The 115,343-nt window shown below is 70.0% G+C and carries 103 protein-coding genes, 1 tRNA gene and 4 pseudogenes (2 of these 108 cut by a window edge); 40 read left to right on the top strand and 68 right to left on the bottom strand.

The features are described from left to right. Together G5T42_RS05770 and G5T42_RS05765 are read left to right on the top strand one after the other, a co-directional pair. Positions 1-565, top strand: the 3' portion of a protein-coding gene (locus tag G5T42_RS05770; protein ID WP_165126680.1) for a GntR family transcriptional regulator. Its footprint begins 227 nt before the window's first position; only the last 565 of its 792 coding nucleotides appear in the window; its start codon lies beyond the left edge, outside the window; the stop codon is at positions 563-565. Continuing rightward, complete coding sequence (locus G5T42_RS05765; protein ID WP_165126677.1) at positions 562-1,386, top strand: cache domain-containing protein; 825 nt, start codon at positions 562-564, stop codon at positions 1,384-1,386. Before G5T42_RS05770 ends, G5T42_RS05765 begins: the two co-directional genes overlap by 4 nt. Positions 1,387-1,433: 47 nt before the next feature. Here G5T42_RS05765 and G5T42_RS05760 read toward each other — a convergent pair whose 3' ends face one another. Continuing rightward, positions 1,434-2,090 (bottom strand): TetR/AcrR family transcriptional regulator, encoded by a 657-nt coding sequence (locus G5T42_RS05760; protein WP_165126674.1) that lies wholly within the window; start codon positions 2,088-2,090, stop codon positions 1,434-1,436. A gap of 71 nt (positions 2,091-2,161) precedes the next feature. Here G5T42_RS05760 and G5T42_RS05755 point away from each other — a divergent pair, with 71 nt between their 5' ends. After that, the gene (locus G5T42_RS05755; RefSeq protein ID WP_165126671.1) at positions 2,162-3,043 is read left to right on the top strand and encodes an alpha/beta fold hydrolase; all 882 of its coding nucleotides are present in this window, start codon (positions 2,162-2,164) and stop codon (positions 3,041-3,043) included. A 63-nt stretch (positions 3,044-3,106) separates the two neighbouring features. Here G5T42_RS05755 and G5T42_RS05750 read toward each other — a convergent pair whose 3' ends face one another. Beyond that, positions 3,107-3,586 carry a hypothetical protein gene (locus tag G5T42_RS05750; protein ID WP_165126668.1) on the bottom strand — a complete coding sequence of 160 codons (480 nt, stop codon included), beginning with the start codon at positions 3,584-3,586 and terminating at the stop codon, positions 3,107-3,109. Between the two features lie 171 nt (positions 3,587-3,757). Between G5T42_RS05750 and G5T42_RS05745 the strand changes: the two genes are divergently transcribed. From G5T42_RS05745 to G5T42_RS05715, 7 genes are all read left to right on the top strand, one after another. Next, entirely contained in the window at positions 3,758-4,462 is a 705-nt protein-coding gene (locus G5T42_RS05745; protein ID WP_241245971.1) for a response regulator transcription factor, read from the top strand. Continuing rightward, positions 4,459-5,463, top strand: a complete 1,005-nt coding sequence (locus tag G5T42_RS05740; RefSeq protein ID WP_165126662.1) for an ATP-binding protein — start codon at positions 4,459-4,461, stop codon at positions 5,461-5,463. Before G5T42_RS05745 ends, G5T42_RS05740 begins: the two co-directional genes overlap by 4 nt. Before the next feature lie 171 nt (positions 5,464-5,634). Beyond that, positions 5,635-6,204 (top strand): TasA family protein, encoded by a 570-nt coding sequence (locus G5T42_RS05735; RefSeq protein ID WP_165126659.1) that lies wholly within the window; start codon positions 5,635-5,637, stop codon positions 6,202-6,204. Positions 6,205-6,229: 25 nt separating this feature from the next. Next, complete coding sequence (locus G5T42_RS05730; RefSeq protein WP_165126656.1) at positions 6,230-7,285, top strand: signal peptidase I; 1,056 nt, start codon at positions 6,230-6,232, stop codon at positions 7,283-7,285. A gap of 90 nt (positions 7,286-7,375) precedes the next feature. Further along, complete coding sequence (locus G5T42_RS05725; protein ID WP_241245970.1) at positions 7,376-9,208, top strand: Ig-like domain-containing protein; 1,833 nt, start codon at positions 7,376-7,378, stop codon at positions 9,206-9,208. A gap of 77 nt (positions 9,209-9,285) precedes the next feature. Beyond that, complete coding sequence (locus tag G5T42_RS05720) at positions 9,286-9,993, top strand: response regulator transcription factor (protein WP_165130096.1); 708 nt, start codon at positions 9,286-9,288, stop codon at positions 9,991-9,993. Continuing rightward, entirely contained in the window at positions 9,986-11,221 is a 1,236-nt protein-coding gene (locus G5T42_RS05715) for a HAMP domain-containing sensor histidine kinase (RefSeq protein WP_165126653.1), read from the top strand. The genes G5T42_RS05720 and G5T42_RS05715 overlap by 8 nt, the downstream gene beginning before the upstream one ends. On the opposite strand, the gene dcd is transcribed toward G5T42_RS05715, so the two are convergent. From dcd to G5T42_RS05685, 6 genes are all read right to left on the bottom strand, one after another. After that, positions 11,222-11,827: a dCTP deaminase gene (dcd, locus tag G5T42_RS05710; RefSeq protein ID WP_165126650.1), complete on the bottom strand. Its 606-nt coding sequence runs from the start codon at positions 11,825-11,827 to the stop codon at positions 11,222-11,224. Positions 11,828-12,284: 457 nt separating this feature from the next. Then, positions 12,285-12,358, bottom strand: a tRNA-Gly gene (locus tag G5T42_RS05705). Between the two features lie 69 nt (positions 12,359-12,427). After that, the gene (locus G5T42_RS05700; protein WP_165126647.1) at positions 12,428-14,353 is read right to left on the bottom strand and encodes a beta-L-arabinofuranosidase domain-containing protein; all 1,926 of its coding nucleotides are present in this window, start codon (positions 14,351-14,353) and stop codon (positions 12,428-12,430) included. Beyond that, entirely contained in the window at positions 14,350-15,252 is a 903-nt protein-coding gene (locus tag G5T42_RS05695; protein ID WP_165126644.1) for a carbohydrate ABC transporter permease, read from the bottom strand. The genes G5T42_RS05700 and G5T42_RS05695 overlap by 4 nt, the downstream gene beginning before the upstream one ends. 3 nt (positions 15,253-15,255) lie before the next feature. Next, entirely contained in the window at positions 15,256-16,197 is a 942-nt protein-coding gene (locus G5T42_RS05690) for a sugar ABC transporter permease (RefSeq protein WP_165126641.1), read from the bottom strand. A 100-nt stretch (positions 16,198-16,297) separates the two neighbouring features. Next, the gene (locus G5T42_RS05685; protein ID WP_165126638.1) at positions 16,298-17,599 is read right to left on the bottom strand and encodes a sugar ABC transporter substrate-binding protein; all 1,302 of its coding nucleotides are present in this window, start codon (positions 17,597-17,599) and stop codon (positions 16,298-16,300) included. A gap of 180 nt (positions 17,600-17,779) precedes the next feature. Between G5T42_RS05685 and G5T42_RS05680 the strand changes: the two genes are divergently transcribed. Further along, positions 17,780-18,805 (top strand): LacI family DNA-binding transcriptional regulator, encoded by a 1,026-nt coding sequence (locus tag G5T42_RS05680; RefSeq protein WP_165126635.1) that lies wholly within the window; start codon positions 17,780-17,782, stop codon positions 18,803-18,805. 36 nt (positions 18,806-18,841) lie between these two features. Here G5T42_RS05680 and G5T42_RS05675 read toward each other — a convergent pair whose 3' ends face one another. Together G5T42_RS05675 and G5T42_RS05670 are read right to left on the bottom strand one after the other, a co-directional pair. Beyond that, positions 18,842-19,717, bottom strand: coding sequence for an EamA family transporter (locus G5T42_RS05675; protein ID WP_165126632.1), 876 nt, complete (start codon positions 19,715-19,717; stop codon positions 18,842-18,844). 4 nt (positions 19,718-19,721) lie between these two features. Next, a complete protein-coding gene (locus G5T42_RS05670) occupies positions 19,722-20,954 on the bottom strand; it encodes a serine hydrolase domain-containing protein (RefSeq protein WP_165130095.1) in 1,233 nt (410 codons plus the stop codon). A 120-nt stretch (positions 20,955-21,074) separates the two neighbouring features. Here G5T42_RS05670 and G5T42_RS05665 point away from each other — a divergent pair, with 120 nt between their 5' ends. Then, a complete protein-coding gene (locus G5T42_RS05665; protein ID WP_165126629.1) occupies positions 21,075-21,386 on the top strand; it encodes a DUF2470 domain-containing protein in 312 nt (103 codons plus the stop codon). Between the two features lie 46 nt (positions 21,387-21,432). Then, entirely contained in the window at positions 21,433-22,086 is a 654-nt protein-coding gene (locus G5T42_RS05660; RefSeq protein WP_165126626.1) for a biliverdin-producing heme oxygenase, read from the top strand. A 27-nt stretch (positions 22,087-22,113) separates the two neighbouring features. Here the strand turns inward: G5T42_RS05660 and G5T42_RS05655 are convergent, their stop codons facing one another. Further along, the gene (locus G5T42_RS05655; protein WP_165126623.1) at positions 22,114-23,511 is read right to left on the bottom strand and encodes a DEAD/DEAH box helicase; all 1,398 of its coding nucleotides are present in this window, start codon (positions 23,509-23,511) and stop codon (positions 22,114-22,116) included. A gap of 224 nt (positions 23,512-23,735) precedes the next feature. On the opposite strand from G5T42_RS05655, the gene G5T42_RS05650 reads away from it, so the two are divergent. Then, positions 23,736-24,818, top strand: a complete 1,083-nt coding sequence (locus tag G5T42_RS05650) for a hypothetical protein (RefSeq protein WP_165126620.1) — start codon at positions 23,736-23,738, stop codon at positions 24,816-24,818. A gap of 24 nt (positions 24,819-24,842) precedes the next feature. Here G5T42_RS05650 and G5T42_RS05645 read toward each other — a convergent pair whose 3' ends face one another. The 8 genes and pseudogenes from G5T42_RS05645 to rpmB all read right to left on the bottom strand — a co-directional run bounded on the left by G5T42_RS05645 (position 24,843) and on the right by rpmB (position 30,492). Next, the gene (locus G5T42_RS05645) at positions 24,843-26,819 is read right to left on the bottom strand and encodes a cytochrome c oxidase assembly protein (protein ID WP_165126617.1); all 1,977 of its coding nucleotides are present in this window, start codon (positions 26,817-26,819) and stop codon (positions 24,843-24,845) included. Between the two features lie 104 nt (positions 26,820-26,923). Beyond that, positions 26,924-27,211, bottom strand: coding sequence for an HU family DNA-binding protein (locus tag G5T42_RS05640; protein ID WP_124291903.1), 288 nt, complete (start codon positions 27,209-27,211; stop codon positions 26,924-26,926). A 252-nt stretch (positions 27,212-27,463) separates the two neighbouring features. Further along, positions 27,464-27,844, bottom strand: a complete 381-nt coding sequence (locus G5T42_RS17600) for a hypothetical protein (protein WP_347104461.1) — start codon at positions 27,842-27,844, stop codon at positions 27,464-27,466. A 121-nt stretch (positions 27,845-27,965) separates the two neighbouring features. After that, positions 27,966-28,343 (bottom strand): annotated as a pseudogene (locus G5T42_RS17595) (LLM class flavin-dependent oxidoreductase); the annotation flags it as partial. A gap of 55 nt (positions 28,344-28,398) precedes the next feature. Continuing rightward, on the bottom strand, positions 28,399-29,595 hold the full coding sequence (locus tag G5T42_RS05630) for an alpha/beta hydrolase (protein WP_165126614.1): 1,197 nt from the start codon (positions 29,593-29,595) through the stop codon (positions 28,399-28,401). A 181-nt stretch (positions 29,596-29,776) separates the two neighbouring features. Beyond that, positions 29,777-30,082, bottom strand: a complete 306-nt coding sequence (rpsN, locus tag G5T42_RS05625; protein ID WP_165126611.1) for a 30S ribosomal protein S14 — start codon at positions 30,080-30,082, stop codon at positions 29,777-29,779. A gap of 3 nt (positions 30,083-30,085) precedes the next feature. Beyond that, a complete protein-coding gene (rpmG, locus tag G5T42_RS05620) occupies positions 30,086-30,256 on the bottom strand; it encodes a 50S ribosomal protein L33 (RefSeq protein ID WP_005051772.1) in 171 nt (56 codons plus the stop codon). Beyond that, positions 30,256-30,492, bottom strand: a complete 237-nt coding sequence (gene rpmB, locus G5T42_RS05615) for a 50S ribosomal protein L28 (RefSeq protein ID WP_165126608.1) — start codon at positions 30,490-30,492, stop codon at positions 30,256-30,258. Before rpmB ends, rpmG begins: the two co-directional genes overlap by 1 nt. A gap of 388 nt (positions 30,493-30,880) precedes the next feature. Between rpmB and G5T42_RS05610 the strand changes: the two genes are divergently transcribed. Then, positions 30,881-35,722, top strand: coding sequence for a DUF2157 domain-containing protein (locus tag G5T42_RS05610; protein WP_165126605.1), 4,842 nt, complete (start codon positions 30,881-30,883; stop codon positions 35,720-35,722). A 49-nt stretch (positions 35,723-35,771) separates the two neighbouring features. On the opposite strand, the gene G5T42_RS05605 is transcribed toward G5T42_RS05610, so the two are convergent. From G5T42_RS05605 to G5T42_RS05550, 12 genes are all read right to left on the bottom strand, one after another. Beyond that, entirely contained in the window at positions 35,772-36,443 is a 672-nt protein-coding gene (locus G5T42_RS05605; protein ID WP_165130094.1) for a DNA-3-methyladenine glycosylase, read from the bottom strand. Then, entirely contained in the window at positions 36,440-37,900 is a 1,461-nt protein-coding gene (locus G5T42_RS05600) for a hypothetical protein (RefSeq protein WP_165126602.1), read from the bottom strand. Before G5T42_RS05600 ends, G5T42_RS05605 begins: the two co-directional genes overlap by 4 nt. After that, entirely contained in the window at positions 37,890-38,672 is a 783-nt protein-coding gene (locus tag G5T42_RS05595) for a TIGR03943 family protein (RefSeq protein ID WP_347104304.1), read from the bottom strand. Before G5T42_RS05595 ends, G5T42_RS05600 begins: the two co-directional genes overlap by 11 nt. Next, the gene (locus G5T42_RS05590; protein WP_241246049.1) at positions 38,665-39,633 is read right to left on the bottom strand and encodes a permease; all 969 of its coding nucleotides are present in this window, start codon (positions 39,631-39,633) and stop codon (positions 38,665-38,667) included. The genes G5T42_RS05595 and G5T42_RS05590 overlap by 8 nt, the downstream gene beginning before the upstream one ends. 40 nt (positions 39,634-39,673) lie before the next feature. After that, positions 39,674-40,087, bottom strand: coding sequence for a transcriptional repressor (locus tag G5T42_RS05585; protein ID WP_165126596.1), 414 nt, complete (start codon positions 40,085-40,087; stop codon positions 39,674-39,676). 9 nt (positions 40,088-40,096) lie between these two features. Next, entirely contained in the window at positions 40,097-41,020 is a 924-nt protein-coding gene (locus G5T42_RS05580) for a metal ABC transporter permease (protein ID WP_165126593.1), read from the bottom strand. After that, positions 41,017-41,862 (bottom strand): metal ABC transporter ATP-binding protein, encoded by an 846-nt coding sequence (locus G5T42_RS05575; RefSeq protein WP_165126590.1) that lies wholly within the window; start codon positions 41,860-41,862, stop codon positions 41,017-41,019. The genes G5T42_RS05580 and G5T42_RS05575 overlap by 4 nt, the downstream gene beginning before the upstream one ends. Next, on the bottom strand, positions 41,859-42,872 hold the full coding sequence (locus G5T42_RS05570) for a zinc ABC transporter substrate-binding protein (RefSeq protein ID WP_206535715.1): 1,014 nt from the start codon (positions 42,870-42,872) through the stop codon (positions 41,859-41,861). The genes G5T42_RS05575 and G5T42_RS05570 overlap by 4 nt, the downstream gene beginning before the upstream one ends. Before the next feature lie 117 nt (positions 42,873-42,989). After that, the gene (locus G5T42_RS05565; RefSeq protein WP_165126587.1) at positions 42,990-44,369 is read right to left on the bottom strand and encodes a dihydrolipoamide acetyltransferase family protein; all 1,380 of its coding nucleotides are present in this window, start codon (positions 44,367-44,369) and stop codon (positions 42,990-42,992) included. A 13-nt stretch (positions 44,370-44,382) separates the two neighbouring features. After that, positions 44,383-45,405: an alpha-ketoacid dehydrogenase subunit beta gene (locus G5T42_RS05560; protein ID WP_165126584.1), complete on the bottom strand. Its 1,023-nt coding sequence runs from the start codon at positions 45,403-45,405 to the stop codon at positions 44,383-44,385. Continuing rightward, positions 45,402-46,562 carry a thiamine pyrophosphate-dependent dehydrogenase E1 component subunit alpha gene (locus tag G5T42_RS05555; protein WP_241245968.1) on the bottom strand — a complete coding sequence of 387 codons (1,161 nt, stop codon included), beginning with the start codon at positions 46,560-46,562 and terminating at the stop codon, positions 45,402-45,404. The genes G5T42_RS05560 and G5T42_RS05555 overlap by 4 nt, the downstream gene beginning before the upstream one ends. Positions 46,563-46,566: 4 nt before the next feature. Continuing rightward, positions 46,567-47,670 carry a histidinol-phosphate transaminase gene (locus G5T42_RS05550; protein ID WP_165126581.1) on the bottom strand — a complete coding sequence of 368 codons (1,104 nt, stop codon included), beginning with the start codon at positions 47,668-47,670 and terminating at the stop codon, positions 46,567-46,569. A 99-nt stretch (positions 47,671-47,769) separates the two neighbouring features. Here G5T42_RS05550 and G5T42_RS05545 point away from each other — a divergent pair, with 99 nt between their 5' ends. Next, positions 47,770-48,162, top strand: a complete 393-nt coding sequence (locus G5T42_RS05545; protein WP_165126578.1) for a phage holin family protein — start codon at positions 47,770-47,772, stop codon at positions 48,160-48,162. 21 nt (positions 48,163-48,183) lie between these two features. Here the strand turns inward: G5T42_RS05545 and G5T42_RS05540 are convergent, their stop codons facing one another. The 4 genes from G5T42_RS05540 to G5T42_RS05525 form a co-directional block, all read right to left on the bottom strand. Further along, positions 48,184-48,813, bottom strand: coding sequence for a hypothetical protein (locus G5T42_RS05540; protein ID WP_165126575.1), 630 nt, complete (start codon positions 48,811-48,813; stop codon positions 48,184-48,186). Next, positions 48,755-49,522 carry a hypothetical protein gene (locus G5T42_RS05535; protein ID WP_165126572.1) on the bottom strand — a complete coding sequence of 256 codons (768 nt, stop codon included), beginning with the start codon at positions 49,520-49,522 and terminating at the stop codon, positions 48,755-48,757. Before G5T42_RS05535 ends, G5T42_RS05540 begins: the two co-directional genes overlap by 59 nt. Positions 49,523-49,524: 2 nt before the next feature. After that, complete coding sequence (locus G5T42_RS05530) at positions 49,525-49,779, bottom strand: hypothetical protein (RefSeq protein ID WP_165126569.1); 255 nt, start codon at positions 49,777-49,779, stop codon at positions 49,525-49,527. A 112-nt stretch (positions 49,780-49,891) separates the two neighbouring features. Continuing rightward, positions 49,892-52,651, bottom strand: coding sequence for an ExeM/NucH family extracellular endonuclease (locus tag G5T42_RS05525; RefSeq protein WP_165126566.1), 2,760 nt, complete (start codon positions 52,649-52,651; stop codon positions 49,892-49,894). 166 nt (positions 52,652-52,817) lie between these two features. Between G5T42_RS05525 and G5T42_RS05520 the strand changes: the two genes are divergently transcribed. Together G5T42_RS05520 and purB are read left to right on the top strand one after the other, a co-directional pair. After that, positions 52,818-53,324 (top strand): low molecular weight protein-tyrosine-phosphatase, encoded by a 507-nt coding sequence (locus G5T42_RS05520; RefSeq protein WP_165126563.1) that lies wholly within the window; start codon positions 52,818-52,820, stop codon positions 53,322-53,324. A gap of 41 nt (positions 53,325-53,365) precedes the next feature. Beyond that, positions 53,366-54,787, top strand: coding sequence for an adenylosuccinate lyase (purB, locus tag G5T42_RS05515; RefSeq protein ID WP_165126560.1), 1,422 nt, complete (start codon positions 53,366-53,368; stop codon positions 54,785-54,787). A gap of 36 nt (positions 54,788-54,823) precedes the next feature. Here the strand turns inward: purB and G5T42_RS05510 are convergent, their stop codons facing one another. From G5T42_RS05510 to G5T42_RS05470, 9 genes are all read right to left on the bottom strand, one after another. After that, positions 54,824-55,165, bottom strand: a complete 342-nt coding sequence (locus G5T42_RS05510; RefSeq protein WP_165126557.1) for an amino acid transporter — start codon at positions 55,163-55,165, stop codon at positions 54,824-54,826. Beyond that, on the bottom strand, positions 55,162-55,851 hold the full coding sequence (locus G5T42_RS05505; RefSeq protein WP_165126554.1) for an acyl-CoA synthetase: 690 nt from the start codon (positions 55,849-55,851) through the stop codon (positions 55,162-55,164). The genes G5T42_RS05510 and G5T42_RS05505 overlap by 4 nt, the downstream gene beginning before the upstream one ends. 47 nt (positions 55,852-55,898) lie before the next feature. Then, positions 55,899-57,074, bottom strand: coding sequence for a cystathionine gamma-synthase (locus G5T42_RS05500; protein ID WP_165126551.1), 1,176 nt, complete (start codon positions 57,072-57,074; stop codon positions 55,899-55,901). Beyond that, entirely contained in the window at positions 57,071-58,087 is a 1,017-nt protein-coding gene (locus G5T42_RS05495; protein ID WP_165126548.1) for a cystathionine beta-synthase, read from the bottom strand. Before G5T42_RS05495 ends, G5T42_RS05500 begins: the two co-directional genes overlap by 4 nt. Before the next feature lie 210 nt (positions 58,088-58,297). Then, entirely contained in the window at positions 58,298-58,726 is a 429-nt protein-coding gene (locus G5T42_RS05490; RefSeq protein WP_165126545.1) for an SRPBCC domain-containing protein, read from the bottom strand. Positions 58,727-58,863: 137 nt separating this feature from the next. Continuing rightward, positions 58,864-59,790 (bottom strand): trypsin-like peptidase domain-containing protein, encoded by a 927-nt coding sequence (locus tag G5T42_RS05485; protein ID WP_165126542.1) that lies wholly within the window; start codon positions 59,788-59,790, stop codon positions 58,864-58,866. 73 nt (positions 59,791-59,863) lie between these two features. Further along, positions 59,864-61,081: an epoxide hydrolase family protein gene (locus G5T42_RS05480; RefSeq protein WP_165126539.1), complete on the bottom strand. Its 1,218-nt coding sequence runs from the start codon at positions 61,079-61,081 to the stop codon at positions 59,864-59,866. A 201-nt stretch (positions 61,082-61,282) separates the two neighbouring features. Beyond that, positions 61,283-61,543 (bottom strand): helix-turn-helix transcriptional regulator, encoded by a 261-nt coding sequence (locus G5T42_RS05475; protein ID WP_165126536.1) that lies wholly within the window; start codon positions 61,541-61,543, stop codon positions 61,283-61,285. Continuing rightward, a complete protein-coding gene (locus G5T42_RS05470) occupies positions 61,543-62,028 on the bottom strand; it encodes a DUF2975 domain-containing protein (protein ID WP_165126533.1) in 486 nt (161 codons plus the stop codon). Before G5T42_RS05470 ends, G5T42_RS05475 begins: the two co-directional genes overlap by 1 nt. Before the next feature lie 190 nt (positions 62,029-62,218). On the opposite strand from G5T42_RS05470, the gene G5T42_RS05465 reads away from it, so the two are divergent. Next, complete coding sequence (locus tag G5T42_RS05465) at positions 62,219-62,785, top strand: NADPH-dependent FMN reductase (protein ID WP_165126530.1); 567 nt, start codon at positions 62,219-62,221, stop codon at positions 62,783-62,785. 3 nt (positions 62,786-62,788) lie between these two features. Here G5T42_RS05465 and G5T42_RS05460 read toward each other — a convergent pair whose 3' ends face one another. From G5T42_RS05460 to dnaB, 4 genes and pseudogenes are all read right to left on the bottom strand, one after another. After that, a complete protein-coding gene (locus G5T42_RS05460; protein ID WP_165126527.1) occupies positions 62,789-63,583 on the bottom strand; it encodes an alpha/beta hydrolase in 795 nt (264 codons plus the stop codon). 56 nt (positions 63,584-63,639) lie between these two features. Further along, entirely contained in the window at positions 63,640-64,383 is a 744-nt protein-coding gene (locus tag G5T42_RS05455; RefSeq protein WP_165126524.1) for an SUMF1/EgtB/PvdO family nonheme iron enzyme, read from the bottom strand. A gap of 4 nt (positions 64,384-64,387) precedes the next feature. Further along, positions 64,388-64,996, bottom strand: a pseudogene (locus G5T42_RS05450) (TerC family protein); the annotation flags it as partial. 263 nt (positions 64,997-65,259) lie between these two features. Beyond that, positions 65,260-66,627, bottom strand: a complete 1,368-nt coding sequence (dnaB, locus tag G5T42_RS05445; protein WP_165126521.1) for a replicative DNA helicase — start codon at positions 66,625-66,627, stop codon at positions 65,260-65,262. 551 nt (positions 66,628-67,178) lie between these two features. Between dnaB and G5T42_RS05440 the strand changes: the two genes are divergently transcribed. Then, positions 67,179-68,165: a hypothetical protein gene (locus G5T42_RS05440; protein ID WP_165126518.1), complete on the top strand. Its 987-nt coding sequence runs from the start codon at positions 67,179-67,181 to the stop codon at positions 68,163-68,165. 82 nt (positions 68,166-68,247) lie between these two features. After that, the gene (locus G5T42_RS05435) at positions 68,248-69,981 is read left to right on the top strand and encodes a chaplin family protein (protein WP_206535714.1); all 1,734 of its coding nucleotides are present in this window, start codon (positions 68,248-68,250) and stop codon (positions 69,979-69,981) included. 191 nt (positions 69,982-70,172) lie between these two features. Here G5T42_RS05435 and rplI read toward each other — a convergent pair whose 3' ends face one another. From rplI to rpsF, 4 genes are all read right to left on the bottom strand, one after another. Then, positions 70,173-70,625, bottom strand: coding sequence for a 50S ribosomal protein L9 (gene rplI, locus G5T42_RS05430; RefSeq protein WP_165126515.1), 453 nt, complete (start codon positions 70,623-70,625; stop codon positions 70,173-70,175). Between the two features lie 11 nt (positions 70,626-70,636). Next, positions 70,637-70,891, bottom strand: coding sequence for a 30S ribosomal protein S18 (gene rpsR, locus G5T42_RS05425; protein WP_133541417.1), 255 nt, complete (start codon positions 70,889-70,891; stop codon positions 70,637-70,639). A 74-nt stretch (positions 70,892-70,965) separates the two neighbouring features. Further along, a complete protein-coding gene (locus tag G5T42_RS05420; protein ID WP_165126512.1) occupies positions 70,966-71,472 on the bottom strand; it encodes a single-stranded DNA-binding protein in 507 nt (168 codons plus the stop codon). Between the two features lie 5 nt (positions 71,473-71,477). Next, on the bottom strand, positions 71,478-71,861 hold the full coding sequence (rpsF, locus tag G5T42_RS05415) for a 30S ribosomal protein S6 (RefSeq protein WP_165126509.1): 384 nt from the start codon (positions 71,859-71,861) through the stop codon (positions 71,478-71,480). Between the two features lie 187 nt (positions 71,862-72,048). Between rpsF and G5T42_RS05410 the strand changes: the two genes are divergently transcribed. The 6 genes and pseudogenes from G5T42_RS05410 to G5T42_RS17585 all read left to right on the top strand — a co-directional run bounded on the left by G5T42_RS05410 (position 72,049) and on the right by G5T42_RS17585 (position 79,300). After that, entirely contained in the window at positions 72,049-72,759 is a 711-nt protein-coding gene (locus G5T42_RS05410) for a DUF998 domain-containing protein (RefSeq protein ID WP_165126506.1), read from the top strand. A 5-nt stretch (positions 72,760-72,764) separates the two neighbouring features. Continuing rightward, positions 72,765-73,766: a hypothetical protein gene (locus G5T42_RS05405; protein ID WP_165126503.1), complete on the top strand. Its 1,002-nt coding sequence runs from the start codon at positions 72,765-72,767 to the stop codon at positions 73,764-73,766. A gap of 137 nt (positions 73,767-73,903) precedes the next feature. Further along, the gene (gene treS, locus G5T42_RS05400) at positions 73,904-76,231 is read left to right on the top strand and encodes a maltose alpha-D-glucosyltransferase (protein WP_165126500.1); all 2,328 of its coding nucleotides are present in this window, start codon (positions 73,904-73,906) and stop codon (positions 76,229-76,231) included. A 28-nt stretch (positions 76,232-76,259) separates the two neighbouring features. Next, positions 76,260-77,486 (top strand): hypothetical protein, encoded by a 1,227-nt coding sequence (locus G5T42_RS05395; protein WP_165126497.1) that lies wholly within the window; start codon positions 76,260-76,262, stop codon positions 77,484-77,486. Next, a pseudogene (locus G5T42_RS17590) lies at positions 77,402-78,814 on the top strand (alkaline phosphatase); the annotation flags it as partial. The gene G5T42_RS05395 and the pseudogene G5T42_RS17590, both read left to right, overlap by 85 nt. Positions 78,815-78,868: 54 nt before the next feature. Continuing rightward, positions 78,869-79,300 carry an IPT/TIG domain-containing protein gene (locus G5T42_RS17585; protein WP_347104459.1) on the top strand — a complete coding sequence of 144 codons (432 nt, stop codon included), beginning with the start codon at positions 78,869-78,871 and terminating at the stop codon, positions 79,298-79,300. A gap of 56 nt (positions 79,301-79,356) precedes the next feature. On the opposite strand, the gene G5T42_RS05385 is transcribed toward G5T42_RS17585, so the two are convergent. The 5 genes and pseudogenes from G5T42_RS05385 to G5T42_RS05365 form a co-directional block, all read right to left on the bottom strand. After that, the gene (locus G5T42_RS05385; protein ID WP_165126494.1) at positions 79,357-81,069 is read right to left on the bottom strand and encodes an ABC transporter ATP-binding protein; all 1,713 of its coding nucleotides are present in this window, start codon (positions 81,067-81,069) and stop codon (positions 79,357-79,359) included. Beyond that, positions 81,066-82,076 (bottom strand): ABC transporter permease, encoded by a 1,011-nt coding sequence (locus tag G5T42_RS05380; protein ID WP_241245967.1) that lies wholly within the window; start codon positions 82,074-82,076, stop codon positions 81,066-81,068. The genes G5T42_RS05385 and G5T42_RS05380 overlap by 4 nt, the downstream gene beginning before the upstream one ends. Further along, the gene (locus G5T42_RS05375) at positions 82,076-83,152 is read right to left on the bottom strand and encodes an ABC transporter permease (RefSeq protein WP_165126491.1); all 1,077 of its coding nucleotides are present in this window, start codon (positions 83,150-83,152) and stop codon (positions 82,076-82,078) included. Before G5T42_RS05375 ends, G5T42_RS05380 begins: the two co-directional genes overlap by 1 nt. Positions 83,153-83,250: 98 nt before the next feature. Beyond that, positions 83,251-84,892, bottom strand: a pseudogene (locus tag G5T42_RS05370) (ABC transporter substrate-binding protein). A 202-nt stretch (positions 84,893-85,094) separates the two neighbouring features. After that, positions 85,095-85,433 carry a helix-turn-helix domain-containing protein gene (locus G5T42_RS05365; RefSeq protein WP_165126485.1) on the bottom strand — a complete coding sequence of 113 codons (339 nt, stop codon included), beginning with the start codon at positions 85,431-85,433 and terminating at the stop codon, positions 85,095-85,097. Positions 85,434-85,512: 79 nt separating this feature from the next. On the opposite strand from G5T42_RS05365, the gene G5T42_RS05360 reads away from it, so the two are divergent. Then, a complete protein-coding gene (locus G5T42_RS05360; RefSeq protein WP_165126482.1) occupies positions 85,513-86,166 on the top strand; it encodes an NAD(P)H-dependent oxidoreductase in 654 nt (217 codons plus the stop codon). On the opposite strand, the gene G5T42_RS05355 is transcribed toward G5T42_RS05360, so the two are convergent. Continuing rightward, the gene (locus G5T42_RS05355) at positions 86,167-87,594 is read right to left on the bottom strand and encodes a CCA tRNA nucleotidyltransferase (RefSeq protein WP_165126479.1); all 1,428 of its coding nucleotides are present in this window, start codon (positions 87,592-87,594) and stop codon (positions 86,167-86,169) included. 60 nt (positions 87,595-87,654) lie between these two features. Continuing rightward, positions 87,655-89,187, bottom strand: a complete 1,533-nt coding sequence (locus G5T42_RS05350) for a methyltransferase (RefSeq protein WP_165126476.1) — start codon at positions 89,185-89,187, stop codon at positions 87,655-87,657. On the opposite strand from G5T42_RS05350, the gene G5T42_RS05345 reads away from it, so the two are divergent. The 5 genes from G5T42_RS05345 (at position 89,186) to G5T42_RS05325 (ending at position 95,382) form a co-directional block, all read left to right on the top strand. Then, complete coding sequence (locus G5T42_RS05345; protein WP_347104288.1) at positions 89,186-91,564, top strand: DUF6049 family protein; 2,379 nt, start codon at positions 89,186-89,188, stop codon at positions 91,562-91,564. The genes G5T42_RS05350 and G5T42_RS05345 overlap by 2 nt on opposite strands. Further along, the gene (gene murJ, locus G5T42_RS05340) at positions 91,561-93,156 is read left to right on the top strand and encodes a murein biosynthesis integral membrane protein MurJ (protein ID WP_165126470.1); all 1,596 of its coding nucleotides are present in this window, start codon (positions 91,561-91,563) and stop codon (positions 93,154-93,156) included. Before G5T42_RS05345 ends, murJ begins: the two co-directional genes overlap by 4 nt. A 120-nt stretch (positions 93,157-93,276) precedes the next feature. Next, a complete protein-coding gene (trxB, locus tag G5T42_RS05335; protein ID WP_165126467.1) occupies positions 93,277-94,278 on the top strand; it encodes a thioredoxin-disulfide reductase in 1,002 nt (333 codons plus the stop codon). Positions 94,279-94,377: 99 nt separating this feature from the next. Continuing rightward, positions 94,378-94,701, top strand: coding sequence for a thioredoxin (gene trxA, locus G5T42_RS05330; RefSeq protein WP_165126464.1), 324 nt, complete (start codon positions 94,378-94,380; stop codon positions 94,699-94,701). Between the two features lie 252 nt (positions 94,702-94,953). Further along, the gene (locus G5T42_RS05325; protein ID WP_165126461.1) at positions 94,954-95,382 is read left to right on the top strand and encodes a YciI family protein; all 429 of its coding nucleotides are present in this window, start codon (positions 94,954-94,956) and stop codon (positions 95,380-95,382) included. Between the two features lie 30 nt (positions 95,383-95,412). Here the strand turns inward: G5T42_RS05325 and G5T42_RS05320 are convergent, their stop codons facing one another. Beyond that, positions 95,413-95,766, bottom strand: coding sequence for a tryptophan synthase subunit alpha (locus tag G5T42_RS05320; RefSeq protein WP_165126458.1), 354 nt, complete (start codon positions 95,764-95,766; stop codon positions 95,413-95,415). A 46-nt stretch (positions 95,767-95,812) separates the two neighbouring features. On the opposite strand from G5T42_RS05320, the gene G5T42_RS05315 reads away from it, so the two are divergent. Next, on the top strand, positions 95,813-97,096 hold the full coding sequence (locus G5T42_RS05315) for a sigma-70 family RNA polymerase sigma factor (RefSeq protein WP_165126455.1): 1,284 nt from the start codon (positions 95,813-95,815) through the stop codon (positions 97,094-97,096). Here G5T42_RS05315 and G5T42_RS05310 read toward each other — a convergent pair. The 8 genes from G5T42_RS05310 to rpmH form a co-directional block, all read right to left on the bottom strand. Beyond that, a complete protein-coding gene (locus tag G5T42_RS05310) occupies positions 97,084-98,091 on the bottom strand; it encodes a ParB/RepB/Spo0J family partition protein (protein WP_165126452.1) in 1,008 nt (335 codons plus the stop codon). The genes G5T42_RS05315 and G5T42_RS05310 overlap by 13 nt on opposite strands. Further along, on the bottom strand, positions 98,091-99,035 hold the full coding sequence (locus tag G5T42_RS05305; protein WP_165126449.1) for a ParA family protein: 945 nt from the start codon (positions 99,033-99,035) through the stop codon (positions 98,091-98,093). Before G5T42_RS05305 ends, G5T42_RS05310 begins: the two co-directional genes overlap by 1 nt. Before the next feature lie 3,134 nt (positions 99,036-102,169). Continuing rightward, entirely contained in the window at positions 102,170-102,796 is a 627-nt protein-coding gene (gene rsmG, locus G5T42_RS05300) for a 16S rRNA (guanine(527)-N(7))-methyltransferase RsmG (RefSeq protein WP_165126446.1), read from the bottom strand. Positions 102,797-102,815: 19 nt separating this feature from the next. Next, the gene (locus tag G5T42_RS05295) at positions 102,816-103,328 is read right to left on the bottom strand and encodes a R3H domain-containing nucleic acid-binding protein (RefSeq protein WP_165126443.1); all 513 of its coding nucleotides are present in this window, start codon (positions 103,326-103,328) and stop codon (positions 102,816-102,818) included. Positions 103,329-103,434: 106 nt separating this feature from the next. Next, positions 103,435-104,574 (bottom strand): membrane protein insertase YidC, encoded by a 1,140-nt coding sequence (yidC, locus tag G5T42_RS05290; protein ID WP_241246046.1) that lies wholly within the window; start codon positions 104,572-104,574, stop codon positions 103,435-103,437. An 18-nt stretch (positions 104,575-104,592) separates the two neighbouring features. Next, positions 104,593-104,943 (bottom strand): membrane protein insertion efficiency factor YidD, encoded by a 351-nt coding sequence (yidD, locus tag G5T42_RS05285; protein WP_165126437.1) that lies wholly within the window; start codon positions 104,941-104,943, stop codon positions 104,593-104,595. Beyond that, entirely contained in the window at positions 104,940-105,278 is a 339-nt protein-coding gene (gene rnpA / locus G5T42_RS05280; RefSeq protein WP_165126434.1) for a ribonuclease P protein component, read from the bottom strand. Before rnpA ends, yidD begins: the two co-directional genes overlap by 4 nt. 9 nt (positions 105,279-105,287) lie before the next feature. After that, a complete protein-coding gene (rpmH, locus tag G5T42_RS05275) occupies positions 105,288-105,425 on the bottom strand; it encodes a 50S ribosomal protein L34 (RefSeq protein WP_064002918.1) in 138 nt (45 codons plus the stop codon). 303 nt (positions 105,426-105,728) lie between these two features. Between rpmH and dnaA the strand changes: the two genes are divergently transcribed. From dnaA to gyrA, 6 genes are all read left to right on the top strand, one after another. After that, positions 105,729-107,171 carry a chromosomal replication initiator protein DnaA gene (dnaA, locus tag G5T42_RS05270; RefSeq protein WP_165126431.1) on the top strand — a complete coding sequence of 481 codons (1,443 nt, stop codon included), beginning with the start codon at positions 105,729-105,731 and terminating at the stop codon, positions 107,169-107,171. A gap of 509 nt (positions 107,172-107,680) precedes the next feature. Beyond that, on the top strand, positions 107,681-108,832 hold the full coding sequence (gene dnaN, locus G5T42_RS05265; protein WP_165126428.1) for a DNA polymerase III subunit beta: 1,152 nt from the start codon (positions 107,681-107,683) through the stop codon (positions 108,830-108,832). 46 nt (positions 108,833-108,878) lie between these two features. Continuing rightward, complete coding sequence (recF, locus tag G5T42_RS05260; RefSeq protein ID WP_165126425.1) at positions 108,879-110,054, top strand: DNA replication/repair protein RecF; 1,176 nt, start codon at positions 108,879-108,881, stop codon at positions 110,052-110,054. After that, complete coding sequence (locus G5T42_RS05255; protein ID WP_165126422.1) at positions 110,047-110,541, top strand: DciA family protein; 495 nt, start codon at positions 110,047-110,049, stop codon at positions 110,539-110,541. Before recF ends, G5T42_RS05255 begins: the two co-directional genes overlap by 8 nt. A 122-nt stretch (positions 110,542-110,663) precedes the next feature. Continuing rightward, positions 110,664-112,700 (top strand): DNA topoisomerase (ATP-hydrolyzing) subunit B, encoded by a 2,037-nt coding sequence (gyrB, locus tag G5T42_RS05250; RefSeq protein ID WP_165126419.1) that lies wholly within the window; start codon positions 110,664-110,666, stop codon positions 112,698-112,700. Between the two features lie 86 nt (positions 112,701-112,786). Then, positions 112,787-115,343, top strand: partial view of a DNA gyrase subunit A gene (gyrA, locus tag G5T42_RS05245; protein WP_165126416.1) — the 5' portion only. 8 nt of this gene lie beyond the right edge of the window; 2,557 of the gene's 2,565 nt are visible here — the first part of the coding sequence; it begins with the start codon at positions 112,787-112,789; the stop codon falls past the right edge of the window.

The raw sequence follows: 115,343 nt of genomic DNA, 5'->3' as shown, positions 1-115,343 counted from the left end.
CGTGCGCACGCGGCGCGGCCGCGACGGCGGGAGCTTCGTCACCTACGATCGCGAGTCGGCGACCCGGATGCTCGAGGTCCGGCTGGGCGCGCACTCCCGCATCGAGCTGCGCGACCTCGCCCTGCACGTCGGCGCGATCGCGGGCACCGCCGCCGAGGTCGCCGCGGGTCGCGCGAGCGATGACGACATCGAGAGCCTCCGGACGATCGCCGAGCAGGCCGACCTCGCCACCGCCGGTGGAGCCCGCCGTGCCGTCAGCCGCTTCCAGCTCGAGGTCGCGGCGATCAGCCAGTCGCCGCGACTCGTCCGGGAAGAGGTCCGGCTGCAGTCCGAAGCCGGTCCCCTCCTCTGGCTCTGCCTCCGCGAGCAGGAGTACCGTGAGCGCAGCGCGCTCGCGCGCGACGACGTCATCGCGGCGATCCGCGATGTCCGACCCGACACCGCGCGCGAGGCGACGATCCGACATATCACGAGCGCCTTCGAATGGCTGGTGCACGAGCGGCTCACGCTCGACGAAGCCGGCCGGGACGAGGCATCCCGAACCTCCGAGGACCGGTCCGAATGACCACAGTGATCACGCACCCCGGCGTGGCGATCGCCGAGCGGGTCGCTGAGACGATCGACGGGATCTTCGCGACGATAGACGGCTGGCGCGACATCGTCGAGTCGCGGCTCGCGGAGGGCCTGCCGCTGACCGCGGAGGCGGTCGATCCCGTCGTCGCGTCCTTCGCCGTGCCGGCACTGACGGGCGACGCCCTCATCACGGGCTCGGGCTTCGTCGCCTCGCCGGGTGCGCTGACGGATGCCGCGTGGCACCTCGCCTGGTGGCTGCGAGGCACGGGCGAGCCGACGCGGCTCGCGACGATCGACGACCCCTCGCATGAGCAGTTCCGCGACTACACGGCGCTGGAGTGGTGGCGCGTGCCCGCGCGGACAGGCGCGCGGCACCTCACCGGCCCGTACGTCGACTACGTCTGCACCGACGACTACACGGTCACGATCACGACGCCCGTGCGCGTCGGCGGAGCGATGGTGGGGATCGTCGGTGCCGACGCCCTCGTCGACCGGCTCGAGCGCGAGCTGCTGCCGGTACTGCGGGCGGCGGGCCCCGACACGGCACTCGTCAACGCGTCGGCGCGCGTCGTCACGGCGACCGACGCAGGGCGCGAGCCGGGCTCGATCCTCCGCCTGGAGGGACTCGCCGATGCTCTCGCCTCTCGGCCGGCCGGGAACGGGTCGACGCCGCTCGAATCGATCGATGCGTCAGTCCCTCGTCGTGCAGCGGCAGGGACCGTCATCGCCCTCCCCGGCGGTGCGACCGTCGTCACGTGCGGCGACACATCGCTCTCGCTCGTCATCCAGGATCCGCAGGCATCCGCCCGCTGAGCGCACGTGGCCGAGCTCAGGACCCCATCTGAGCGAGGGGAACGCGCCTATTCCGCGGACGCCAGCGGCGCCAGATCGGCTTCGTCCGCCCCGACGGCGAGCAGGCGCTCGCGCATCGCGACGGCCGCGATCTCGTACGGGGCCTCCTCGCCCGTGAGCAGCGATCGGGCGTTCGCCTCGTTGTCGAGCGCGATGAGCTCGAACGCGAGGCGGCGGACGGTGGCGGCATCCGCCTGGATCTCGCCCGCCTCCGCGGCGAACCGCACCTGCGCCTCCAGGTAGCCGTACCAGTCCCGCAGCCAGCCGCGCACGGCGTCACGCACCGGACCCGGCTTCGAGTCCATGTCGGCCGCCGTCGCCGCGAAGAAGCAGCCGCCGGTGAAGACACGGTTGCGCGAGTAGTCGAGCGCGCTGCGGAGCAGCTTCGCGAGTCGGGACACGCCGCGCGGCAGCTCGCGCGCCGGATCGACGACGGCCTCGCGGAAGATCTCGGCCGCCGCCTGGACAGCCGCGAGCTGCAGACCTTCCTTGCCGCCGAAGAGCGTGGCGATGCTGCTCTTGCTCATGCCGGAGGACTCCGCGAGGCGCCCGATGGTCAGACCGTCGAGCCCCTCGACCGAGGCGAGGTCGGTCGCGCTCTCGAGGATGACGCGGCGCGAGGCATCGCCCCGCGCACGGCGGCGATCGATCACGACGTCAGACATGGCTCTAGTGTACGAACGATCGTTCATATAGTCTACGAACGATCGTTCGTGCATCTTCCTGGAGGTCGATCATGTCGCCGACGCAGACCCGCGCGTTCTTCCGCTCCGCCAGCCGCGTCTCACCCGAGCTCGCCGGCTCGCTGGCGCTCCGGGCCTTCTTCCAGACCCAGCCCAGACTGCCGCTGCGCGAGACGGACGCCGCGACCGACGCCGCCGCCGAGCGCGGCCTCCTGCGCGTCCGCGGCAAGGAGATCGTGACCTACCGGTGGGGCCGGGGGGACGACACCGTGCTCCTCGTGCACGGATGGCGTGGGAGGGCGTCCCAGTTCGCCCCGCTCGTGCGGGAGCTCGTGGCCGAGGGCTTCCACGTCGTCGCGTTCGACGCTCCCGCCCACGGGGCGTCGACCCTCGCACGCACCGACATGCGCGACTGGCTCGCCGCGATCGACGCCCTGCAGCAACGGCACGGGCGCTTCTCGGCGATCGTGGGGCACTCGTTCGGTGCCCTCGCGGCGCTCACCGCCGTGCGGTCCGGCACGACCTCGGCGCGGGTCGCAACGGTGGCGGGCGCCGGAACGCCGCAGATCTTCGTCGACCAATTCGGGGGCATGCTCGGCCTGTCGCCGCGCGCGAAGGCCGTCTTCGAACGCCGCTTCCACGCGATGTTCGGCGAGGACGAGGCATCCTTCGCCCGTCGTTTCGACGCCCTGGCGAACCCGCTGCCGCCTGCCGTGGAGCTGCTCGCCCTGCACGACGACGCCGACCTTCAGGTGCCCTCCTCAGCGAGCGCCGATCTCGTGGCGGCTCACCCCGACCGGGCACTGCTCGTCCGCACGCGCGGACTGGGGCACAACCGCATCCTCGGAGCCGATGCGACCCTGGATGCCATCACCGCGTTCGTGACCGGCGGCCTCGCGCAGGTCGTCGAGGCGGCTGCGGGCTCGCGGGACTGAGCCGCGACGACATCGACCGGCGCTGTGCGAGAGCGCCGGTCGATGCCCGTCCGGACCGCGAGGTCAGGGGACGCGGTTGAGCGTGCAGACGAACTGCTTCACGACGCCGTTGTCGACGAGATCGCCCGCGGAGAGCGCCGCCCACACCTCGTCCGCCGCGTCCAGCACGCCGTCGCCGTCCAGATCGCCCGATGCGAGCGCCGCGGCGTAGCCGTTGGGAGCCGAGACGGCGTGCACCTGCCAGCGGCCGCCGTTGAAGCCGGGATCGCCGGGAGCGACTTCGGCGACGCTCTTCTGCAGCCCGCCGAAGTTGTACAGGACGTCCCATGACTGGGCGGGTGCCTTCGTGTGCGACAGGTCGGTGGGCGTCGCGACGGTCCGGTACAGGGTGTGGTCGACGTAGATCACTCCGTCGGACGTGACTCCGCCGGACCCCGCGGCGAACGCCGTGCCCGTCGCCGACAGCGACAGAGCAGCGGCGGCGACGCCGATGGCGAGAGTGGCGAGGCGGGCTCGGCCGCGGGGGAATTCGAAGCGAGACATCAGGATCAACCTCCATTCCGGCCGGGGCGGCCGGGTCGTGTCGAGTCAACCCGCGGTACTCTCGGCACTCCATCACGAGACGCTCACGAGCTTCTTACGGAGTTCTTTCGTCCGCGCAGGACCGGCCGATCCGGGATGTCGCAGCCCGCCGCCCCGCCTATTGTTTGTCGCGTGAGCACCGCTCTCGTGGTCGACGACGACGAGACCGTCGGCGATGTCGTCGCCGCCTATCTCGTCCATGCCGGCATGACCGTCCGCCGCGTCGCGGACGGCATCGACGCGCTCGCGGCGGCTGCCGAGGAGCCGCCCGACATCGTCGTGCTCGACCTCATGCTCCCGGGCGTCGACGGGCTCGAGGTGTGCCGGCGACTGCGTCGCAACCGGCCCGATGTGCCGATCATCATGCTCACGGCGCGAGGCGAGGAGGACGACCGCATCCGAGGCCTCGAAGTGGGAGCCGACGACTACATGACGAAGCCGTTCAGCCCTCGCGAGCTGGTGCTCCGCGTCCAGTCCGTGCTGCGGCGGTCGGGATCGGCCCTTCCGTCACCGGACGAGTCTCCGGAGGCTCCCGCCGTCGCGGTCGATGGGAACCTCGAGATCGACCGCAGAGCGCGCCGGGTGCGGCTCGCCGGTCGCGAGCTGAGCCTCACCGTGCGCGAGTTCGACCTGCTGTCGTGGTTCCTCGCCCATCCCGGGCGCGCGGTGCGGCGGGAGGAGCTCATGCACGAGGTGTGGGGCTGGGACTTCGGCGACGCGGCGACGGTCACGGTCCACGTGAGCCGCCTGCGCGAGAAGATCGAGCCGGTCCCGTCCGCGCCCGTGCGGCTCGTCACGGTGTTCGGGGTCGGCTACCGGTGGGATCCGGCGCCGTGAACGTCCCCCTGGACGCGGTCCTGTCCTCCGCGGCGGTGGCCGCCGTCGTCGGGGTCGCCGGAGCCGTCGTGATCCTCGCCCTCGCCCGTCGGCGGGTCGTGGTCGCGGCCCTCGCCGCACCGCTCGTCGTCGTGCTCTCGGTGACGGCCGGTGTCGTCGTCGGCGCGGGATCGATGCTGCTGACGGCGGACGACCTCACCGGCATCCTGCTCGTCCTCTTGGCGACCGTGCCCGTCGCGCTCGCGGTCGGCGCCCTCGTCGCAGCCCGCATCCAGGCCGCCTCACGCGACGCCGAGCGTGCGGCCGCCGCGGCGGAGAGCCAGCGGCGCATCGAGGGCCAGCGCCGGGATCTCGTGGCCTGGGTGTCGCACGACCTGCGCACCCCCCTCGCCGGCATCCGCGCGACCGCCGAGGCCCTGCAGGACGGAGTGCTGACGGATGCCGCCGCCGCCGCCGGATCGATCGGACGCGATGCGATGCGGATGAGCGGCATGGTCGACGACCTGCTCACGCTCTCGCGCCTGCAGGCGCCGTCGGTGGCGCTCGAACGGACCGAGGTCGACCTCGGCGACCTCGTCTCGGACGCGGTCGCAGCGCTTCGCTCCCTCGCCGAGGCGGCCGGCGTCCAGCTCACCGGACAGGCGCCGACGGGCGTGCGGGCCGTCGTGGCCGCATCGGAGCTGCGCCGGGCCGTCGGCAACCTCGTCATGAACGGCATCCGTCACACGCCGCAGGGGGGCACCGTCGACACGACCCTCGCCGTCGCCGGGGACAGCGCCGTCGTGAGCGTCGCGGACGGCTGTGGCGGCATCGCGGAGGCCGACCTGCCGCACGTCTTCGAGACGGGCTGGAGGGGCAGCGCGGCGCGCGCCGGCGATGCCGGCGCGGGGCTGGGCCTCGCCATCGTCCGCGAGGTCGCCGAAGCTCACCACGGATCGGCCACCGTCCGGAACGGCACCGGTGGATGCGTGTTCGAGATCGGACTTCCGCTCCCCGGGTGACTGGTCTCCGCGTCGTCGCCCACCGCTCGCGACACCGGCCCGTTGCACTCGCCGGCACTCTGTGTCCGAGCTCTGGAGCGCGCGTGGCAGGGCTGTAGGAATCCCGTTGCCGACGCCTCCGTAGCGTCATTCCTGTTGATTCACACCACGTCAGAACAGGAAATCCGCTCGATGAGCTCCACCGCAACTCAGACTCCGGCCGGCAAGGCCGTCCGCTCCCGCAAGCGCGTCCTCGTCCCGCTCGCCGGTCTGCTGATCGCCTCGGCGATCGCGGTCGGCTCGGGCGCCGACTTCGTCGCGAACTCGGTCAACAGCGCGAACGCCTTCACCACCGGCACGCTGCAGCAGACCAACTCCCGCGCCGGGAGCGCGATCTTCAACCTCGCCGACCTCAAGCCCGGTGACACGCTCACCGGCAAGGTCACGATCACCAACTCGGGCTCGCTTCCCGCCAACATCAAGCTCAGCGAGACCGCCGTCAACGGCTTCACCACCAAGTCCAACCTCACGCTGACCATCACGGCAGCCGGTTCCACCACGCCCGTCTGGTCGGGCACGTTCGGCGCGCTGACCGGCGCGACTCCCGTCGACCTGGGCGTCTTCGCCAAGGGCGAGGCCCGCGAGTACACGTTCAGCGTGACCCTCGCGCAGTCGGCCGGCAACGAGGAGCAGGGCAAGACCGCGACCGCGACCTACACGTGGAACTCCACGCAGACGGCCGCCACGACGTACAACCAGTAATCAGACCTGGGGAGGGGGGATCGACATGAGCGCCGCGACGACATTCAAGGCACTGGGGAACGCGGCCGTCGTCATCGCGGCCGTCATAGCCTGCGTCGTCGCGGCGCTCATGTTCGTACCGGGTCTACTGGGGTACGACCGGTACGTCATCACGGGCGGCTCGATGTCGGGCACCTTCGAGCGGGGATCCCTCACGCTCGAGCAGCAGGTGCCCGTCAGCGAGCTGCGCGCGGGTGACATCATCACCTACCTCCCTCCCGCCGAGTCCGGCATCTCCGAGCTCGTCACCCACCGCATCGTCTCGATCGAGCCGAATCCCGATGGCAGCGACTCCCTCGTCTTCCAGACGAAGGGCGATGCCAACGAGAGCATCGACCCGTGGACGTTCACCCTCGCCGACACTGTGCAGCCGCGCGGTCGTGGGATGGATCCCCGTCGCAGGCTGGGTCTTCATCGCGCTCTCGGCGCCGGGGATCAGGATGCTGGCGATCGGCGTTCCGGCCGCGATCGTCGCCCTGCTGTTCCTCCGCGACCTCGTCCGCGGCGGACGCCGCCGCGACGAAGACCCCTCCGCCGCAGTGGACACGCCCGTGTCCGCTCGACCGGTGGAGCAGGCCTCGCCGGCTCTCCCGGCCGCCGCGCCCTGAGCGCAGCGCGGCACGAGCCGCCGTGCACAACCTCCGACCCGATGGAGAACCCCATGGCCCCCGCTCGTGCACTCGGTCGCCGTCGCCCACTCGCCTGGGCGGCGGCGATCGTCCTCGCCGCTCTATCCATGCTGAACCTCGTCGCAGCCGCCGCCGGCGATCCCCTCCACAACCCCATTGCCCTCGTCTGGGGTGCGCTCGGGGTTGTGGGCGTCATCACCCTCGCGCGGTTCGTCACCGCGCAATGCTTCGAGTCGCGCCTCGGCATGATCCTGGTCGGTGGAGGCACGCTCGTCGCCGTTCTGCTGATCCACACCGTCGGGGCGCCCGGGCTGCCCGTCGCAGCATGGAGCCCGCGCGACATCGTGCTCATCGCGCTCTCGTGCGCGCTCGTCGGATCGTGGCGGGCGACCGCCCGCACCCCGCGCCCGTGATTGTTGCTCTACCGAGGAGCCTCTGTAGCAGGGCTGTAACCAGCCCCCACGTAACGTCGAAACCATCCAGGCACCACCCGAAGGAACCCGATGATCCCCGCCGCACTGCGCAACGCGGTGCTCGGCGTGCTCGCGGTCCTGCTGGTGCTCGCGACCACCGCGATGGCCCCGGGCTTCTCATCGGCCTCCTTCACAGCCCAGACCGCGAACGCCGCCAACCGCGTCGGCGCCGCGGCCGACTGGACACCCCCGACGGTCAGCGTCCAGGCTCCGGCCGGCACGCTCCGCGACGTCGCCACGATCACGGCGACGGCCGCCGACGGTGAGACCGGTATCGCGCAGGTTGTGATCTCGGCGCAGACCGCGGGCTCGACGACGTGGACCACCCTGTGCACCGCGACGGCGGCGCCGTACAGCTGCTCGTGGGACACTCGCACCGTTGTCGACGGCTCGTACAGCCTGCGGGCGATCGCGACCGATAAGGCGGGGTACTCCACCACTTCCGCCGTCGTCGCCGCCACCGTCGGCAACACGATCGGCGTCGTCCTCGCCGATCCGGGCGACTTCGCCGTCGGCTCCGTGACGCTCGCGACGACGCTGCAGAACACCGGCGCCGGCCCGTACGCGGTCCGCGTCGAATACGCCGTGGCCGGCACGGGCGCATGGACGGCGCTGTGCACAAACCTCGCCTCCCCCTACTCGTGCGTGTGGAACACGGCGAGCAAGACCTTCACGAACGGCGAGTCGTACGACCTCCGCTCCGCGGCGACGTACAACGGCGTGACCACCTACTCGAACGTCGTGGCGGACGTGCTCGTGGACAACTCCGCGCCCACCGTCTCGATCGTGGACCCCGGGTCGCCCCTCCGCGGCACGATCACGCTCGCGGCCAACGCCTCGGACGGACAGTCCGGCGTCGCGAAGGTCGTCATCCAGTACGCGCCGAGCGGCACGTCCAACTGGACGGATGCCTGCACCCTCACGCTCCCGCCGTACACGTGCCGCTTCGGCACGACCGCTCTCGCGAACGGCAGCTACATCTTCCGCGCGGTGGCGACGGATGCCTCGGGCCAGGTCGCATCGTCCGCCCCGACGAGCGCCCGCACAGTGGACAACAGCGTCGCCTCGGTCGCGATGGAGGACCCGGGCGCTTACCTCACGGGCACGGCGAGCCTCGCCGCGACCGCCAACTCCACGGCGGGCGTCGCGAGCGTCGCTATCCAGGTCGCCGCGAGCGGCACGACGACCTGGACCACGATCTGCGCCCTCACCGCCGAACCGTTCACCTGCGCGTGGAACACGAAGGCCGTCGCCGACGGGCTCTACGACTTCCGCGCGGTCATGACCGACAAGGCCGGGAAGCAGACGACGTCGGCCGTGCTGGGCTCGCGGCGGGTCGACAACCGCCCCGTGCGCGGCGCCGACGTCCAGACCGCCAACGGCGGCGGGATCGCGGGACGCCTCGACGGCGGCGACACGATCACCTTCACGTACAGCACGCAGATGAGCCCGGCGAGCATCTCGGCGGGGTGGAACGGGAGCGCGACTGCCGTCACGCTGCGCCTGCGCGACGGTAACGTCGTGGGCCTCACCGCCAGCGACGACACCCTCGACATCCTCCGTGGGACGGCCGCCGTCAACCTCGGCTCCGTCGACCTGCGCGGCGACTACGTCAAGAACAACAAGACCTCGCAGTGGAACGCGACGATGACGGCGACCACGGTGACGGTCAACGGCCTCCCGGTGACGGCCGTTCAGATCGTGCTCGGAACGCTCAACACGGGCGGTGCCCTCCGCACCGCGGCCGCCTCCGCCGGGGCGAACATGGTGTGGACGCCCTCGAGCGCCGCCACCGACCTCGGCGGCACGACCTCCTCGAACGCGCCCGTCACCGAGTCGGGCGCCCTGGACAGGGAGTTCTAGTGGACGCACCCGGCACCCACGACACCCCCCGCGGTGGTGCCACCGATCCCGACGACGACCTCGATAGCATCGATGTCGTGGGGCAGCACATCCTTGTCGTCGAGGACGACGACGGCATCGCGCTCCCCCTTGTACGCACTCTGACGCGCGAGGGCTACGACGTCGAGCGCGTCGCCGCGGGCGCGACCGCGATCGACCGCGTGCTCGGGGGCGAGTTCTCGCTCGTCGTGCTCGACCTCGGCCTGCCCGACATGGACGGGCTCGACGTGTGCCGCCGGGTGCGCGACGAGGGGTATGAGGGCGGCATCGTCATCTTGACGGCACGCGACGGCGAGCTGGACCGGGTCGTCGGGCTGGATGTCGGGGCCGACGACTACATCGCGAAGCCGTTTGCTCTGGCCGAGCTGCTCGCGCGGCTGCGCGCCCTGCTGCGGCGCAGCGCTGCGGCGGCGTCGAAGCCGGCGGCCGCGCGGGCCGCGGCATCCGGGACTCCGCTGACCGTCGATCCCGACTCACGCCGCGCGTTCGCAGGAGAGCGCGAGATCCCGCTCAGCACGAAGGAATTCGACCTCCTGGCCAACCTCGACCGCCAGCGCGGGGCCGTCGTGACCCGCGAGCGCGTCATGGACGAGGTGTGGGACGAGAACTGGTTCGGCTCGACCAAGACCCTCGACGTCACGATCGCGCGCCTGCGCCAGAAGCTCGAGGACTCGGGCGCCGATGTGCGGATCACGACGATCCGCGGCATCGGCTTCCGCCTCGACGACGGGGCGGCGGATGCGTGAACGCCTGGTCATCGCCTTCGTCGCGATGGCGGTCGGGATCATCGCTCTCTACGGCATCCCGCGCGCGTACATCGTCGCCGACCTGATCCAGACGAACGAGGAGCGCCGCGTCGTGCGCGCCACGGATTTCATCTCGGTGCTCATCGCCGAGCGCGAGACCCACGGCGAGGTCACCGAGGAGTTCTTCGAGCCGGTCCTGCAACCCGGCGAGCACATCACGTATGTCGCGGCGGACGGCACCACCGTCGAGGCGGGCGATCCAGCCGCCGACGACGACCTCAAGGCCACGGCGGAGGTCGCCGGTGGCGGCACGGTGGAGTTCAGCCGCTCGGGAGCCGTCATCTCGCAGCGCGTGCAGGACGCCGTGATGCCCGTCGTCGTACTCGGCATCGGGCTCATGATCCTCTCCGCCGTCGTCGCCGTGCTCCTCGCCCGCCGTCTGTCGGCGCCGTTCGTGAGGCTGGCCGGCCTCGCCCGCAAGATCGGCGACGGCCCGCTGGATGACGAGGCCGCCACCGGTCGCATCCCCGAGGCACGCGCGATCGAAGAGGCCCTCCGCACCAGCGCGAAGACGCTCGACCAGCGGATCCGGCGCGAGCACGAGTTCGCGGCGAATGCGTCGCACCAGCTGCGGACGCCCATCACGGCGCTGCGCCTCGAGCTCGAGGACGTGTCGCTGTGGCCCGAGACGGCGCCGGCGGTCCGCGAACAGCTCGAGCACGCGCTCGTCGAGATCGACCGCCTGTCGGACGCCATCGCCCACCTTCTCGCGCTCGCGCGCGGCGGAACGCCCGGGGCGGATGCGTGGGCGCCCCTCGGCCCCATGCTGACGCAGGCCGGCGAGCGCTGGCGCGCGGAGGCCACGGCTCAGATGCGTCCCATCCGTGTGGAGGTGGAGGGCGCCGCCGCGACGAGAGTGCCCGCGCCGACGACGCAGATCCTCGACGTCCTGATCCACAACGCACTGCGGCACGGACGCGGGGTTGTGACGGTGTCGGGCACACGTGCCAACGGCTACGTCACCGTCCGAGTCGGCGACGAGGGCCCCCGTCCGAGCGGCAACGAGATCTTCCAGCGCAGGCCGGGCAAGAGCACCAACGGGGGCGAGGGCATCGGCCTCGCACTGTCGGCCGAGCTGGCCGAAGCGCTCGGGGGGCACCTCCTGCTCGAGTCGAGCCCGACGACGCGGTTCTCGCTGATCCTCCCGCAGAAGGACCCGGCCGCCTGATCAGGCGCCGCGCGACCCCGCGTCGGTCGTCCCGACATCGGTGCGGTGGAAGTTCTGGAAGGAACGGGATGCCGTGGGCCCGCGCTGCCCCTGGTAACGGTTGCCGTAGGGGCCGGCGCCGTACGGCGTCTCGGCGGGCGACGAGAGCCTGAAGAAGCAGAGCTGGCCGATCTTCATGCCGGGCCAAAGCTTGATCGGGAGGGTCGCGACGTTGGAGAGCTCGAGCGTCACGTGCCCGCTGAAACCCGGGTCGATGAAGCCGGCCGTCGAGTGGGTGAGGAGCCCGAGCCGACCGAGCGACGACTTTCCCTCGAGGCGTGCGGCGACGTCGTCGGGGAGGCCGACGAGCTCGAAGGTGGAGCCGAGCGCGAACTCCCCCGGATGGAGGATGAACGGCTCGTCTGGCGCGACCTGGATCAGGTGGGTCAGGTCGGGCTGATCCTCGGCCGGATCGATGAAGGGGTACTTGTGGTTGTCGAACAGCCGGAAGTACCGGTCGAGCCGCACATCGACGCTCGACGGCTGCACCATGTCGGGCTCCCACGGCTGGACCGTGATCCTCGCGGCGTCGATCTCACGGCGGATGTCGCGGTCCGAGAGCAGCACGCTCCCACACTAGCCGCGCCCGGGTCGCCGGATGCCGCGGGTTACGTCCGCCGCCGCACCGATCCGACGCGCGTCGAGATCGCAGAGATGACGGCTCAGTCGCCGGATCCACGGCGATTCGTGCGATCTCGGCGGGCATTGGAGGGGCTGACGGGAATCGGCCACTCCGCCACTCCACACGCCAGCTCCGCCGGCGCGCGGAGCCTCCGGCGGAGCGGGACCGCCCGCGGGCGGATCGGTTCCTACGGCAACCGCACGAATGCCCAGCCGCACCGACTCCGTCGGCGCGACTGGGCATTGGAGGGGCTGACGGGAATCGGCCACTCCGCCACTCCACACGCCGGCTCCGCCGGCGCGCGGAGCCTCCGGCGGAGCGGGACCGCCCGCGGGCGGGTCGAGTCCTACGGCACCCGCACGAATGCCCAGCCGCACCGACTCCGTCGGCGCGTCTGGGCATTGGAGGGGCTGACGGGAATCGAACCCGCGCTGTCTGCTTGGGAAGCAGAAGTTCTGCCATTGAACTACAGCCCCGAGAGCGCCTTGCGGCGCCCGGCCAGCATAACAGGGACGGATGCCGCGGCCCGCAGCCGCGGCATCCGTTCACATCACCGGCAGGAAGACCCGCATCGTCGACGGACCGCGCTCGGCCCAGTCGTGGTACGCGACGAGGGGCACGTCGAAGGTCTCGGAGGACGAGGCATCCGTCGCCTGTCCGTACGGCCAGGCGGACTCGTCCGCGGGCAGCACGCCGACCCGCACCCACACGCGCCCGTCGCGCTCGACCGGCGCGACCGACGCATCGAGCACGACCCTGGCGACATCATCGAGCCCCGCGGGAGCGAGGTCGACCGACTCGAGCGCGAGCACCTCCGGCCCCCGCTCGATTGCGACGCACCCGCGCACGGCGTCGATGCGGCTGTCGGGGACCGAGATCCGGGGGGCGACCGGCAGTTCGAGCTCGACGACGTCGCCCTCGGCGAAGCTGCGGCGCACCTCGGCGAAGCCCGGATCGACGGACCGCTCCGAGACGCCGTCCGCGGATCGCACGCGCAGCAGCGCTCCCGAGGCCCAGCCGGGAACGCGCAGACCGAGGGTGAACTCGGCGTCGGCGTGGACCGTGACGCGCACGAGGCCGTCCTCGGGGTAGCGCGTCTCGACGTCGAGCTCGACCGGCGTCCCGCCGCCGACGACCGTGCGCACCTCGGACGGTGCGTACTGCAGGAGGCGGATGCCGTCGTCGGTCGCCGCGGCAACATAGGAGTCGAGGCTCGCGAACGTGCGGGCGACATTCGGCGGACAACACGACACCTCGAACCAGGGCGCGCGCAGCGAAGACGCCGCGCGGGGCGACGTCGCATCGGGGTCGGCCGGCGTCCCCGGCACCCGTTCGTGCAGCGTGTTGGCGTAGTAGAACGACGTGCCCTCGGCGCTCGGCGACGTCTCGACGACGTTGTAGAGCGAGCGCTCGATGAGGTCGGCGTAACGCGCCTCGCCGTCCGCGAGGAAGAGGCGCCACGTGAACATGATCGAGCCGATGCTCGCGCACGTCTCGGAGTAGGCGCGGTCCGGCGGCAGCTCCCAGTCGTCGCCGAACGCCTCGTCCTGGTGGTGCGACCCCTGGCCGCCCGTGATGTAGGTGCGGCGGGCGATCGTCCGTGCCCACTGCCGGCGTAGGGCGTCGAGCAGCTCGTCGTCGCCCGCGTCCACCGCGACATCGACCGCCGCGGCGGCGAGGTAGTTCGCCCGCACCGCGTGCCCGCGCAGGGCCTCGGCATCCCGCACCGGCACGTCGTCCTGATAGTAGGAGCGGCCCCACTCGTGCTCTGCGAGGGTGCCCGCGCCGTGGCGCTCGACGAACAGGCGCGCCTGCTCGAGGTAGCGCCCCTCCCCCGCGAGCCGTGCGAGCTCGGCGAGGCCGACCTCGACCTCGGCATGGCCGCAGATCGACTCGATCCCGCCGGGACCGAAGACGTCGCACACGAGATCGGCGGCACGACGGGCGACGTCGATCAGCCCGTCGCCCGCACCCGGCCGTGTGCGCTCCCGCGCGACGGCGGCCTGGAAGAGGTGGCCCAGGCAGTACAGCTCGTGCCCCCACTCGAGGTTCGTCCAGCGCGCGTCCTGCCCGGGCCGCCCGAACATCGTGTCGAGGTAGCCGTCGGGCTCCTGCGCGGCGGCGACGCGGGCGACGATCGCCCGGAACCGCTGCTCGAGGGCCGGGTCGTCGGTGCGGCCGATCTCCCACGCGAGCGCCTCGAGGTACTTGTAGACCTCGGAGTCCGAGAACTCGCGGCCGCGGCGGCCCTCCGGAAGCGTGCCGGCGGCGGCGAGGTCGAAGTTCGGCAGCCAGCCCTCCGACTCGAGCCGCGCCTCGATGTGCGACAGGGTCGCCGAGCCGTTGACCCGCTGGCGGCGTCCCCAGAAGCCTCCCGTGATGCGCACCTCGGTCTGGCCGAGGGGCCGCAGCGCTCCGCGGATCGGAACGGCGGGGGCGGCGGGAATCGTCGTGGTCGAAGTCATCGTCATCCTTTGAATGCACCGGACATGAAGCCGCGCACGTAGTGGCGCTGCAGAACGAGGAAGAGAAGGATGCACGGCACCGCCAGCACGACGACACCGGCCTCGGTCGCGCCGTAGTCGATGACGCCCTGCACCTGCACGCGCAGATTCGCGACGGCGAGGGGCAGCGTCATCCGGTTCGTATCGGTGATCAGGATGAGCGGCGCCATGAAGTCGTTCCACGCCGCGAGGAAGGCGAAGAGGCCGACCGTGATGAGGCCCGGCTTGACCGCGGGGATGAGCACGCGCCACAGCGCCCCGAAGCTCGAGCAGCCGTCGACCATCGCGGCCTCGTCGAGCTCCCGCGGGATCGACTCGAACGAGATGCGCATCATGAAGATGGAGAACGGCAGCTGGAACATCGTGAGGACGATCGCGACGCCCACGAGGGAGTTGGCGAGGCCGACCGAGTTGAGGATGACGTAGAGCGGGATGAGGAGCGTCGCGTAGGGGACCATGAGGATCGCGAGCGTCGTCAGGAAGAGGAAGTTCTTGCCGGGGAACGAGAACCGGGCGAACGCGTACCCGCCGAGGAGCGACGTCACGAGTGTCAGGAGGACGGTCAGGAGCGACACGAAGAGCGAGTTGCCGAGGTAGACCCAGATGCCCGCCTGGTAGTTGGCGAGGGCGACGTAGTTGCCGAAGCCCCAGCCCTCGGTCTGACTCGTGCCGGCGCGCGGCTCGAACGACGAGACGGCCGTCCAGACGAGCGGATAGAGGAAGATGATCGCGAGGGCGGTCGTCATCACCCAGTACGGCACGCCCATGACGATCCGGCCGATGGGCGAGCGGCGTCCCGCCTGGTGGCGGGTGGGCTCGACGCGGATGACGTCCGTCGCCGTGAAGGTCTGCTCTGTCGTGGTCATGGCTCAGCCCTCCTCGGGGCGGCGGAAGGCGCGCAGCTGGAAGATGTTGATCACGATGAGCGCCAGCAGCACGATCACCGAGATGGCAGCCGCGACGCCCAGGTCGTTCTGGCCCTGGAACGCGACGTTGTAGATGAGCTGCACGATCGTCATGGTGCTGTTGTCGGGTCCGCCCTTGGTGAGGATGTAGAACTGCTCGAAGGCGAGCAGCGACCCCGTGACGCACAGGACGATGGTGAGCGCGAATGTCGGCCGCAGGAGCGGCAGCGTGATGTCGCGGAACGTCTGCCATGTCGATGCACCGTCGATGCGGGCGGCCTCGTAGACGTCGTCGGGGATGCCCTGGAGGCCCACGAGCATGAGCAGCATGTAGAACCCCGCATACCGCCAGACGACGAGGAACACCGTCGACCACAGCGCGCCTTCCGGCGTGCCGAGGAACGTGAAGCCCCACGACTGCATCAGTTCCGCGAACGGCCCTGCGTACGGCGAGTAGAGCACGTAGAAGAGGAGGGATGCCGAGGCCAGCCCCAGTGCGCTCGGCACGAGGAACGACGTGCGGAGGAAGGCCTTCCACCGGGTCGACTCCTGCACCAGCATCGCGAGCCCGAGGCCGAGTCCCACGAGCAGGATCGTCGTGATGATCGTGTACTTCAGGGTGAACCAGATGGAGTCCCAGAACAGGCGGTGGTCGACGGCATCCACGTAGTTCTCGGGGAGGTTCCATCCCTGGTCGCCGCCGAGGAGCGGCCAGTCCGACCCCGACATCTTCAGCACGAGGCCGAGCGGCACGAGGAAGACGAACAGGACGAACGCCGCCAGCGGCATGGCGTAGCCCCAGCCGAGGAAGGCGTCGCGCCGTGCGCGGCGCGAGCGCCGGGTCCGCGGGGGCCGCGCCCCGTCGGCGGAGTGCGCCGGGGGCGCGGCGATGGTGTCGGCGACCATGATGGGTTCCTTCGATGGGGCGAGAGGGCGGCGGATGAGGCATCCGTCGCCCCCTCAGGGTCCCGGAGCCGGGGGCGCGACGCGCACGCCCCCGACCGGATCACTGCTGGAGGATGTCGGTGATGCCGTCGTTGTCGGCGTCGACCGTGTCGGTGCCTTCGAGCACCGCGTTGCGCACGAGGGTGAGCCACGGGCTGCCCGGTGCGTTGAACGCCTGCTGGAAGTTGAGGGCGACAGGGGTGTCGCCCTTGCCCGCCACCTCATTGATCGTGACGAGACGGGGGTCCTCCGCGGCGTACTTGTTGTTCGCGAGGTCGGCGCGCGACACGACGTCCTTGTTCTTGGCGAGGACCTCGACCTGGGCATCCTCGGACATCATCCAGCTGAGGAAGTTCCACGCCTGCGCGGCCTTCTTCGAGTCCTTCGAGATGCCGATGCCGTCACCGCCGACGAACGTCGACTCGCCGCCGTCGGGGCCGGGGATGCCCGCGACGCCCGCTTCGAACGGCGTCGACGACAGGAGCGTGGCGGGGTAGAACATGAGACCGACGTTGCCCTCGGTGAAGCCCGCCGTCCACGTGGGGCCCGCTTCGTCCTTCGAGCTCGGCAGCACGGCGCCCGAGTCCCAGAGGTCCTTCCACATGGCGTACATCTCCTGCGCGCTGTCGCCGTTGAGGAGAGACTCGGTCCCGTCGTCGCTCATGACCTGGTCGCCCGCGGCCCACACGCCCGGGAACCACGTGAAGACGAGGCATCCTCCGCAGTTGAGCCCCGTCGCGGTGCCGTAGACGCCGTCCTTGCCGAGAGCCTGGATCGCCTTGGCGTCCTCGGCGTATTCGGCGAGGGTCGTCGGGCCCTTCTCGGGGTCGAGTCCGGCCTCGGCGAAGAGCTCCTTGTTCCAGAACAGCATCGACAGGTCGAGCACGAACGGCAGGACGTGCTCCTTGCCGTCGCTCGTGCCGGCCGCGAGGTGGCCCTTGTTGATCTCGTCTTTGAAGTCGAGGCCGTCGATCTGCGAGCTGATGTCCTGGAAGAGGCCCTGCTCGACCCAGTTCGGGACGTAGACGATGTCGGCGGCGAAGAGGTCTGGGAGGCCGCCCGACCCTGCGGCGGCGCCGACCTTCGCGACGTAGTCGTCGTTGGGGACGACGGTCAGCTCCACCTGGTTCTCGTGGCTGTCGTTGTACGCCTCGACCAGCAGCTTCGCCTGCTTCTCGAGCGGGGCGCGGGTCCAGAGCGTGAGCGTCGAGCCGTCGTCGGCACCGTCGGGGCCGATCGAGACTGACGGGGCGGGTGCGGCGCCGGTGCCAGAGCAGGCCGCGAGGCCGCCCACGAGGGCACCCGTCGCGGCGATCGCCGCAAGCGCCCTGACGGCCGTGCGGCTGCGCCGTACATTGGTCATGCTGTCTCCTCTTGCTCTTCATCGAGCGGAAGCGTCCGGGGGTCCGATTCGGGTGCGGTCCGCTTTCCACAGGTGGCGGATTTCGAAAGTACCGAAATCCCTTTCGGGACGTTAGCGTGAGTGTATAGGGTCGGTCAAGACGTTCATCCGATAACGTTTCCGCATCGAGGGGAGGCAACGATGCTCTCAAGCGACGGCGCGGCGCGCGCCGCCACGCTCAGCGACGTCGCCCGCATGGCGGGCGTGTCGATCGCGACCGCCTCGAAGGCGCTCAACGGACGGGGAGATGTCGCCAGCGCGACGCGCCAGCGCGTGCGCGCCGCGGCGGACTCCCTCGCCTTCACGCCCAACGCGATGGCGCGCGGACTCCTCGCCGGGCGCACCGGCACGGTCGGCCTCCTGACGAGCGACCTCGAGGGCCGCTTCATGCTCCCGATCCTGATGGGCGCCGAGGATGCCTTCGGGGCCGGCAAGGTGAGCGTCTTCCTCTGCGACGCGCGCGGGGATGCGATCCGCGAGCAGCACCACCTCACGGCTCTGCTCAGTCGCCGCGTCGACGGCATCATCGTCGTCGGCCGGCAGACCGACCCGCGTCCCTCGCTGGGCCAGGAGATCCCCGTCCCGGTCGTCTACGCCTACGCGCCGAGCGACGACCCGCGCGACCTCTCGCTTACGCCCGACAACTACGCCGGCGGCCGGATGGCGATCGAGCACCTTCTCGCGTGCGGGCGCACCCGGATCGGCCACATCACCGGCGACCCGTCGTATGCCGCCGCGCAGGACCGCCTCGCGGGCGCACGGTCCGCGCTGGAGGCGGCGGGGCTCAGCCTCGTCGGCGAGCCCATGTTCTCGGTGTGGTCCGAGCACTGGGGACGGGATGCCGCGGCCATGCTCCTCGCGCAGCATCCCGATGTCGACGCGATCTTCTGCGGGTCCGACCAGATCGCCCGCGGCGTTCTCGACACGGCACGCGACCTCGGGCGCAAGGTGCCCGACGACCTCGCCGTGATCGGCTACGACAACTGGGAGATCCTCGCCACCAACTCGCGCCCCGAGCTGACGAGCATCGACGCGAACCTGCAGCATCTCGGCCGCCACGCGGCGCAGCGCGTGTTCGACGCGATCGACGGCGTCGACATCGGCGAGGGGACGCACCACCTCCCTGTGCGTCTCGTCATCCGCGGTTCCACGATCGCGCGTCGCTGACCCCGGCTCCGCCGTCGACGGATGCCGCGGCATCCGTCACCCGAGCGGCTCGGCCGTCTCGCGCGCCGCGCGCTGCGAAGACCGCACGGCGCCGATGCTGGCGACGATCACGAGCGCGATGCCGAGGATCTCGAGCCACGAGAGCTCCTGGCCGAGCAGCAGCCACCCCGCGAGCGCTGCCGTCGCCGGGGCGAGGCTCATGAGGATCGCGAACGCGGATGCCGCGAGCCGCCGCAGTGCGACGAGTTCGAGCGCATACGGGATCGTCGACGACAGGATGGCGACGGCGGCGCCCAGCCCGAGGATCTCGGGGCGCAGGAGCGCCGAGCCCGCAGACACGATCCCGAACGGCAGCGCCACGACGGCGCCCACGGTCATCGCGATGGCCAGGCCGTCGAGTTTCGGGAACTCGCGGCCGACGCGGGCCGACGCGAGGATGTAGAACGCCCAACTGGCGGCCGCGCCGAGCGCGCAGAGCACCCCGATCGGGTCCAGGCGCTCCCATCCCCCGCCGCCCAGCGCCAGCACGCCGGCGAAGGCGACGGCGGCCCAGATCCACGCCGACGCCCGGCGCGCGGCGATGATCGACAGCGTCAGCGGGCCGAGCACCTCGATCGTGACCGTGACGCCGAGGGGCAGCCGTTCGAGAGCGAGGTAGAAGAGCCCGTTCATGACGGCCAGGACGAGGCCGAAGCCCACGACGGCCCGCCATCCGGATGGCGAGTGCCCGCGGAGCTTCGGCCTCGCGATGAGCATGAGCACGATCGCCGAGAAGACGAGCCGCAGCATAACCATGCCGAGCGCGCCGACCTCCGGGAACAGCAGGACCGCGAGCGAGGCGCCGACCTCCTGGCACGCCAGTCCCGCGATGACGAGCAGGATGGCCGTGGACTGGCCGGTGCGGGCCGTCACCGGCTCAGGGGATAGGGCAGACGGCGGCCGCCGTGATGGCGTCGTGGTACTGCTGGGCCGTCCACGGGAGACCCGCTTCGGGCGCGGTCTCGCCCGAAGCCGCAGGCGCCTTCGAGGCGAGGGCCGCGAGCTCCCACGCGAGCCACACCGCAGGCCCCGCGCCCGCCGCCGAGTTGTTGAGCACGACGGCGACGGTGAGACCGGTGTCGGGGTCGGCGAAGGTGGCCGTGTTGTAGCCCGGCACGGCCCCGTACTGGCCGATGAGCGAGCCCGCGTGGTACACGCCGCCGCCGACCGTCAGCCAAGACGGCGCGCCGGCGTATGCCGGCACCTCGTGCGCGAGCCGGTTGAATCCCTGCGGGACGAGGGCGTTCGTCGCGAGCGCCTGCGCATACCGGCCCAGGTCGTGGATGTCGGTGACGACGCCCGAGTCGGTGTAGCCCGTGGTGGGCGACAGCGCAGACATGTCGACGGGCGCCGCGCAGTTGAGTCCGCCCTCGGGAGCCGGGAGCGAGACGTAGCCGGGGAGCACATCCCCGGAATCGGGAGCGGATGCCGGGAGCTGGGTGGCCGAGAGCCCGACGCGGTCGAACACGTACTCGCTGAGGAGCGCGGACGCGGTCTCGCCGGTGGCCTTCTCGAGGGCGAGGCCGAGGAGAACGTAGCCGGCGTCGGAGTCGCGATAGGAGGCTCCGGGTGGCGTGGTCCGCTCGAGACCGAGGCCGTAGCTCGCCAGTTCGTGCGGGTTCCAGGTGCGATCGGGCTTGTTGAGCCAGAGCGGCATGAGCTGCCCGGCGTAGGCGCCGATGCCCGAGGTGCCGTCGCAGAGCTGCCCGAGCGTCACATCGGTGAGGTCGGCGACCCCGGCCACATAGTCCGTCACCGGGTCGTCGAGGGCGACCGTACCGCGCTCGACCTGGGCGTACAGCACATCGCACGTCATGGCGCGCGTGACCTGGGCGGCCCGGAACCGGTCGTCCGCCGACACCGCTCCCCCGGCACCGGCCGGCTGCTCGGTGCCCACGCCCGCGACCCAGGCCCCGGCCCACGGAGCCCACACGCCGACGATCGCCCCGGGCGACCCGGTCGCGGCCATCGCGTGGCTGACGGCACCCTGCAGCTGCGTCACCATGTCGTCGGAGAGCTGGGCGTCCGTCTGCTCGGGCAGATCGATGCGCGCCGCAGGTGGCGCCGAGCATGCGGTGAGGCCGATGGCGACAGCCAGGGTGAACGCCATCACGCCGTAAGTCCGGCGGAGGCGGCTAGGGTGCCTCAAGCTCTCACCCCCCGGTGATCGTCAGATCATCTAAACACAGGCGCGCGGGTTTCCCGTTTCCGCCGTCCCTAGGCTAAACGCATGACCTTCCGATTCGACGACACCGTCGTTCGCGGCGTGCTCGGGCACATGAACGCCGACCACACCGGCGACAACCTCCTGATCGCGCGGGCCTACGGAGCGGCGGACGACTACACGGCCGCCGTCATGACGGGCTTCGACGGGGACGGCGGCGACTGGCTCGCCACCCGTGGCGACGGAACGACCGATGTCGTCCGAGTCCCGTGGCCGGGCGGACCCATCGAGGAGCGGCCGCACGTGCGGCGCGAGATCGTCGCGCTGTACGACGAGGCCTGCGCTCGCCTGGGCGTTCCGCCGCGGCCGCACTCTTAGCGAACCTGTAACTTAGGCCGCCCTTACCTTGAGCTACCATGAAGGTATGAGCGACCCGATCCCGTTCTCCACGGCGCTGCGCGAGCGAGCGAGCTCCGCCCACTCGACGAGCGAGCACGCGGGGTTCATGGCCGATCTCATCCAGGGCGACGGGACGCGCGACGACTACATCGCGCTCGTGGTGCAGCACTGGTTCATCTACGACGCGCTCGAATCGGCGGCCGAGCGCATGCGCCGGGACCCCGTGGCATCCGTCTTCATCAGCGACAAGCTGACCCGCCTGCCTGCCCTCGAGGCGGACCTCGAGTTCCTCGTCGGCCCGGACTGGCGGGAGCGCATCGAGCCGCTCCCGACCACCCGGCGGTACGTCGACCGGATCAACCAGGTGGGGGCGACATGGGCCGGCGGCTTCGTCGCCCACCACTACACGCGCTACCTCGGCGACCTCTCGGGCGGTCAGTTCATCGGACGCCTCATGGCCCGACGGTTCGGCTTCGAGACGAACGGCATCGGCTTCTACCTCTTCGGCGACATCGCCGACCCCAAGGCCTTCAAGGACGTCTACCGCGACCAGCTGGATGCCGCGCCGTGGGATGCCGCCGAGCAGGAGCGAGTCATTGACGAGGTGCTCCTCGCCTACCGCTTCAACACCGAGCTCTTCGAAGACCTTGCGGCGGCGAAGGCCACGCAGGTCGCCTGAGCGGGACTCTTCCCCCGGTGGCGCGGGTCAGGATGCCGCCTCCCGGCGCACGTCGGCCATGAACCGCCGCACGTCCGGGTCGACCTGGATGTCCCTCGGCCGCAGCGGTCGGGTGAGGTAGAGCCCGTCGAGCGAGGTCAGCCGCGACAGCGCCACGTAGGTCTGCCCCGGCGCGAATGCCCCCGACCCCAGGTCGATGATCGCCCGGTCGTACGTCTTCCCCTGGGACTTGTGGATCGTCACGGCCCACGCGAGGCGCAGCGGGAACTGCGTGAACTCGGCGACCACGTCGCGCGAGAGCGAGCGGGAGCCCTGGTCGTAGGAGTAGCGGAACTTCTCCCACACGGCCGGCTCGACGTCGAATTCCTGACCCTCGACGTCGACCCGCACCGACCCGCCGGCGATGCGCGTGACGGTGCCGATGGTGCCGTTGACCCATCGCGGCGCCTCGCCGAACGACGCGATGTCGTTGCGGAGGAACATCACCTGAGCGCCGACCTTGAGCTGCAGCTCGACATCGGCCGGGTACGCGTCGCCGCGGCCGAAATCGCCGTTGATCTCGGCGTTCGCGGTCTGCAGGCGCCCGCCCAGAGCGTCGAGGTGACGCCGGTTGATGGTGTTCACGATGTCGTTGCGGGTGGCGAGCGTGATGATGGGCACTTCGCCCTCGACGGGCTCGGGGGGCTTGCGCGCGCCGGTGTCGTTGAGGATCTGCGCCATGTCGGCGGTCACGATGCCGTGCCGCACGGCGTTGAGCAGCGCCTTGAACCCGGGGTCGGCCTGCCGGTGGATGTCGACGAGCTCGCGGATGTGCAGATCGGCCCCGAACGGTCCGAGCTCGGCGAAGCCCTCGAGGGAGGGGCCGTCGCGGAGAGCCCCACCGGTCGCCGAGCCGGTCGACCCACCCGTCCACACATGCGCGTCGAAGAACCAGAACGAGCGGTAGTGGTCACGGACGTATCGCAGTTCGTCGCCGCGCGGCGGCACGGGGGCGAGCTGGTAAGGGTCGCCGAACATCACGATCTGGGCGCCGCCGAACGGCTCGCCGCGCCGGCCGCGGGCCATGCGCAGCGCGCGGTCGATCGCATCCATGAGATCGGCGTTGACCATCGAGATCTCGTCGATGACGAGGGTGTCGATCGCGTTGAGCAGCTTGCGCGTCGCGTCGGACTGCGGCTCGTCGGTCGATCCGATGATCCCGAGCGGCAGCTTGAACAACGAGTGGATCGTCTGCCCCTCGACGTTGAGCGCCGCGACCCCCGTGGGCGCGCACACCGCGATCTGCTTCGACGTGTTCCACGCGAGGTGCTGCAGCAGGGTCGACTTGCCCGTGCCGGCCCGCCCCGTGACGAAGACATGCTCACGGGTGTCCTCGATGAGCCGGAACAGCGCCTCCTGTTCGCGTGAGAGAGGCGGCGCGATCACCGATTCATGGTAACGACCGGATGCCCCTTACTCGGTCGCCCTGTGCACGGCCACCCCGCCGGTGTGACCGCACAGAAGTCTTTCGGGCGCGCTTTTCTACACTGGATCCGTGGATCGGGGGGCCGTCGAGACCAGCCCCGAAGGCGCGCGAGTGCCTTCGGCGGCGTCTGCGAGCCCAGCCGCCGCGGCGGCGACGCCGTCCGCTCCGCCCCTCCAGGCGACGGATGCCCCGGCCCCCGGCATCCCGGATCCCGCTCTTCCGAAGCCCCGCCGCCGCGCCCCCGCTGGCGCTCGACCTGACGCTCCTGGCGGTGGTCGGGGTGGTGCTGGCCGGCGCACTCGCCGCCGGCGGCGCCGCGCTCTACCGCGAGTTCTACAGCCCGAGCGCCTTCGTCGAGCGCTATCTCGGGCTGCTGGCGCAGGCCCGCGCAGCCGACGCGCTGGCCGTGCCCGGCGTCGCGGTCGACTCCGCGGAGCTCGAGGCCGCGGGCCTTCCGGCGCAGTCGTCCGAGGCGCTGCTGCGCGGCGCCGCGCTCGCGAAGCTCACCGACGTCGAGGTCGTCTCCGAGACGAGCGACGGCGACACGACGGCCGTGACCGTCGAGTACAAGGCCGGCCCCTACCCCGGACGTACGACGTTCGAGGTCGAACGCGACGGCACGCTCGGCGTCGTCCCGACGTGGCGCTTCGCGCGCAGCCCGCTCGCCGTCGTCGACCTCGAGGTGCTCGGATCGATGAAGTTCGACGTCAACGGCTTCACCGTCGACAAGCGCCAGGTGTCGGTCGACGGCGCCGACGCCGATCCCGCCGCACCGCTCCCCCTGCTCGTCTTCTCGCCGGGCGTCTACTCCGTGTCGGTCGACACGGCGATCTCGTCGACGCCCGGCGTCGCGGTGCTCTCCGACAGCCCGCTGAAGTCGACGAAGGTGAGCGTGCAGGCCGAGCCGACCGAGCAGTTCATCGCCGTCGTGCAGCAGAAGGTCGACGAGTTCCTCACGTCGTGCGCGACGCAGGAGGTGCTGCTGCCGACGGCGTGCCCGTTCGGCTACCCCGTGGAGGACCGCATCGCGTCGGCGCCGAAGTGGTCGATCGTCAAGCAGCCGGCGGTGTCCGTCGCTCCCGACGGAGCGAACTGGTCGATCCCGACCACCGAGGCGACGGCGCACATCGAGGTCGACATCCGTTCGCTCTTCGACGGCGCGGTGCGCCACGTGAGCGAGAACGTCCCCTTCCTCATGAACGGCACGATCACGGTCACCCCTGACGGCTCGGCCTCGATCGTCGTGTCGGGCACCGACACGCGCTGACGCCAGGCAGACGGATGCCGCGGCTCAGCGGCGCGCGCGGGCGTCGCGCTCGGCGAGCTCCGCGAGGCGGGCGTTGTAGGCCTCGAGCTCCGCGTCGCCCGAGCGGTCCACGGCCCGGTCGCGGCGGCGCTGCTGCCGCGCGTCCGAGCGGCTCCACTGGATCGCGACCGTTATCGCGAGGATGAGCGTGGGGATCTCGCCGATCGACCAGGCGACGCCGCCGCCGACGTACTGATCCTGCAGGGGCGTCGCCCCCCACGTGCGGCCCATCGCCCCGTACCACTCCGCGACCATGAGCCCCGTCTGCATCATGATGACGATGCCGAAGAACGCGTGCATGGCCATGATGCCGATGAGCAGCAGCAGGCGTCCGGGGTACGGCAGCCGGTACGGAACGGGGTCGACGCCGATGAGCGAGAGCGCGAAGAGGTACCCGGTCAGGAGGAAGTGGGCGACCATCCACTCGTGGCCCAGGTGGTCGTAGAGGGTCCACCGGAAGAGGTCGGTGTAGTAGAACGCCCACAGCGAGCCGATGAACAGGCCCGCGGCGACGAACGGATGCGTCAGCACCCGCGCGACGGGCGAGTGCACCGCCCACAGGATCCACTCCCGGCCACCCCGGGTGCCGTCCTCGCGCTTGCGGATGGCTCGCGCCGCGAGGGTGACGGGAGCGCCGGCCACGAGGAGGACGGGGATGGCCATCGACAGGAGCATGTGCCCGGTCATGTGCACGCTGAAGAGGTAGTCCTGGTACGCGTTCACCGGCCCCGACGTGACCCAGAAGAGCAGGGCGAGTCCGAGCACCCAGAGGATGGTGCGATGGACGGGCCACGTGTCGCCTCGCCGACGCAGGCGCCACACCCCGGCGACGTAGAAGAAGATGCCGAAGCCGGCGGCGAAGGCCCACAAGAGGTCGATGTCCCAGACCGTGAACCAGCGGTCCACCGTCAGTTCGGGTGGAAGGGCCGCTCCGGTGAGGATCTCGGCCGGCGTCCGCACGGTGGGCAGCGCCGAGTTCGTCGGCGGGGGCGTGCGCGCGAGAGCGACGGCCGCGCCGCTCGCGATGCCCATGAAGGCGAGCTCGAGGGCGATGAGCGACCAGAAGCGTCGGGTCGAGGCATCCGTCTGCATTCCGCCGATGAGCCGGCGGCGGTACCAGGCTCCGAGCAGGCCGATGGCGATGAGGGCCGCTGCCTTGACGAGCACGAGCACGCCGTACGGGCTCGCGAGAGCCGACCACTCGCCGATCCCGATCGCGGCGCGGACCGTGCCCGCGACCGCCACGACGACGAATGCGACGAGCGCGATGCTCGAATACCGCGACATCGCCGTCGCGATGCGGTCCCGACCGACGAGGGGTCGCACGACGACGAGCAGCAGCAGACCGCCGAGCCACACGGCGGCGCCGATGATGTGCAGGACGAGGGCCATGACGGCGGCGGTGTGATTCGCCTCCTCGCCGGAGTGGCCCTGTGTTCCCATCGGGACGAGCGAAGCGAGCGCGAGGAGGGCCACGAAGAAGGTCGCGGTCCACCCGCGCACCGCGAACGCGAGCACGGTGAGCGCGGCGCCCGCGATCGTCGTGAGAAGCCACGTGCGGCCACTCTCGGTCTCGACGAGGAAGCGGCCGAGCTGCGCCCCGAACTCCGGGGCCGCGCTGACCTCGGGATTGAACGCGTCGAGGAAGGTGAGGAAGCCGGTCGCGGCCGCCGCGACGGTGAAGACGGCGGCCGAGATCGAGGCGACGTCGAGCGCGGTGTCGAACTCGCGCTCCCCGGCCTTCAGGGCGAAGAGCGCCGTCACGAGGGCGCCGACCATGCCCGCGGCCGAGAGGTTCACGGCGAGCGTCACCGTCGGCAGGCCCCAGCGGACGAGGGGTCCGGGGTCGCCGATGACGAGAGGTGCCGCCCCGCCACCGAAGGCGAGTCCCCACACGAGCGCGGCGAGCGCGAACGCGATGAGGATCGCGGGCCCGGCGGCCCGCAGCACGCGGGGGTTCACCCCCCAAGCCTATGCGCCGCCCGCTGGGTGCCCGCCGGGCGATGAGACGCAGGAAGGGGATGCCGCGGGTCGCGGCATCCCCTTCCGAAACAGGACTGCGGGTCTTACTTGACGGCAGCCTTGAGCTTCGAGCCGGCGGTGACCTTCACGCGCTTGCCGGCGGGGATCTTGATCTCCTCGCCCGTCTGCGGGTTGCGGCCGGTGCGAGCCGACGTCTCGACCTGCTCGAACGAGATCCAGCCCGGGATCGAGACCTTGCTGCCCTTGGCGACCGCCTCCGAGACGGTGGAGAAGAGGGAGTCGAGCACGCCCGACACGGCGGACTGGCTCTGACCCGTGGCGCTCGCGATGCTCGCGACGAGTTCGGTCTTGGTGATGGACTTGTCGGCCATGTGGTTGTCCTCCAGGCGACGGACTCGCCGCCTCATATTGCGGGGACCGGTGGAGCGGACGCCCCCCGGCTGGTCGGATCGACCGCCTCGAATGTAGCCGAGAACACCCGACATCCCCGGATTTCCGCGGATTTTCGGCGTTCTGACCGGCGTGTCGAGGGGTGGATGGGGCTGATGTGACGAATGTGACGTCGAAACCGATGCCTCTTGACAAGCCAGTTCGCGACCCTCCCGGTCGTCGAGCGGGGTCGGTCAGCGGTCCGTCAGCTCGCGAGCCACCGCGCCGACGCCCTCCATGAAGCCGGCGAGGTCGGTCTCGGCCTCGCCCGGCTGGAGGATGACCGACGTGGCGCCCGCGGCGAAGAACGGCTCGATCGCGGAGGCTACGGCTCGGGGGTCGCCCGCCACCATGAGCGTGGGATCGACCGAGCCGCCGCCGCGCGCGAGGTCGGCGGCGAGGCGGTCGTGCGCTTCGTCGCCCCCGAATGCCGTCGATACGAACACCACGAGCTCGTGCTTCCCGCCCCGGTCCGCCTCCGCCCGGCCCTCGCGCGCCAGCGCCAGCGTCCGCGCCACACGTTCGGGGTTGCTCCCCGCGGGGAGCACCGTGCCGTCGCCGACGGCCCCGGTCAGCCGAACGGTCTTGGGCCCCCTCGCCCGCGACGATGATCGAGGGCGCGTGCGCGGGCGGCCAGTCGAGGCGCACGCCGTCGAGCGAGACGTATCGGCCCGAGGTCGTCACCTCCTCACCCGCGAGCAGCGCCCGCAGCGCCGGCACGTATTCGCGCATGAGCGTCAGGGGCGAGGCTGCCCGCGCGCCGATTTGACTCATCCACGACTGCACGCCGTGTCCCACCCCGGGGATGAGCCGCCCGGGGAACAGCCGCTCGAGCGTGGCGATCTCCATCGCGATCAGCGCGACGTTCCGCAGCGGCATCGGGGCGACCCCGATGCCGACCCGGAGGCGTGTCGTCCACGCGAGCGCGGCGGACGCCGTCGCGAACGCGGACTCGCGGAAGCAGTCCTCCCACAGCCAGAGCTCGGGCACACCGGCCTCTTCGGCGGCCAGGACCGCGTCGCGGAGGGCTTCGGGGGGAGAGGCAGGGGTGAAGATCGCGCCGATGCTTCGCATGCTCTCACCCTTTCATGCGGCACCGACAGCGCCGGGAAAGCATGACGGCGAAGCGTTACTCCCCCGCGCCCGGTCCGTCGTGCAGGCGCCGCAGCGCCGAGACGATGTCGTCGTGCCAGCGGCGGGCGGCGGGCAGGACGCCCGTGAAGATCGGGGTGTCGTGCGTGACCCCGAGGTACTGGACGGCGGATGCCTCGACCCCCGCTTCGCGCAGGGCCGCCGCGTAGGCGGCGCCGTCGGAGCGGAGAGGATCGTACTCGGCCGTGAAGACGTACGCGGGCGGCAGCCCGGCCAGGGAGGGGGCGAGGAGCGGCGAGGCATACGGCTCTCGCGCGAGCGCCGTGCGAGGCAGATACGTGCGGGCGACCGAGCGCAGCTCGCGCCGGGCGATGAAGTTGGGGATGCCGAGCGACCGCGTGACCCCGAGGTCGACATGACGTCCGGTGAGGTCGGTGACCGGGACCTCGAGGATCTGCAGGCGCACGGGGAACCGCCCGCGGTCCCGGTTGACCAGGGTCAGCGCGGCGGCGAGATTCCCGCCGGCCGACGTGCCCAGGATCCCGATCCTCTCTCCGTCGAGCCCCAGCTCGGATGCCTGGCCGAAGAGCCACTCCAGCGCGGCGTAAGCCTGCTCGACCTGCGTGGGGTACTGATGCTCCGGGGCGAGGGCGTAGTCGACAGCAGCGATCGCGACGCCGGAGTCGGCCGCTCGCCTGCGGTAGCCGGCATCCGTCGTCGGATAGTCGATGCCGCCGATCCGGAACGCCCCTCCGAACAGCGCCAGACAGACCGGCGGCCGGGCGCCGTCCGAAGCGGGCGGGCGGTAGATCCGCACCCGTACGTCGGGGAAGCCGTCCACGGTGACGCGATGCTCGGTGATGGGGATGTCGGGACCCCGAGTGCCGACCGTCTTGAGCTCCTTGCGGTCCCATGCGACGGCCGCTTTGCGCTTCTTCGCCCGGGCCTCAGCCCGCGGGCCGAGAGTCGCCTGGTGGATCTGCGAGTCCGGCCTCACGGCCTTCGTCCCAGCACCCGGTGGGCGGTTCACGGCCGGGGCCTCGGCATCCGATGCCCGATTCTCGACGCGAGGCGCGGCGTCGGTCGCCGGACCCGCCGCCGGGATCGCGGGGGCGGCCGAGCGGCCGAACGGCCACAGGGACACGAGCCGCTGGCGAGCGGCACCCCGTGCCTTGTCGAAGAGGTGGCGCCGGTGCACGCGAAGGCGTTCGGCGAAGTAGGGATCCAGCGGCATCCGGGCCTCCTTTGTCCGCGTCGCGAGTGTATTCGCCCGAGGTCGGGTGGCTCCCGCGCTTGACGAGCGGCGCCGCCGGGCCTAGCCGCCGGGGCTCACCGGCGAGGGGCGCGTCGCCGGAACACACGAAGGGGCGGGAGTTCCGGAGAACTCCCGCCCCTTCGGACGGTTCAGCGGGTGCTTACCAGCTCGACTTGGTCACGCCGGGCAGCTCGCCACGGTGCGCCATGTCGCGGAAGCGGACACGCGAGATGCCGAACTTCGAGAGGTTGCCACGGGGGCGACCGTCGATGACGTCGCGGTTGCGCAGGCGGACCGGCGACGCGTTGCGCGGCAGCTTCTGCAGGCCGATGCGCGCGGCCTCGCGCTGCTCGTCGGTGGACTCGGGCGAAACGAGCGCCTTCTTCAGCTCGGCGCGCCTGGCCGCGTAGCGGTCGACGACCTCCTGGCGCTGCTGGTTGCGCGCGATCTTGCTCTTCTTAGCCACGGATCAGCGCTCCTCTCGGAATTCGACGTGCTTGCGGATGACCGGGTCGTACTTCTTCAGCACGATGCGGTCGGGGTTGTTGCGGCGGTTCTTGCGCGTCACGTAGGTGTAACCCGTGCCGGCGGTCGAACGCAGCTTGATGATCGGACGGACGTCCTGAGCCTTCTTCGCCATCAGAGCTTCACACCCTTCGCGATGAGGTCCTTGACGACGGACTCGATGCCGCGCGCGTCAATGACCTTGATGCCCTTGGCCGACACGTTGAGCTTGATGTTGCGCCCAAGCGACGGCACGTAGTACGTCTTCTTCTGCACGTTCGGGTCGAAGCGGCGCTTCGTCCGTCGGTGCGAGTGCGAGATGTTGTGACCGAAGCCGGGAACCGCTCCAGTCACCTGGCACACAGCAGCCATGGTGATTTCTCCTTCAATACCGTGGAACCGGACGGCTCCACCCAAGATCCCTTGTCTGCATTCCGCACGCACGCACTGGCCACGCCCGGAAACACCGGTCGTTGAAAGTTGAGCGAGACGAAACGCGAACTGCGTGCTGGAGTGCGCGCAGACAAAGAGTCAGTCTAGCATGCGGGTCCACCCCTGCCGAATCCTGGGTCGGTTCCGCGAGTGCACCCGGTATATGCGAACAGCGGAATGGCTCCGTGGCCGTCCGCTCCTCCACACGGCGGCAGGGTTCTGCTCTTTGTCCACAGCTGACAAAGAATCTTCCGAACCTGCTGACCTCCCTGACATTCTGGTGCCCTCCACGGGGCTGAAGACCAGGAATTGTGAGGAACCCATGGACGTGTCGAAGACGATCGCTCCACGGTGGCCGGGCACTCCCGAGATGCTCGCGGACCCGCACCTCTGCCCCGTGTGCTTCGAAGATGTACGGCCGCCGGCATGTCCCGTGTGCGGCTTCTCATTCACCGACCCGCGTGCGGCTGACGTGCTCTCCTTCGGCAGGCGGATGCTCGAGCTCGAGACGGAACGGCGGCAGACGATCGACGCCGTCCAGCTCACGGCGGTGATAGCCGCGAGGCGCGCCGCTGCTTCCGCGAGGGCGGCGGCCGAGCAGGCGGCTGCGCGGGCGGTTCAGGATGCCGCGGCCCTCGCCGCGCAGCCGGCAAAGGCTCCGGTCTCCGCCGAGCCCGCACCGGTGCCGCCCCCGGGCGCGCCGGCTCCCGTCGTACCGGCCGCTGCCCCAGATATGGGGGACTGGCCGCCACCGGCGGTTCCGCCTGCAGACGTCGTCCGCGAACCGCGGCGCCGGCTCAGCGTCCCCGTGCTGCTGCTCATCGTGGGGGTTTCGCTCGTCGGCATCGCGGCCGTGTTCTTCCTGCTCCTTGCGTGGTTCGTCGCGGGCATCTCGGTGCGAGCCCTCATCATCGGCGGCATCACGCTCGGGGCGATGGCTGCGGCATCCTGGCTCCGCCGCCGATCGCTCACGGCGACCGCAGAGGGCATCGCGGTTCTCGGAGTCATCCTGCTCGCGCTCGACGCCTGGGCGATGCGGGCCAACGATCTGTTCGGCGCGGGTGCGGTGGACGCCGCGATCTACGCGGGGTCTTCGCTGCTCGCGGTCGCCGTGCTGTGCCGGGCGTGGGCCGTGGTCTCGAGGCTTCGCTCGCCCGACCTCGCCGCCGCCCTCGCGCTTCCGGCGGGGCTCGGGCTGCTCGTGAGCGGGCTGGTCTCGGCTGATCCGGCCGAATCGCTCGTCGCCGGCCTGCTCGGCGCCTCCGTGGGCGGGCTCGCCCACGCATTGCCTGCGCCGTGGTCGTCCGCACGGCGAGGGCCCGATGCGCTTCCCGAGCGCGTCGCCCTGGCGTTCCTCGGCGTCGTATCGCTCGCGGCTGCGGCCATCACCCCGGCCGTCGCGGAGGTCGGCACGGCGACACTGGTGTGGTCGACCGTCGTGGTGGTGGTGCTCGGCCTCGCACATGCCTGGGCTCTTCGCGCCCGCGCGGGCCTCGAGCCGCTGCCCGGCGCGCAGGTGCTGATCGCGATCTCGTCGAGCCTCGCCGTCGCGGCTGCCGGCACGATGGCGTGGCAGCTCGCGTGGCGCACCGGCGAGCCGGTCTACTCCGTTCTCATCGCGCCGGTCGCGGCGGTCACGGTCGCGGTGGCCATGGACCGGCTGCGGTCGCGTCGCGGCGGTCTCGCCGCTCCCGCGATCACCGCGACGGTGGTCGCGGGACTCTCGGTGGTGGCGATGCTGATCCGTTTCGGCCTCGAGGCCCAGGGGGTCATCTCGGCATCGTGGAGCCTCTGGCGGACCGATGCCTTCGCTTTCCCGGCTGATCCGCCCGAGCTGACATACCCCGGCCTGCTCGCGGCCGTCGTCATCGCCGCGGGGCTCTTCCTGGCACCGACGCTCGGCGGCCCGGTGCTGCGCGACATCCGGCCTGTCGTCGCTGTGCTGCTGGTGGTGACGGGCACCGCCCGCACCGGCGTGCCGGGCATCGCGGTGGGGACGGCGATCGCAGCCGTCGCCTTCTCGATCGTCGTGCTGCGGCGCAGCGGCGCGGCGGCGGGGTGGACCGCCGCGGCCGCCGTGGCGGCGGTTCTCGGCTTTGCGCTTTCGACGGCGACGCCGTGGCTGTGGTTCGTCATGGCGGCCGTGGCGATCGGGGCGCCGATCGCCCGACGGTTCGCGCGCACGACCTCGCCCGACTGGGCCGCCGCCCTCGCCGTCATGTCGCCTGTCGTCGCCACCGTCTCGGCGGTGATCGCACCGGCGCCTCTCGGTGTCGTGCTCGGCACCCACACCGTCGCCGGGGGAGTGGCGCCGGGTACCACGGTGGTCCTCGTGCAGTGGGTCGCCGTGGCCACCCTCGTTGCGGCGCTCGCTCTGAGGCTCGATCGCCTGAGCCGTTCCGCTCTCGTGATCTGCGCCGAGGCGCTCCTCGCGATCACCCTCGTCGGCACGGTCGCCCTCGCCTCCGCGGCCTCCTATCCGGGGGACGCCGCCGACGTCGCACTGCAGGCATCCCTGGGTGAACCCGCCTTCGCGATCGCCCGCGGCGCGCTCCTGGCCGCCGGATCCATCGCGGTCGTGATGCTCCGCGACCGGGTGGCGCCTGTGGCCGCGCTCGGCGCCTCCGTCCTGGTGGCGCCCACGCTGGCCGCCGCCGCGCACGCCGCGCTGCGCGCGTGGGCACCGGTCGATGCACCGTGGACTCCGCTCGTCCTGCTGTCGACGACGATCCTCGTCGTGGTCGTCTCCGCATGGCTGGGTCTGACCCGACGCCTGGGCGAGGCATCCGGTCGTCTGCGCCTGAGTGCCGAGATCGGCGCGATCGCGACGGCATTCGTCGTCGCGTCGCCGGTGGGTGCCCAGCAAGCGTGGGCTGCGTGGGTGCTGGTGGCCGTCGGCTTCGGTGCGACCGCCGTCACGCACGGCTTGGCCGACGTGGAGACGAGCCCGGAGGACGACGTGTTCGCCGCCCGGATGCCCGGTGCCCGGACGTCCGAGGCGCCACGCCGGCTGCTCGTCTGGCCGGCGGCCGCGGCCGCGATCGTCGCCTGGTGGTCGTGGCTCGGTGCGGGCACGCCCGACCTGGTTCCGACCGTCGAGACCGCAGCGGTGCCCGTCGGCGTTGCGCTCGTCGGGCTGGCAGCCGCCCTCGTGTGGCTTCGGCGGCGGGTCGAGGCATCCGTCGCCCTCGGTGTCGGGCTCGCGATCGGGCTCGGGGCGCCCGCCCTGGAGAGCTCGCAGGGGCCGGAGCTGCGGGGCATGCTCGTCGCCGTCGTCGCGGCCGTCATCTGCCTCGCGCTCTCGTTCCGTCCGCTGGGCCGCGTGCGTCCGGCGTCGCCGCTGGGCGCGGCCGTCGGGATCGTCGTCGTCGGGCTGGTGACGGTGCAGCGCACGCTGACCGGAGGGGCGACGGATGCCGCGTGGCTCTTGCTGCTCCTGGCGACGGCCCTCGCAGCCGCCTTCGCTCAGGCTCGCGTCGCGCCGGAACGGCTCTCGTCCCGCCTGTTCGCCGAAGGATCACCTGCAGCGGCGGTGATCGCGGCGGCCGTGACGATCGGCTTCACGACGGATCGGGCCGGCATCGTCGCTCTTGCGCTTGGCGTCCTCGCCGCCGTGCACGTGGCCTCCGCTGCGGTCGGACGTCTTCCGTTCGGCACGCTGACACGATGGTCGGCCCTGGCCGGTGCCCTCTTCGTCGCGACGACGGCGCTCACCTTCTCCGTCGTGACCGAGGTCGAGGCAGCGACCCTTCCGGTGGCCGGAACGGTGCTTGCCGGCGCTGCCGCCGCGGCGGTGCGTTCCCGCCGCCGAGCGGAGGCGTGGCCCATCGTCGAGAGCGTCGTGTGGACCGCCGGACTCGTTCTCGCCACCGCGCCGAGCGTGTTGGCACCCGTCGAGCCCGCACGCGCGTGGCTCTTCCTTGCGGCGGCGCTCGCGGCGGCGGCCGCCGCATCCGCGCTTCCCATCCCGGCCGAGTGGCGCATCCGAGTTCCGAGCGCGCTCGTCCTCGCCGGCGCGGCGCTGGCCATGGGCGCTCGCGCGCTGACCGATCCGCTCCTCGCGAGCGCCGATGCGGCGGCTGCGACGGCCGGCGCCGGTGCCGTCGCGATCGCGATCGTGCTGGCCTCGACGGCCGCCGCCGAACGCACCGCGTGGCACCCCATCGTGCTGGCCGGCGCCGGAGCGGCTCTGCTCGACGTCGTCGTGCTGCTGCGCTTCGACGGCGCCCTCGCGCCGGCCGCGGTCGCCGCGGTCGTCGGCGGGGCGGTCGCGATCGTCGGCGCCTCGACGCTCGGCATCGTCCGCTGGCGGGGAATCGGGGCTGTCCTCGCTCTCGGCGGCCTCGTGCTCTCCCTCGCGGTGTGCGCCATCCGATTCGGCGTCGTCGCGGCCCAGCCGGGGCTCGAAGCGGATGTGTGGGCACTCGTCGGGGCGGCCATCACGACGGCGACCGTCATCGCCGCCGTCCGTGCCGTGCCCCGGCGCGCGATGGCGCTCACCGGTGCCGCGGTCCTCGCCGGTGCGACGGTGCTGTTCACCGGCGGCGAGGCGGTGCTTCTCGCGCTGCAGGACGGGTTCGACGACGTCCGCGCACTTCTCGTGATGTCGATCCTGACAGCCGCCGCCGTGGCCGGCATGTTCCTCCGGCAGCGCTTCGGCCGGGCGATGGCCACATCGGCCATATTCTCCGCCGGCGCCTTCGGACTTCTCGCGATCTTCGGCTTCGGCATCACGCCGGTCGAGCTCGTCACGGTGCCACCGGCGCTCGGCGGCCTGGGCTACGGCGCGTGGGCGCTTCGGCGCCGCGCCGACGCCCGCTCGTGGCCGCTCCTGGGGCCGTGGATCGTGCTCCTCACCGTCCCGTCGCTGCTGCACGACCTGGGTGAATCGGAGCTGTGGCGCGTGGTCGCACTCGGGATCGTCGCCCTGGCGCTCGTGGTGGCCGGCGCCGCATGGCGACGGCAGGCTCCGCTCGTGCTCGGGTCGGCCGTGCTGCTCGTCCACGCGGTCGCCCAGCTCTGGCCGTGGATCTCCGCCGTGTACGTCGCGGTGCCGTGGTGGCTGTGGCTCGGAATCGGCGGTGCGCTGCTGATCTTCCTTGCTGCGACGTACGAGCGTCGGGTGCGGCAGATGCGGGCCGCCTTCGTGTCGGTCGGGCACCTGCGGTGACGGCGGCCGGTCAGACGTCGGCCGCGCCGCGCCCCCTTAGCGCGACGAGTCAGAGGTCGGCGGCGCCGCGCCCCCAGCGGAACGCCGAAACAGTGGCTTCGCCCGGGATCCAGAACCGCCACGGGAACGCCGCCGTCCCCGCGTGTCCGGCCACCCCGACGCGGGGGCCCGTCGAGATCTCGGCCAGCGGCTCGACGAGCAGCTCGAGGTGCGCAACAGCGCCCGCCCGCGGCTCGCCGGTGATCACGTCGATGCCGTCGTGGATCGGATGCCGGAGTCCCACCGCATCACCGAGGCGCCCGGGACCCCGCGCGAGGTCGCGCGCGGTCCGAGCCGCCGGACGGCGGCGGTGCGCGGCATCCGTCCCCTCCACGACCTCGCCTCCGCGGAGCAGGATTCCGCCGGCGACGCCCTCCGGGCCGCACACCACGTTCACGCACGAGTGGATGCCGTGGCTGAGGTAGACGTAGAGGTGACCCGGCTCACCCCACATCGTCGCATTGCGCGGTGTCGGACCCATGCGAGCGTGCGAGCCAGGGTCTGCCACCTCTCCCGTGCCGAGGCCGTGATATGCCTCGACCTCGGTCAGGCGCACGGCGACCTCCTCGCCCTCCACCTCCGTGCGGAGGATCCCCCCGAGCAGCAGGGGGGCCACCTCGAGGGGGAGGCCGAGCAGCTCTTCCCGGCGAGCGGGCCGCACCTCCGGCGCAACGGCCGTCATTGCGGCGGCACCCGGCACCACGACGAGTCGAAGGCCGAGAGGGCGACGACCTCGTCCCCGGTCGCGATCTCGGCGATGTGCGTCTCGACGCGCTCGGGCATCGGCAGGAGGTACTGGTCGTACGGGTTGTCGATGATGTCTGGTGCGACGGTCGTCGCGGCATAGCGGCCGTTCGGCGAGACGCACGTGCGGATGACGGCGTCCGAGACCGGAACGCGTGTGACGACGCTGCTCGTCCCGTCGTCGGCGACGAAGACGACGATCGAGGCGCCGGGGATGCCGTTCTCGTCGAGCTCGGCGTACAGGCGCACCGTCCCGCCGCCCGGCACCGGCACGACCGTCCGCAGCTGGCCGTACTCCGTGTCGGGCGTCGCGAGCGGCCGCTCGCTGCCATCGGTGAGATCGACCGCGAGCAGGCCGTCGGCTCGGTCGACGATGGCCGTCGAGCCCGAGACGCCGTCGAGCGTCAGCGCGGAGCCGAGAGTCGCGGCATCCGTCCCCGTCGCATCGGCCAGCCACAGGGCGCCGTCGAAGCCGACGAAGAGCAGCCGGTCGGTCTCGGGCACGAAGCGCCACTGCACGACGCGGTTGTCGGCACCGGTGACCTCGACCGGCTGCGGCTCGGCGTCCGGGTCCTTGAGCGACGTCGTGAAGAGCATGCTCTCGCGACCGCCGTCGGCGCCGATGTCCGCGTCGGTGAACGTGTAGCCGACGAGGTCGCCGCGGTCGGCGCTCTGCAGATTCGTCACTGCGCCGTCGCCGGGGAGGGGGAGAGTGCGCTGATGCTCGCCGTCGAGGTCGGTGACGATGAGCTTCGTCGTGCCGTCCATCTCGCCCATGGTCTCGGCAGACCCCTCGTCCTCACGCACCGACACGACGAGGTGCGACGACGTGGCCCGGTAGTCCTCGATGTGCGCGTGCCGGAACACGGGGACGGCCTTCTCGCCCGAGAGATCTGAGCGGAAGATCGTGTCCTCGTCGTCCCCCCGCTGCAGGAGGAAGAACGACTCCTCGCCCGTGCGGAAGGTCTGCGTGATCGTCGTGTCCGGCCCGCCGCCGAGCCCGCGCACGCCCTCGATCTTCACCATGTACTTCGTGTCGTCCCACAGCGGCAGCGCGAAGCGGATCCCGACGCTGCGTCCGGCGGTGTCGACGGCGAACGGCGTGGCAGGCGTGACCGTGACCTGCCCGGGGTCGACCTCGGCGAGCGCCTGCGTCGTCGTGATGATGAGCCGGGCTCCGGATGCCGCGACCGCCGCGGCGGGATCGACGTGGCGGTCGGTGACCCGCGGCCCCTGGGCCGTGCTGGCGGCCGCGCCGGCGAGCCCCGCGACGAGCAGCACGCCGACGACCCCGGCGAAGGCGAGGGCGAATTCGCGCCCTCGGCGCTTGCGCGCCCGCGCCCGCCGGGTGGGTGGTGCACCCCGAGGCGCTGCGCCCCGTGCCTCAGTACTCATACGGATCCCCCGGCTCGTCGACGAGTTCGACGGAGTCGGCGACGATCGCCAGGCGCCCGTCGCTGCTCGAACGGACGGTTCCCGTGATCGTGACCCACTGCCCGGTCGCGGGCGATTCCTGCTGCGTGGCGGCCGCGTCGACCGGGATGCTGGCGGGCTGCGCATCGATGACGCAGTGCGTGATGACGAGGCGCGTCAGGTCGAAGCCGTCGTCGCCCGGAGTCACGAAGCCCGTCAGCGTCACCGGGTCGCCGTCGTACGCGTCGGGATTGGTCGCCGTGGCGAAGACCGTCGACCACTCCCCGACCCCGAACTCGGCCGTGTCTCCCGTGGTGGCGAGCGCCACGGCATCCGCCCCCGCGAAGAGCGGCGGCGCGTCGATGTCGCGCGACATCGCGAGCTCGGCCGAGAGCGAGGCGGGCGGGGCCACGAGGGCCGTGAGGACGAGAACGGATGCCGCGACCCCGCCCACCCCGGTGGCCACGACCGCGATCGGGTTGCGGCGGTGCGGCTCGTGTCCTCCGTGCGCGTGGTCGTCGTCCTCTGCGCCCAGGGGGAGGGCGAACGTGAGCACGGCGCCGATCAGCACGACCACTGCCATCCCGACGGCGAACCAGGTCGAGTCCGGGTTGAGGTACAGACCGAGGCGGCCGGTCGCCGCGAGCGTCAGGGTCATGACGGCGAGGACCGCGGCGAGGCCGACTCCGAGCCAGCGGTTGATCAGCGAACGGTGCCGGCGCCGGCCGCCGGTCTGGACGTGGGGGTCAGACAAGGAGATTCACCGCCGTTCCGATCGCGAAGGCGGACAGCACCACCACGATGACGAGCCCGACGAGCACGCGGGTCGTGAAGGTCGTGCGCAGCAGGGCGAGCATCTTGACGTCGACGAGCGGCCCGACGAGGAGGAACGCGACGATCGACCCGGGCGTGAAGGTCGATGCGAACGACAGCGCGAAGAACGAGTCGACGTTGGAGCAGATCGACACGACCATCGCGAGGGCGATCATGGCGACGATCGAGAGCGCCGGGTCCGAGCCGATCGCGAGGAGCGCGTCGCGCGGGATGAGCACCTGCACGGCGCCGGCGAGGGCCGACCCGATGACAAGGGCGGGCAGCACCGCGCGCAGCTCGATGACGAACTGCGCGAGGCTCCGCCGCCCCCGGCCGCCCGGTTCGTGCAGGACGACCTCGCACGTGTCGCGGAAACGCTGTGTGAGGAGGGCGTCCGGATCGGGGTGGCGGCTGTAGAGCCAGCCGATGAGGTTGGCGATCGCGTACCCGCCGAGGATCCGCGCGACGAGGATGCCGTCGTCGAACCCGAAGGCCTGGTGGGTCGTGATGATGACGATGGGGTTCACGATCGGCGCCGCGATGAGGAACGTCAGCGTCTCGGGCACCGAGAATCCCCGCATGAGCAGGCCGCGGGCGAACGGCACGTTGCCGCACTCGCACACCGGCACGATCATGCCGAGGAGCGAGAGCACGGCGCGCCGCGCCCACGCCCGCCGAGGCATCCACCGCTCCAGCACGCCCGGAGGCACCCAGACCTGCACGACGATCGACAGGATGACGCCGAGGACGACGAAGGGCAGCGACTCGATGAGCACGCTGAGCGCGAGCGTCAGGCCGTCTTGGGCGCGGGTCGGGAGCGAAACAGGGTAGAGCGCGGGAGCGAGGGCGTCGATCGCGAAGAGCAGGGCGATGAAGCCCGCGCCGATGGCCAGCCAGACGATCGTGCGCCCCGCGGTGGAGGGAGCTTCGACCGCCTTCGGCTCAGTCCGCGTCACGCTCGCTCGCCCGGGCGGCGGTGCACGATGCGCAGAGCCCGAAGATGTCGACGACGTGCTCGGCCTCGGTGAAGCCGTTGGCCGCCGCCGTCGCGCGCGCCCACTGCTCGACGTCGGATGCCTCGATCTCGACGGCGATGCCGCACGAGCGGCAGATGAGGTGGTGGTGGTGACCCCGCGTCGCACACGCCCGGTAGAGGCTCTCGCCCTCGGGGCTCTGCAGCGAGTCGGCGTCGCCCTGGGCCGCGAGACCGGCGAGCGCGCGGTACACGGTGGCGAGGCCGATGCCCGTGTTCTCGTCGCGCAGGGTCGCATGCAGGCTCTGCGCGCTCACGAAGCCGCGCGCATCGGCGAGTGCTTCGCGCACCCGCTCGCGCTGCCACGTGTTGCGCTGGACCATGCCCGGATTCTACCCGCGGGCCATGGGAGCGCCCTGGGCGCCGACACCGTCGGACACGCCGGCCGAGGCATCCCGAGCCGCTCGATCGACCCGCCCGCGACGCGACCCGACGACGCGGCAGACGACGTAGATGACGAAGGAGATCGTCGTGATGTACGGACTCACAGGCAGGGTTCCCGCGACGGCGAGGAGGATGCCGCCCACCGCAGAGACGAACCCGAAGAGCGCCGAGAGAAGCGGAACGGCGAGGGGACCGGATGCCACGCGCATGGCCGCCGCCGCGGGTGTGACGAGCAGCGCCATGACGAGGAGGGCGCCGATGATGTGGACGCTGACGGCGACCATGAGCCCGAGCAGCAGCATGAACCCGAGGGACACGGCGGTCGTCGGCACTCCGCGGGCCGCCGCCGACTGCGGGTCGAGCGAGTCGAATCGCAGGGGCCGCCAGATCGCGAGGAGTCCGAGGAGCACCGCGATGCTGATGACGATGAGCCAGCCGAGCTGGCCGCTCTGGACCGAGACGATCTGGCCCGTCAGGAGACTGAAGCGGTTGGCGGAGCGACCGTTGTAGAGCGAGAGGAACAGGATGCCGAGGCCGAGCCCGAACGGCATGAGGACGCCGATGATCGAGTTGCGGTCGCGCGCCTTCGCTCCGAGCACGCCGATGATGGCGGCGGCGATGAGCGATCCCACGATCGACCCCGTCACGACGTCGACGCCGATGAGGAGGGCTGCGGCCGCGCCGGCGAAGGAGAGCTCCGCGATCCCGTGCACGGCGAAGGCCATGTCCCGCTGGATGACGAAGACGCCGACGAGCCCCCCGACGAGGCCGAGGACCGCTCCCGCGACGATCGAGTTCGCGACGAGGCCGAGGATCTCGGCGTAGTCCGCGACTCCGCCGAACATCGCCTCCCACACGTCGGACCAGTTCATGCGTGGGCCCCCGTCCCCGGGTCGTCGTGCAGGTCGTGGTGATGGTGGTGGTGCGACTCCTCGGCGTCGGGCGCCCCCACGACGACGAGACGATCGCCCGCCCGCAGGACGTAGACCGGCGCCCCGTACAGCGCCGTCAGCGTCTCGGAGTTGAGCACCTCGTCGGGCGTGCCGAGAGTGAACCGGCCCGCCGCGAGGTAGAGGATCCGGTCGACCGAGCTCAGCACCGGGTTGATGTCGTGGGTCACGAGGAGGACGCCGGCGTTCGCGGCACGGCGGTGGCGGTCGATGAGCCCGATCACCGCCTGCTGGTTGGCGAGGTCGAGGCTCGTCAGCGGCTCGTCGCACAGGAGCAGCCGAGGATCGTCGGCGAGCGCCTGCCCGACCCGCAGGCGCTGCTGCTCGCCGCCGGACAGCTCGCCGACCGGACGGTCCGCGAAGTCGCGGGCGTCGACGGCGTCGAGCAGGGCGTCGACCCGTGCGCGGTCGCCCTTGCGCGGGATGGGGAACCCGAGGCGGTGGCCGTCGACGCCGAGCGTCACGAGGTCGCGCCCGCGCAGCGGCGTCTCACGCGGGAGCGGCCGCTGCTGCGGGATGTAGCCGATGCGGCGGCTGCCACGGCCACGCACCTTCTCGCCGAGCACGGTGATCGTCCCTTCGCTGAGGTCCTCGAGCCCGAGGATCGCCCGCAGCAGCGTCGTCTTGCCCGACCCGCTGGGGCCGAGGACGGCGATCAGCTCGCCGGGGCGCACCTCGAGGTCGAGGCCCGCCCACAGTTCGCGGCCGTCGCGCCGCAGCGCCGCGCCCGAGATCGCGAGCGCGGGGGCCGAGGCATCCGTCATCTGTCCAGCGCCTTTCCGAGTGCGTCGATGTTGCGATGCATCCAGTCGACGTAGGTGAGTCCTTCGGGCAGGATCTCCGAGAACTCGAGCACCGGTATGCCGGCCTGCTCGGCGTCGGCGATGACGGCGTCGGTCTCGACCCCGCCCGTCTGCGAATTGACGATGACGACCCGCACGTCGCCCGAGCGGATCAGGTCGAGGCCAGCGAGGAGCGTCGCGGGCGGGACATCCTGCCCCTCCTCGACCGCCTCGCTGAACGCGCCGGGCGTGACGTTCTCGAGGCCCGCGGCTTCGGTGAGGTACAGCGGGACCGGCTCCGTCGCGAAGATCTGCGCGCCGCCGTGGGCGGCGTCGAGCGCCGCGAGCTCGGCCTCGAGCTCCTCGAGCGACGCGGCGAAGTCGGCGGCGTGCGCCTCGAAGACGTCCGCCTCTTCGGGACGCAGCGTCCCCAGCTGCGACGCGATGCCCTTCGCGAGGTCGCTCATGGCGTGCAGGTCGTACCAGACGTGCTCGTTGAAGCCCTCGATGTGGTCGTGGCCGTGCTCACCCTCGGCGTGATCGGCGTGGTCGTCGTGCGCCTCGCCGGACCCGCTGTCGTCGTGGGCGCCATCGTCGTCGGCGCTGTGGTCGTGGGCGCTGCCACCGGGCCAGTCGTGCGAGAACTCGACGGCCGTGAGGACCGGGGCATCCGTCTCGGTCGCATCGAGAAGCCCGTCGAGGAACGAGTCATAACCGCCGCCGTTCTCGATCACGAGGTCGGCCCGGCTCACGGTCAGCTGATCGCGCGCGCTCGCCTCGTAGGAATGCGGATCCTGCGCGGCGGAGCGGATCATCGACGTCACGTCGACCGCGTCGCCGCCGACCGCTTCCGCGATCTGCCCGTACACGTTGGTCGAGGCGACGATCTGGACGCGGCCGTCCCCCGCGGCGGAGCCGGCCGACGAGCATCCCGTGAGGACGAGGACGGATGCCGCGGCCAGCGCGGCGGCGGCGGTCACTCGGCGGGGCATGCACCCATCGTAAGGCTATTGATAATCGTTCTCAAACCGGAGCCTCGAAAAACGGCGACTGCGGGCATCCGCCGGCCGGCGTCGCCCTTGCCGGCGCCGCCGAAGGTGCGGCGGCGGTCAGTCGAGGAGGAGCGCGGGCTCCTCGAGCACGGACGCGATGTCGGCGATGAAGCGCGAGACGCCGTCGCCGTCCACGACGCGGTGGTCGAACGAGCCGGACACGGTCGTCACCCAGCGGGGGCGCACCTCGCCGTCGACGACCCACGGCTTCTGCCGGATCGCCCCGAGGGCGACGATCCCGACCTCGCCCGGGTTGATGATCGGCGTGCCCGCGTCGACGCCGAAGACGCCGATGTTCGTGATCGTGATCGTCCCGCCCTGCTGGTCGGCGGGCGTCGTCTTGCCTTCGCGAGCCGTGAGCGTGAGCTTCTCGAGGGCGCGCGCGAGCTCGCGCGTGTTGAGGTCGTGCGCGTCCTTGATGTTCGGCACGAGGAGGCCGCGGGGCGTCGCGGCGGCGATGCCGAGGTTGACGTAGTGCCGCACGCGGATCTGCGCCCCGTCGTCGGTGTCGATCCACGCGGCGTTGACCATCGGCGTGCGGCGGACGGCCCAGATGACGGCCCGCGCCATGATGAGCAGCGGCGAGACCTTGACGTCGGCGAAGTCCGGCGAGGCCTTGAGGCGCTTGACGAGCTCCATCGTGCGCGACGCGTCGACGTCGACCCACACCGACACGTGCGGAGCCGTGTAGGCGCTCGAGGTCATCGCGTTCGCCGTGGCCTTGCGGACGCCGCGGACCGGGATCGACTCCTCACGGTCGCCCGCCGGTTCGGCGGGACGCTCCGAAGTCGCGACCGGAGCCGGAGCGCTCGGAGCCCGCACGGGGATCGTCTCCTCGCGCACTTCGGGCCACGCGGGCGTCTCGATGTTGCGGAACACGCTCGCCTGCGACGCCTGCCTCACCACGTCGTCTCGTGTGACCTCGCCCGCAGCACCCGACGGCGTGACGGCGGCGAGGTCGACGCCGAGGTCGCGCGCGAGCTTGCGGATGGGCGGCTTCGCGACGACGCCGACGGATGCCTCGACCCGCTGCTGCGCCGTGACCGCGGGCTTCTTCCGCCGCGACTGGACCTGCCCGCCCGTGCCGTATCCGACGAGCACCGCGCCGCCGGCCTCTGGCTCGATCGGCGCGCCGTGCTCGCTCTGACCCACGACGCTCGGACCCGCGGGGGCCGCGGCATCCGTCCCCTGCGGAGCCCCCGCCGCGATCGTGATGATCGGCGCACCGACGGCGACCGTCTCGCCTTCGGCCGCGAGCAGATCGCCGACCGTGCCGTCGAACGGCGACGGAAGCTCGACGAGCGACTTGGCCGTCTCGATCTCGACGATGACGTCGTTGACGGCGACCGGGTCGCCCGGCGCGACGCGCCACTGCACGATCTCGGCCTCGGTGAGACCCTCGCCGACGTCGGGGAGGAGGAAGGTCTGGGTCGTCATCCGGGTCTCCTGGTCAGTAGGCGAGGGCGCGGTCGACGGCCTCGAGAATGCGGTCGGCGTCGGGGAGGTACTTGCCCTCGAGCTTCGCCGGCGGGAAGGGCGTGTCGAAGCCGGACACGCGCAGCACGGGTGCCTCGAGCGCGTAGAACGCCTTCTCCATGACGGTCGCCGAGATCTCGGAGCCGAGGCTCGTGAAGCCGGGCGCCTCCTGTGCGTAGACCATGCGTCCCGTGCGGCGGACGGAGTCGAGGATCGGGCCGTAGTCGACGGGCGAGAGCGATCGCAGGTCGATGACCTCGCAGCTCGTGCCCTCCGACTCGGCGAGCGCCGCCGCCTGCAGGAGCGTCGTGACCATCGCGCCGTGCCCGACGAGCGTCACGTCCGTGCCGCGGCGGACGACGCGCGAGGCGTGCAGCGGGAGCGCACGCGCCGTGGTGTCGACCTCGCCCTTTGGCCAGTAGCGGCTCTTCGGCTCGAGGAAGATGACCGGGTCGGGCGACGCGATCGCATCCTGGATCATCCAGTACGCGTCGTTCGGTGTCGAGGGGCTCACGACGCGAAGGCCCGGCGTGTGCGTGAAGTACGCCTCGGGGCTCTCCTGGTGGTGCTCGACGGCGCCGATGTGCCCGCCGTAGGGGATCCGGATCACGACGGGCATCTGAAGCGCGCCCTCGTGCCGGTACGTGATCTTCGCGAGCTGCGACGTGATCTGGTCGAACGCGGGGAAGACGAAGCCGTCGAACTGGATCTCGCACACGGGCCGGAAGCCGGCCATCGCGAGGCCGATAGCGGTGCCGACGATGCCGGACTCGGCGAGCGGCGTGTCGATGACGCGCTGGGGGCCGAACTCGGCCTGCAGGCCCTCGGTCACGCGGAAGACCCCGCCGAGCGGACCGATGTCCTCGCCCATGAGCAGGACGCGGTCGTTCTCGGCGAGCGCCCGCCGCAGGCCGGCGTTCAGGGCACGGCTGAAGGGGAGGGTCTCGAGGCCCGAGGGGGCGGGCGTCGTGGCCGGCTGTGTCTCAGAGATGGTCATGAGTCCTCCCCGAAGGATGCCTCGTACTCGTGGTACCACTGACGCTGCTGCTCGACGAGGGGATGCGCCTCGGAGTACACGTTGTCGAAGATCGTGTCGGCCGGGATCGTCCCGAGCTGCGTCGTGCGGACGCGGGCGTCGTCGGCGACCGCTTCACCCTCGGCCTCGACGTCGGCGAAGAAGGCGTCCGAGGCGCCGCGACCGCGGAGGAAGGCGCGCATCCGGTCGATGGGGTCGCGGCGAGCCCACGACTGCTCCTCGTCCGACGTGCGGTACTTCGTCGGGTCGTCGCTCGTCGTATGGGCGCCCATCCGGTAGGTCAGAGCCTCGATCGCGCGGGGGCCGTCGCCGGCGCGCGCCTCGTCGAGGGCGACCTTCGTGACGGCGTAGCTCGCGAGGACGTCGTTGCCGTCGATCGGGATGCTCGGCATCCCGTATCCCTCGCCGCGCTTGTGGAGCGGCGAGCGCGACTGCGTCGACACGGGCACCGAGATGGCCCACTGGTTGTTCTGCAGGAAGAACACCTCGGGCGTGCGGAAGCTCGCGGCGAAGACCATCGCCTCGTGCACGTCTCCCTGGCTCGATGCGCCGTCGCCGTAGTAGACGACGACCGCCTCGTCGCGCTCGGGGTCGCCCGTGCCGCAGCGCCCGTCGAAGACGAGGCCCATGCCGAAGCCGGTCGCGTGGAGCGTCTGCGAGCCGAGCACGAGCGTGTAGATGTGCATGTTGCCGTTGCGGGGATCCGTCGGATCCCAGCCGCCGTGCGTCAGCCCGCGCATCACCCGGATGATGTCGATCGGATCGACCCCGCGGATGCGGGCGACGACGTGCTCGCGGTACGACGGGAAGAAGTGGTCCTGGGGGCGCGCCGCGCGAGCGGAGCCGACCTGGGCGGCCTCCTGACCGAGGCTCGGCGGCCAGAGGGCCAGTTGCCCCTGCCGCTGCAGGTTGGTCGCCTGCCGGTCGAATGCCCGGATGAGCACCATGTCGCGGTAGAGGCCCTCGAGCTCCGGATCGCTCAGCGACCGGACGAGCTCGACGTAGGGTTCGGCGGCCGCAGAGGGCGCGAACGTCCCGTCGGCCGCGAGGATCCGGACGACCGCGGAGTCCGCGATCGCAGAGGGGTGGAGTGGAACCGAGTCTTCGGTCGTGGTCACCTCTCTACGCTAACCCTCGCCCTGGATGGCCTTCTGGGAGGGTCTGGACAATGGATGCCGCGATCCCTAGGACCTTGTCCACAGACTCATGCTCGCCGACGGATATACGGATGCCGTCGCCCGCGAACGGCCGGACCACCAGGCCGCCCTCGATGAAGCGCTGGGCGATGTCGAGCGTCTCGGCGCCCGTCGAGAGCCAGACGAAGTTGCCCTGCGCCTCGGGCACTGTCCACCCGGCGCCGCGAAGGCCCGCGACGAGAGCATCTCGGCGTTCGGCGATGACCCTGACGCGCTCGAGCAGCTCGGGCTCGGCGTCCAGGCTCGCGAGGGCCGCCGACTCGGCGTGTGCCGTGACGGACAGCGGGATCGCGGTCGTGCGCGCCGCATCGAGGATGCGGGGGTGTCCGATCGCGTAGCCGACGCGCAGACCCGCGAGCCCGTACGCCTTCGAGAACGTGCGGAGGACGACGACGTTGGCGTGGCCCTCACCGCCGAGCACGCGGAGGCCGTCGACGGCGCCTGGATCGGTGACGAACTCGGCATAGGCCTCGTCGAGGATCACGAGCACATCGCTCGGGACCTTCGCCAGGAACGCCTCGAACTCGTCGTGCCCGACGATCGGGCCGGTCGGGTTGTTCGGGCTGCACACGATGACGACCCGCGTGCGCTCGGTCACGGCAGCGGCCATGGCGTCGAGGTCGTGCCGCGCGCCCGCGGCGAGCGGCACCTGCACGGGGGTCGCCCCCGCGATGAGCACGAGTCCGGGGTAGGCCTCGAACGACCGCCAGGCGTACAGCACCTCGTCGCCGGGACCGGCCGCGGCGAGGATGAGCTGCGCGAGGATCGACACGCTGCCCGCGCCGACGTGCACCTCGTCGAGGCTCACGCCGAAGCGGTCGGCGAGTCGCTCGCGGAGGCGGGTGGCCGTGGCATCCGGATACCGATTGAGAGCCGTCGCGCCCTGCACGGCCTCGAGCACCCCGGGCAGCGGATCGAACGGGTTCTCGTTGCTCGAGAGCTTGTACGCGCCCGGGCCGGCCTGCGTGCCCTGCTTGTAGGGCGGCAGCGCGGCGATCTCGGGTCGGATGCGGACGGGGGCGTCGGTCACCCTCCCGAGTCTAAGAGGGCGACGGATGCCGCGACACGGCCGCCCTCGCCCGGCGAGCTCTCTCACCCGTGCGGCGGAGCGTGGGAGACTGGCCGCACTATGGGCTTCCTCATCCGCGTCGTCGTCAACGCCTTCGCCATCTGGGTCGTGACGCTCATGCCTGCTCTGCAGGTGAGCGTGATCGCCTTCCCTCCGGGTGACACGCTGCAGTTCGTGCTGACCCTGCTCATCGTCGCGGCCATCTTCGCGCTCGTGAACACCATCATCGGCACCGTCATCAAGGTGCTGGCGTTCCCGCTGTACATCCTCACGCTCGGCCTCATCGGCCTGCTGATCAACGCGTTCCTCCTGTGGCTCACCGCCTGGCTCACGAGCTTCTGGAACTGGGGCCTGCGGGTCGAGGACTTCTGGTGGGGCGTCGTCGCAGCGCTCATCATCACGATCATCAACTGGATCGCGGGCATCATCCTGCGCCCCAAGCGGCGCGACTGACCCTCGTCGCCGCCGGCCGGCTCATCCGCAGGTCTCGAACTCGGACGGCGCCGCCGGCAGGCGCTCGACCGCGTACTCGCTCACGCTGACCGACGTCGCATCCGCGAGCTCGGCCAGCCGGTCGCGGACCGCCCCCATGCGGGGATCGGTGGACGAGTCGAGCATGGCCGCCGTCTCCTCATAGGCCGTCATGCCGTGAGGACGGATGGGGTCGGCGTCGTTCGGGCTCACCGCCGGATCGACCGTCCGCTCGGCGACGAAGCTCCCCGCGGCTCCCACCCCGGCATCGAAGCCGCCGCCCGCGAGGGCGACGATCGGATCGTCGCGATGGCGGAGGGCCACGCTGAGCGTTCCCTCACCGACCTGCGCATCGACGGGAGATCCGAAGGTCACGAGGGTCTGCGTGTCGAACCCGCCTTCGAGGGCGAGGTGCGCGGCCACCATGGCGCCCTGCGAGTGCCCGAAGGCATGGACGACGTCACCCGGCTGCGCACCCGCCTCTCGCAGGGCGGCGACCGCCGCCTGGTACGACGCCGCCTGCTCGCCGGCGTAGAGCTGCAGGTTCGACGTCATGTCGAAGGCCTCGCCCTCGTCACCGTCGCCCGTGGTGCCGCGGATGTACACGGCGTACTGGCGCGTGCCGTCCGGCATCGTGTAGCGCTCGACCCGGATGCGGCTCCCCTCCGCGCTCGGGATGCGCCCGGCCGCGGCGGCGAGGGTGGCGGGCGCATTCCGGTCGCTCACCCCCGCAATCTCGCGCAGCGCTACGGGGGGGCACAGCGCCGGCGAGCGCCGACCCCCGTTCGACCGTGCCACCCCCCGCGGAGCGGACGGAGCCCGTGAGGCCGGACAGCAGCACGCCCGCCGCGAGCCCGCCTCCCGGCAGCAGCCACGAGCCCACCACCGCGCCCTGCCCGATGAGGGAACCAGCCCACAGCGCGTCGCGCCCGAGCCCCGCCCACGACGCCCGCATCGCCGCGAGCGGATGCTCGCGCTCGAGCTGCGCCAGCCGTCCGTCGATCCGCTCCACGGCGGCCCAGTCGCCCGCGGCCTCGGCTGCGGACCGTTCGGCGCGCAGCTCGACGGTCTCGAACATGGCCGCGAGCTCGGTGAGCATCGACGCGATCCGCCTCGCATCATCGGCGAGTCGCGCCGACCGCTCCCGCGCGTAGTGCGTGCGCGCGAGCGCCGCGCTCGTCTCCGCCCGAGGCAGCACCTCGATCGCTCCCGCAGCCCGGCCGAACGTCCCGCCCACGTCGTCGAGATCGTCCCCCAGCCCTGCGAGCCGCTCGGCGGCCGCCCGAAGCGCACTCGTGTCGACCGCGACGACTCCGCCGCTGCGGATATCGAGATCGCCCACCGTCACCACGCCCCCGCTGACGCGGCCCGGTGCCATGCGGACCGCAGGTCGCACTCGACGTCGCGACTGACCTCGCAGAGCTCGCGCACGTGGCCGATCAGCCGCTCGAGCGCGGCGCGGTACTCCTCCGCTGCCCGGCATTCCCAAGCCGTCTCGGCCTGCAGCCCGCCGAGCGCCCCCATCACGGCGGAGAGCCGGTGTCGGGCCTCGGGGAGGAGCCCCGAGCCGGTCGCTGTCGTCGTCCAGATCGCATTCACCCACCGAGCATCGCCGTCGGGCACAGCAGCGCGGCGCGCCCTCCCGCACCATCGGGAGAACGCGCCGCGCGTGTCGAGCTGTGGAGGACGGGGCACACCCGTCCTCCACCGATCAGGGCTGTGTCACCGGGCCCACGACCACGGTGGCGGTCGCCGTCGTGGTGTTGCCCGCGGCATCCGTCGCCTTGTAGGTGAAGGTGTAGACGGCCTTGTTCGCCGCCACGACGCGGAACGTCGTGTCGTCGAGCGTGGTGACGGCCGCCTTCTTGGATCCGGATGCCTCGGCCGACACGAGCTCGACGGTGACGTCGCTCTCGTCCTCGACGGCGACCTGGATCGTGACCTCGCGCTGCTTGTTGTCGGGCGGCATGATCCGCTCGACCGACGGGGTGACCGTGAGGGTCGGCGGCGTCGTGTCCACGTCGATGCCCACGAGCACCGGATCGTGGTCGCTCGAGCGGTACGGATCGGGTGCGAACAGCCCCGTCACCTGGCTCGCCGGCTTGAACTCGGTGTTGTAGTCGAGAACCTGGGGCTCATCCGCGTTGATCGACCAGGTCGACGCCCCGGTGACATCGCCTACCAGCCCGGGGCCGGCGAGCGCGTGGTCGAGGTAGCCGAGCTGGCCGTCGAAGACGTACGAGTACGCGTACTCCCCTTGGAAGCGGAAGAGCAGATCGGTGTACCCGGCGGCACGGATCGCGTCGATCGAGTTCTCCTTGTCATAGGAGTTGAGGTCGCCGATGATGAGCGTCCGATCGCCGGTGCCCTGACCGGTCGGGTCGCTCGCGAGCCAGTCCACGAGTGCCTTCGCCGCGTTCTCGCGGGTCAGCGCGCAGTTGCCCTGGCCGTCGCCCGTGTCGGGATCGGCCGCGCCGCAGCCGGAGCCCTTGGACTTCAGGTGGTTGACGCTGATCGTGATCGGCTGACCCCCGGCCACCGGCTGGAAGGTCTGCGTCAGCGGCGGGCGGTTGCGGTTCGCGGCCCAGCGCGGGTCCTTGATCTCCCACGCCGGGTCGCCCACCGGCTCGACGGTCGCCTTCTTGTACATGAACGCGGTCGCGATCACGTCGGTGCCGATCGGCTCGCCGGTGTCGACGTACGAGTAGACATCGGCACCGAGGTAGGCGTTGAGCGCTCGCGTGAGAGCCGGCAGGGCCGCGGTCTGCGAGCCGGCGTTGTTCTCGATCTCCATGAGACCGAAGACGTCCGCGTCGATCGCCGCGAGGGCCGCGACGATCTTCGCCTGCTGCCGCTCGAACTCGAGGGGGCTGTTGGCGCCCCGGGCGATGTCGTCGTCCTCGTCGGTCGTCGGGTCGTCGAGCGTCGTGAAGTAGTTCAGGACGTTGAAGCTCGAGACCTTGAGGTCGCCGCCGACCTCCGGCACGGCGGGCCGGGGGTTCTCGACGCGATAGCCGGCGGGCTGCGTCGGCTGGATCCCGTAGGACGAGACCTGAGGGCTGTCTCCCGTGCGCACGCGCTGATCGAGGACACCCGTCACGCCGGTCAGGACGTCGCCGCCGCGGAAGAGGTGGTTCAGCGTGAACGGCTGCCCGTCCGGGTGCAGCAGCGGATCGGGATTCTGACGCGCGCGCGCATCGTCGATGATGATCTGCTCCGCGATGTTCTCGGCGAGGGCCGCCTGCGCGTCGGGGCCGGGCTCCACGGTGGCGGTCGGCTGGAACTGACGTCCGAGTGAGACCGTGACGGTGTTGAAGCGCCCGAACTCGAAGTACTCGGCGATCGTCAGCGGCTGAGCGAACGTCACGTACATGCCTTCGACGGCTTCGCGCGCCGGGTCGCTCAGCGGGAGGGCGAGGGTCGTCGGCTGCGGGAGTGCCGCGCCGGTCGCGCAGACCTCCGTGTCGGCCGCCGAGACCTCGGTGAGGCTCTGGAACTCCGAGACGGAGCCCGCCACGTTGACGACGTCGCCGACGTGAACGTCGATGATCCCGTCGCCGTTGCCCGGGTTGTTGTCGGCGTCCTGCTGGAAGACGAAGATGCCGTCGGAGGTGGCCGGATCGCCGTCGCCCGCGTCCTGCAGGTAGAACCCGTCGAGGTCGGTCGTCTGGAAGTCGGCGATCACCGTTCCCTGGATGCGCACGACCGATCCGCTCACGGGCGACGCGGTGCCCGAGCCCTGGACGGAGCCGATGGTGGCACTCGTCGCCGTGCAGTCGGCCTGCCCCACCGGGGTCTCCGGCTTGGGAACGGTCGCGTTCAGGGCACCGGGGGTGTTGACGGCCTCGCCGAAGACGGGGGTCCCGGAGAAGCCCGGGATGCCTGCCAGGTCGAAGTCGTTGCGCACCCAGTCGGCCGGCGCGTCGGTGTCGGTGCCGTCCGGGATCCGAGAAGCGCCGCCGGGCGCGAACGCCTGTCCGTCGTACGCCACGCCGAGGGTCACGCCGCCGTAGGTGCGATCACTGGCGCCGCCGTCGTTCACGGCGACCGCGTCGACCACCGTGAGGCCGGCCGCGTCGATCACCCCGTCGTCGTTCGCGTCGATGTCGGCGTTCGCCGCGGGAATCGTGCCGGTGACGAGCAGCAGGCTCAGCGTGCCGTTCTCCAGCTCGTTGGCCGGCAGGCTCAGAAGGACCCGCCCGGACGCGTCCGGCGCTCCGGGCGCGAACACCCCGTCGACGACCCCGAAGGTGGGGGCGTCGCCCTCGATCTCGAGGACGCGATAGCCGGAGAGATCCGTCCCCGGTGCCGTGAGGAGCTCGACGTACTCGACGTCGGTGCCGGCCGTGCTGGCTGAGAACTCGTTGATGACGACCGGAGCGGCGGCCGATGCGGGTGGCGCTGCCGCCAGCGCGCCGAAGGCGAGAGCCCCGGCGACGACGAAGGTGAGCGGACGGACGGAGCGATGCACAGGGCCTCCTCATCGAGCACATGGAAAGGAGGCTTCGTGAGCCTCCCGGCACAAACCTAGGCAACCCCCGCCCACAAAGGAAGATGCCGCAGTGGCGTGGCCGTGAACGAAAGGCGAAGGACAACCGGCAGTTGCCCCGCGCGCCGGAAGGAAGAGAATGGAGGCCATGACCGCGAGCGCCGTGGAGCCCTTCCGCGTCGTCTTCGTATGCACGGGGAACATCTGCCGGTCCGTCATGGCCGACGTCGTCTTCCGCGGATTCGCGGATGCCGCGGGCCTGCGAGACCGGGTGGGGTCGACCAGCGCCGGCACGGGCGACTGGCATGTCGGCGAGCGCGCCGACCAGCGCACGATCGAGGCGCTCGAGCGCCGGGGGTACGACGGGGCGCACCACCGCGCCCGCCAGTTCACTCTGTCCGACTTCCAGCACAACGACCTCGTGGTCGCTCTCGACCGCAGCCACGAGCGGATCCTGCGCGGCTGGGCGCGCACCGAGGCCGACACGGACAAGATCGCTCTGCTCATGTCATTCGACGCGTCGGCTCCGACGCTCGACGTTCCCGACCCCTACTACGCGGGCCCCGGAATGTTCGACGAGGTGCTCGGTATGATCGAGAACGCGAGCCGGGCGCTCTTCCGGCAGCTCGAACCCGCGATCCGGCCCGCCGTGTGACACGGCGCGGCCCCGCGCGCAGCGCTTCTGACGGGAGTTCCGTGTCCTCTTCTTCCGCCCTCGGCATCCAGCCCCTCAGCCCTCTCGACGGCCGCTACCGCGCCGCCGTCGCGGAACTGGGCGACTACCTCTCGGAAGCCGGCCTCAACCGCGCCCGCGTCGAGGTGGAGGTCGAGTGGCTCATCGCGCTGACGGACCGCTCCCTGTTCGGCACGTCCCCGCTCGGCGAGACCGAGAAGGACCGGCTTCGCGTGCTCTACCTCGACTTCGGCCAAGACGAGATCCAGTGGCTCGCCGAGCGGGAGGCGGTGACCCGCCACGACGTCAAGGCGGTCGAGTACCTCGTGCGGGACCGGCTCGCGCAGCTCGGCCTCGAGGCCATCGCCGAGCTGACCCACTTCGCGTGCACGAGTGAGGACATCAACTCCGCCGCCTACGCCCTGACGGTCAAGCGTGCCGTCGAAGACGTCTGGCTTCCCAAGCTCCGTACCGTCATCGCCGCGCTCCGTGCTCTCGCGATTCAGCATCGGGATGCCGCGATGCTGTCGCGCACGCATGGGCAGCCGGCCACCCCCACGACAATGGGCAAGGAGCTCGCGGTGTTCGCGTGGCGCCTCGAGCGCGTCGCGGCGCAGGTCGAGGCATCCGATTTCCTCGCGAAGTTCTCGGGTGCGACGGGCACGTGGTCGGCGCACCTCGCGGCGGAGCCGGATGTCGCGTGGCCCATCGTGTCGGAGGAGTTCATCGAATCTCTCGGCCTCGGCTTCAACCCCCTGACGACCCAGATCGAGTCCCACGACTGGCAGGTCGAGCTCTACGACCGCATCCGCCATGCTGGGGGCATCCTGCACAATCTGGCGACCGACGTCTGGACCTATATCTCGATCGGCTACTTCACCCAGATCCCGGTCGCCGGCGCGACGGGCTCGTCGACGATGCCCCACAAGATCAACCCGATCCGCTTCGAGAACGCCGAGGCAAACCTCGAGATCTCGGGCGGGCTGCTGTCGACACTTGCCCAGACGCTCGTGACGTCGCGGCTGCAGCGCGACCTCACGGACTCGACCACGCAGCGCAACATCGGCGTCGCCCTCGGGCACTCGCTCCTCGCTCTCGACAACCTCGAGCGCGGGCTTCGAGAGATCTCCCTCGCCGAGGATGTGCTGCTCGCCGACCTCGACGGCAACTGGGAGGTGCTCGGCGAGGCGATCCAGACCGCGGTGCGAGCCGAGGTCGTCGAGGGCCGCTCGCAGATCACCGACCCCTACGCCCTCCTCAAGGAGCTCACCCGGGGCCGACGGGTCGGCGCCTCCGACCTGGCCGAGTTCATCCGCGGGCTCGACATCGGCGACGAGGCGAAGGACCGCCTCCTTGCGCTGACCCCGGCCACCTACACCGGCATCGCGTCCGAGCTGGTCGACGTTCTCGACGAGGCGCGCCACGACGGGCACGACGAGGACTGACCTCGAGGCCCGTCCGCGGGCGCGATCAGAGCGGCGTCAGCGCTTGTCGTCACCGGATGCCGCGGCATCCGGTCGTCCGTCGCCGTCGTGCTGCTCGTCCTCAGGAAGGAGCACCGGGCGGTCGACCGTCTTCTGCACCTGCGCGGGGTCGACGGCCAGCAGCAGCAGCGACACGATCAGCAGGACGGCGATGAAGGCGACGCCCGCAGCGATCGCGGCGACCACGAGGGCCCGCTGGAGCTCGTCGCCCGGCTTCTGCTGGAAGAACCCCATCGAGACGAGGGTCACGATGCCCGTGAAGAGGGCTGCGCCGAAGGCGAGACCCAACAGCTGCACGGGCTTCATCAGATCGCGACGAGTCGGCTTGTCGGCACTCACGCGGCACCTCCCTGGTCGGATGCGGTCGGCGCGTTCTCGACGGGCGCCGGTGCACCGTCCTCGGCGACGGAGGCCCTGCGCGGCGAGAAGCCGGCGATCGCGAGATATACCGCGATGATCGCGGCATAGCCGCCGAAGATGCCGACGCCGATCGTGATGCCCGTGAGGGTGAACGAGCGACCGGCGTCTTCGATGTAGTAGTTCAGCGCGTACTGGGTGGGCACGAACAGCAGTCCGAGCCCCAGCACGATCGTGATGATGCCGATCGTGAGCGCGTCGCGGGCCTCGCCCCGCGCCTGGGCATCGGCGGAGTCGCGGAGCGCGCGGCGTGCGCGAGCCCCGGCCACCGTCTCGATCGTTCCGGCGAGGAGCGCCCACGCGATCACCGCGATGAAGAAGACGAGGGTCGTCCGCCACGCCGTCACGCCACCGGCCATGCCGGCGATGACGGTCACGATGCCGAGCAGCACCGACGGCCACCGCTGCCCCGACGGGTAGACGAGCCAGATCGAGACGAAGAACACGATCGAGGTCGCGATGGCCCAGCCGCTGAAGACCGACATGCCGACGGCGGCGGAGTGGTCGGGCGAGAACGTGATCATCACGGCCGCCAGCGCCGCGAAGACGGCGCGCGCGAGCTGCACGTGCCGCACCTCGAAGGTGCGCGGGGCAGGGGATGTTGACACGACTGACCTGGGAAAAGCGGAAGGGATGCCTCCAGTCTACGTCCCGCCTAGAGCGACCCCAGCGCCCGCTCGAGGTCGTCGATGAGGTCGTCGACGCTCTCGATGCCGACGGACAGGCGCACGACCTCGTCCGGCACCGCGAGCTCCGTACCGCGGACCGATGCGTGCGTCATCTCGTGGGGGTAGTTCACGAGAGACTCCACTCCGCCGAGCGATTCGGCCAGCTGGAAGATACGGGTCGACTCGGCGAACCTGCGCGCGGTCGGCCCGTCGGCGAGTGCCAGTGACACGATCCCGCCGAACGCCTTCATCTGACGCGCCGCGATCTCGTGTCCCGGGTGCTCCGGGAGACCGGGGTAGTAGACCTTCGCGACTCTTCCATGCCCGTTGAGGAATGAAGCGACGGATGCCGCGTTCTCACTGTGCCGCTGCATCCGGAGTCCGAGCGTCTTGATGCCTCGCGTCGTGAGGAACGCGTCGAGGGGTCCGGAGACGGCGCCCACCGCGAACTGGAGGAACTTCACCTTGTCGGCGAGGGCGTCGTCCTTCAGTACCAGCGCGCCGCCGACGACGTCGGAGTGGCCGCCGAGGTACTTCGTGGCGGAGTGCACGACGACGTCGGCGCCGAGGTCGAGGGGCCGCTGCAGGGCGGGCGACGCGAACGTGTTGTCGACGACCACGAGCGATCCCGCCTCGTGGCCGACCCGCGCGAGGCCCGCGATGTCGGTGATCTTGAGGAGCGGATTGCTGGGCGTCTCGACCCAGAGGATCGGCGCGTGGCCCTCGCCGAGTCGCGCGGCGACGGCATCGAGATCGCTCATGTCGACCACTCGCAGGCCGACGCCCCAGGGTCCGAGGATCTTCGCGAGCAGGCGGTACGTGCCGCCGTAGACATCGCTTCCCAGGAGCACGTCGTCACCCGGCTTGAGGACGGCGCGCAGGAGCGCATCCTCAGCGGCGAGCCCGGAGGCGAACGAGAACGCGCGCGTGCCGCCCTCGATCGCGGCGAGCTGCTTCTCGAGCGCCGTCCGCGTCGGATTGCCGCTTCGGCCGTATTCATACCCGCCGCGGAGACCCCCTATGCCGTCCTGTGCATATGTGGTCGAGAAATGGACCGGAGGGATGACGGCACCCGTCGTGGGATCGTAGGCCTGACCCGCGTGCACCGCGAGACTGTCGAATCCGCGCGCCGGCGCGGGGGACTCGTTGGTCGGGTCGCTCACGCATTGCTCCTTGCGCTCGGGTCGGCCGCAGCCTCGGTCATCGCGTCTATGTGGGTGTCGAGGCTGTAGCCGTGCGAAGTCATCCAGTCGTCGTCGAAGACCTTGCTCAGATACCCGCGACCGTGGTCGGGGAGCAGCACGACCATGACGGCATCCTCGGGGAGGTCGCGCGCGGCGCGCAGCGCGCCGACGACGGCCATGCCGCTCGATCCGCCGACGAGCAGTCCCTCCTCCTGCGCCAGCCGCCGGGTCATCGCGAACGACTCAGCATCACTCACGCGGTGGATCTCGTCGACGATGGTCGGATCGTACGCGGCCGGCCAGAAGTCCTCGCCGACACCCTCGACGTCGTACCCGTGCACGGGCCCGCCGGAGTAGATCGAGCCGACCGGGTCGACCCCGACGATCCGGACCTCGCCGGCCGACGCCTCCTTGAGGAAGCGTCCCGTGCCTGTGATGGTGCCGCCCGTGCCGACGCCGGCGACGAAATGGGTCACGCGCCCGTCGGTGTCGCGCCAGATCTCGGGACCCGTCGTCTCGTAGTGGCTCCGCGGGCCGTTCTGGTTGGCGTACTGGTTCGGCTTGTACGCACCGGGGATCTCGCGAACGAGGCGATCCGAGACCGAATAGTACGAGCGCGGGTCGTCGGGCTCGACGGCGGTCGGGGTGACCACGACCTCTGCGCCGTATGCCCGCAGCACGGCGCGCTTGTCTTCGGCGACCTTGTCTGGCACGACGAAGACGCAGCGGTACCCCCGCTGCTGAGCGATGAGCGCCAGACCGACGCCGGTGTTGCCGCTCGTCGGCTCGACGATCGTGCCGCCGGGCTTCAGCAGCCCTTCGCGCTCGGCCGCGTCGATGATGTTCGCGGCGATGCGGTCTTTTGCGGATCCGCCGGGGTTGAAGTACTCCACCTTCGCGAGCACGGTCGCGCCGATGCCGGCCGTGATGCGGTTGAGGCGGACGAGGGGGGTGTTGCCGACGAGGTCGGCGACGCTCTGCGCGTATCGCACGGGTATGTCCTAGGTGTGAGGCCGCGCTTCAGGTCGCGCGGGAGCTGTCGGGGTCGGTGAGCAGTGCGAAGCACTCAGCGACAACAGCGACAGGTCAGCACGAGCAAAGCGTACGCGCGCGAGGCGCGACGGCGAGCTGTGTTACGTAACATCCACGGTACGGCACCCGTCTGAGAGCGTCGATGGGACGGGCGTTGCGGCCGCGGCTTCTCATTTCTCGTCGCGTGGCCCAGGCGACTCCAGAAACGAGGGCAGGCGTTCGAGGCAGTCCTGCCACCCCTTCGCATTCTCGTCCCGCCCTTCACTCGTCCTGAAGCCGTCATGCGTGAGCCGAAGGTGCGTCCCGTCCCCGTCGGGGGAGAGCTGGATCGTGACGAAGGTCACCTCGTCCTCGCCGTCCCAACGCCACGAGTACGACAAGGCGCTCGGCGGATCGAACACGCGGTACTCGCCTGTGACGCCCATCTGCGCGGCGTCGGATGCGATCCGGTAGCTGCCGCCGAGTCGCGGGTCCGTCTCGATCGACGGCGACAGGCGAGGCGGCCAGAACCACCTCTGCAGCTCGCTCGCTTCGGTGAGTGCGCGCCAGACCCGTGCGGGGTCGGCGTCGAAGTCGCGGTCGATCGTGAGGCTCGCCATCGTCCTCTTCTATAGGAGGCACGCGGCCGGGTCAATGCGCGGCTCCATCGACGCCGAGGCGCGAGGGTCGCGCGCGTCGAGCCGGCACCGGGGGAGTCGGGGCGATGTGTCACGTGAAACGGCGGGGTCGACTCGGGTCAAGGCATCCGCAGTTCCTCCGGCTCGACGACGACGTCGACCAAGGCGCCGTTGCGCCAGAGGGTCATCTCCATCCGCCGCCCGATCGCGTGCTCGACCATCTGGCGCTGGACTCCCGTCACCGTCGTGATCGGCTGACCGTCGAGCGCGATCACGATGTCGCCGCGCCGTGCGCCGGCGTGGTCGGCGGGGCTGCCTTCGACGACGGACGAGACCTGCATGCCCTTCTGCGACCCGACCTTGGCCGCGATGGGCGGGGCGAGCGGCACCTGGGCACCCGCGACGCCGAGCCAGGCCCGCCGTACCCGGCCCTTCCGCAGGAGCGAGTCGATGATGTCGCGGGTCGTCGGGTTGATCGGCACGGCGAGCCCGAGTCCGATCCCGGCGACCGCCGTGTTGACGCCGACCATGCGCCCTCGGCTGTCGGCGAGGACCCCGCCGCTGTTTCCCGGGTTGAGCGCGGCATCCGTCTGGATGACTTCGTCGATCACTCGACCCGCACGGGTCGGCAGCGAGCGCCCGAGCGCCGACACGATGCCGGCCGTCACGCTCCCGGCGAGCCCCAGGGGATTGCCGAGCGCGACGACGAGCTGTCCGACCTTCAGCGCCGACGCATCGCCCCACGGCACAGGCGGAGGTGTCGTCCCGTCCGCGCGCAGAACCGCGAGGTCCGACAGGGGGTCGCTGCCCACGACGACGGCGGAGAGATCGGTGCCGTCGGCGAAGGCGACCGAGACCCGATCGGCGGACTCGACGACGTGCGCGCTCGTGAGCAGGTGACCGGTGGTGGAGATGACAGAAGCGCTCCCGCCGCCCGAGCCCCGCGGAGTGCGCACCGAGACGGCCGCGACGGAAGGGAGGACGGATGCCGCCACCCCCGTCACCGCACGGGAGTAGGCGTCGAGCACCGAGCCGTCGTCGTCCACGAGGCCATCTTGGATCCGCCCGACCACGCGGAGGTCGCTGTTCGCGGTGGGCGCACGGCCCGGCCATACGGCCTTAAGGAAGGTCGGCGCGATACGGGCGGAAGAAGGCGCGCAGCTCGTCGACGTACTGCTCGGGCTCTTCGAAGGCGGCGAAGTGGCCGCCGCGCGGCGCCTCGATCACGCGCACGACGTTCGCCGTCCGTTCCAGCCACGCACGCGGCGGTCGCAGGATGTCGGCGGGGTACAGCGCGAACCCCGATGGCACCCCCACCCGGCGCGCATGCTGCGCGGGCGGGATCGCCGCGTTGGCCTTGTACAGGCGCATCGACGATCCGATCGTCTCGGTGAACCAGTAGATCGAGATGTTCGTCAGGATCTCGTCCCTGGTGAAACTGCTCTCGACGTCTCCGCCGCAGTCGCTCCATGCCCGCAGCTTCTCGACGATCCAAGCGGCGAGCGCCGCCGGCGAATCGTTGAGTCCCACCGCCGCGGTCTGCGGTTTCGTCCGGTGCATCGCCGCGTAGGCGCCCTCGGTCGCGCCCCAGGCCGCGGCATCCTTCATCCACTCGCGTTCCTCGGGCGTGAGGTCGGACGGATCGCCGGGGTACACGGGGATCCCGGCGTCGGTGCGATGCACGCCGACAAGACGGTCGGGGTGATCGAGCCCGAGGTAGCGGCTGACGTGGCTGCCGATGTCGCCGCCGGCCGCGCCGAACCGCTCGTAGCCGAGCGTCGACATGAGTGCGGCCCAGAGCTCTGCGACGGCGATCGCGTCGAGCGGCGCACCCGACGGGCGCTCGGAGTACCCGTACCCCGGCATGTCGGGCACGACGACGTCGAACGCGTCGGCGGGATCACCGCCGTGCGCCGCCGGATCGGTGAGAAGCGAGACGACCTTGGTATACCGCCAGAACGAGTCGGGCCACCCGTGGCTCAAGACGAGCGGGACGACCGGCGCCGTCGGAGCCACGGCCCGCGCATGGAGGAAGTGGATGCCGAGACCGCCGACCCGCGCCCGGAAACGCGGCAGGCGATTGAGCTGTTCCTCCCGTGTCGCCCAGTCGAAGCCGTCGGCCCAGTACGCGACCAGTTCGCGCAGATAATCCGGGTCGGTGCCGTACGCCCACCCCGCGTCTTCGGGTGCGTCCGGCCACCGCGTCGCGCGGAGCCTCGCTCGCAGATCGGCGATCGCGTCGCGCGAGGTCTCGCTGCGGAAGGGCTCGATCGCGCCCGCGCCCGGCCCGCCGTACTCCAGCCGGCCCGCGGTGGTCGGGGACGAGGCATCCGTCATGGCAGTCACGCTAGCCGTCGGCCCTGACACGCGGGTGCAGCCGGGGCTCGCAGGTGCGCGATCGCGTGGAGGTCGAGCGGGCGCCTGAGTAGCATCGCCACGACGGCTGGCCACGAGGAGCTGCGCATGACCGATCGGATCGCCGGGGCGAACGACGCGTCGACGACGGATGCCTCTCGTCGACCGAGCCTCGTGCGCCGATCAGTCGGTCACGGCGCTCTTCTCCGCCGCGGGGGCCGCGGCATCCGTCGCCGCTTCGTCCGCCTCCCAGCGCAGGAGGTCTCCCGGCTGGCAGTCGAGGGCCTCGCAGAGCGCCGCGAGAGTCGTGAACCGCACGGCCTTCGCCCGTCCGTTCTTGAGCACCGCGAGATTCGCCGGCGAGATGCCGACGCGCTCGGCAAGCGTGCCGACCGCCATCTTGCGGCGCGCCATCATCACGTCGATGTCGACGACGATGGGCATCAGATCACCTCGTTGAGCTCGGAGCGCAGACGCCCCACCTCGACATCGCGGGCGATGGCCTGCGCGAGGAGCATGCGGAGGACGAGCACGACGAGGGCGACCCCAGCGATCGCCAGCGCCAGCCCGGCGATCAGCCCGACGACCCCCGGTGCGATTCCGCCCGGTGCGAGCGCTGCGGCGAGGATGAACGCGAGGACGGATGCCGTGACCACCGCGCCGAAGATGACGTCGACGTAGCGGAACGCGGCCGTCGAGAACACCGAGCCCTTGCGGACCATGCTGAGCAGCATCCAGACGCACACGGCGCTCACCTGCATCGTGAGGATGCCGAGCACGATGATGACGACGAGCGCGATTCGGCCCCAAAGGGCTTCGCCCTCGAGGTCGGCCCAGAAGAGCGGCACGATGACCGTCTGGGCGAAGAGGGAGCCGATGAGACACAGCGCGATCACGATGCGCAGTGCCGTGATGGTAATTCGTCCCATGGCGTGCTCCTGATCAATGATGTGCAATACGTGAGAAATCTATCGATTTTCGTTCGATTTCGCAATGTTATCGATCGCGACACCGACCTCGAGAACTGGGGAGACCGGTTCCCCCAATGCGCAAGGGGGTGCCGGGGCGCGCGGCACGGGGTGATGCTGTCTTCCAGCACCACTGCCGGAAGGAGCCACCATGGCATACCGCGTCGGGTACTTCGTCGGAAGCCTGTCGTCGACGTCCATCAACCGCAAGCTTTCGAAGGCGCTGATCAAGCTGGCGCCCGACGATCTCGAGTTCACGGAGATCGCCATCGGTGACCTTCCGCTTTACAGTCCCGACTTCGACCAGGACTACCCGGCGGAGGCGCGAGCTCTCAAGGACGCCATCCGCGAGTCGGATGCCGTCCTCTTCGTCACCCCGGAGTACAACCGGTCGATCCCCGGCGCGCTGAAGAACGCGATCGACTGGGCATCCCGGCCGTACGGGCACAACTCGTTCGACCACATCCCGGCCGCCGTGATCGGGGCATCGGTCGGGTCGCTCGGAACCGCGCTCGCGCAGCAGAGCCTGCGTGCGGTGCTGAGCTTCTGCAATGCGCGGCAGATGACGGCGCCGGAGGCCTACGTGCAGTTCAACGCCGACGATTACGACGACGACGGCACGGTGCGCAACGAGAGCACCCAGGACTTCCTGCGGGGGTTCATGGCGGAGTTCCGCGAGCACATCCAGCGCGTGCTGACGGTGCTTCCCCGCCAGTAGACGTCACGCGCCCAGAAAGGCAAGCGCCTCCTGCCGGAAAGCACGCGACCCCGGCGCATTGAAGTGGTGCCGGCCGGGTATCTCGAAGAAGACGCCGTGCGGCGCCGACGACGCGAGCCGTCGTGATCGCTCGAGGATCGCGTCCTCGGAGCCGGTCGCGAAGAGCACCGGCTGCTGCGGCGGTCGGGACGGGTCGGGATCGGCATCCCCCAGGCGCATGCCCTCGGCGAGCGCGACGAGCACACCCAGGTCGTTGCTCGACACGCGCTCGGCCAGCGCGATGTAGTTCTGCGTCACCCGGTCCTCGACGGGGGTCCCGTGCTCGGCGTATGCGCGTGCCTGATCGATCTTCACGCGTGCGAGGGGCCGCCCGTCGGGGATGCCGCCGAGGACGGCGCGCGACACGCGGTGCGGCGCGTCGACCAGCAGCTGCCAGCCCACCCGGCCTCCGAGCGAGTACCCGGCGTAGTGCACGGAGTCGAGCAGATAGGTGTCGAGCACCAGGAGCAGATCGCCCACGAGCGCCGACATCGTGTAGTCGTGCGGGTCATGCGGCTTGTCGCTGAGCCCGTGCCCGCGCTGGTCGACTCCGAGCACGCGGAAGCCGGCGCGCGTGAGGTCGCGCACCCATCCCGTGTCGACCCAGTTGTCGCGGCAGCTCGACGCGAACCCGTGCACGACCAGCACGGTGTCGGCCACCTCGTCGCCCCATGAGTACGTCGCGATACGGTGACCCTCCGCGGACATCACGTACTGCGGATCCGGCACGGCGGTCATCGGCAGGGCGCTCTGGGTCATGTGCCCCATTGTCGCGCCCGCACCACCGTGCTGCGCGACGAGCGCGCGGCCCGGGCTCACCGTCGCGGTGTCCATCCGGGCGGAAGCGGTCCGTCGTAGGCGGCCCGCTCGCGGTCGGCCTCCTCCGACCAGCCCTGCGCCCGCCGGGGTGTCGGGAAGGCGCCGCGGGCGACGCGGAACCCGAGATCGTCCTGGGCGAGACGCGGTGAGCCACCGCGCCGGACCGACGCGCGCACGCTCCACGCGTCATCCGCGAACCCGCCACCGCGGAAGACCCGGTAGTCGTCGTAGCGTGCGGGGTCGAGCAGGTCCCAGCACCACTCCCAGACGTTGCCGAGGGTGTCGAACAGTCCGTGGAGGTTCGGCAGCTTGCCCCCGACGTTCTGCGGAGCGCCCACGCCGTCGGCAGCCGTCCATGCGACCTCGGGCAGCGGCCCGTAGTGCGGGCCGGTGGACCCGGCCCGGCAGGCGTACTCCCACTCGGCCTCGGTGGGCAGTCGGTACCCGTCGGCCTCGACATCCCATGTGATCACCTCCCCGTCGAAGGCGTACGCGTGATCCAGGCCCTCCCACTCCGACGCCGCGTTGCAGAAGCGGATCGCGCGCTGCCAGCTCACCTCGGTCGCCGGCCGACGGGGATGGGACGCCGCTTCCCCGAGCAGCTCGGCGAGCTGGTCCTGCGTCACGGCGAAGACGCCGATCTCGAACGGCTCGAGCTCGACTGTCCACCGCGCGTTGCGTCGCGCGTCGTGGAGTGTCACGGTCCCGGCCGGGATGCGCGCGAGCTCGAGATCCCTCACGCTCTCAGTCTTGCAGGGGCATCCGGGGCTCGGATCGGCTCGCCGCGGAGGCGCGCTGCCGGTCGCCGCGCGTCTTGCGGAGGCTCGCGATCGTCGCCACCGCGATCGTGGCGGCGATGAACAGGAGCGAGAACCAGATCGGGATCTCGGGCGCCCAGATCATCGGCTCGCCGCCGTTGATGAAGGCGAGCTCGTTGACGTGCATCGCATGGAGCACCAGCTTGACGCCGATGAACGCCAGGATGACGGCGAGTCCCTGCGCGAGATACACGAGGCGCTCGAGCAGGCCGCCGATGAGGAAGTACAGCTGCCGCAGACCCATGAGGGCGAACGCGTTGGCGGTGAAGACGATGTACGCCTCGTTCGTCAGCCCGTAGATCGCAGGAATCGAGTCGACGGCGAAGAGGAGGTCCACGAAGCCGATGGCGATGATGATGAGCAGCATCGGGGTGACGAAGCGACGTCCGTCCTTGCGGACGGTGAGCTTGTCGCCGTTGTACTCATCGCTCACGGGCAGGATGCGGCGCACCAGGCCCATGAAGCGACCGTCGGCGGGATTCGACTCGCCATGCGAGAAGGCCTGCCGATAGGCGAGCCACAGCAGGGATGCTCCGATCCTCGGCGTGACAGATACACAGCCAAGGTCTCTTCCGCTCCCGGTCCGGGAACCGATGGCCCGGGACGCGCAGGCATCCGTAGTGACGAGCCGATCGTGGTGGAGTACTCCCCCTGAGGGCCCCGAGTCTAAGCGAGCGGAGTGCGGCCCACCTGAGACGTGCCCGAGACGGCTCCGCGTGCGCGTGCCGGAGCGGTGTCAGCTTCGACCCTCAGTCGGTCCGGTCGCGTTTCTGGCGTCGTCGGCAGCTGCGAGCGCTGCTACATCCCCACGGCCATGTCGGCGAAGCGGGAGAAGTGGCCTTGGAAGGCGACCGTGATCGTGTCGGTCGGACCGTTGCGGTGCTTGGCGACGATGAGGTCGGCCTCGCCCGCCCGCGGGGAGTCCTTCTCGTAGGCGGCCTCGCGGTGCAGCAGCACGACCATGTCGGCGTCCTGCTCGATCGACCCCGACTCGCGGAGGTCGGAGAGCGCGGGCTTCTTGTCGGCTCGCTGCTCCGGACCACGGTTCAGCTGCGACAGGGCGATCACCGGGCACTGCAGCTCCTTCGCGAGGAGCTTGAGCGCCCGAGAGAACTCGGACACCTCCTGCTGCCGCGACTCGACGCGCTTGCCGCTCGTCATGAGCTGGAGGTAGTCGATGACGACCATCTTGAGACCGGCGCGCTGCTTGAGCCGCCGGCACTTGGCGCGGATCTCGACGAGCGTCATGTTCGGGCTGTCGTCGATGTAGAGGGGAGCGTCGTTGATGCGGCCGCGCGTGGCGGCGATCGTGGTCCAGTCCCGGGAGTCGAGCGTGCCCTTGCGCATCGCCTGCAGGGGGATGGATCCCTCGGCGCTGAGAAGGCGCATCGCGATCTCGCTGCGGCCCATCTCGAGAGAGAAGAAGATCGTCGGCATGTCGGCCTTGATCGCGGCGGCGCGCGCGAAGTCGAGCGCAAGAGTCGACTTACCCATCGCCGGTCGCGCCGCGATGATGATCATCTGGCCGGCGTGCAGCCCGTTGGTGAGCTGGTCGAGTCCCGCGAAGCCGGTCGGGATGCCGGTCATCTGACCGTCGCGACCGCGGGCCGCCTCGATCTCGTCGACGGCGGCGTCGACCGCGATGGTCAGCGGCACGTAGTCCTCGGCGGCCTCGGCGCCGGTCACCGAGTAGATCTCGGCCTGAGCGTTGTTCACAAGGTCGAGCGCCTCGCCCTGGCCCGAGTACCCCATCTGGACGATGCGCGTGCCGGCATCGACGAGACGGCGCAGGAGTGCGCGCTCGTTGACGATGGACGCGTAGTAGCCGGCGTTGGCGGCCGTCGGCACGATCGAGGTGAGGCTGTGCAGGTAGTCGGCGCCGCCCGCCCGCTGCAGCTCGCCGTTCTTGATCAGCTCGTCGGTCACGGCGACGACATCGGTCGGCTCTCCGTGCGAGTAGAGCGTCAGGATCGCCTCGAAGATCAGCTCGTGCTTGGGCACGTAGAAGTCCGAACCCCGGAGCGTCTCGATCACGTCGGCCACGGCATCCTTCGAGAGCAGCATGCCCCCGAGTGCGCTCTGCTCGGCCAGCAGGTCGTGAGGAGGAGTCCGCTCCGGTTCGCGGTGTCCACCGAGACGCTCGTCGGAGATGTCGGCGATCGACATACGGTGTCCTCCAGGTGTGCGTCGGGCCTTGCTGTGTCGGCGCGTGGGCATGCGGCATGGACCAGGACCGAGCCCCAGCATCCGTCCCGTCCCCGCGTAAGCAGAGCACCTACCTCCGACATCCGCCTTCGGACACGGGGCACCCCACGGGCCGCACACCACGCTAGGCAGGGCCACTTGGCGTCGCAACATGACCTGTGGATAACTGTGTGGACAGTCTGCGCGAAACGCCGCACAGCCTGTGCACAGCTTCTGTGGACAACCCTTGGGATTACTCACCCGGTCGCCGATTATCTACACGTTGATCTGCGATTTTCCGTTTCACAGCCTGTGGATCCAGATGTGCTTGAAGTCGGGCTTGAAGGTTGCATCTGCTAGGCCCGGTTGTGCACAGTTCGGCATGCGTCAACGCGCCGGCGTGTCCGAAAAGCGAAGCAGACCCCTGGACACGGACGAAGTGCGCGAGTATGGTCAGGGGTCCAGGCACCCTCAGGCGGTATTCGGCAACGAATATTCCGCCCGACGATCGACGTCGCTAAAAGGAGGTGAACGTGGACGCTGCAGCACACCCCGCACGGGTGCCCGTCATCAGGCTTCTCGCCATCGGCATCGCCGTCTCGTTCGCGTACCTCCTGCTCGCACTCTTCCTGGGCTTCGGCTCGACGGATGCGCGGGCTGACGACGGAAGCGATCGAGGGGGTCTTCTGGGCGGCGTGACAGACGTCGTCAGCACCACGGTCGGCGGAGTGACCGACGTCGTGCAGGGCACGACGCAGGCGGTCACCACCACGGTTCAGCAGGTCGCGCGGGTCGCGCCTGCACCGGTGCAGCCGGTCGTCCAGCCGGTCGTCAGCACCGTGACCACCACCGTTCAGGCGGTCGTGCAGCCCGTCGCAGAGGTGACCGGCACCGGCGTGGTCGGCAGTGTCGTCCAGCCGGTCGTCGAGGTCGTGAACGCCGTTCCGGTCGTCGGCCAGGTCGTCCAGGCGGTCGGTCTCGACGAGGCGCTGACGGATGTCGCGGCCACCGCCGACACCACGGTCCACGGAGTCCTGACCACCGTCGACGACACCGCTTCGGGCCTGGGCGGAACCCGTCCGCCGCTGGTGAACGTGCCGGATGTGATCCCGCCGTTCGGCGCTCCGTCCGTCTCCCACGAGCAGTCCGCTCAAGCCGCTCTGGCCGGTGTCACGGCTGCCGGCGCGCTCGTCCCGACGTGGGCCGCTCCGGCCGTCTGGGACGTCTATACCCACGCTCTTCCCGCTTTCACCGCCATCGCGTCCGCGAGCTCGGCTGCTGCCGGCCTCATGTCGACCGGTGCGCAGGTCGGCGGCATCCTCTCTTCGGCTCTCGTTCTCGGCGTCTGCGCGCCGGGCGGGAGCTCTCCCATGGGGTCTGGCGGTGCAGGCCCCGGCGCTCTCGCGCTCGCCGCATTCGCTCCGCTCTTCGCATACCGTGCCTGGATGCGTCGAAGCGGATGGAATGACGACGTCGCGCCCCCGGCGCCCACGTACGACACCGACGTCGCTCCCGACTGAGTGAGGATCGGTCGCCCTCTGGGCGACACGACCATCCGCGCGCGCTCGCGCGCAATCCTCTCTCCAGTCAAGGAGCATTCCAATGAAGACCTTCATGTCGCGCGCCCTCTGGGCAGCGCTCATCGCCGGAGGCATCACGATCTTCGGCGCCGCCGCGGCCAACGCGGCGGAGACGAACGGTGAGGACGGCATCCTTTCGGGGACGCAGGCCATCATCGACGTCAACCTTCCGGTCACGGTGGGCGGCAACGCCGTCTCGGTGATCGGCGACTCCAGCACGACCGCCCCGGCGCCCGCGCCGGCCGCCGCCCCGGCCCCCGCTCCCGCAGCGGCCCCGGCCACCACGAGCGGTGAAGACGGCGTCGCCTCGGGGACGCAAGCCATCGTCAACGTCAATGTCCCCGTCACCGTCCAGGGCCTCGCGGTCTCCGGCGTCGGCGACTCGACGTCCGCACCGGCGCCGGCTCCGGCCGCACCGGCTCCCGCCCCCGTCACCGTGGCCGCACCTTCGACCTCGGGCGAGGACGGCATCGCCTCGGGCACGCAGGCCCTCGTGTCGGTGAACGCCCCGGTCACGATCGCCGGCAACGCGATCTCGCTCGTCGGCGACAGCACGACGACTGCGGCCCCGGCCGCGGCCGCACCCTCGGCGGGCACGCCCACCGCGGGCGCCGGCTCGGCGTGGACCAGTGGCGAAGACGGCATCCTGGGCGGAACGCAGATCCTCCCCGTCGTGAACGCGCCGATCACCCTCGGCGGCAACGCGATCTCCGGCATCGGAGACAGCAGCACGACGGCGTCGCCGGCGGCGCCTGCTGCCGCCTCGGCGCCGAGCATCGGCTCTCCGTGGACGTCCGGCGAAGACGGCATCCTCGGCGGCACCCAGGTGATCCCGGTCATCAACGCGCCCATCACGGCCGTCGGCAACGCCGTCTCGGTCCTGGGCGACAGCAACACGTCCGCCGCCCCCACCGGATCGTCGGGAGGATGGATGATGGGCTCGGCCCCCAGCATCGGCTCCCCCTCGACGAGCGGTGAGGACGGCATCCTCGGCGGCACCCAGGTGATCCCCGTCGTCAACGCGCCCATCACCGTCGGCGGCAACGCCGTCTCGGGCGTCGGCGACAGCGTCACCTCGGCCGCCCCCACCGGATCGGCAACGGCACCGACGGGCACCACGAACCCCAGCGTGGGCAGCCCCTGGACGTCTGGCGAGGATGGGATCCTCGGCGGAACCCAGATCGTCCCGGTGCTCAATCTGCCGATCACGGTCGGCGGGAACGCGATCTCCGTCATCGGAGACAGCACGACGACCGGTGCATCTCCCAGTGCACCGACTGGATCGACGGCCCCCATCGTCGGATCCCCGTGGACGTCTGGCGAGGATGGAATCCTCGGCGGAACCCAGATCGTCCCCGTGCTGAACCTGCCTGTCACGATCGGCGGCAACGCCATCTCCGTCATCGGTGACAGCACGGTCGCGGGCCCGCCGGCCGGTCCGGTGGACCCGACGGATCCCACCGATCCGACCGATCCCACCGACCCGACCGATCCGACCGATCCCACGGACCCGACCGATCCCACGGACCCGAGCGGTCCCACGGGCCCGACGGACCCGACCGGTCCGACCGGCCCCACCGGCCCGAGCGCTGACCCGACCGGTGGCGACGCCGCGATGGTCGGCATGACGGCTGCGACGGGTTCGCAGACGCTCGCAGCAACCGGGGGGGAGAGCGGGCTCGCAGGGCTCCTGCTGGGATTCGTCCTGGCCGGTGCCGGCGTGCTGTCGCTCATGCTGCGACGCCGCAACGTGTGAGCCGGGCGGCGGATCCGAGCTTGCCTGGCCCGATCCGCCCCCGCCGCGCGACGCGGAAATGCGGATGCCGCGGACTTGTCCGGTCCGCGGCATCCGTCATTCCCGGCAGAGCCGATCCGAAACGGCCCCGCCCGAGACGACGAATGCCGCGAGCCTTGGGGCTCGCGGCATTCGGCGTGGTGCGATGCGCCTTACTTGGCGGCGACCACCTGCAGGGTGATCACGGCGGTGAGGTCGTCGCGGAGGCGAACAGTCGCCTCGTGCTCGCCCACGGCCTTGATCGGCGAGGTGATGTGGATCTTGCGCTTGTCGAGCTCGCCCAGGCCGGCGGCCTTGACGGCGTCGGCGACGTCGCCCGTCTTGACCGAGCCGAACAGGCGGCCCTCGGCACCGGCCTTGACGGCCAGGCGGACCTTGTTCGACTCGAGGGAGTCCTTCAGCGCCACGGCCTCTTCGTGGACGTGGATCGCGCGCGACTCGCGGGCGGCGCGGATCGACGCCACCTGCTTCTCGCCACCGCGGGTCCAGGCCACAGCGAAGCCCTGGGGGATGAGGTAGTTGCGGGCGTACCCGTTCTTGACCTCGACAACGTCACCGGCGCTACCGAGCCCGGCGACCTCATTCGTGAGAATCAGCTTTGCCATTGCGGTGCTCCTTAGCGGCCAGCGCCGGCGTAGGGCAGGAGCGCCATCTCGCGCGCGTTCTTGATCGCCTTGGCGATCAGACGCTGCTCCTGCACCGAGACACCGGTGATACGACGGGCGCGGATCTTGCCGCGCTCCGAGATGAACTTGCGAAGCGTGGCGACGTCCTTGTAGTCAATGACGCCGACGCGGATCGCCTTCGCGGGAGCCGCGTTCTTCGCGCCCTTCCGCGGCTTGCGGCGGTCGCCGCTCGACTTTCCAGCCATGGTTGTTCCTTAGTTTTCGTGATCGGATGCCTCGGCCAGAGGCATCCGGAATCTGTTCTCTGAGATCGAACGGCTCAGAACGGGGTGTCGTCGCCGTAGGACGTGCCCGGCGCGCTCCACGCATCGGTCGAGCCGGCGCTGGAGGACGAACCGGGGGTCGCCCACGGCTCGTCGGCGACCTGCGGACGGGACTGTCCGCCACCGCCGCCGCCACCACCGGCCGCGCGCGTCACCTGAGCCGTGGCGTAACGCAGCGACGGGCCGATCTCGTCGACCTCGAGTTCGATGGAGGTGCGCTTCTCGCCCTCGCGCGTCTCGTAGGAGCGCTGCTTGAGGCGACCGGTCGCGATGACTCGCGAGCCCTTCGTGAGCGAACCCGCGACGTGCTCGGCGAACTCGCGCCACACGCTCGCACGGAGGAACAGCGCTTCGCCGTCCTTCCACTCGTTCGCCTGGCGGTCGAAGTTGCGCGGCGTCGACGCGATCGTGAAGTTCGCGACGGGGAGACCGTTCTGCGTGTACCGCAGTTCGGGATCAGCCGTGAGGTTGCCCACCACGGTGATGATCGTCTCGCCGGCCATCGTCGTTACGCGTCCTGCTTCGCGGGCTTCGCGGGGCGGGCTGCCTTGCGGGCGGCCTTCTCCTCGGAGCGCTTGGCCTCGGCAGCGACCATAGCCTGCGCCTCTTCGGCACGGAGGACCTTGGTGCGCATGATCTGCTCACTGAGGTTCAGCTGGCGGTCGAGCTCCTGGGTCGCGGCGCTGGTGGCCGTGAAGTTGACGACGGCGTAGATGCCCTCGTTCTTCTTCTGGATCTCGTAGGCGAGACGGCGCTTGCCCCAGATGTCGACGTTGTCGATCGAGCCACCATCAGCGGTGATGACCTTCAGGAACTTGTCGAGGCTCGGGGCGACCTGGCGCTCGTCGATCTCAGGGTTGAGGATGACCATGAGTTCGTACTGGTGCGTCACTTACCCACCTCCTTCGGACTAGAACGGCTGACGGGCATTTCCCGACAGCAGGAGGGTGTGTTGCACGTGTCCGGAGTTCACGCAGGACGACCCGCGTGCGGACAACCCTCCTATGGTACCGGATGCCGGGGGCCAGCCCGAATCGTTCTCCCAGCCGCGCAGAGCGACGGATGCCTAGGGTGGACGCATGGCCGAGGCATCCGTCGCTCCTGACGCCGACCGGGTCACCCGGGCGCTCCGCGCGGTGGAGCTCGCCTGCCTCGCCCTGGGGGTGCTGCTCATCGGGGTGCTGCACGTCGTCGCGCCGACCAACGGCATCGATCCGCTGCGCCTCACGATCAGCCAGTACGGCCGGTCGCCGCTCGCGGCGGAGTTCGTTACCGGCGTCATCCTCATCGCCGTCGGCTCGGCCGCGACTCTCGTGCTGCTGGTCCGTACGGGCGTGTGCCGCCCGCTGTCGGTGCCGAGCGTGGGGATGGCTCTCTGGGTGCTCGGGATGCTGGGGGTCGCCCTCTTCCCGAAGGCCGACTGGGCGGCGGGGGCGACGTGGGTCGGGTATCTCCACCGCAGCGCGTCGGTCATCGCATTCCTCGCGCTGCCGATCGCGATCCTCGCGCTCGCGGCGCGGGAGGCCCGTCGCCGCGGCCGACTGCGGCGCGACTCGGGCTTCGATCACCGCCTGCTCACGATGGCGCTCGTGCTCGGCTCGGCGATCCTCCTGGCGATCGTCGTGGCGGGAGTGCTCATCGCCATCGCCGAGTCCACCGGCACGCCGTGGTGGATCCTCTTCCCGATCGGGCTCGGCGAACGCGTCCTCGTCGGCGCCGAGCTCGTCGCACTCGGCCTCGTCGTCGTGGCGCTTCGCGTCCCGGGCCCCCGGCCCGCACGGGTAGCGTGACACGAATGGAGTGGACGGCGGATGTCGCGGTCGGCGACTGGATCCGCGAGCGGATCGACGACCCCTGGCGGGGCACGATGCACGACGTCGTGCCGAGGGGGTTCGAGGCGTACGCACGGGTGTTCCATCCCGTCGAGCGGGAACGACCCGTCGGGCGCGACTGGCCTCCGCTTCCCTACTCCTCGCACCGGCGGGAGTGGGAGGCGTTCCAGCTGGCGAACCCCCGGTTCGAGGCCGAACGGGTGACGTGGCGACAGGCGGCCGAGGCCTTCGGCACGACGATGCACGTGCTCGCGCAGTGGCACCATCTGGCCGACAAGTTCCAGGAGGTGCCCGGAGAGGACGGACCGAGGGATGCCGCGGGCTGGCGCTACGGCCGGCCGGCCACAGGTCAGCTCGCCCCGGACCTCGTTGCGATGGTGGCTTCGACGCTCGCGCGGCACACGACCACCCCCGCCGACGGGTTCGTCGCCGTGTGGGAGGGCTGGGGCGGGCTCGTCGGCGCCCTGGGCTACGGACCGTCGCGCGCGCTGCTCACCCTCTCGGCCACCGACACTCCGCGCGACGCGATCGAGGCGCGCCACGTCGACTTCCTCGAGCACTCGGGGCGCGATCAGCTCAACAACGCCTTCCGCAAGCCGACGTGGCAGGAGGGCATCCTGTCCGACGAGGTCTCACGCGGCCCGCGCCTGCGCCTTCCCGGCCGCGACCACGTGCTGTTCCGCGGGGGCGTCTCGGAGCTCGCCGACCCGACGTGGGTGGAACACGTTCCGTGGCGCGACCGGGAGTCCGAATCGGCCGGGTTCGGCGCGTCGGCGGAGTCGCCCAGCCTCGTCTGGCCCGACGATCGGGCCTGGGTGCTCGTGAGCGAGGTGGACTACGACTCCACGCTCGTGGGCGGCTCGCACGCCCTCGTGCGGGCGCTCTGCACCGACCCGGGCCTGGAGGCGCTGCCGATCCGCGAAGGCGCCGACCTCGGCTGGGACGCCGACGACGTCAACCGGTAGAGAGGCGCTCGGCCGGGACCCTGGCTCCGACTCCTCGCTATCACGACTTGGGTGTCGAGTGAAGGAGGTGTGGCCGACCGCGGGCCTGCGTAACGTGTGACCCACGCGCTGTTCCGCACGACCATCGAGGAGGTCCGATGGACGAGCCCGTGACCGAGACGCTCGGGACGAGCGAGAGCCACACACCGTCGACGGAGGCAGGGGGCGAGCCGCCCACCACGACCTCGTCGATCCCGGAGATCAGCTTCGACGAGCAGCTGTATCCTGCCCGGCCCCGACGGCTGAGGCCACGGGATCAGCTGCGCCGCAGCAACCTGCGGCGGATCTCGACCGATCCGCGGAGCGCGATCGGCACGAACCCCTCGTACGTCGAATGGCTCGTGCGCCAGTCGATGCTCAAGGACTCCGACGTCCTCAGCCGGCAGCTCTCGGGGCAGCCCAGCATGTGGCGCAACCCCTACGCCCGTCCCGACGCACGCCGGGCGATCGAGACCGCCGACGTGTGGTTCACGGCCTACCCCATCTCGCTCATTACACGTCAGGGGCAGTCGTTCCTCGAGGCGCTCGGCCAGCAGGAACTGTGGGACGCCTTCCAGGCCATCGGGATCAACGCCGTGCACACCGGGCCGGTCAAGCGTGCCGGCGGCATCCTCGGGTGGCAGGAGACGCCGAGCGTCGACGGTCACTTCGACCGCATCTCTACCCAGATCGACCCGCTGTTCGGCGATGAAGAGGCGTTCCGCCGGCTGACCGACGTCGCCGACGCGCACGGCGGCAGCGTCATCGACGACATCGTCCCCGGACACACGGGCAAGGGCGCCGACTTCAGGCTCGCCGAGATGGGATTCAAGGACTACCCCGGGATCTACCACATGATCGAGATCCCGCCCGAGGACTGGCATCTCCTTCCCGACGTGCCACCGGGGCGCGACGCCGTCAACCTCGACCCCGCGACCGAGCGGGAGCTCGCCGATCGCGGCTACATCATCGGCGAGCTGCAGCGGGTCATCTTCTACACACCGGGCGTGAAGGAGACCAACTGGAGTGCGACGGATGCCGTGACCGGCGTCGACGGACAGGCTCGGCGCTGGGTCTACCTGCACTACTTCAAAGAGGGCCAGCCCTCGATCAACTGGCTCGATCCGACGTTCGCGGGTATGCGACTCGTGATCGGCGACGCCCTGCACTCGCTCGGCGACCTCGGGTCGAGCGCTCTCCGCCTCGACGCCAACGGGTTCCTCGGCGTCGAGAAGAGCGCCGAGGGGATGCCGGCCTGGTCGGAGGGGCACCCGCTGTCCCACGCGGCGAACCACATCATCGCCGGCATGGTGCGCAAGGTCGGCGGCTTCACCTTCCAGGAGCTCAACCTCGCGATCGAGGACATCCGCGACACGGGCGCCGTCGGCGCCGATCTCTCGTACGACTTCGTGAGCCGCCCGGCCTACCAGCACGCCCTCGCGACCGGCGACACCGAGTTCCTCCGCCTCGCCCTGCGGCAGTCGCTCGACCTCGGCGTCGAGCCAGTCGGGCTTGTCCACGGACTGCAGAACCACGACGAGCTGACCTACGAGCTCGTGCACTGGGCCGCCCAGCACCGCGAGGACGTCTTCATCTTCCGTGGCGCCGAGGTGACCGGCGAGGAGCTCGCCGAGCAGATCCGGGCCGACCTCACGGGGAAGCTCACCGACTCCTCCGAGCTCAATATGGTGTTCACGCAGAACGGCATCGCATGCACGATGGCTTCACTCATCGCGGCGACGCGCGGCGCGACGACCGTCGACGACGTGTCGGACGAGGAGGTCGCTCCGATCCGGGACGCGCACCTTCTGCTGTGCAAGTACAACGCCTGGCAGCCCGGCGTCTTCGCCCTCTCGGGATGGGATCTGACCGGCATGCTGACGCTCCCGCGCGAGCAGGTGAGCGACCTCATCGCTCGCGGTGACACCCGCTGGATCGAGCGCGGAGCGCACGATCTCGTCGATGCGGCGCCGGAGGCCGAGCGGTCGGCATCCGGCATGCCGCGCGCGCGGTCGCTCTACGGCTCGCTGCCCGCCCAGCTGGCCTCACCGGAGTCGTTCGCGTCCCGCCTGGCCGAGATCATCGCCGTGCGGCGCGAGCACTCCATCGCCGTCGCAACCCAGATCGACGTGCCCGACGTCGCCCATCCGGGCATGCTCGTGCTCGTGCACCGGCTCGACGGCGCGGGCGACGAACTGCCTGTCCTTCAGCTGACGGTGCTCAACTTCACGGACGAAGAGGTGACGGGGACCGTGCGCAGCGACCAGCTCGAGGCGCGCTCCGATGTCATCGATGCCGTGAGCGGCGAGGTCATCGCCCGCGTCGACGACCTCCAGAGCTTCCCGCTGCACCTCGAGCCCTACGGCGGTCACTTCCTGCTCCTGCGACCCGAGGTCGTCGAGGAGGGGCCGGAAGACGAGGATGCCCCGGCCGGCGAAGCCGGCTGACCCGGTGCGGCGACGCTAGCGTGGGCGCATGACGCTGGACGCGGCATCCGTCCCCTTCGACGCCCGCCCGCTCACCGAGCCCGTCGATCGGGCGACGGTGCGGAACTACGCCGCCCGGCTGCGCGCCGCGAGACCGGCGGGAAGCGGCTTCGGTGCTGCCTCCTCGATCATCGCCGTGGTGGTCGTGGTGTTCGTCGTCGTGGTGTTCGGCGGCGCGTTCCTCACGATGTTCGTGTCGATCTTCGCGAGCATCGCCGCGTCGGGCGGCGCCTCGGCGCCGGGCACGGCCCTCATCGCCGTCGCTCCGCTCGTGATCGTGGCGATCGTCACCGCGCTCGCGATCATCGGGATCGTGGCCTCCCTCCGGCTGCGCGACGAGCGCTGGTACCGCCTCGGCCGGTTCGCGCAGGCGAACCGCATGACCTACCTGCCCACCATCGGCAGCCCGGCGCTCCCCGGCATGATCTTCGGCATCGGCAGCGGAAGGGAGGCCACCGATGTCGTCCGCGGCGAGCGCCCGCGGTTCGTCGAGTTCGCCAACTACCGGTACACGACGGGCTCGGGCAAGAACAAGACGACCCACCGGTGGGGGTACGTCGCGGTCAAGCTCGACGTGCCGCTGCCCAACATCGTGCTCGATGCGACGGGGAACAATTCGCTCCTGGGCACGAACCTGCCGGCGAGCTTCGACCGCGCGCAGCGACTGCGCCTCGAGGGAGACTTCGATGAGCACTTCGCGCTGTACTGCCCCGAGGGCTATGAAAGAGACGCGCTGTATCTCTTCACCCCCGACATCATGGCCCGCTTCATCGACAACGCGGCGGCACTCGACGTCGAGATCGTCGACGACTGGCTCTTCTTCTACGGACGGCGCGACTTCTCGACGCTCGATCCCGCGACGTGGGCGTGGCTCTTCTCCGTCGTCGGCGCCCTCCTGGACAAGCTCACGCAGTGGGCGCGCTGGCGCGACGAGCGTCTGCAGGCGCAGGTCACTCCCTGGGTGACGGATGCCTCGACCGCCGGTGCTGCGGCCTCCCTCCCGTCCGCGGATCCCGCCTCGACGGATGCGGTCGCCGCGCCGGGGGCTACGCCCTTCGCCGCGCCCGCTGGCATGCTGCGGCCGCCGCCGGGAGTGGCGCCGCAGGGCCGCCGTCTCAACCGGCGGGTGTCATGGGTGACGATCGTCGCGATGGTCGTGATCATCGGCATGTGGCTCCTGAGCCAGACGGGCCTCTGGGGTCTCATCTTCCGCTAACGAGTCCGTGCGGTCCGCGTCACCCGCCCGTCGACGCCGCGTCGACGGCAGTTCAGCCGGCCGCTACCGAGGAGGAGTCGGCTGGAGTCGCCTCGATCGAGGCATCCACCGACCGATTCCGGAGTCCATCCAGCATGTCTTCCCCGCGTATGAAGCCGCGCACGCGCACGCTCGCGTTCATCGGCGTCGGGGCGCTCGCCGCCGCGACGCTCGTCTCGACCGGTGCCGTCGCCGCCGGCATCGTCACCGACCCCCACCGCATCGACGGCGATCAGACCAGCGCCGTCCAGCAGGCCATCGTCAACGGTCCTGCCAAGAACGTCATCCTCCTCATCGGCGACGGCATGGGCGACTCCGAGATCACGGTCGCCCGCAACTACCAGTACGGCGCCGCAGGCGAGCTTCCCGGCATCGACGCACTGCCCCTCACGGGCTCGTACACGACCTATTCGATCTACAAGGACGGCCCTCAGCGCGGCCTTCCCGACTACGTGCCGGACTCGGCTGCGACGGGCACCGCGTGGGCGACCGACAGCAAGACCTACGACAACGCGATCTCGGTCGATATCGACGGCCAGGCGCTCCCCACCATCCTCGAGGTCGCCAAGGCCAACGGCATGCGCACGGGCGACGTCTCGACCGCCGAGATCCAGGACGCCACTCCCGCCGTGCAGGTCGCGCACGTCGATGCGCGCTCCTGCTACGGCCCCGACTCCGCCAGCTGCGGCGACGACGCCCTTGCGGCGGGCGGCCTCGGCTCGATCTCGGAGCAGCTGCTCAACACCCGCCCCGACGTCGTGCTCGGCGGCGGTCTCGCGAGCTTCCAGCAGACCGCGAAGGCGGGTCAGTGGAGCGGCAAGACCCTCCTCGATCAGGCGGCCGACCGCGGCTACTAGGTGGTGACGGATGCCGCGGGCCTCGCGTCCGTCTCGGCTGCGGACCAGTCCGCGCCCGTCCTCGGCCTCTTCACGCCGGGCAACTTCCCGACCCGCTACGCGCCGACCACCGCCACCGTCGGCGGCGCCAACACGCCCACGACGTGCACGGAGAGCCCCGACCGGCTTCCCGAGGAGCTGTCGCTCGCCTCGCTGACCTCGAAGGCGATCGACCTCCTCTCGGCGAAGGCGAAGGGCGGAAAGGGATTCTTCCTCCAGGTCGAGGGCGCCAGCATCGACAAGCGCGACCACTCGGCCGACGCCTGCGGCCAGATCGGCGAGACGATCGACCTCGACGAGGCGGTGCAGGTCGCGCTCGAGTACGCGAAGCAGAAGGGCGACACGCTCGTGCTCGTGACCGCTGACCACGCGCACACGAGCCAGATCGTCGACTCGACGCCTCCGACGTCGCTCTCGACGGCCCTGACGACGGTCGACGGCTCGGTCATGAAGATCTCGTACGGCACGGCCGCCGCGGGCGGTTCGCAGCAGCACACCGGATCGCAGGTGCGCATCGCCGGCTACGGGCCTGGCGCGGCGAACATCGTCGGGCTCACGGACCAGACCGACACCTTCAACACGATCACCGACACGCTCGGCCTGAACCTCGACACGGCCTCGCTCAGCACGAAGGCGAAGCTGAAGCCGGGCATCAGCGGTTCCGGTGACACCGTCACGATCACGGGCACCGGATTCGACGGCGACCGTCAGGTGAACGTGGCGTTCGGCAGCGAGACCAGGCAGGTCGATGTCATCAACGGCACCATCACCGTGACGTTCACGGCGCCCGACGCGAAGCTCGTGAAGGTCGTCAACGTCATCGCGAAGGGCCTGCAGTCAGGCGTCGTCGCGAAGACGGCGTATGCCGTGCACAAGTAGGCGGTTCACGCGGAACGGCCGGTCCCGTGCGGGGCCGGCCGTTCTCGCGGTGCGCGTCAGGGGGCGGTGCGCGTCGTCTGCCACACCGCCCGACGGGTCGCCTGCTCGACGGGGTCGGGCACCGGGAGCGAGGCGAGCAGCCGCTTGGTGTAGTCGTCCTTCGGGTTCGTCAGCACCTGCACCGTCGTGCCCTGCTCGCGGATCTCGCCCTGCCGCAGCACCACGACGCGATCGGCGACCTCGTCGACGACCGCGAGGTCGTGGCTGATGAAGAGCGAGGCGAAGCCGAACTCCCGCTGCAGTTCGGCGAAGAGCTCGAGCACCCGCGCCTGCACCGACACATCGAGCGCGCTCGTGGGCTCGTCCGCGATCAGCAGCTTCGGGTTGAGGATGAGCGCCCGCGCAAGCGACGCCCGCTGGCGCTGCCCGCCGGACAGCTCGTGCGGGTAGCGGTCGCCGTACGAGGTGGGCAGGTGAACGGCATCCAGCAGCTCGTCCACGCGCGCCCGTGCGTTGCGTGCCGAGGAGTCGCGCCCGTGCACGACGAGCGGCTCGGCGATGCACTCGGCGATCGTGAGCAGCGGGTTGAAGCTGGTCGCGGGGTCCTGGAAGACGAAGCCGACATCCGGCCGCAGCCTGGTCAGGTGGCGCGGCTTGGCACCCTTGAGCTCCTGGCCGAGCACCGTGAGCGATCCGCCGAGCACCTCGGTGAGACCGACCATCGCACGGCCGATCGTCGTCTTGCCCGAGCCTGATTCGCCGACGAGCCCGAGCACTTCGCCCGGCGCGATCCAGAAGTCAACGCCCTTCACGGCGATGACTCCCGGCGAGCCGAAGCGGCCGGGGTAGCCGATCTGCACCTTCTTCGCCACGACGAGGCTGCCCTCGGGCGCCTCGGTCGGCGCCGGCGCACCGGGATCCTGAGTAGCGCTCTTGCCCCGGCCGATGCGCGGCACCGCTCCGAGGAGCGCCTTGGTGTACTCCTCGCGCGGGTGGGCGAAGATCTCGTGCACCGGCGCCTGCTCGACGATGTCGCCGCGGTACATCACGACGACCCGGTCGGCCAGGTCCGCGACGACGCCCATGTTGTGCGTGATCAGCACGATCGTCGCGCCGAACTCGTCGCGGCATGCGCGCAGGAGCTCGAGGATCTCGGCCTGCACCGTCACGTCGAGAGCCGTTGTCGGCTCGTCCGCGATGATGAGCTTCGCATCGAGCACGAGCGCCATCGCGATCACCACGCGCTGCTTCTGCCCGCCCGAGAACTGGTGCGGATAGTCGTCGACGCGCTTCTCGGGATCGGGGATGCCGACCTTGCGGAGGATCTCGACCGCCTTGGCCTTGGCCTCGGACTTCGAGAGCTTCTCGTGCGCGCGCAGGCCCTCGGCGATCTGGAACCCGACCGTGAAGACGGGGTTCAGCGCGGTCGACGGCTCCTGGAAGACCATCGCGGCGTCGCGCCCGCGCATCTCGCGCAGGTCGTCGTGACTCGCGTGCACGACGTCGGTCTCGCCGCCGTCGCGCCCGCGGATGAGCACGGCGCCCGACAGCGTCGCCGTCTCGGGGAGGAGCCCGAGGAGCGTGTTGGCCGTCACCGTCTTGCCCGATCCGGACTCGCCGACGATCGCGAGCACCTCGCCCGCGCGCGCCTCGAGGCTGATGCCCGTGACGGCCTGGACCGGCTCGGCATCCGTCGCGAAGGTCACGTGGAGGTCGCGGACCTCGGCGACGGCGGACGAGCGCTGGTTCTGCTGCGCCTGCAGGCTCATGCGGCACCTCCTGCACGGCGACGGCGGCGCAGCCGCGGGTCGCTCAGGTCGTTGAGGCTCTCGCCCACGAGCGTGATTCCGAGCACGACGAAGACGATCGCGAGCCCGGGTGGGATCGAGGTCCACCAGATGCCGCTCGAGGCGTCGGCGACCGAACGGTTGAGGTCGTAGCCCCACTCGGCGGCGGCCGTCGCGTCGATGCCGAATCCGAGGAAGCCGAGGCCGGCGAGGGTCAGGAGCGCCTCGGAGGCGTTGAGCGTCACGATGACCGGCACCGACCGCAGCGAGTTGCGGAGCACGTGGCGGGTCAGGATCCGGTGGGTCGGCACGCCGATCACCCGCGCCGACTCGACGAAGGGCTCGGCTTTGATCCGCACGACGTCGGCCCTGATGACGCGGAAGTACTGCGGCACGAAGACGACCGTGATGGCTATCGCCGCCGACAGGATGCCGCTCCACAGCGTCGAGCGGCCGCCCGAGATCACGATCGAGATGACGATCGCGAGCAGCAGCGACGGGAACGAGTAGATCGCGTCCGCGATGACGACGAGGATCCGATCCAGCCAGCCGCCGAAGTAGCCGCTCAGGAGGCCGAGCGCGATGCCGAGGAAGATCGAGAAGACGATCGCGCAGATGATCGCGAGGATCGCGGTCTGCGCACCCCAGATGACACGCGAGTAGACGTCGAATCCGCCGACCGTCGTGCCCCAGATGTTGAGGGGGTTCGGCGGCTGCTGGGTGCCGAACTTCACGCCGTCGACGCTGCGCTGGGCCCAGCTGTACGGCGCGATCCATGGTGCGAAGATCGCGACGATCACGAACACGGCGAGGATCACGAGGCCCGCGACGAGCATCGCGCGCTGCAGCCCGACGCTCTGACGCAGTTGCGAGATGACCGGAATGCGCTCCCGCAGCGGCTTCTTCCGGGTCGTGAGCACCGGCGGCGCGGCGGTGGTGGTGACGGATGCCGCGGCATCCGTCGTCTGATCCATGGGCTCGACGGACATCAGTACCTCACCCTCGGGTCGATGAGCACGGCGACGATGTCGACGATGAAGTTCGTGACGGCGATGATGACGGCGATCATGATGACGATGCCCTGCACCGCGACGAAGTCGCGAGCCAGGATGTACTGCGCCAGGTGGAAGCCGATCCCCTTCCACTCGAAAGACGTCTCGGTGAGGACCGCGCCCGCGAGCAGGAGCCCGATCTGCAGGCCGATGACCGTGACGATCGGAATGAGCGCGGGACGGTACGCGTGCTTCGTGAGGAGGCGGTACTCGCCGACGCCGCGCGAGCGGGCCGCGGTGACGTACTGGGCTCCCAGCGTGCCGATGACGTTCGTGCGCACGAGGCGCAGGAAGACCCCGGCGGTGAGGAGTCCGAGCGTGAGGCCCGGCAGGATGGCGTGGATCAGGACGTCGCCGACGGCGTCGGCGCTGCCCAGCCGGATGGCGTCGATGAGATAGATGCCGGTCGGGTTCGGCACCGTCTGCAGCAGCAGCTCGGTGCGGGTCGAGGCTCTTCCCGCGACGGGCAGCCAGTCGAGCCACGCCGCGAAGACGAGCTTCAGCAGGATCGCGACGAAGAAGACCGGGGTCGCGTAGACGAGGATCGCTCCGATGCGGAGGAAGGCGTCGGGCCAGCGGTCGCGCAGGCGAGCGGCGAGGAGGCCGAACGGGATGCCGACGATGAATGCCACGATCAGCGCGTAGATCGCGAGCTCGAGCGTCGCCGATCCGAACTGCAGGAGGATCTGGCTGACCGGCTGGTTGTCGGTGATCGTCGTTCCGAAGTCGCCTCGGAAGACGCCCAGGATGTACTCGAAGTACTGGATGAAGAGCGGCCGGTCGTACCCGGCCTCGTGGACCCGCTCGGCGAGCTGATCGGGAGGCAGCCGGCCGCCGAGAGCCGCCGTGATCGGGTCGCCCGTGATGCGGGTGAGGAAGAAGACGACGGTCACCAGGATGATGACCGTGGGGAAGATGAGGAAGAAGCGGATCAGGATGTAACGCCAGAGCCCGCTGCCTTTCGCGGAGACGAGCGGGTCTGCGGTGACCGCTTCTTCGGCGGCGAGAACCATGCGTAAGCCTTAGGGGGTTGTGGCACGGGCCGGCCGCCGAGCCCGGGGCGGATGCGTCATCCGCCCCGGCGCCCGACCTGCCGGCCCGTGCTGAGGTGTTACTGCTTGTTCAACGGTGCGTAGCGGAACTTGAACGAACCGTCGAGCGTCGCTCCGTCGACGTCGGAGCCCACGACCGCGATCTGCGTGCCCTGGAGCAGCGGCAGCGTCGACAGGTCGTTCGCGACCAGCGACTGGATCTTGCCGATCTCCTCTTCGCGCTTGCCGGCGTCGGTCTCGGTCGCCTGCGTCGTGATGAGCTCCTGGACCTCCGGGTTGTCGTAGTGGTTGACCAGGAAGTTCTCCTTCGAGAAGAAGGGCGTCAGGTAGTTGTCGGCGTCGGAGTAGTCCGGGAACCAGCCCAGCTGGTACGCGGGGTACACGTCGGCGGTGCGGTCCTTGGCGTACTGCACCCACTCGGTCTGCTGCAGGTTGACGGTGAACAGGCCGCCCTCCTCGAGCTGCGTCTTGACCGCGGCGTACTCGTCGCCCGACGAGGGGCCGTAGTGATCGCCGTTGTACTGCAGGTTCAGCTGCACGGGGGTCGTGACACCGGCCTGCTCGAGTGTGGCCTTCGCCTTGTCGACGTCGGGTCCGCCGTCGCCGTCGCCGTAGAGCTCCTTGAGGGGCTCGGTGGCGCCGGTCAGGCCCTGCGGGACGAACGAGTAGAGCGGGGTGTAGGTGCCCTTGTACACGTCGTTCGAGAGCTCGGCGCGGTCGACGAGGTTCGCCGCGGCCTGGCGGACGGCGAGCGCCTTGGCCGGGTCGGCCTCGGCCGTCGTCGCACCGTACGGCATCGTGTTGAAGTTGAAGACGATGTAGCGGGTCTCGCCACCGGGGCCGTCAACGATCTTGACCTTGTCGTTCTTCGACAGGTCGTCGATGTCGGTCGCCGACAGGCTGCGGTAGGCCACGTCGATGTCGCCGTTGGCGATGTCGAGCTTGAGGTTCGACGGGTCGGCGTAGTACTTGACCGAGATGCCGCCGTTCTCCGGCGCGGGGAGCGCACCCTCGTAGTCGGCGTAGGGCTTGTACGAGATGAGCTCGTTGACCTTGTACGAGTCGATGACGTACTGGCCGGCGAAGGCCTTGCCGTCGACGATGTCGTCGTCGGGGGTCACGGCGTCGGCCGAGAAGACCTCCTCGTCGACGATCGGACCGGCGGGGCTCGAGAGGATCTGCTCCCAGGTCTGGTCGTTGCCGTTCTTGAGGGTGAAGACGACCGTCGTGTCGTCGGGCGCCTCGACGCTCTCGAGGTTGCCGAGCAGCGACGAGGGGCCGTTCGGGTCGGCGATCTTCACCTGGCGGTCGAACGTGAACTTGACGTCCGACGAGGTCAGCTCGTGGCCGTTGGCGAACTTGAGGCCGTCCTTGAGCTTGACGGTGAACTCGGTGGGCGACGTGAACTCACCGGACTCGGCGATGTCGGGAGTGACGTCGGCCGTGCCGTACTGGCTGTTGAAGAGGAAGGGGTAGATCTGGTTCATCACCGCGAACGAGCCGTTGTCGTACGAGCCCGCCGGGTCGATCGACGTGATCTTGTCGGTGGTGCCGACGATGAGCGGCTCGCCCGAGGCGTCCGCTCCGCCGGTCGAGGAGCCCCCCGCCGCCGCCGGCGCAGCCGGCGAGGAGAAGAGCCGAGGCCCCGAAGGCCCCGATCGCAAGACCGAGACGGCCGCGCGCGCTGTGGTGCAAGGACATAAGTGCTACCTCTGCTGTGAACGGGTCGGCCGCGTCCAAGTGGCGCGGCCCTCGGGATATCCTCACCCCGCACCCGCCAAAGGGCAATCCAGTGAACGATTCGTAACGAGACTGAAACCCTCCGAGAGTGGCACTGGATGCCGCGTCGCGGCCTCTTAGAGGCTGTTCGCGTCACCTCCGCCGCCGCGTCGAGTCGATGGGCTCAGCGGGCGCGGACGGCCAGGTTGCTCGAAGCCCAGCGACCCAGATCGTCGAGGATCGGCAGGAGCCGCTCGCCGCTGTCGGTGAGCGAATAGGCGACGGCGACGGGTGGGCCGGGGTCGACGGCGCGAACGACGAGGCCGGCCTCGGACAGCTCGGCGAGGCGATCCGAGAGTACGGCGTCGCTGATGCCCGTGACGGCGCGGCGCAGCCCCACGAAGGTCGTCGCGCCCGCGCCGAGCGACGACAGGATCATGCCGTTCCAGCGCTTGCCGAGCACCGTGAAGGCGAGCGTGACGGCCGCGTCGCAGGCGCCGTGCTCCATCTCCTCCTCGGGCATGCCTTCATGCTATCCGTGCTACAGTCGCGCTAGCCGCTATGTTTTTCATAGTCGCTATCATTTGCCGATCGGAGTCGTCATGTCCCTGTTCCGCCTGGATGCCAGCATCCTGCCCGCTTCGTCCGCCAGCCGCTCGCTCGCCGACCTCGTCGAGGCCGAGTGGGCCGCCGCGCATCCCGATTCGGGCGTCGTCCGCCGCGACCTCGCGCTCGAGTCCGTACCCGCCACGGCGTGGGCCGACGTCGTGACGTCGCGCTTCGTCGGCGCCGAGCAGCACACCGACCGGCAGCGCGAAGCTCTCGCGCTCGCGACGACCCTCGCCGATGAGGTGGTGGATGCCGAGGCCCTCCTCTTCGCGGTGCCGCTGTACAACTACGGCGTCTCGCAGCACTTCAAGACGTGGTTCGACCTCGCGTACACCGACCCGCGGATCGACCCGCAGGGCACGGCACTCCGCGGCAAGCCCGCGACCCTCGTGACGGTGCTCGGCGGCAATTACGCTCCCGGCACGCCCAAGGAGGGCTGGGACCACTCCACCGCGTGGCTGCGCCGCGTCCTCGAGGACGTGTGGGGCCTCGACCTCCGCGTCGTGCAGCGTCCGTTCACGCTCGTCGGCGTGAACCCGGCGCTCGACGCCTTCGCCGACCACGCGGCCGAGCTCAAGCGCGAGGCCGAGAGCCAGGCCACCGCGTACGGCCAGGAGATCGCCGCGCTCCGTCGCGACGTGGCCTGACTAGTCGCGACCGGCCCACCACTCGGTGAGGCGGCGCTCGGCCTCTTCGGGGCCGATCAGGCCCTCGTCGAGCCGAATGTCGAGCAGGAAGCGGTACGCCTCGCCGACCTCGCGCCCGGGGCCGATGCCGAGCACCTCCTGGATGCGGTTGCCGTCGAGCTCGGGCCGCATCGCGTCGAGCTCCTCCTGAGCCGCGAGCTCGTGGATGCGCTCCTCGATGTCGTCGTAGGCGCCGGCGAGCCGTGCAGCCTTGCGCTTGTTGCGCGTCGTCACGTCGGCGCGCGTGAGGATGTGCAGGCGTTCGAGCTCCGCTCCGGCATCCCGCACGTACCGTCGCACCGCGGAGTCCGTCCAGGCGCCCTCGGCGTAGCCGAAGAAGCGCAGGTGCAGCTCGATGAGCCGCGAGACGACGTTCATCGTGTCCGAGTCGAAGCGCAGAGCCTGCAGGCGCTTCTTCGCCATCCGCGCTCCGCGCACGTCGTGGTGGTGGAACGTCACACCGCCACCCGGCTCCAGCCGTCGGGTCGACGGCTTGCCGATGTCGTGCAGCAGGGCGGCGAGCCGGAGCGGCACGTCGGGCGAGGCATCCGGATTCCGCTCCTTCTCGAGCTCGATCGCCTGCCGGAGCACCGTGAGCGAGTGCTCGTAGACGTCCTTGTGGTGGTGATGCTCATCGACCTCGAGGCGAAGGGCGGGGATCTCGGGCAGGAACTCCTCCATGAGCCCCGTGTCGACGAGGAGACGGATGCCGCGCACAGGATCGTCGGTCTGCAGCAGCCGGACGAGCTCGCTCTGGATGCGCTCGGGGCTCACGATCGAGATCGTCTCGCGCAGCTCGCCGATCGCCGCCTCGGTGGCCGGATCGACGTCGAAGCGGAGCTGCGACGAGAAGCGCGCTGCTCGGAGCATGCGGAGCGGGTCGTCGCCGAAGCTCACCGCGGGGTCGGCCGGGGTGCGCAGGCGCTGCGCGAGCAGGTCCTCCACGCCGCCGGTCGGGTCGACGAGCACGCGGCTCGGGACGCGGAGCGCCATGGAGTTGACCGTGAAGTCGCGCCGGACGAGATCGCCCTCGAGCGTGTCGCCGAACTCGACGGTCGGCTTGCGCGTGACGCCGTCGTAGCTGTCGGCGCGATACGTCGTGACCTCGACCTGCTCGCCGGCGATCCGGGCGCCGATCGTCCCGAAGTCGCGGCCGACATCCCACTGGGCCGAGCTGATCGGCGTGACGATCCGCAGTATCTCGTCGGGCCGGGCATCCGTCGTGAAATCCAGGTCGTGCGTCTCGCGGCCCAGCAGCGCGTCGCGGACCGGGCCGCCGACGATGGCGAGCTCGCGCCCCGCATCGGCGAACGCGCGAGCGAGGGTCGCGACCGCGCGCGACTCGGCGAGCGCGCCGAGGCGTTGCACGCCCTCGGCCATGTTGAGCATGGTTCGAGCCTACCGAGAGCCGCGTCCGTGCCCTGCCGAGCGGGTGGGCGGGAGCGGGTGTCAGGCGAAGGTCAGGAATCCCGTGAAGACGAGTTCGCGGATCCGCGGCAGAAGATCCTCACGCAGAGCAGTCGCATCGACCTCGAGCAGCTCGGCGATCGCGCCGACCAGAGGACCCACCGCGAGATCGCCGTCGCAGGCTCCGACGAGCGCGGCGAGCGCCGGGTCGACCTCGATCGTGCGGCCGAAACCACCGCCCTGCCGGAGCTCGATGACGCTCGGAGCCTCGGCCCCCGGCAGGTGGTGGCGCGCCTCGCTCACGTCGGGGGCCACGAGAAGGACGGATGCCTCGAGCTCGGCGTCGTCGAGCCCGGCCAGCCGGTCATGCGCGGCGAGCGCCGCCGCGAGGTGCGGGCCCAGCGGTGCACCGCCGAGCGACTGCCCGATCCGTTCGTACCGCGCGAGCGTCGGCGACCCGGCCTCGGGCCGGCGCAGCAGGATGTAGCCGAACCCGACATGCTCGACGCCCCGCTCCGCGAAGTCCTCGAGCCACGCGTCGATGAGGCCGGCGAACTCCGGCCTTCCGGGCACCGTGCCCCCGTCGCGGATCCAGAGCTCGGCATAGGACAGGGGGTCCAGCACCTCGCGCTCCACGACCCACGCGTCGAGCGGCACCGGCGAGGCGTCGACCCAGTCCCGCACGCGATCGAGTCCGGCAGCGCCGTCCCGCGTCTCCCAGTTGCCGAGCAGCTGCGCGACTCCGCCGGGGAGGAGGTGCTCGCCGACGGTCCGGACGAAGTGCGCGACGAGGTCGTCGCCGGCCATGCCGCCGTCGCGATATTCGTATGCGGGCACTCCGGCCGCGCGGGGGGTGATGACGAACGGCGGATTCGAGGCGATCCGATCGAACCGCTCGCCGCGCACGGGCTCGAACAGGCTCCCCGAACGCGGCTCTATGCCGTCGACGACATTCAGCATCGCGTTGAGGCGCGTGAAGGCCAGTGCGCGCTCCGACGTGTCGGTCGCCACGACCTCGCCGACGTTCCTCCGTGCGCGCAGCGCCTGGATGCCGCATCCCGTCCCGATGTCGAGCCCCCGGCGCGCGGGGGTCGGCAACTGCAGCCCGGCGAGCGTCATCGAAGCACCGCCGACGCCGAGTACGTGATCCTCGGGAAGGGGCCCGCCGAGCACGGCCTCGTCGAGGTCGCTCGCGACCCACCAGCCACCGTCGCCCGACTCGTCGGCGAACGGCTGAGGTCGCACGACGGCGAGGGGACGGATGCCTTCCTCCACCGCCGCCGCGAGGTTCAGCGCCACGAGCCCTGCGCCGGTCGTGCGCGGCAGCGCCTCGTCGACGAGCGCGGCGGGCTGCGGCATCCCGAGCATGAGGAGCCTTGCGAGGACGGCGAGCGGGTCGGTGCGTCCCGCCAGCGCCCGCTCGGCCGGCCGACGGAGGCCGCGTGCGATCGCGTCGTCGGCGATCTCGCCCCAGGCGGCGCGCACATCCTCGCCGTGGAACCGGGCCGCCCGGAGGTCTTCGGCGAGGGCGGCGCACAGCCGCGGGTCGGGCTGCGGCAGGGGAAGCGACGGCATGAGCCCATTCAACCCCGATGACCGGCGGGGCGCGGGGCGAGGCATCCGTCCCGGCGAACCGCGGGCACCGCTCGGGGGCCTTGGAGGCACCGCACGTAGAATCGCAGTCGATCGTGCGGTCCGGAATCGCACAGGAGCGAACCCCAGCATGATTGAGTCCCCACCGCCTGCCGTGCCGTCCGCGCGGCGAGTGCGCGCTCGGCTGTGCGCGCTCGTGGGGATCACCACGCTGCTCTTCGCCCCCGTCGCCGGGCCCGCGGCGAGTGCTGCGGCATCCGTCGGCGTCTGGGGTGCGACACCTTCTCCCACGCCGACGCCCGAGCCCGGCGAGGCGGTCTTCACGCTGTCGCCCATCTCGAACGGCCTCATCCAGCCGGGGCAGCCGATCAACGTGTCGGTCACGATGACGAACGACAGCGCGGCTACCACGGCGGGCGGCACGGTCTCGCTCGCCGTCGGATCGACGCCGTTCTCGAGTCGCGCCGACCTCGACGACTGGCTGGACGGCGACGGGACCGAGGTGCCGGTCACTCCTGTCGCTGCGACGACATTCCCCGCGGTCGCTCCGGGGACCGGCGAGACGCAAGGCGTCACAGTGGATGCCGCCGCTCCCGCGATCGCGAACCTCGCGCCGGGCGCCTATCCCGTCGTCGCGACGCTTTCGACGCCGACCGGCAGCTACACCTCCCCGAGCGTCGTCGTGGTGCCATCGGCGCCCGGGCGCGAGGTCGGCGTGGGCGTGGTCGTGCCGATCACGGGGCCCGCGACCCAGGAGGGTCTCCTGACGGCAGCCGAGCTGGAGCAGCTGACCTCGCCCCAGGGCTCGCTCACGGCCCAGCTCGATGCGGTCGACGGCACCGAGGCCATCCTCGCGGTCGACCCCGCGCTGCTCGCGGCCATCCGGGTGCTCGGCACGTCGGCGCCCGAGAGCGCCCTCGCGTGGCTCACGCGCCTCGAGACGTTGAGCAACACCCGCTTCGCGCTGCAGTACGGCGATGCCGATGTCGCGTCCCAGGTGCAGGCGAAGATCGTGCCGCCCCTCCAGCCGACGTCGCTGCAGTACGCCATGACGCCTGCCGACTTCGCGCCCGTGCCGAACGAGTCCCCGTCACCCACGCCGACCCCGACGCCGTCGGGCGACCCGACGGCTCCCGCGTACCCCGATCTGCCCAGCCTCCTCAGCATCGGCGATTCGCGCGCAGGGGTCTTCTGGCCCGAGACCGGTACGGCCGGCGCGGACGTCGTGTCGGCGCTCGGCGGGCTCACGGTCGAGGATCAGCAGGCGCTCACTCTCATCCCGTCCACGACGACTGTCGCCGGCGCGGACGGTGCCACGGTCCCCGCGCGCGGCGACGCGGACACGGCGGCGGTCCTCGTCTACGACCAAGCCGTCTCTGAGGAGCTCCGGGAGGCATCCGTCCTCGACGACGGCGCCCTGCGCAACGCGCACCTCGCAGCCGCAACGGCGTTCCTCTCGTTCGCCCTCGCCGAGACCGACGGTGCGCCGCTCCTCGTGACGGTCGACCGGGGCGAGGACCGCTCACGGGTCGCGCTTCGGACAGCCATCTCCGCCGCACTCCAGGCTCCGACCGCCGTGCCGTACTCGCTGGGCGCGCTGGCCAACACCCCCGCGACTCCCGTCGAGGTGATCGACATCGCGCCCGACGCGGCGCGAGTGGCCGCGGCATCCGGTCTTGTCGCAGCGGAAGGACAGCTGACGCAGTTCGCGACGGTGCTCGACGACCCCGCGCAGGTCACGGGCCGCGAGCGCAACGACATCCTCCAACTGCTGGGTGAAGCGTGGCGCGCCGATCCCGACGCATGGGGCGTCGCCCTCTCGGACCATCAGGAGACGACGACCGCGACACTCGACTCGGTCGGCATCCTGCGGGCGAGCCCGATCCAGCTGATCACCTCGGGCGCCGTCATCCCGGTATGGATCCGCAATGACCTTCCCTATCCGGTCAACGTCACCCTGCTCGCATCGCCCGACGATCTGCGGCTCGAGGTGCAGGAGACCACCAAGGTCGTCGCCCAGCCGCAGAGCAACACCCGGGTCGAGGTGCCCGTCCAGGCCCAGATCGGCAGCGGCGACGTCACGATCGCGCTCGAGCTGCGCAGCCCGACGGGCGTCCAGATCGGCCAGCCCGAGGTGCGCGAAGTGCACGTGCGCGCCGACTGGGAGGGCATCGGCCTCGTCATCCTGGGAGTGCTCGCCGTCGGCTTCGTGCTGCTGGGCGTGATCCGCACGATCCTGCGCCGGCGCGGCCGGAAGACGGATGCCGCGGCAGAAGCGGCCGACGAAGACACCGACGCCGCCGCCTACGAGGGGCCGGACATCGAGACCCCCGCTGAGCCGAAGGGTGACGCATCGTGAGCAGCATCGCCCGCGCGAGCGCGCTCATCGGCGCGGGGACCATCGTCTCCCGCCTGACGGGCCTCCTTCGCACCATCGTCCTCGTCGCCGCCGTCGGAGCGGTGAGCGAGGCAGGCGACGCGTTCGCGGTCGCCAATCAGCTGCCGAACAACATCTACGCGATCATCTCGACGGGCCTGCTGACGGCCGTCATCGTGCCGCAGATCGTCAAGGTCGCCGCGCATCCCGACGGAGGTCAGGCCTTCATCTCGAAGCTCCTGACGCTCGGCGTCGTGGCGCTCCTCGTCACGACCGCGGTCGCGATCGCGGTGGCTCCATGGCTGGTGACGCTCTACGCACCCGACTTCACCCCCGACCAGCTGGCACTGTCGACCACGTTCGCCTACTGGTGCCTGCCGCAGATCTTCTTCTACGGGCTCTTCGCACTCCTCGGCGAGATCCTCAACGCGCGGCGCGTCTTCGGCCCCTACACGTGGGCTCCCATCGTCAACAACCTCGTGTCGATCACGGGCTTCATCTTCTTCATCGTGCTGTTCGGCTCCGACCAGAATGTCGTCGACGACTGGACGCTCGGCATGATCGCGCTCCTCGCCGGCACGGCGACGCTCGGCATCATCCTTCAGACGGTGCTGCTGCTCTTCTTCTGGCGGCGGGCGAGCCTCCAGCTGCGTCCCGACTTCCGCTGGCGCGGCGTGGGACTCAACCACCTCGGCCGGCTCGCCGGCTGGACGTTCCTGATGGTCGTGGCGGGCCAGCTCGCGGGGCTCATGCAGTCCCGGGTGCTGTCGCCGGCGTCGGGCACCGCTCCCGCTCAGCTGGCGTCGCAGAACGCATGGCTCATCTTCATGCTCCCCTATTCGGTCATCGTGCTCTCGATCGGAACGCCGTACTTCACACGCCTGAGCGAGCACGCGCATGCCGGTCGCGACGGCGACGTCCGCGCCGACATCGGCAGCAGCATCCGCACCCTCGGGCTCTTCACGGTGCTCGCCACCGCGGCGCTCGCCGTCGCGGCGGTGCCGGCATCCCGGATCTTCACGGGATCCGCTGCGCAGGCTCAGCAGGCGGCTCTGGTGCTGGTGTGCTTCCTCGTCTCGCTCGTCCCGCTCGCGGTGCTCTTCGTCGTCCAGCGAACCTTCTACGCGTACGACGACACCCGCACACCCTTCTTCTTCACGCTGGTCCAGGCGGCGCTCGTCGTGGCGACGGCGCTCCTCGTGCAGGCGACCGTGCCCGTCGACTACCTCGCCGCGGGTGTGGCGCTCGGCCAGTCGCTCGCGAGCATCGTGCAGGTCGTGATCGCGACGTGGCTCCTGCATCGCCGCCTCGGCGGCATCGGAGTGGGCGGATGGATGCTGTCGCTCGGCCGCTTCTTCCTCGCCGCCGTTCCCGCAGCCGCAGCCGGCTGGGGCACGTTCCTCCTCCTCGGCGGAGTGGACGGCTGGACGGTGTCGGACCGCCTCCTCGGCGCGATCGGCACCGCCATCATCGGCACCGTGGCCGCCGTCGTATATCTCGCGTTCCTGTGGCTCCTCCGGGCGCCCGAGCTCGCCGTCGTGCGGCCGATCCTGCGCCGCGTCCTGCGGCGCTGATCGAGCCCCGACCTCCGTCCCGGCACGGGTTCTGTGAACCGCCTTCCCGGCCGCAGGCGGCGGAATATCCGACGCCTACGATGGGTTGAGTCATCCGAAAAGTCATTCAAGGGGGCTGACGTGCGTCACGTCATCATCATCGGTTCCGGTCCTGCGGGCTACACGGCTGCGATCTACGCGGCACGCGCCAACCTCGAGCCGCTCGTCATCGCGAGCTCGGTCGAGGCCGGCGGTGAGCTCATGAACACGACCGATGTCGAGAACTTCCCCGGATTCCCCGAGGGCATCCAGGGTCCCGACCTCATGACCAAGATGCAGGAGCAGGCCGAGAGGTTCGGCGCCGAGGTGCTGTACGACGACGTCGTAGACCTCGACATCTCCGGCCCCGTCAAGCGCGTCACGCTCGGCAGCGGCGCAGTGCACGAGGCCGCTTCGCTCATCTACGCGACCGGTTCGGCGCACCGCAAGATCGGCATCGAGGGCGAAGACCGCCTCTCGGGCCGCGGCGTCTCGTACTGTGCGACATGCGACGGCTTCTTCTTCCGCGAGCGCACCATCGCGGTCGTCGGTGGCGGCGACTCCGCGATGGAGGAGGCCACCTTCCTCACGAAGTTCGCGTCGAAGGTCTACGTCATCCACCGTCGCGGTGAGCTGCGCGCCTCGAAGATCATGCAGGAGCGCGCCTTTGCGAACCCCAAGATCGAGTTCGTCTGGAACAGCGAGGTCGTCGACATCCTCGGCGGCGAGGCCGTCGAGGGCGTCGTGCTGGAGTCGACGATCGACGGCTCACGCCGTGATCTCGCACTCGACGGCGTCTTCGTCGCGATCGGCAACGACCCCCGCACGCACCTCGTGCACGACAAGCTCGACCTGACGCCCGCGGGCACCATCTGGGTCGACGGCCGATCCTCCCGCACCTCGCAGCACGGTGTGTTCGCCGCCGGTGACGTCATCGACCCGACCTACCGCCAGGCAGTCACCGCTGCCGGCAGCGGGACGGTCGCAGCGCTGGACGTCGAGCACTTCCTCGCCGCCCTCGGCGAGGCGGGACAGCCCGCGCCGGATGCCGACCTGATCGAGGGACTCCCCGAGGCAGAGCCGGCTTCAGTCGACGCCGCCTGAGCGCGGCCTGGGGCCCGCCTGGGAGCGCCCGGAGACAGGGAACATCTCCGGGCATCCCCTCGTTATCGCATACGAAGACTTCACAAGAAGGAGATTCCTATGACCGCCAAGGCCACCAGCTCGAGCACGTGGAACGAGGACGTCCTCCAGGCCGAGGGCCCCGTCCTCGTGGACTTCTGGGCAGAGTGGTGCGGACCGTGTCGCATGGTCTCGCCGATCCTCGACCAGATCCAGACCGAGAACCCCGAGAAGCTCACGATCCTCAAGCTCAACGTCGATGAGAACCCCGACCTCGCCATGAAGTACCAGATCACGTCGATCCCGGCGATGAAGGTCTTCTCCAAGGGCCAGGTCGAGACGACGATCATCGGCGCCAAGCCCAAGTTCGCGCTCGAGCAGGACCTCGCGGCCTACCTCAAGTAAGCCGTTCCGCGGTTCGCCGCGACTCACGCCCCGGTGGGTCGGTGATGAATTCACCGATCCACCGGGGCTTTTGCATTCGTGGGTTCGTCGCGGCAGCGTCCGAAACAGAACATGCCGTTCTCGGCATCCATCGACAGTCCCAGAAATCTCATCCAGGGTGTCGATATCGGCCATGCTCGTTCGACGCACAGAGTGAGGCGGGCCGAGCGGTCCGTTCCGGACGACAGATCCGAAGACCACAAGGAGCAAGACATGCGCTGGATGCTGATCATGAACGTCGAGCCCGAGGCCGCGGCACGCGCCGCCCAGGAGCTCGACCTGGCCGAGATGTTCGCGGTCATGGGGCAGTACAACGACGACCTGCAGAAGGCCGGCGTCTTCCTGTCCGCCGAGGGACTCGCCGATGCCGGCGAGGGATTCCGGGTCGACTTCAGCTCGCAGCCGCCGGTCGTGACCGACGGCCCGTACGCCGAGGCGCGCGAGGTCTTCACCGGCTACTGGATCCTCGAGGTCACGAGCCGCGAAGAGGCCGAGCACTGGGCACGGCGCTGCCCGCTGGGCCCCGGCACCTCGCTCGAGGTGCGCCGCATCAACGAGCTCGCGGACTTCGCCCCCGAGGTAGAGGAGGGCGAGCGCCTGCGCCTCGCGAAGCAGCAGGAATGGCAGGCCGCCACCAGTTGAGTCCCGCAGTCGCGACGACGGATGCCTCGGCTACGAGGCGTCGGCACGCACCACCGCATCCCAGCGGCGGTGCGTGTTGGCGTCACCGAGCAGGCGCCAGACAGCGCGGGTCAGCGGCGGATAGTCGAGGGCGATCTGGCGGAGGACCCGGTAGTGCCGCGCGGCGTTCGGCCGAGCACCGCCGTCGGCGGCGATGTTCTCTGCGCGGAGCGTGAAGACGACGAGCTCGTCGACCGAGGGAAGGTCCTCCATGAAGTCCCAGGGGTCTTCACCGGCACGCAGTCGCTCGTGGACGAGCACGGCGAGCTCATCAGCCGCCTCTGCCCGCAGCAGCTCCAGACTTGCCCTCCGGCGGGGGTGTCGTCGTGCTTCGCCATTTCTCAAGCCTAAACGCCGGTTCCGACGCGGGGGACTTCCCTAGGGTGGATCCGTGACATCGGATTCGGGCCATGCCCGGCGGGCGGTCGAGGCCGTGTGGCGCAGCGAGTCGGCCCGGATCGTGGCGGCGCTCACCCGGCATACGGGCGACTTCGCGTGGGCCGAGGACCTCGCTCAGGAAGCGCTGCTCGAAGCCCTCGCCGCATGGCCGGGCTCCGGCATCCCGGACAATCCCGGTGCCTGGCTCCTGACGGTCGCCAAGCGGCGCGCCATCGATGGATGGCGGCGCCGCGAGCGGCTCGAACAGCGCATCGACGTCCTGGGGCACGATGCTCTGCTCGCAGAGCGGGAGGATCCCGTCGAGCAGGCGGGCGACCCCGACCGCATCGAGGACGACGTGCTCAGGCTCGTCTTCGTCGCCTGCCATCCCGTGCTGCAGCCCGCCGCGCGACTCGCCCTGACCCTGCGGACCGTCGCCGGCCTGACGACCGAGCAGATCGCCCGCGTCATGCTTCTCACGGTGCCGACCGTCCAGCAGCGGATCGTCAGGGCCAAGCGGACCCTTGCAGCGGCCGACGTGCCGTTCGAGATCCCCGACCGCGCCGAGCGGCCGGCGCGGCTCGCGTCGGTGCTGCAGGTCGTCTACCTGCTCTTCACCGAGGGCTACGCCCCGGCGGACGGCGCGCACCCCGTCCGGGTCGACGTGGCGCGCGAGGCCGTCCGGCTCGCGCGGCAGCTGGCCGCGCTCGCGCCGAACGAGCCGGAGGTGTACGCGCTGACGGCGCTCATGGAGTTCCAGTCGTCCCGGTTCGCCGCGCGGTCGGATGCCGAGGGTCTTCCACTCACTCTCGCCCAGCAGGATCGATCCCGCTGGGACCAGTCCGCCATCCTGCGGGGGCGCCAGGCCCTTGCCAAGGCGGCGTCATTCGACCGGGGTCTCGGCTACTACGGGCTGCAGGCAGCGGTGGCGGAGTGCCATGCCGCGGCCCACTCGGCTGACGAGACCGACTGGTCGCGCATCGTCGCCCTGTACGACGCGCTTCTGACCCTGTCGCCCACGCCGGTCGTGCGGCTCAACCGCGCCGTGGCCATCTCCATGCTCGAGGGTCCGGCACCGGCGCTGGCAGCGGTCGACGAGCTCGCGCCCGAGCTGTCCGAGTTCCGGCCGTTCCACGGCGTGCGCGCCGAGCTGCTCGAACGCTTGGGAGAGACGGATGCCGCGGCGTCCGCCTTCCTCCTCGCGGCGTCGCTCGCCGGTAACGACGCCGAGGCGGAGGTGCTGCGCCGCCGCGCCGCCGCGCTCGAGCCGACCCCGCCCGAGATCTACGAGGCGTAACCGGTGTCGCCGAGCTCCGCGAGGATGCGGTTCAGATCCTCGACCGTGGCGAAATCTATGCTGATCTGGCCTTTTCGGGGGGTGAGTGAGATCTTCACGCGCGTGTTGAGGCGGTCGCCCAGGCGCTCGGCGACTTCGTCGAGCTGACCCCGGCGCGAGCCGGCCTGAGGCCTGACGGGGCGCTTGCCCCAGGCATCCGGCCCCTTCGCGGCAGCCTCGGCCGCGCGGACCGAGAGGTCCTCGTTGACGATTTTGTCCGCGAGGCGCTGCATGGCCTCAGGAGTGTCGAGCGACAGGATCGCACGAGCATGGCCCGCGGTGAGAACCCCGGCGGCGACTCGCTGCTGCACCGGCACCGGCAGCTTGAGCAGGCGGATCGTGTTGCTTATCTGCGGGCGCGAGCGACCGATGCGGCTGGCGAGCTCTTCCTGCGTGATCCCGAAGTCTTCGAGGAGCTGCTGATACGCCGACGCTTCTTCGAGCGGGTTGAGCTCGCTGCGGTGCAAATTCTCGAGGAGCGCATCGCGCAGGAGGTGCTCGTCGGCCGTATCGCGGATGACCGCCGGGATGGACGTGAGTCCGGCCTCGCGAGCGGCGCGCGTGCGGCGCTCGCCCATGATCAGCTCGTACGTGCCCTCCCCCGTGTCGCGGACGACGACGGGCTGGAGAACGCCGAACTCGCGGACGCTGTGGACGAGCTCGGCTAGGTCTTCGGGGTTGAAGTGCGTGCGCGGCTGCCGCGGGTTGGGGACGATGGAGTGCGGGTCGATGTGGACGAGCCGCGCGCCCGGGACCTCGATGAGGTCTTCGGTCGTCAGCTCGGGCTCGGCCAACTCGGCGTCTCCGGCGCGCTCGGCGTCTTCGTCGCGCTCGGCGAGGGCGGTGGCTGTCGCGGTGCCGCGGGGGAAGAGCACGTCCACGGGGCGCGTCTCGGTCGCCTCGCTCGTGGGGATGAGGGCTCCGATGCCTCGGCCCAGACCGGTTCTCTTGGCCATCAGGAATGCCCTTCGCTTTCTGCTGCTGTGTCGCGTGCTGTGTCGCGCTTGATCAGTTCGACCGCGGCCTCGCGATAGGCGACGGCTCCGGCCGACTGCCCATCGTAGGCGATCACCGTCTGCCCGAAGCTCGGTGCCTCCGACACGCGCACCGATCGCGGAATCACGGTCTCCAGCACCTCCTTGGCAAAGTGCTGACGGACCTCGTCGGCCACCTGCTGGGCGAGGCGTGTACGCCCGTCGTACATCGTGAGGATGATCGTCGAGAGGTGCAGCCGCGGGTTCAGATGCTTTTGGATCATGCGCACAGTGCCGAGCAGCTGGCTGAGCCCCTCGAGGGCGTAGTACTCGCACTGGATCGGGATGAAGAGCTCGTGCGCCGCCGTGAAGGCGTTGATAGTGAGCAGTCCGAGCGACGGCGGGCAGTCGATGAGCACGAAGTCGAGGCGCTCGTCGAGGTTCGCGAGGTATTCGTCGAGTGCGGTGCGAAGGCGATGCTCGCGGGCGACCTGCGAGACGAGCTCGATTTCAGCGCCGGCAAGGTGGATCGTGCTGGGTGCGCACAGCAGATTCGGCGACTCCGGGCTCGTCTGCACGATATCGGCGAGCGGGAACTCATCGATGAGCACGTCGTATACCGACGGGATGTCAGCCGTGTGCGGCACCCCCAGAGCTGTCGAGGCGTTGCCCTGCGGATCGAGATCGATGACGAGCACCCGCGCCCCCACCGATGCCAGCGCGGCGGCGATGTTGACGGTCGTCGTCGTCTTGCCGACGCCGCCCTTCTGGTTCGACACCGTGAGAACACGGGTGCGACCACTCAACCGGATATCGACGGAGTCCAGTGCACGTCGACGCGCTGTGAGGTCTGCGAGTTCCCGAGCGAGGGGCGTGTCGTCGAGCGAGAAGGATGCCGCGGCCCCAGCGTTCTCGGGCTGTTTCACGTGAAACACACTCCCTTTCGCGTGCCGTCAGAGCTCCTTTCCACTCTAGCCGCGCGGACCCGCAGTCCTTCGCCATCGCCACCCCGTCGCGAGGATCTCATGCGGATTTCACGCCTTGGGGAGGAAGGGCCGTCGTGCTGTTGTGCGATTGGTGCGCCCTCGCCTGCTTCGTAGGTCCGCGGCGCTCTTGGCTCTCGCCGACCCGTGGCGCTGAGCGCGAGGTGGGGTACCCCGGCCCGGTGGATCGCGCGATGTCCTCCATTCACGGCCGTGAGGGAACGGGCCGTACGCGATAGGGAGGTGTCTCTGACGCGCGGAGCCTTGTGGCCGCGCTCAGGGGTCAGAACCTTTGGAGAAGACCGGAGCTAGGCCGGTTGCACGGTCGTGATCCGACGTTCTAAGTGATTCCGTTGACTGGAGGAGCTGCTACTTCCGGCATGGGCAATCGTGGGACCTCCGTGAGTCGCGCACCTTTGGGCGTCGTCTCACCAATGCCCTTTTCGCCACCCATCGACTTTGGCGATGCGCGGAGAGTCCCGTCCACGCTGGGATCGGCGCCTCGGAAGCAAGCCCACGTCTCGCGCGGCAGAGGAGAGCACGGTCGCCCGAGCGTGAGCCAATAGGGCGTCGTATCCATTCCGAGATGGGGCCGGGTCTGCTGGCGGCTCCGTGAGGGGCGAGAGGAGGCATTGTGCAGGAGGTACACCGCCGTGAGGTCGTGGTCGGCGCGGCCGGGGGCGGCCCGCCATCCAACTGGATCTCCTCGTGACGTCCGGTCCGGGATCGGGAGTGGGCGTTTCACGTGAAACTTCGTGATGCAGCACGGGACGTCGCTGGCAACGCCGGGGCTATCGGCCGGCTTTTGCCCGGATCGCCTTCTGCCTTCTATGCAATCCCCACCTTTCAGCCGATCGCAGCACGCGCCCGACAGTTTGGCAGTCCGTACAACCAAACTTTGGCGCTCGCCTGGAAGGCCAGGAATTCGGCGCGCGTCGAAAGCTGAGTAGCATGCCCTCTGAGAGTGTCTCCCTCGCATCGTGTTTCACGTGAAACCTCATGGCTAACGAGCCATTGCTGCGGTCGATAGAGGAGCCGCATGCCGCGAGGGGTCCTTGTTTCACGTGAAACACCGAAGGGCGTGGCCCATGCGTCCCGGAGTTGGCAAGCGTGGGGTACCGAGTTGCGTGCCAACGCCGCCGTTAGACCGGCGCGGTTGACGCGAAACTCCATGTCGCATTTCCGTTCGGGTAGAGCGCCACACCCGAGAACGCTCGCATGAATGTCCACTGAAACACGGTCTTCCCGACGGACAACGGAGCGGAGTCCTCGAACTCGCCGGGAAACTCGCGGCTCAACTGAGCTGACCGAAGGTACGCAGCGGCCGGGGAGCATGCCATGAGGCTATTGGCCTCGTATGGTGGGCTCCCGCGACGACGAGTCGGCGACCGTCCGCCAGGTTCTCTGCTGCGGTGACTCGCGCTCTCCCTCGACCATCGCGGAGGTCCGGCGAGGTAGGCGTATGTGTCCGCCGGTAGGCTCAAGCAGAGCGCGGCGGCGCCGACCAGTTCATCTCAGCACTCTGTAGCAGTGGATGCGAACCCCACCGCATGTGATGTGCAGCCCGAGCGTCCAAGCCCGAGAACCCGCCGGGATTCCCAACGACTCAGCCGGTCCCCGCACGCCGCGACCTTCTCACAAGTGATGGCGGCGCGGTGCGAAGGCCGAGCCTCGGGACGTGAGGACCGTGCCTAACCGGTGAGCACGGCGGAAGTCTCCGCCGCTGTTCCTGCCCAGCGGATCCCCGAAACCCGCGGGCGCGATGCCCTGTCATATGTGCAGTACCACGTCCTACCGGCCAGGGGTGTCTCGAATGTTTCACGTGAAACGGAGGCTACGCAATGCGGGCGGTCCGCATCGTCGGCGTGGAGATGTGGGGTGAAACCGGGCACTTGTGAGCCGGACTTCAGGGCGAGAGGGCCGATTCCACGCGAAGCGAGCTACTGCGAGAAGCGGATCGCCCAGTGAACTCCGCGTCCTGAGGGCTGCGGCCGACCCGCCGAGTGGACCCAATTCGCAGGGTCGGCGCGGAGATGTCTACGTTGAAGAGGAGCTTACGCCGCGATGCGGAGCTATCCGTGGCCGGCATCGGCCAGATTCTCTGTCTGCGCCGACGACGTGTCCCACTGGGGCGAGTGATCGATCCGTAGCGGCGGCGCGGACATGTTTCACGTGAAACGGCGCACTTGGGACTCCGGATCCAGCGGGAGAGGCCCGTTGCCGGTGAAGCCAGCTGCTGCGCGAGGGGGATCGCCGAGTGAACTGCGCGTTCTGGGCGCTGTGCGGCCGAGCCGCCGACTGGACCCCAGTCGAAGTGTTGGCGGCCAGACGTTTCACGTGAACGGCACGACCGCGACTCGGACCGCAGCGCGAGAGGGTCGGATCCGGCGCCGGGTGCTGCCGCGAGGAGCGGATCCATCCCGCCGGCTGCGGGACCCACTGAACGTCCCGGCGCCACCAAAGTGACACGCCAAACACGAGGATTGTCGGGCGGCGGGCGCTCGTCCAACCGGGACCCGTGGGTCGAAGCTACTCGCTGGCAACTGACCAACGGGCAGTCGACTCGAGCCGAGCCCTGCAGGCGAAGACAGCAAGGCGGTCGGGTAGGTCGACTGTGTCCACCGAAGTCAGCTCGCGCCGTCGGACGCAGGCCCCCGCCGCAGGATTCCGCCCGGTCTGACGACCGGACGACGTTGATCGAACTCAGCGCGCAGGCGCATCCGCCACCGAGCAGTCTCAAGGCCGCCGTCCACGGCGGATACTCGCTGTTGTCGGTCACGACACTCCGCAGGGGAGCGTTGGTCGCTCGTAGAGTCAGTCGAGTCTCACTAAGGCCGCCTCTCTACTCCGGCCTCGCGCCAAATGCGCGCCGTCGACGTAAGGTCTTTCAGCCCGAACCTTGCCGGCGCTGACCCACGGGGCGCGCAACCAGCCGCGTGCACGTCGCCTACCCCGCAGGACGCGGCACGCCGAGGTGGCACCTCTCAACAGCTAGGAGACGCAGGCTCAGCCAGCGCGACGCACCGGCCGGTTGTTTCACGTGAAACACCCTCCCCGGCGGCCTTGGAACCGTGCCTTCAGCGCCGAACAGTGCCTCGAACGACACGGGTCGGCTCATCAAGAAGGCCTTCGCCGATGACCTCTACACGGGCGTCGGTGATCCCGAACTTCCGGAGGGGCTTTGCGGCGGCCTCGATCTCGTTGGCAGCGCTCGCACCCTTCAGCAGGATCAGCTCCCCACCATCGCGCACGAGGGGAGCGGTGAGAGGCACGAGAGTACGAAGCGCACTGACGGCCCGGGCGGTGACGGCATCCAGAATCGGCCCGCGCTTCCAATCCTCGGCACGTGCGCGCAACACTTCGACGTTGTCCAGCCCGAGCGATGCGACCTGCTCAGTGAGCCAGGCCACACGGCGTTCCATCGGCTCGATGAGGATCCACTCGACGTCGGGGCGAGCGATCGCCAGCACGATGCCCGGCAATCCCGCGCCAGATCCGATGTCTGCGACCCGACCCGAGAATAGGGGAGCAGCCACTGCGCTGTTAAGCACATGCCGCGACCACAGGCGCGGAGGCTCCAGCGGTCCGATCAAACCGCGCTCTTCACCCTCATCGGCGAGCGCCTGGGTGAAGCGACGCGCCAGCTCGATGCGGTCACCGAAGATCTCGGCCGCAGCGGCTGGTTCCGCCTGGAAATCGGTCATCAGCGTTTCACGTGAAACGTCAGCCGCGGCGGATCACGGTGTGGCGGTCCGCGCCCTCACCGTACGACTCCGACACGAAGCCGCGATCGGCGACGATGTCGTGCACCAGCTTGCGCTCGTAGCTCGACATCGCGGGAAGCGATGCCTGCGTCGCTCCGTCGTCGAGCCGGGCGATGGCCCGGTCCACGAGCTCGACGAGCTCCTGCTCGCGCGTGTTGCGCGAGCCGGCGATGTCGAGGATCAGGCGAGAGAACCGACCCGTCTGATTCTGCACCGCGATGCGGGTGAGCTCCTGCAGCGCCTGAACGGTGTCGGGAGCCGAGATGAGGGCGAGCGAACTGTCGTCCTCGGCCTCGATGGACACATAGGCGCGGCCGGCGCGCACATCGAGAGCGAGATCGCCGTCGATGTCGGCGATGTCGAGCAGCGCTTCGATGTAGTCCGCGGCGATGTCGCCTTCCTGCTCGAGCTGCTCCACCGTGGCGGTGGTGCGCTCGGGAGCGACGGATTCGATGGGATCGGTGGTGGTCATCAGGTCCTCGATGATCGGTGCGGTGAAGGAATGACCCGACGCGCGGAGGTCGCCGTCGGAAGAGGGAAGGGGCCGGACAGCGGGTCAACCGCCGCCCGGCCCGAGGTCATGTGTTGGCAGTACCGGGCTGTTTGCCCGATGCGCCGCCGGAGGCAGGGCCGCCCGGGCCGGCGGTCGGCGAGCCGCCCTTCTGCCCCTGCTTCTTGGCGCGCTGCTTACTCACCGGCTGCTGACGCTTGGGGGCGGCGGCCCGGGCACGCTCGGCCTCTTCGAGGAGGCGCTGCTGCTCGGCCTGGTACTTCTCGATCGGGACGACCTTGCCCGACGAATCGATCGCCTTGCCCTTGCGCGCCAGTCGCTCCTCACGAGCCTTCGCGGCCTCGGAGCCGGGAGTCGGCATCTCACGGATGACGAGGAACTGCTGGCCCATGGTCCAGAGGTTCGAAACGAACCAGTAGATGACGACGCCGAGCGGGAAGAAGACGCCAGAGAAGACGAAGGCGAAGGGCAGCACATAGAGCATGACCTTCTGCATCTGGTACGCCTGGCCGGTCTTGGCCTCGGGGGAGAGGTTCTTCGAGATGATCTGGAGCTGCGTGAAGAACTGCGACGCGATCATCAGGACGACGAGAGTCAGGAGGATGGCGACCGTCGCCTGCCAGCCGGGAGCCTGGGTCTGCCAGGCGCCGACGAGGGACTCGTGGAGCGAGGCGACGCCGAAGAGCTTGGCGTTGTAGAACTCCTGCGTGAGCTCGGGAGTGAGGAGCCCTACGCCACCCGTGCCGGCCTTCGCGTGCTTCGACACGTCGTTGAGGACGCTGAACAGCGCAAAGAACACAGGCATCTGCACGAGCAGCGGAAGACAGCTCGAGACTGGCGTCGTGCCGTGCTTCTTGTAGAGCGCCATCGTCTCGCGGCTCATCGCCTCACGAGAGAGCTGATCCTTCTTGCCCTTGTACTTCTCCTGAACTTTCCGCAGTTCAGGGGCGATTTCCATCATCTTCCGCTGGCTCTTGATCTGCTTCACGAAGAGCGGAATCATGGCGGAGCGGACGACGATCACCAGGCCGATGATCGACAGCACCCAGGTGATGCCGTCAGCGGCCGGCAGGCCGATGAAGGTGAAAAGCGCGTGCCATGCGACGAGCACGAGTTCGACGAGCCACTTCAGCGGCCAGAGGATGGTGCCGATCAGGTCGAAGCCCCCGCTCGCGGCCTGAGGCGCGGGGGTGCTGGCGGCTAGCAGAAGCAGATCCTGCACGGATCAGTCCTTTCTCAGGGGCACGACGAAACCGTGCGGGGTCAGGTCGTAACGGAACCGCCGGTGCGGCGGGACGTCATCGATGCCGCCTTCGGCCCACGGATGACAGCGGGCGATGCGGGCGGCGGTGAGTGCGCTGCCTTTCAGCAGGCCGTGCTGCTGCACTGCGCCGACGGCGTACGCGGAGCACGAGGGGTAGTACTTGCAGACATCTCCATACGTGTGCGAGATCGTCGCGCGATAGGCGTGGAGAAGAGAGAGTCCGAGATTGCGGGGGATCAGAGGCACGGCTTCCAGAGCCGCGGATGCCTCGAGCCGGCCATCACCGACCGCATACGCCGGAAGCACGCTCATGCGGCCGCTCTCCGGGTGAGGCAGTTCTGCACTTCGTCTCGCAGCTCGGAGAAGTCCGCGGTCGCCGCAGAAGGAAGCGCGCGGATCACGACATCTGCACCGGGCCGGACGTCGACGAGCGCCTCGCGGCACACAGCCTTCAGCCGTCGGCGCACAGTGTTGCGCACGACGGCTGATCCGACTTGCTTGCTGACGATGAAACCGAACCGGGCGGCTCGCTCATCGGCGGTCGTCACGACGTAGGTGACGGTATGCGCGGCCGCACAACGACGACCCCGACGGACGACGGCCTTGTACTCCGCTCCGCGGGTGAGTCGGTTCGGCCGTGCCAGCACCGCTCGGTGTCAGGCCGAGAGCTCGGTGCGCCCCTTGGAGCGACGAGCCGAAAGGATGGCACGGCCGGCGCGCGTGCGCATGCGGGCACGGAAACCGTGCTTCTTGGCACGACGACGGTTGTTGGGCTGGAAGGTGCGCTTGCTCATGGAATCACTTCCGGATCAGGGTGTCACCGGGACGCTCAGACCGGAGACGGGGATACAGGGGACTGCCGCGAAGGCATAAGTCAACCGATTAAGGCTACGTCGTGTCGCCTGAGAACTCAAACCGAGCCCGTCGGCGGGCATTATGCACAAGGGATCAGCCCGCTCTGGCACCGACACGCCCGCCGCCTTACAGTGGGGTTTGCTCGACAGACGCCCGGTGACTAGCGTGGCTCCGGCAGTTATCCACAGGCACGGGATGCCACATTCCTTGAGCCTGAGGCGCATCGATCAACCCGGGGGGCCATGGCTCAGCACGACATTCCAGATGTACCAGTCTGGGCGGCAGTGCTGGACGAGCTCACGGTCGACGACCGGGTGACACCGCAGCTCCACGGGTTCCTGAATCTGGCGGTGCCGCAGGGAGTGATGAGCGGGACTCTCTACCTCGACGTGCCGAACGACTTGACCGCGGCGCAGATCAACAAGCGCATGCGGGCTCCCATCATGGAGGCGCTGTCGCGCGTCCCGCAGGCCGACCCGGTCGCGACCACCTTCCGGGTCGTGGTGAATCCCGATCTCGCCGATCAGCACCTCACCGCGCCGATCCCGATCCAGGCACCGGTGCAGAGTTCAGCGCAGGTGTCTGCGCCCACGCAGACCGGCGTCATCCGTCCCCGCATCGACGAGCCCGTCGACATGGCCTCGGCCCGCAACGATTCGCGCCTGAACCCGAAGTACACGTTCGACAACTTCGTCATCGGGCAGTCCAACCGCTTCGCGCATGCCGCAGCGGTCGCGGTGGCCGAGGCTCCCGCCAAGGCATACAACCCGCTGTTCATCTACGGCGACTCGGGCCTCGGGAAGACGCACCTCCTGCATGCGATCGGCGATTACGCGATCAGCCTGTACGCCGGCATCCGGGTCCGCTACGTGTCGAGCGAGGAGTTCACGAACGACTTCATCAACTCGATCGCGAACAACCGCGGCTCGGCATTCCAGGCGCGGTATCGAGATGTCGACATCCTGCTGATCGACGACATCCAGTTCCTGCAGGGCCGTGCCGAGACGCAGGAAGCCTTCTTCCACACCTTCAACACGCTCCACGATCACGACAAGCAGGTCGTGATCACGAGCGACGTCCCGCCGAAGCACCTCACCGGCTTCGAGGACCGGATGCGCAGCCGCTTCGAGTGGGGCCTCATCACCGACGTCCAGGCGCCCGACCTCGAGACCCGCATCGCGATCCTGAGGAAGAAGGCCCAGTCCGAGCGGCTGCACATCCCCGACGAAGTGCTCGAATACATCGCGACCGTGGTGTCGTCGAACATCCGTGAACTTGAGGGCGCCCTCATCCGCGTCTCGGCATTCGCGAGCCTCAACCGCTCCACGCTCGACATGTCCCTCGCTCAGACGGTGCTCCGCGACATCGTCGACCAGGACGATGCCAACGTCATCTCGCCGACCGACATCATCACGGCGACGGCGGCCTACTTCAAGCTCTCGGTCGACGACCTCTACGGGTCGAGCCGCTCGCAGGCCGTCGCCACCGCACGGCAGATCGCCATGTATCTGTGCAGGGAGCGCACGAGCCTCTCGCTCCCCAAGATCGGCCAGCTCTTCGGCAATCGCGATCACACGACCGTCATGTACGCGTACAAGAAGATCAGCGACCTCATGAAGGAGCGCCGCTCGATCTACAACCAGGTCTCCGAGATCACGGCGCAGCTCGGCCGCACCGGGCGCTGACCCACCCCGCCGCCGGCCTCCGCACAGAGGCCGCTTCGGCGTGGCCGCACGACCGGACGGTGACGGATGCCTCGTCCCGCTCCGCGTCGGCCTGGTGCCGGCCTTTCGCCGTCATATGCCGCAGAAAGTGCTTGACACTCCCCTTGGCGCGCGCCATTATTCCCGTTCTGCACAGTGTGGAAAACCTGTGGATAACTCGGATCGACTGCGGAAACCTGTGAACAGCGGCCAGGCGCCTGTGGACGGCGACGACGAACGATGCCGACCGCGTCACACCCGGCATCCACGCACTCCGCAGCCCTTCCACATCTCACACGTTTGTAGTTCCCAGGAGACGATTGGGATCCGCAGACTTATCCACACTTTCCACAGCTGTTAACACCATGACAAGAAACCTTTGATGAAGATCCGATCCGATCACCTCGACGGGTCGGGGGCACCCCTTGGGGTGCGGGTCGACGTGGGCACTAGCATGGGTAACCCAAGCCCCAGGACGACAAGGGAGCGGCATGAGGTTCCACGTCAATCGCGACGTCTTCAGTGAGGCGGTCTCGTTCGTCGTCAAGCTGCTTCCGCAGCGAAACCCCCAGCCGATCCTCGCGGGAGTGCTGATCGAGGCCGGCGACGAAGGCCTGTCGCTCGCGGCGTTCGACTACGAGGCATCCGCTCGCACCACGATCGAGGCGACCGTCGACGAGCCGGGAACGATCCTCGTCCACGGCCGTCTGCTGTCCGAGATCGCGAGCCGCCTGCCGAACGCCCCGATCGAGATCGCGGTCGATGACGACGGCGGAATCCTCCTCACCTGCGGCTCGGCACGATTCACGCTCGCGTCCATGCCCGTGCAGGAGTACCCGGCGATCCCCGAGGTCTCCGGCGACTCCGGACTCGTGCCGTCCGAAGACTTCGCGACCGCGATCGCGCAGGTCGCCTTCGCCGCGTCGCGCGACGACGTGACGCCCGTGCTCACCGGCGTGCAGCTCGAGGTGTCGGGCACGCAGCTGAGCCTCGTCGCGACCGACCGCTACCGCGTCGCGCTGCGCGAGATCCCATGGGACGGCGGCTCGGCCGCGTCCGACGAGGCGACGACGGCGCTCGTCCCCGCCCGCACCCTCACCGAGGTCGGGAAGACGTTCTCGCACGGCGGCGACATCTCGATCGCCTTCTCCGGCTCGGGCGATCGCGAGATCATCGCCTTCACGGCGGGCAACAAGACCGTCACGTCGCTGCTCATCAAGGGCAACTTCCCGCCCGTGCGGCGGCTGTTCCCCGAGGCCACGGATCACCACGCGGTCGTCAACACGGCGGAGCTCGCCGAGGCCGTGCGGCGTGTGTCGCTCGTCCTCGACCGCTCGGCTCCGTTGCGCTTCACCTTCACCGCCGACAGCGTGTCGATGGATGCCTCGGGCACGGAGCAGGCTCGCGCGACCGAGTCGGTCGATGCCACACTCGTGGGCGACGAGGTGACTCTGGGCCTGAACCCGCAGTACCTCCTCGAGTCGCTCGGCGCCGTCCGCAGCGAGTTCGCACGGATCACCTTCACGTCGAGCGAGAACGCCAACAAGCTCAGCCCCGTCCTCATCACCCCGCAGACCTCGGTCGACAAGGGCGGGGAGGGCACCTTCAAGTACCTCCTGCAGCCGAACCTGCTGCTGCGCTGAGCCCCGCGCCGGCTTCCGGGTCGGACGCCCGAACTAGGGTTGATCCGTGATCGTGGAGCAGTTGAGCCTCGTCGACTTCCGCAACTATGCGGCCGCCGACGTCGCCCTCGATCGCGGTCCCAACGTCTTCATCGGCCGAAACGGTCAGGGCAAGACGAATCTCGCGGAGGCGATCGCGTTCTTCGCGACGCTCGGGTCGCATCGCGTCTCGAACGACGCGCCGCTCGTGCGCGACGGCGCGGATGCGGCGATCGTCCGGGCACGGCTCGCGCACGGCGAGCGTCGCGTGCTGCTCGAAGCGCAGGTCAACCGGCAGGGCTCCAACAAGGCGCGGGTCAACGGCGCACCCGTCAAGACGTCGGAGCTGCCGCGCTACGCGCAGGTCGTCCTCTTCGCGCCGGAAGATCTCCAGATCGTCCGCGGCGACCCGTCGGCCCGGCGCCGCTTCGCCGATCAGCTGCTCGTGCAGCGGTCCCCGCGCATGAGCGCTGTGCTCGGCGACTATGACCGCGTGCTCAAGCAGCGCACCGCGCTCCTCAAGTCGGCGCGGGCTCGAGGCATTCGCGGGGACGCCCTTTCGACGCTCGATGTCTGGGACGACAAGCTCATCGCGCTCGGCACCCAGGTGATCGACGCCCGGCTCGCCCTCGCCGGCGAGCTCGCGGCCCCGCTCACGGCGGCGTACACCGCGATCGCGGGTGCCGACCACCAACCCGAACTCGACTGGTCCCTCTCCGTCCGCGGCGCCGATCCGGAGGATGACACGAGTCCGCGCGAGGCCGCGAACGACGGGACGGATGCCGCGTCCCCCGTCGCGACTGTCGACATGTTCCGAGCCGCACTCGCCGCGCGGCGCACCGCCGAGCTCGACCGCGGCCTCACCCTCGTCGGGCCGCATCGCGACGACCTCGTGCTCCGCGTCCGCGGCCTCCCCGTCAAGGGCTACGCCTCGCACGGCGAGTCCTGGTCGGTCGCCCTCGCACTCCGGCTCGCCTCCGCCGAGCTGCTCCGCGCCGAATCGCAGCTCGGCGACCCCGTGCTGATCCTCGACGACGTGTTCGCCGAGCTCGACAGCGACCGGCGCGCGCGACTCGCCGACCTCGTCGGTGGGTACGAGCAGGTCGTCGTCACAGCCGCCGTCGAGCAGGACGTGCCGGCAGGACTGCGTGCGCACGTCGTGCGGGTGGAGGCGGGTCGCATCCTGGAGTCCGCGGATGCCTGACGCCGGCGCGGACGATCTGCCCGAGACGATCGCCACCTACCTGCGGCTGCGCGGGCTCGAGCCGTCGGCCCGCTCGTTCCGGCGCAAGCGGCGGAAGCGTGACGACGATGAGAACGCGCCCTTCACGGCCGGGCGAGACCCGCGCGGGGTGGGAGATGTGCTCTCGGCGCTGACGCGCGAAGCGGGCTGGGACTCTCAGCTGGCGCGTGAGGACGTCGTCCGGACGTGGGATGAGGTGGCAGGGGCCGACACCGCTCAGCACACCAGACCGGTGGCGTTCTCGGACGGCACGCTGACCGTCCAGGCCGATTCGACGGCGTGGGCGAAGCAGCTTCAGCTGATGCGCGCTCACATCCTCTCGGAGATCGTCCGGCGCTATCCCGAGGCGGGGGTCGAGACGATCCGGTTCATCGGGCCCGACGTCCCCTCCTGGAAATGGGGTCCCAGAGCCGTCCCAGGGCGCGGTCCGCGCGATACCTACGGCTGAGTCACATCTGGAACTATCCGGACAGATTTCCGGGCGCCACAGGGCCGTACAGCCTCCGCTGAGGCCCTTCACTTGATAGGATGGATCGACCCCGACGGCCGATCTGGAGCGCTCGAGAACATATGACGTCTGTGAATCCCGAAAGCGTTGCCGGAGAACCCGCATCGACGAACAGCGGAACCCCGCTCGGCGACTACGGCGCTGACGCGATCCAGGTGCTCGAAGGCCTCGAGGCGGTTCGCAAACGTCCCGGCATGTACATCGGGTCCACCGGCCCGCGCGGTCTGCATCACCTCGTCTACGAGATCGTCGACAACTCGGTCGACGAGGCCCTCGCGGGATACTGCGATCTCATCGAGGTGACGATCCTGCCGGACGGCGGAGTGCGGGTCGTCGACAACGGCCGAGGCATCCCCGTCGACATGCACAAGACAGAGGGGAAGTCGACCGTCGAAGTCGTCCTCACGGTGCTGCACGCCGGTGGCAAGTTCGGCGGCGGGGGCTACGCCGTCTCGGGCGGCCTGCACGGCGTCGGCTCATCGGTCGTCAACGCCCTCTCGACTCGCCTCGAGGTCGAGGTCAGGCGTCAGGGCTCCGTCTGGCGTCAGTCCTACCGCGACGGCGGCGTGCCCGTCTCACCGCTCGAGCAGGGTGAGGAGAGCAGCGAGACAGGCACCATCATCACGTTCTGGCCCGACCCCGAGATCTTCGAGACGGTCGAGTTCGACTACGACACCCTCCGCACGCGCTTCCAGCAGATGGCGTTCCTGAACAAGGGCCTGCGCATCGACCTCGTCGATGAGCGTCCGGGCGAAGCGATCGAGACCGAGACCGAGGGCGAGGTCCGCTTTACGCAGCCCACGGACTCGTTCCTCTACGAACGAGGCCTCGTCGACTACGTCGAGTACCTCAACAAGACGCGTCACGCCGATGTCGTGAACGACCAGATCATCGAGGTCGAGTCCGAAGACACCGACCGCAAGATCGCGCTCGAGCTCGCGATGCAGTGGACGACGAGCTACACCGAGAACGTCTTCACCTACGCGAACACGATCAACACCCACGAGGGCGGCACGCACGAAGAGGGTTTCCGGGCGGCGCTCACGACGCTCGTGAACAAGTACGCGCGGTCGCAGAACCTCCTCAAGGAGAAGGACGACAACCTCTCGGGCGACGACGTCCGCGAGGGTCTCACCGCCGTCATCTCGATCAAGCTCTCCGAGCCGCAGTTCGAGGGCCAGACGAAGACGAAGCTCGGCAACACCGAGGCCAAGGCCTTCGTGCAGAAGGTCGTCGGCGACCAGCTCGGCGACTGGTTCGAGCGAAACCCGCAGCAGGCCAAGCTCGTCGTTCGCAAGGCGATCGATGCCGCTACCGCCCGACTCGCCGCCCGCAAGGCGCGCGAGACCGCGCGTCGCAAGAGCGTGTTCGAGTCGGCGTCGATGCCCGACAAGCTCAAGGACTGCACGAGCAAAGACCCGTCGATCAGCGAGATCTTCCTCGTCGAGGGCGACTCGGCCGGCGGCTCGGCGGTGCAGGGTCGCGACCCGCACACGCAGGCGATCCTCGCTCTCCGCGGCAAGATCCTCAATGTCGAGCGCGCCCGCCTCGACCGCGCGCTGGGCAACAACGAGATCCAGGCGATGATCCAGGCGTTCGGCACCGGCATCGGCGAGGACTTCGCCGTCGAGAAGGCGCGGTACCACAAGATCGTGCTGATGGCGGATGCCGACGTCGACGGTCAGCACATCACGACGCTGCTGCTGACGCTGCTCTTCCGCTACATGCGAGGGCTCATCGAGGCCGGCTACGTGTACCTCGCGATGCCGCCCCTGTACCGGCTCAAGTGGTCGAACTCGCCGCACGAGTACGTCTACAGCGACGTCGAGCGCGATGCCCTGCTGGCCGACGGCCTGGCCAACGGCAAGCGGATCCCGAAGGACAACGGCATCCAGCGCTACAAGGGCCTCGGTGAGATGAACGACAAGGAGCTGTGGGAGACGACGATGGATCCCACGACCCGCACCCTCCGCCAGGTCACGATCGACGACGCCGTCGCCGCCGACACGATCTTCACGACCCTCATGGGTGAAGACGTCGAGTCGCGCCGGCAGTTCATCCAGAAGAACGCGAAGGATGTCCGGTTCCTCGACATCTAGCGTTCCGTCGCTCCTGCTCACCCCCGCCGCACTGCGGTCGATGAGCACGCGAAGCATGACGGAACGGATCAACGGAAGAGAAGCGCATGGCTGACGACAGCACCACGACCGAGGCATCCGGTCACAATCACGGGCACATCGAGCAGGTCGACCTGCAAGGCGAGATGCAGCGCAGCTATCTCGACTACGCGATGGCCGTCATCGTGGGCCGCGCCCTCCCCGATGTGCGGGACGGCCTGAAGCCCGTGCACCGCCGCGTGATCTACGCGATGTACGACGGCGGCTATCGTCCCGACAAGTCGTTCTCGAAGTGCGCGCGCGTCGTCGGCGAGGTCATGGGTCAGTACCACCCGCACGGTGACGCCCCCATCTACGACACCCTCGTGCGCCTCGTGCAGCCGTGGGCCCTGCGGTATCCCCTCGCGCTCGGTCAGGGCAACTTCGGCTCGCCCGGCAATATGGGCGCCGCCGCCCCGCGGTACACCGAGACCAAGATGGCCCCGCTCGCGCTCGAGATGGTGCGTGACATCGAAGAAGAGACCGTCGACTTCGAGGAGAACTACGACGGTCGAACGCAGGAGCCCACCGTCCTGCCGTCGCGGTTCCCGAACCTCCTGGTCAACGGCTCCGTCGGCATCGCCGTCGGCATGGCGACCAACATCCCGCCGCACAACCTCCGAGAGGTCGCCGAGGGTGCTCTGTGGGCGCTCGAGAATCCGGATGCCTCGCGCGAAGAGCTGCTCGAGGCGCTCATGCAGCGCATCAAGGGACCCGACTTCCCGACGGGCGCGCAGATCCTGGGCACCCGCGGCATCCACGAGGCCTACCGCACCGGCCGCGGCTCCATCACGATGCGGGCCGTCGTCGAGATCGCAGAGATCCAGGGCCGCACGTGTCTCGTCATCACCGAGCTGCCCTACCAGGTCAACCCCGACAACCTCGCGCTCAAGATCGCCGACCTCGCGCGCGACGGCAAGATCTCCGGCATCGCCGACATCCGCGACGAGACCTCCGGCCGCACGGGCCAGCGTCTCGTGATCGTGCTCAAGCGCGACGCGGTCGCCAAGGTCGTGCTCAACAACCTCTACAAGCACACGCAGCTGCAGGAGAACTTCGGGGCGAACATGCTCGCCATCGTCGACGGCGTGCCCCGCACACTGTCGCTCGACGGCTTCGTGTCGCACTGGGTGGACCACCAGGTCGACGTCATCGTGCGCCGCACGCAGTTCCGCCTCCGCAAGGCGGAAGAGCGCATGCACATCCTGCGCGGCTACCTCAAGGCGCTCGATGCGCTCGACGAGGTCATCGCGCTCATCCGGCGGTCGCCGACGGTCGACGATGCGCGTGAAGGCCTCATGGGTCTGCTCGGAATCGACGAGATCCAGGCCGACGCGATCCTGTCGATGCAGCTCCGTCGTCTCGCCGCGCTCGAGCGCCAGAAGATCATCGACGAGGCGACCGAGCTCGAGGCGCAGATCACCGACTTCCGCGACATCCTCGCCAAGCCCGAGCGTCAGCGCTCGATCATCCGCGAAGAGCTGCGTGGCATCGTCGAGAAGTTCGGCGACGACCGTCGCACCTCGATCGAGTTCGGCTTCGACGGCGACATGACCGACGAAGACCTCATCCCCGAAGAGGAGATGGTGGTCAGCGTCACCCGCGACGGGTACATCAAGCGCACGCGCAGCGACAACTACCGGTCGCAGCACCGCGGCGGCAAGGGCGTCAAGGGTGCGCAGCTGCGCGCAGACGACGTCGTCGAGCACTTCTTCGTCACGACGACCCACCACTGGCTCCTCTTCTTCACGACGAAGGGCCGCGTCTACCGCGAGAAGACGTATCGCGTGCCGGAGGCGGGCCGGGATGCCAAGGGTCAGCACGTCGCGAACCTCCTGGCCCTCCAGCCCGACGAGGAGATCGCGCAGATCCTCGACATCCGCGACTACCGGGTCGCGACCTATCTCGTGCTCGCGACGCGGGGCGGCCTCGTCAAGAAGACGCGCCTCACCGAATACGACACGAACCGGCAGGGCGGTGTCATCGCCATCAAGCTCCGTGAGGACGATGAGGTCGTCAGCGCCCTCCTCGTCGACGAGGGCGACGACGTCCTCCTCATCTCGCGGCACGGCATGTCCCTGCGGTTCACGGCGACGGACGATGCCCTCCGCCCCATGGGCCGCTCGACCGAGGGCGTGAAGGGGATGTCGTTCCGCGGCGACGACAGTCTGCTCTCGGCATCCCTCGTCGACCACGACGGATTCGTCTTCGTCGTGACCGAGGGAGGGTACGCGAAGCGCACCGAAGTCGACCAGTACCGGGGCCAGAGCCGCGGTGGCCTGGGCATCAAGGTGGCCAAGCTGAGCGAGGATCGAGGCGACCTCGCGGGCGGTCTCATCGTCTCCGAGGACGACGAGGTCTTGGTGGTTCTTGCCAGCGGCAAGGTGGTACGCTCTGCCGTGGCCGAGGTGCCCGCCAAGGGCCGTGACACCATGGGTGTCGTGTTCGCCCGCCCCGACGGAGATGATCGCATCATTGCGATCGCCCGCAACGGCGAGCGAGGCCTGGCTGAAGAAGCAGAGGCCGGTGCTGACCAGGAGTCCGCCGAATCCGAGGCTTCCGCCGAGACCCCCGAAGAGAGTACTG

The organism is Microbacterium sp. 4R-513, assembly GCF_011046485.1.
Lineage (GTDB): Bacteria > Actinomycetota > Actinomycetes > Actinomycetales > Microbacteriaceae > Microbacterium.
Note: the sequence above shows the minus strand (reverse complement) of the source record. Positions and strands in the feature narration are given on the sequence as shown.

Excerpts from the sequence above, each read along its gene's own strand:
- G5T42_RS05765 (WP_165126677.1), top strand. The coding sequence starts at position 562 with ATGACCACAGTGATCACGCACCCCGGCGTGGCGATCGCCGAGCGGGTC.
- G5T42_RS05760 (WP_165126674.1), bottom strand. The coding sequence starts at position 2,090 with ATGTCTGACGTCGTGATCGATCGCCGCCGTGCGCGGGGCGATGCCTCG.
- G5T42_RS05755 (WP_165126671.1), top strand. The coding sequence starts at position 2,162 with ATGTCGCCGACGCAGACCCGCGCGTTCTTCCGCTCCGCCAGCCGCGTC.
- G5T42_RS05750 (WP_165126668.1), bottom strand. The coding sequence starts at position 3,586 with ATGTCTCGCTTCGAATTCCCCCGCGGCCGAGCCCGCCTCGCCACTCTC.
- G5T42_RS05735 (WP_165126659.1), top strand. The coding sequence starts at position 5,635 with ATGAGCTCCACCGCAACTCAGACTCCGGCCGGCAAGGCCGTCCGCTCC.
- G5T42_RS05730 (WP_165126656.1), top strand. The coding sequence starts at position 6,230 with ATGAGCGCCGCGACGACATTCAAGGCACTGGGGAACGCGGCCGTCGTC.
- G5T42_RS05725 (WP_241245970.1), top strand. The coding sequence starts at position 7,376 with ATGATCCCCGCCGCACTGCGCAACGCGGTGCTCGGCGTGCTCGCGGTC.
- G5T42_RS05715 (WP_165126653.1), top strand. The coding sequence starts at position 9,986 with ATGCGTGAACGCCTGGTCATCGCCTTCGTCGCGATGGCGGTCGGGATC.
- G5T42_RS05700 (WP_165126647.1), bottom strand. The coding sequence starts at position 14,353 with ATGACGATGACTTCGACCACGACGATTCCCGCCGCCCCCGCCGTTCCG.
- G5T42_RS05695 (WP_165126644.1), bottom strand. The coding sequence starts at position 15,252 with ATGACCACGACAGAGCAGACCTTCACGGCGACGGACGTCATCCGCGTC.
- G5T42_RS05690 (WP_165126641.1), bottom strand. The coding sequence starts at position 16,197 with ATGGTCGCCGACACCATCGCCGCGCCCCCGGCGCACTCCGCCGACGGG.
- G5T42_RS05685 (WP_165126638.1), bottom strand. The coding sequence starts at position 17,599 with ATGACCAATGTACGGCGCAGCCGCACGGCCGTCAGGGCGCTTGCGGCG.
- G5T42_RS05680 (WP_165126635.1), top strand. The coding sequence starts at position 17,780 with ATGCTCTCAAGCGACGGCGCGGCGCGCGCCGCCACGCTCAGCGACGTC.
- G5T42_RS05670 (WP_165130095.1), bottom strand. The coding sequence starts at position 20,954 with ATGGCGTTCACCCTGGCTGTCGCCATCGGCCTCACCGCATGCTCGGCG.
- G5T42_RS05665 (WP_165126629.1), top strand. The coding sequence starts at position 21,075 with ATGACCTTCCGATTCGACGACACCGTCGTTCGCGGCGTGCTCGGGCAC.
- G5T42_RS05660 (WP_165126626.1), top strand. The coding sequence starts at position 21,433 with ATGAGCGACCCGATCCCGTTCTCCACGGCGCTGCGCGAGCGAGCGAGC.
- G5T42_RS05650 (WP_165126620.1), top strand. The coding sequence starts at position 23,736 with ATGCCCCGGCCCCCGGCATCCCGGATCCCGCTCTTCCGAAGCCCCGCC.
- G5T42_RS05640 (WP_124291903.1), bottom strand. The coding sequence starts at position 27,211 with ATGGCCGACAAGTCCATCACCAAGACCGAACTCGTCGCGAGCATCGCG.
- G5T42_RS05630 (WP_165126614.1), bottom strand. The coding sequence starts at position 29,595 with ATGCCGCTGGATCCCTACTTCGCCGAACGCCTTCGCGTGCACCGGCGC.
- rpmG (WP_005051772.1), bottom strand. The coding sequence starts at position 30,256 with ATGGCGAAGAAGGCTCAGGACGTCCGTCCGATCATCAAGCTGCGTTCG.
- rpmB (WP_165126608.1), bottom strand. The coding sequence starts at position 30,492 with ATGGCTGCTGTGTGCCAGGTGACTGGAGCGGTTCCCGGCTTCGGTCAC.
- G5T42_RS05605 (WP_165130094.1), bottom strand. The coding sequence starts at position 36,443 with ATGACGGCCGTTGCGCCGGAGGTGCGGCCCGCTCGCCGGGAAGAGCTG.
- G5T42_RS05600 (WP_165126602.1), bottom strand. The coding sequence starts at position 37,900 with ATGAGTACTGAGGCACGGGGCGCAGCGCCTCGGGGTGCACCACCCACC.
- G5T42_RS05585 (WP_165126596.1), bottom strand. The coding sequence starts at position 40,087 with ATGGTCCAGCGCAACACGTGGCAGCGCGAGCGGGTGCGCGAAGCACTC.
- G5T42_RS05580 (WP_165126593.1), bottom strand. The coding sequence starts at position 41,020 with ATGAACTGGTCCGACGTGTGGGAGGCGATGTTCGGCGGAGTCGCGGAC.
- G5T42_RS05575 (WP_165126590.1), bottom strand. The coding sequence starts at position 41,862 with ATGACGGATGCCTCGGCCCCCGCGCTCGCGATCTCGGGCGCGGCGCTG.
- G5T42_RS05570 (WP_206535715.1), bottom strand. The coding sequence starts at position 42,872 with ATGCCCCGCCGAGTGACCGCCGCCGCCGCGCTGGCCGCGGCATCCGTC.
- G5T42_RS05565 (WP_165126587.1), bottom strand. The coding sequence starts at position 44,369 with ATGACGACCCAGACCTTCCTCCTCCCCGACGTCGGCGAGGGTCTCACC.
- G5T42_RS05560 (WP_165126584.1), bottom strand. The coding sequence starts at position 45,405 with ATGACCATCTCTGAGACACAGCCGGCCACGACGCCCGCCCCCTCGGGC.
- G5T42_RS05545 (WP_165126578.1), top strand. The coding sequence starts at position 47,770 with ATGGGCTTCCTCATCCGCGTCGTCGTCAACGCCTTCGCCATCTGGGTC.
- G5T42_RS05540 (WP_165126575.1), bottom strand. The coding sequence starts at position 48,813 with ATGCCGGACGGCACGCGCCAGTACGCCGTGTACATCCGCGGCACCACG.
- G5T42_RS05520 (WP_165126563.1), top strand. The coding sequence starts at position 52,818 with ATGACCGCGAGCGCCGTGGAGCCCTTCCGCGTCGTCTTCGTATGCACG.
- G5T42_RS05490 (WP_165126545.1), bottom strand. The coding sequence starts at position 58,726 with ATGGCGAGCCTCACGATCGACCGCGACTTCGACGCCGACCCCGCACGG.
- G5T42_RS05480 (WP_165126539.1), bottom strand. The coding sequence starts at position 61,081 with ATGACGGATGCCTCGTCCCCGACCACCGCGGGCCGGCTGGAGTACGGC.
- G5T42_RS05475 (WP_165126536.1), bottom strand. The coding sequence starts at position 61,543 with ATGCCCATCGTCGTCGACATCGACGTGATGATGGCGCGCCGCAAGATG.
- G5T42_RS05470 (WP_165126533.1), bottom strand. The coding sequence starts at position 62,028 with ATGGGACGAATTACCATCACGGCACTGCGCATCGTGATCGCGCTGTGT.
- G5T42_RS05465 (WP_165126530.1), top strand. The coding sequence starts at position 62,219 with ATGGCATACCGCGTCGGGTACTTCGTCGGAAGCCTGTCGTCGACGTCC.
- G5T42_RS05460 (WP_165126527.1), bottom strand. The coding sequence starts at position 63,583 with ATGACCCAGAGCGCCCTGCCGATGACCGCCGTGCCGGATCCGCAGTAC.
- dnaB (WP_165126521.1), bottom strand. The coding sequence starts at position 66,627 with ATGTCGATCGCCGACATCTCCGACGAGCGTCTCGGTGGACACCGCGAA.
- G5T42_RS05435 (WP_206535714.1), top strand. The coding sequence starts at position 68,248 with ATGAAGACCTTCATGTCGCGCGCCCTCTGGGCAGCGCTCATCGCCGGA.
- rplI (WP_165126515.1), bottom strand. The coding sequence starts at position 70,625 with ATGGCAAAGCTGATTCTCACGAATGAGGTCGCCGGGCTCGGTAGCGCC.
- rpsR (WP_133541417.1), bottom strand. The coding sequence starts at position 70,891 with ATGGCTGGAAAGTCGAGCGGCGACCGCCGCAAGCCGCGGAAGGGCGCG.
- G5T42_RS05420 (WP_165126512.1), bottom strand. The coding sequence starts at position 71,472 with ATGGCCGGCGAGACGATCATCACCGTGGTGGGCAACCTCACGGCTGAT.
- G5T42_RS05410 (WP_165126506.1), top strand. The coding sequence starts at position 72,049 with ATGGCCGAGGCATCCGTCGCTCCTGACGCCGACCGGGTCACCCGGGCG.
- G5T42_RS05405 (WP_165126503.1), top strand. The coding sequence starts at position 72,765 with ATGGAGTGGACGGCGGATGTCGCGGTCGGCGACTGGATCCGCGAGCGG.
- treS (WP_165126500.1), top strand. The coding sequence starts at position 73,904 with ATGGACGAGCCCGTGACCGAGACGCTCGGGACGAGCGAGAGCCACACA.
- G5T42_RS05395 (WP_165126497.1), top strand. The coding sequence starts at position 76,260 with ATGACGCTGGACGCGGCATCCGTCCCCTTCGACGCCCGCCCGCTCACC.
- G5T42_RS17585 (WP_347104459.1), top strand. The coding sequence starts at position 78,869 with ATGAAGATCTCGTACGGCACGGCCGCCGCGGGCGGTTCGCAGCAGCAC.
- G5T42_RS05385 (WP_165126494.1), bottom strand. The coding sequence starts at position 81,069 with ATGAGCCTGCAGGCGCAGCAGAACCAGCGCTCGTCCGCCGTCGCCGAG.
- G5T42_RS05380 (WP_241245967.1), bottom strand. The coding sequence starts at position 82,076 with ATGTCCGTCGAGCCCATGGATCAGACGACGGATGCCGCGGCATCCGTC.
- G5T42_RS05375 (WP_165126491.1), bottom strand. The coding sequence starts at position 83,152 with ATGGTTCTCGCCGCCGAAGAAGCGGTCACCGCAGACCCGCTCGTCTCC.
- G5T42_RS05365 (WP_165126485.1), bottom strand. The coding sequence starts at position 85,433 with ATGCCCGAGGAGGAGATGGAGCACGGCGCCTGCGACGCGGCCGTCACG.
- G5T42_RS05360 (WP_165126482.1), top strand. The coding sequence starts at position 85,513 with ATGTCCCTGTTCCGCCTGGATGCCAGCATCCTGCCCGCTTCGTCCGCC.
- G5T42_RS05355 (WP_165126479.1), bottom strand. The coding sequence starts at position 87,594 with ATGCTCAACATGGCCGAGGGCGTGCAACGCCTCGGCGCGCTCGCCGAG.
- G5T42_RS05345 (WP_347104288.1), top strand. The coding sequence starts at position 89,186 with ATGAGCCCATTCAACCCCGATGACCGGCGGGGCGCGGGGCGAGGCATC.
- G5T42_RS05350 (WP_165126476.1), bottom strand. The coding sequence starts at position 89,187 with ATGCCGTCGCTTCCCCTGCCGCAGCCCGACCCGCGGCTGTGCGCCGCC.
- trxA (WP_165126464.1), top strand. The coding sequence starts at position 94,378 with ATGACCGCCAAGGCCACCAGCTCGAGCACGTGGAACGAGGACGTCCTC.
- G5T42_RS05325 (WP_165126461.1), top strand. The coding sequence starts at position 94,954 with ATGCGCTGGATGCTGATCATGAACGTCGAGCCCGAGGCCGCGGCACGC.
- G5T42_RS05310 (WP_165126452.1), bottom strand. The coding sequence starts at position 98,091 with ATGGCCAAGAGAACCGGTCTGGGCCGAGGCATCGGAGCCCTCATCCCC.
- rsmG (WP_165126446.1), bottom strand. The coding sequence starts at position 102,796 with ATGACCGATTTCCAGGCGGAACCAGCCGCTGCGGCCGAGATCTTCGGT.
- G5T42_RS05295 (WP_165126443.1), bottom strand. The coding sequence starts at position 103,328 with ATGACCACCACCGATCCCATCGAATCCGTCGCTCCCGAGCGCACCACC.
- yidD (WP_165126437.1), bottom strand. The coding sequence starts at position 104,943 with ATGAGCGTGCTTCCGGCGTATGCGGTCGGTGATGGCCGGCTCGAGGCA.
- rpmH (WP_064002918.1), bottom strand. The coding sequence starts at position 105,425 with ATGAGCAAGCGCACCTTCCAGCCCAACAACCGTCGTCGTGCCAAGAAG.
- dnaA (WP_165126431.1), top strand. The coding sequence starts at position 105,729 with ATGGCTCAGCACGACATTCCAGATGTACCAGTCTGGGCGGCAGTGCTG.
- dnaN (WP_165126428.1), top strand. The coding sequence starts at position 107,681 with ATGAGGTTCCACGTCAATCGCGACGTCTTCAGTGAGGCGGTCTCGTTC.
- G5T42_RS05255 (WP_165126422.1), top strand. The coding sequence starts at position 110,047 with ATGCCTGACGCCGGCGCGGACGATCTGCCCGAGACGATCGCCACCTAC.
- gyrB (WP_165126419.1), top strand. The coding sequence starts at position 110,664 with ATGACGTCTGTGAATCCCGAAAGCGTTGCCGGAGAACCCGCATCGACG.